This window comes from Novosphingobium sp. PhB165, from assembly GCF_004341845.1.
Classification (GTDB): Bacteria; Pseudomonadota; Alphaproteobacteria; order Sphingomonadales; family Sphingomonadaceae; genus Novosphingobium.
The window spans coordinates 1-114,777 of record NZ_SLVB01000005.1 but is presented as its reverse complement, the minus strand read 5'-3'; the positions used below and the strand labels follow the sequence as shown (position 1 = coordinate 114,777).

At 64.5% G+C, this 114,777-nt stretch carries 106 protein-coding genes, 1 tRNA gene, 5 pseudogenes and 2 riboswitches (1 of these 114 only partly in view); of the genes and pseudogenes, 41 read left to right on the top strand and 71 right to left on the bottom strand.

Annotated elements, in window-relative coordinates; all coding sequences use genetic code 11:
- Positions 1-387, bottom strand: partial view of a CoA ester lyase gene (locus EDF56_RS14985; protein ID WP_132388808.1) — the 5' end (the start) only. 564 nt of this gene lie to the left of the window's left edge; the window shows 387 of its 951 coding nt (coding positions 1-387); the start codon lies at positions 385-387; the stop codon falls past the left edge of the window.
- Between the two features lie 304 nt (positions 388-691).
- On the bottom strand, positions 692-1,858 hold the full coding sequence (locus tag EDF56_RS14980; protein WP_132388806.1) for a GNAT family N-acetyltransferase: 1,167 nt from the start codon (positions 1,856-1,858) through the stop codon (positions 692-694).
- Positions 1,859-2,017: 159 nt separating this feature from the next.
- On the opposite strand from EDF56_RS14980, the gene EDF56_RS14975 reads away from it, so the two are divergent.
- Positions 2,018-3,109, top strand: coding sequence for a fatty acid desaturase (locus EDF56_RS14975; RefSeq protein WP_132388804.1), 1,092 nt, complete (start codon positions 2,018-2,020; stop codon positions 3,107-3,109).
- Positions 3,110-3,382: 273 nt separating this feature from the next.
- Here EDF56_RS14975 and lptG read toward each other — a convergent pair whose 3' ends face one another.
- Both lptG and lptF read right to left on the bottom strand, forming a co-directional pair.
- Positions 3,383-4,480 carry an LPS export ABC transporter permease LptG gene (lptG, locus tag EDF56_RS14970; protein WP_132388802.1) on the bottom strand — a complete coding sequence of 366 codons (1,098 nt, stop codon included), beginning with the start codon at positions 4,478-4,480 and terminating at the stop codon, positions 3,383-3,385.
- A 6-nt stretch (positions 4,481-4,486) separates the two neighbouring features.
- Positions 4,487-5,719: an LPS export ABC transporter permease LptF gene (gene lptF, locus EDF56_RS14965; protein ID WP_132388800.1), complete on the bottom strand. Its 1,233-nt coding sequence runs from the start codon at positions 5,717-5,719 to the stop codon at positions 4,487-4,489.
- A gap of 349 nt (positions 5,720-6,068) precedes the next feature.
- On the opposite strand from lptF, the gene EDF56_RS14960 reads away from it, so the two are divergent.
- On the top strand, positions 6,069-6,617 hold the full coding sequence (locus EDF56_RS14960) for a hypothetical protein (protein ID WP_132388798.1): 549 nt from the start codon (positions 6,069-6,071) through the stop codon (positions 6,615-6,617).
- Between the two features lie 55 nt (positions 6,618-6,672).
- Here the strand turns inward: EDF56_RS14960 and clpS are convergent, their stop codons facing one another.
- The 3 genes from clpS to EDF56_RS14945 form a co-directional block, all read right to left on the bottom strand.
- On the bottom strand, positions 6,673-6,954 hold the full coding sequence (gene clpS, locus EDF56_RS14955; protein ID WP_132389544.1) for an ATP-dependent Clp protease adapter ClpS: 282 nt from the start codon (positions 6,952-6,954) through the stop codon (positions 6,673-6,675).
- Positions 6,955-7,298: 344 nt separating this feature from the next.
- A complete protein-coding gene (locus EDF56_RS14950; RefSeq protein ID WP_132388796.1) occupies positions 7,299-8,495 on the bottom strand; it encodes a phasin family protein in 1,197 nt (398 codons plus the stop codon).
- A 569-nt stretch (positions 8,496-9,064) separates the two neighbouring features.
- A complete protein-coding gene (locus EDF56_RS14945) occupies positions 9,065-10,960 on the bottom strand; it encodes an alpha/beta fold hydrolase (protein ID WP_132388794.1) in 1,896 nt (631 codons plus the stop codon).
- A 216-nt stretch (positions 10,961-11,176) separates the two neighbouring features.
- Here EDF56_RS14945 and EDF56_RS14940 point away from each other — a divergent pair, with 216 nt between their 5' ends.
- The gene (locus EDF56_RS14940; protein WP_132388792.1) at positions 11,177-12,376 is read left to right on the top strand and encodes an LL-diaminopimelate aminotransferase; all 1,200 of its coding nucleotides are present in this window, start codon (positions 11,177-11,179) and stop codon (positions 12,374-12,376) included.
- A gap of 306 nt (positions 12,377-12,682) precedes the next feature.
- On the top strand, positions 12,683-13,264 hold the full coding sequence (locus EDF56_RS14935) for a winged helix-turn-helix domain-containing protein (protein WP_243652616.1): 582 nt from the start codon (positions 12,683-12,685) through the stop codon (positions 13,262-13,264).
- Between the two features lie 21 nt (positions 13,265-13,285).
- Here EDF56_RS14935 and EDF56_RS14930 read toward each other — a convergent pair whose 3' ends face one another.
- On the bottom strand, positions 13,286-13,810 hold the full coding sequence (locus EDF56_RS14930; RefSeq protein WP_132388788.1) for a molybdenum cofactor guanylyltransferase: 525 nt from the start codon (positions 13,808-13,810) through the stop codon (positions 13,286-13,288).
- Positions 13,811-14,000: 190 nt separating this feature from the next.
- Here EDF56_RS14930 and EDF56_RS14925 point away from each other — a divergent pair.
- From EDF56_RS14925 to EDF56_RS26405, 3 genes and pseudogenes are all read left to right on the top strand, one after another.
- Positions 14,001-14,074, top strand: a tRNA-Cys gene (locus tag EDF56_RS14925).
- A 135-nt stretch (positions 14,075-14,209) separates the two neighbouring features.
- Positions 14,210-14,554: pseudogene (locus tag EDF56_RS26410) on the top strand (AAA family ATPase); the annotation flags it as partial.
- Positions 14,490-14,750 carry an AAA family ATPase gene (locus EDF56_RS26405; RefSeq protein ID WP_243652615.1) on the top strand — a complete coding sequence of 87 codons (261 nt, stop codon included), beginning with the start codon at positions 14,490-14,492 and terminating at the stop codon, positions 14,748-14,750. The pseudogene EDF56_RS26410 and the gene EDF56_RS26405, both read left to right, overlap by 65 nt.
- 4 nt (positions 14,751-14,754) lie before the next feature.
- Here EDF56_RS26405 and EDF56_RS14915 read toward each other — a convergent pair whose 3' ends face one another.
- Both EDF56_RS14915 and EDF56_RS14910 read right to left on the bottom strand, forming a co-directional pair.
- Complete coding sequence (locus EDF56_RS14915; protein WP_243652614.1) at positions 14,755-15,768, bottom strand: KpsF/GutQ family sugar-phosphate isomerase; 1,014 nt, start codon at positions 15,766-15,768, stop codon at positions 14,755-14,757.
- A 21-nt stretch (positions 15,769-15,789) separates the two neighbouring features.
- Complete coding sequence (locus tag EDF56_RS14910; RefSeq protein ID WP_132388786.1) at positions 15,790-17,589, bottom strand: hypothetical protein; 1,800 nt, start codon at positions 17,587-17,589, stop codon at positions 15,790-15,792.
- 277 nt (positions 17,590-17,866) lie between these two features.
- On the opposite strand from EDF56_RS14910, the gene EDF56_RS14905 reads away from it, so the two are divergent.
- Positions 17,867-20,260 (top strand): HAD family hydrolase, encoded by a 2,394-nt coding sequence (locus tag EDF56_RS14905; protein ID WP_132388784.1) that lies wholly within the window; start codon positions 17,867-17,869, stop codon positions 20,258-20,260.
- 459 nt (positions 20,261-20,719) lie between these two features.
- Entirely contained in the window at positions 20,720-21,022 is a 303-nt protein-coding gene (locus tag EDF56_RS14900) for a hypothetical protein (RefSeq protein ID WP_165912201.1), read from the top strand.
- Positions 21,023-21,218: 196 nt separating this feature from the next.
- Here the strand turns inward: EDF56_RS14900 and EDF56_RS14895 are convergent, their stop codons facing one another.
- The 8 genes from EDF56_RS14895 to EDF56_RS14860 all read right to left on the bottom strand — a co-directional run bounded on the left by EDF56_RS14895 (position 21,219) and on the right by EDF56_RS14860 (position 30,243).
- Positions 21,219-21,899 carry a flagellar hook capping FlgD N-terminal domain-containing protein gene (locus tag EDF56_RS14895; RefSeq protein WP_132388780.1) on the bottom strand — a complete coding sequence of 227 codons (681 nt, stop codon included), beginning with the start codon at positions 21,897-21,899 and terminating at the stop codon, positions 21,219-21,221.
- Positions 21,900-21,911: 12 nt separating this feature from the next.
- Positions 21,912-23,480 (bottom strand): flagellar hook-length control protein FliK, encoded by a 1,569-nt coding sequence (locus tag EDF56_RS14890; protein ID WP_132388778.1) that lies wholly within the window; start codon positions 23,478-23,480, stop codon positions 21,912-21,914.
- Positions 23,481-23,562: 82 nt separating this feature from the next.
- Positions 23,563-25,623, bottom strand: coding sequence for a flagellar biosynthesis protein FlhA (flhA, locus tag EDF56_RS14885; RefSeq protein ID WP_243652613.1), 2,061 nt, complete (start codon positions 25,621-25,623; stop codon positions 23,563-23,565).
- Between the two features lie 137 nt (positions 25,624-25,760).
- Positions 25,761-26,267, bottom strand: coding sequence for a helix-turn-helix domain-containing protein (locus EDF56_RS14880; protein WP_132388774.1), 507 nt, complete (start codon positions 26,265-26,267; stop codon positions 25,761-25,763).
- Positions 26,264-26,626: a flagellar motor switch protein FliN gene (gene fliN, locus EDF56_RS14875; RefSeq protein WP_132388772.1), complete on the bottom strand. Its 363-nt coding sequence runs from the start codon at positions 26,624-26,626 to the stop codon at positions 26,264-26,266. Before fliN ends, EDF56_RS14880 begins: the two co-directional genes overlap by 4 nt.
- 11 nt (positions 26,627-26,637) lie before the next feature.
- The gene (gene fliF / locus EDF56_RS14870) at positions 26,638-28,194 is read right to left on the bottom strand and encodes a flagellar basal-body MS-ring/collar protein FliF (protein ID WP_207904726.1); all 1,557 of its coding nucleotides are present in this window, start codon (positions 28,192-28,194) and stop codon (positions 26,638-26,640) included.
- A 148-nt stretch (positions 28,195-28,342) separates the two neighbouring features.
- A complete protein-coding gene (locus EDF56_RS14865) occupies positions 28,343-29,152 on the bottom strand; it encodes a FliH/SctL family protein (RefSeq protein WP_243652612.1) in 810 nt (269 codons plus the stop codon).
- 56 nt (positions 29,153-29,208) lie between these two features.
- Positions 29,209-30,243, bottom strand: a complete 1,035-nt coding sequence (locus EDF56_RS14860) for a flagellar motor switch protein FliG (protein WP_132388766.1) — start codon at positions 30,241-30,243, stop codon at positions 29,209-29,211.
- 102 nt (positions 30,244-30,345) lie between these two features.
- Here EDF56_RS14860 and EDF56_RS14855 point away from each other — a divergent pair, with 102 nt between their 5' ends.
- The 4 genes from EDF56_RS14855 (at position 30,346) to EDF56_RS14840 (ending at position 36,813) form a co-directional block, all read left to right on the top strand.
- On the top strand, positions 30,346-33,105 hold the full coding sequence (locus EDF56_RS14855; protein ID WP_132388764.1) for an SBBP repeat-containing protein: 2,760 nt from the start codon (positions 30,346-30,348) through the stop codon (positions 33,103-33,105).
- A gap of 28 nt (positions 33,106-33,133) precedes the next feature.
- Positions 33,134-33,559 (top strand): flagellar basal body protein, encoded by a 426-nt coding sequence (locus tag EDF56_RS14850; RefSeq protein WP_132388762.1) that lies wholly within the window; start codon positions 33,134-33,136, stop codon positions 33,557-33,559.
- Positions 33,560-34,331: 772 nt separating this feature from the next.
- Positions 34,332-35,369 (top strand): XRE family transcriptional regulator, encoded by a 1,038-nt coding sequence (locus EDF56_RS14845; protein WP_243652611.1) that lies wholly within the window; start codon positions 34,332-34,334, stop codon positions 35,367-35,369.
- 211 nt (positions 35,370-35,580) lie between these two features.
- Positions 35,581-36,813, top strand: a complete 1,233-nt coding sequence (locus EDF56_RS14840) for a bifunctional diguanylate cyclase/phosphodiesterase (protein WP_165912200.1) — start codon at positions 35,581-35,583, stop codon at positions 36,811-36,813.
- Positions 36,814-37,061: 248 nt separating this feature from the next.
- Here the strand turns inward: EDF56_RS14840 and EDF56_RS14835 are convergent, their stop codons facing one another.
- The 8 genes from EDF56_RS14835 to flgC form a co-directional block, all read right to left on the bottom strand.
- Complete coding sequence (locus tag EDF56_RS14835; protein ID WP_132388758.1) at positions 37,062-37,484, bottom strand: flagellar biosynthesis protein FlgN; 423 nt, start codon at positions 37,482-37,484, stop codon at positions 37,062-37,064.
- On the bottom strand, positions 37,474-37,788 hold the full coding sequence (locus EDF56_RS14830; RefSeq protein ID WP_132388756.1) for a rod-binding protein: 315 nt from the start codon (positions 37,786-37,788) through the stop codon (positions 37,474-37,476). The genes EDF56_RS14835 and EDF56_RS14830 overlap by 11 nt, the downstream gene beginning before the upstream one ends.
- A 17-nt stretch (positions 37,789-37,805) precedes the next feature.
- Positions 37,806-38,936: a flagellar basal body P-ring protein FlgI gene (locus tag EDF56_RS14825; protein ID WP_132388754.1), complete on the bottom strand. Its 1,131-nt coding sequence runs from the start codon at positions 38,934-38,936 to the stop codon at positions 37,806-37,808.
- A gap of 65 nt (positions 38,937-39,001) precedes the next feature.
- Positions 39,002-40,096 carry a flagellar biosynthesis protein FlhB gene (gene flhB / locus EDF56_RS14820; RefSeq protein ID WP_132388752.1) on the bottom strand — a complete coding sequence of 365 codons (1,095 nt, stop codon included), beginning with the start codon at positions 40,094-40,096 and terminating at the stop codon, positions 39,002-39,004.
- 4 nt (positions 40,097-40,100) lie between these two features.
- Entirely contained in the window at positions 40,101-40,883 is a 783-nt protein-coding gene (gene fliR / locus EDF56_RS14815) for a flagellar biosynthetic protein FliR (RefSeq protein ID WP_132388750.1), read from the bottom strand.
- 4 nt (positions 40,884-40,887) lie between these two features.
- A complete protein-coding gene (locus tag EDF56_RS14810; protein WP_132388748.1) occupies positions 40,888-41,151 on the bottom strand; it encodes a flagellar biosynthetic protein FliQ in 264 nt (87 codons plus the stop codon).
- A 21-nt stretch (positions 41,152-41,172) separates the two neighbouring features.
- A complete protein-coding gene (gene fliE, locus EDF56_RS14805; protein WP_132388746.1) occupies positions 41,173-41,508 on the bottom strand; it encodes a flagellar hook-basal body complex protein FliE in 336 nt (111 codons plus the stop codon).
- A gap of 11 nt (positions 41,509-41,519) precedes the next feature.
- Positions 41,520-41,927, bottom strand: a complete 408-nt coding sequence (gene flgC, locus EDF56_RS14800; RefSeq protein WP_132388744.1) for a flagellar basal body rod protein FlgC — start codon at positions 41,925-41,927, stop codon at positions 41,520-41,522.
- Between the two features lie 127 nt (positions 41,928-42,054).
- Between flgC and EDF56_RS14795 the strand changes: the two genes are divergently transcribed.
- Genes EDF56_RS14795 through fliP form a run of 3 tightly spaced genes read left to right on the top strand, consistent with a single transcriptional unit; the run spans position 42,055 to position 43,382 of the window.
- Positions 42,055-42,288: a FliM/FliN family flagellar motor switch protein gene (locus EDF56_RS14795; protein ID WP_132388742.1), complete on the top strand. Its 234-nt coding sequence runs from the start codon at positions 42,055-42,057 to the stop codon at positions 42,286-42,288.
- Positions 42,289-42,291: 3 nt separating this feature from the next.
- Positions 42,292-42,603: a flagellar biosynthetic protein FliO gene (locus EDF56_RS14790; protein WP_132388740.1), complete on the top strand. Its 312-nt coding sequence runs from the start codon at positions 42,292-42,294 to the stop codon at positions 42,601-42,603.
- The gene (gene fliP, locus EDF56_RS14785) at positions 42,600-43,382 is read left to right on the top strand and encodes a flagellar type III secretion system pore protein FliP (protein WP_132388738.1); all 783 of its coding nucleotides are present in this window, start codon (positions 42,600-42,602) and stop codon (positions 43,380-43,382) included. Before EDF56_RS14790 ends, fliP begins: the two co-directional genes overlap by 4 nt.
- A gap of 21 nt (positions 43,383-43,403) precedes the next feature.
- Here fliP and EDF56_RS14780 read toward each other — a convergent pair whose 3' ends face one another.
- From EDF56_RS14780 to motA, 13 genes are all read right to left on the bottom strand, one after another.
- Positions 43,404-44,126 (bottom strand): PilZ domain-containing protein, encoded by a 723-nt coding sequence (locus tag EDF56_RS14780; RefSeq protein WP_132388736.1) that lies wholly within the window; start codon positions 44,124-44,126, stop codon positions 43,404-43,406.
- A gap of 19 nt (positions 44,127-44,145) precedes the next feature.
- Complete coding sequence (locus tag EDF56_RS14775; RefSeq protein WP_347812988.1) at positions 44,146-44,583, bottom strand: hypothetical protein; 438 nt, start codon at positions 44,581-44,583, stop codon at positions 44,146-44,148.
- Between the two features lie 40 nt (positions 44,584-44,623).
- On the bottom strand, positions 44,624-45,436 hold the full coding sequence (locus tag EDF56_RS14770; RefSeq protein WP_132389536.1) for a flagellar motor protein MotB: 813 nt from the start codon (positions 45,434-45,436) through the stop codon (positions 44,624-44,626).
- Between the two features lie 63 nt (positions 45,437-45,499).
- Entirely contained in the window at positions 45,500-45,853 is a 354-nt protein-coding gene (locus EDF56_RS14765; RefSeq protein WP_243652610.1) for a hypothetical protein, read from the bottom strand.
- Entirely contained in the window at positions 45,853-46,383 is a 531-nt protein-coding gene (locus tag EDF56_RS14760) for a chemotaxis protein CheD (protein WP_132388734.1), read from the bottom strand. The genes EDF56_RS14765 and EDF56_RS14760 overlap by 1 nt, the downstream gene beginning before the upstream one ends.
- A gap of 5 nt (positions 46,384-46,388) precedes the next feature.
- Complete coding sequence (locus tag EDF56_RS14755) at positions 46,389-46,778, bottom strand: response regulator (protein ID WP_207904713.1); 390 nt, start codon at positions 46,776-46,778, stop codon at positions 46,389-46,391.
- A 14-nt stretch (positions 46,779-46,792) separates the two neighbouring features.
- A complete protein-coding gene (locus tag EDF56_RS14750; protein ID WP_132388732.1) occupies positions 46,793-47,845 on the bottom strand; it encodes a chemotaxis response regulator protein-glutamate methylesterase in 1,053 nt (350 codons plus the stop codon).
- Positions 47,842-48,720, bottom strand: coding sequence for a CheR family methyltransferase (locus EDF56_RS14745; RefSeq protein ID WP_243652609.1), 879 nt, complete (start codon positions 48,718-48,720; stop codon positions 47,842-47,844). Before EDF56_RS14745 ends, EDF56_RS14750 begins: the two co-directional genes overlap by 4 nt.
- Complete coding sequence (locus EDF56_RS14740; RefSeq protein ID WP_132388730.1) at positions 48,717-49,208, bottom strand: chemotaxis protein CheW; 492 nt, start codon at positions 49,206-49,208, stop codon at positions 48,717-48,719. Before EDF56_RS14740 ends, EDF56_RS14745 begins: the two co-directional genes overlap by 4 nt.
- A complete protein-coding gene (locus tag EDF56_RS14735; RefSeq protein WP_132388728.1) occupies positions 49,205-51,457 on the bottom strand; it encodes a chemotaxis protein CheA in 2,253 nt (750 codons plus the stop codon). Before EDF56_RS14735 ends, EDF56_RS14740 begins: the two co-directional genes overlap by 4 nt.
- Positions 51,454-51,819 (bottom strand): response regulator, encoded by a 366-nt coding sequence (locus EDF56_RS14730; protein ID WP_132388726.1) that lies wholly within the window; start codon positions 51,817-51,819, stop codon positions 51,454-51,456. Before EDF56_RS14730 ends, EDF56_RS14735 begins: the two co-directional genes overlap by 4 nt.
- Positions 51,816-52,124 (bottom strand): STAS domain-containing protein, encoded by a 309-nt coding sequence (locus tag EDF56_RS14725; RefSeq protein ID WP_132388724.1) that lies wholly within the window; start codon positions 52,122-52,124, stop codon positions 51,816-51,818. The genes EDF56_RS14730 and EDF56_RS14725 overlap by 4 nt, the downstream gene beginning before the upstream one ends.
- The gene (gene motA, locus EDF56_RS14720) at positions 52,108-52,992 is read right to left on the bottom strand and encodes a flagellar motor stator protein MotA (protein ID WP_132388722.1); all 885 of its coding nucleotides are present in this window, start codon (positions 52,990-52,992) and stop codon (positions 52,108-52,110) included. The genes EDF56_RS14725 and motA overlap by 17 nt, the downstream gene beginning before the upstream one ends.
- Positions 52,993-53,182: 190 nt before the next feature.
- Here motA and flaF point away from each other — a divergent pair, with 190 nt between their 5' ends.
- The 3 genes from flaF (at position 53,183) to EDF56_RS14705 (ending at position 57,255) form a co-directional block, all read left to right on the top strand.
- A complete protein-coding gene (gene flaF / locus EDF56_RS14715) occupies positions 53,183-53,563 on the top strand; it encodes a flagellar biosynthesis regulator FlaF (RefSeq protein ID WP_132388720.1) in 381 nt (126 codons plus the stop codon).
- 375 nt (positions 53,564-53,938) lie between these two features.
- The gene (locus tag EDF56_RS14710; protein WP_165912199.1) at positions 53,939-56,638 is read left to right on the top strand and encodes a PAS domain S-box protein; all 2,700 of its coding nucleotides are present in this window, start codon (positions 53,939-53,941) and stop codon (positions 56,636-56,638) included.
- The gene (locus EDF56_RS14705) at positions 56,635-57,255 is read left to right on the top strand and encodes a response regulator (RefSeq protein WP_132388716.1); all 621 of its coding nucleotides are present in this window, start codon (positions 56,635-56,637) and stop codon (positions 57,253-57,255) included. Before EDF56_RS14710 ends, EDF56_RS14705 begins: the two co-directional genes overlap by 4 nt.
- 37 nt (positions 57,256-57,292) lie before the next feature.
- Here EDF56_RS14705 and EDF56_RS14700 read toward each other — a convergent pair whose 3' ends face one another.
- The 6 genes from EDF56_RS14700 to EDF56_RS14675 all read right to left on the bottom strand — a co-directional run bounded on the left by EDF56_RS14700 (position 57,293) and on the right by EDF56_RS14675 (position 63,311).
- Complete coding sequence (locus tag EDF56_RS14700; RefSeq protein WP_132388714.1) at positions 57,293-58,753, bottom strand: alginate export family protein; 1,461 nt, start codon at positions 58,751-58,753, stop codon at positions 57,293-57,295.
- A 233-nt stretch (positions 58,754-58,986) separates the two neighbouring features.
- On the bottom strand, positions 58,987-59,883 hold the full coding sequence (locus EDF56_RS14695) for a sigma factor (protein ID WP_132388712.1): 897 nt from the start codon (positions 59,881-59,883) through the stop codon (positions 58,987-58,989).
- A 178-nt stretch (positions 59,884-60,061) separates the two neighbouring features.
- Positions 60,062-61,102 carry a peptidoglycan-binding protein gene (locus tag EDF56_RS14690; RefSeq protein ID WP_243652608.1) on the bottom strand — a complete coding sequence of 347 codons (1,041 nt, stop codon included), beginning with the start codon at positions 61,100-61,102 and terminating at the stop codon, positions 60,062-60,064.
- Entirely contained in the window at positions 61,099-61,548 is a 450-nt protein-coding gene (locus EDF56_RS14685) for a hypothetical protein (RefSeq protein WP_132388711.1), read from the bottom strand. The genes EDF56_RS14690 and EDF56_RS14685 overlap by 4 nt, the downstream gene beginning before the upstream one ends.
- Entirely contained in the window at positions 61,532-62,869 is a 1,338-nt protein-coding gene (fliI, locus tag EDF56_RS14680; protein WP_132388709.1) for a flagellar protein export ATPase FliI, read from the bottom strand. The genes EDF56_RS14685 and fliI overlap by 17 nt, the downstream gene beginning before the upstream one ends.
- Positions 62,870-62,882: 13 nt before the next feature.
- A complete protein-coding gene (locus tag EDF56_RS14675) occupies positions 62,883-63,311 on the bottom strand; it encodes a flagellar biosynthesis repressor FlbT (RefSeq protein WP_132388707.1) in 429 nt (142 codons plus the stop codon).
- 174 nt (positions 63,312-63,485) lie between these two features.
- Here EDF56_RS14675 and flgE point away from each other — a divergent pair, with 174 nt between their 5' ends.
- The 3 genes from flgE (at position 63,486) to EDF56_RS14660 (ending at position 67,913) form a co-directional block, all read left to right on the top strand.
- A complete protein-coding gene (gene flgE / locus EDF56_RS14670) occupies positions 63,486-64,799 on the top strand; it encodes a flagellar hook protein FlgE (protein ID WP_132388705.1) in 1,314 nt (437 codons plus the stop codon).
- A 94-nt stretch (positions 64,800-64,893) separates the two neighbouring features.
- A complete protein-coding gene (gene flgK / locus EDF56_RS14665; protein ID WP_165912198.1) occupies positions 64,894-66,993 on the top strand; it encodes a flagellar hook-associated protein FlgK in 2,100 nt (699 codons plus the stop codon).
- Between the two features lie 11 nt (positions 66,994-67,004).
- A complete protein-coding gene (locus EDF56_RS14660) occupies positions 67,005-67,913 on the top strand; it encodes a flagellin (RefSeq protein ID WP_132388703.1) in 909 nt (302 codons plus the stop codon).
- Positions 67,914-68,009: 96 nt separating this feature from the next.
- Here the strand turns inward: EDF56_RS14660 and EDF56_RS14655 are convergent, their stop codons facing one another.
- Both EDF56_RS14655 and EDF56_RS14650 read right to left on the bottom strand, forming a co-directional pair.
- Positions 68,010-69,872 (bottom strand): hypothetical protein, encoded by a 1,863-nt coding sequence (locus tag EDF56_RS14655; RefSeq protein ID WP_132389524.1) that lies wholly within the window; start codon positions 69,870-69,872, stop codon positions 68,010-68,012.
- Positions 69,873-69,883: 11 nt separating this feature from the next.
- Complete coding sequence (locus EDF56_RS14650; RefSeq protein WP_132388701.1) at positions 69,884-70,171, bottom strand: hypothetical protein; 288 nt, start codon at positions 70,169-70,171, stop codon at positions 69,884-69,886.
- A 134-nt stretch (positions 70,172-70,305) separates the two neighbouring features.
- Between EDF56_RS14650 and EDF56_RS14645 the strand changes: the two genes are divergently transcribed.
- The gene (locus EDF56_RS14645) at positions 70,306-70,719 is read left to right on the top strand and encodes a hypothetical protein (protein WP_132388699.1); all 414 of its coding nucleotides are present in this window, start codon (positions 70,306-70,308) and stop codon (positions 70,717-70,719) included.
- Positions 70,720-70,811: 92 nt separating this feature from the next.
- Here EDF56_RS14645 and EDF56_RS14640 read toward each other — a convergent pair whose 3' ends face one another.
- Genes EDF56_RS14640 through EDF56_RS14625 form a run of 4 tightly spaced genes read right to left on the bottom strand, consistent with a single transcriptional unit; the run spans position 70,812 to position 73,679 of the window.
- Entirely contained in the window at positions 70,812-71,528 is a 717-nt protein-coding gene (locus EDF56_RS14640) for a magnesium transporter (RefSeq protein ID WP_243652607.1), read from the bottom strand.
- On the bottom strand, positions 71,525-72,139 hold the full coding sequence (locus tag EDF56_RS14635) for a DUF6468 domain-containing protein (protein WP_132388697.1): 615 nt from the start codon (positions 72,137-72,139) through the stop codon (positions 71,525-71,527). The genes EDF56_RS14640 and EDF56_RS14635 overlap by 4 nt, the downstream gene beginning before the upstream one ends.
- Complete coding sequence (fliM, locus tag EDF56_RS14630; RefSeq protein ID WP_132388695.1) at positions 72,136-73,155, bottom strand: flagellar motor switch protein FliM; 1,020 nt, start codon at positions 73,153-73,155, stop codon at positions 72,136-72,138. Before fliM ends, EDF56_RS14635 begins: the two co-directional genes overlap by 4 nt.
- On the bottom strand, positions 73,152-73,679 hold the full coding sequence (locus EDF56_RS14625) for a flagellar basal body-associated FliL family protein (protein WP_132388694.1): 528 nt from the start codon (positions 73,677-73,679) through the stop codon (positions 73,152-73,154). Before EDF56_RS14625 ends, fliM begins: the two co-directional genes overlap by 4 nt.
- Before the next feature lie 151 nt (positions 73,680-73,830).
- Here EDF56_RS14625 and EDF56_RS14620 point away from each other — a divergent pair, with 151 nt between their 5' ends.
- From EDF56_RS14620 to EDF56_RS14595, 6 genes are all read left to right on the top strand, one after another.
- A complete protein-coding gene (locus EDF56_RS14620; RefSeq protein ID WP_132388693.1) occupies positions 73,831-74,574 on the top strand; it encodes a flagellar hook-basal body complex protein in 744 nt (247 codons plus the stop codon).
- A 43-nt stretch (positions 74,575-74,617) separates the two neighbouring features.
- Entirely contained in the window at positions 74,618-75,406 is a 789-nt protein-coding gene (gene flgG / locus EDF56_RS14615; RefSeq protein WP_132388692.1) for a flagellar basal-body rod protein FlgG, read from the top strand.
- A 4-nt stretch (positions 75,407-75,410) separates the two neighbouring features.
- On the top strand, positions 75,411-75,857 hold the full coding sequence (gene flgA / locus EDF56_RS14610; RefSeq protein ID WP_132388691.1) for a flagellar basal body P-ring formation chaperone FlgA: 447 nt from the start codon (positions 75,411-75,413) through the stop codon (positions 75,855-75,857).
- 20 nt (positions 75,858-75,877) lie between these two features.
- Entirely contained in the window at positions 75,878-76,645 is a 768-nt protein-coding gene (gene flgH / locus EDF56_RS14605) for a flagellar basal body L-ring protein FlgH (protein WP_132388690.1), read from the top strand.
- A 475-nt stretch (positions 76,646-77,120) separates the two neighbouring features.
- Positions 77,121-77,960 (top strand): flagellin, encoded by an 840-nt coding sequence (locus EDF56_RS14600; protein WP_132388689.1) that lies wholly within the window; start codon positions 77,121-77,123, stop codon positions 77,958-77,960.
- 453 nt (positions 77,961-78,413) lie between these two features.
- Entirely contained in the window at positions 78,414-80,258 is a 1,845-nt protein-coding gene (locus EDF56_RS14595; protein WP_347812987.1) for a methyl-accepting chemotaxis protein, read from the top strand.
- Positions 80,259-80,345: 87 nt separating this feature from the next.
- Here the strand turns inward: EDF56_RS14595 and cobU are convergent, their stop codons facing one another.
- The 9 genes from cobU to EDF56_RS14550 are packed head-to-tail and all read right to left on the bottom strand — an operon-like array spanning position 80,346 to position 88,877.
- Positions 80,346-80,855, bottom strand: coding sequence for a bifunctional adenosylcobinamide kinase/adenosylcobinamide-phosphate guanylyltransferase (gene cobU / locus EDF56_RS14590; protein ID WP_132388686.1), 510 nt, complete (start codon positions 80,853-80,855; stop codon positions 80,346-80,348).
- Positions 80,852-82,306, bottom strand: a complete 1,455-nt coding sequence (locus tag EDF56_RS14585; protein ID WP_132388684.1) for a cobyric acid synthase — start codon at positions 82,304-82,306, stop codon at positions 80,852-80,854. Before EDF56_RS14585 ends, cobU begins: the two co-directional genes overlap by 4 nt.
- Positions 82,294-83,232, bottom strand: coding sequence for an adenosylcobinamide-phosphate synthase CbiB (gene cbiB, locus EDF56_RS14580; RefSeq protein WP_132388682.1), 939 nt, complete (start codon positions 83,230-83,232; stop codon positions 82,294-82,296). Before cbiB ends, EDF56_RS14585 begins: the two co-directional genes overlap by 13 nt.
- Positions 83,225-84,205, bottom strand: a complete 981-nt coding sequence (locus EDF56_RS14575; protein ID WP_243652606.1) for a threonine-phosphate decarboxylase — start codon at positions 84,203-84,205, stop codon at positions 83,225-83,227. The genes cbiB and EDF56_RS14575 overlap by 8 nt, the downstream gene beginning before the upstream one ends.
- Positions 84,202-84,915, bottom strand: a complete 714-nt coding sequence (gene cobS / locus EDF56_RS14570) for an adenosylcobinamide-GDP ribazoletransferase (protein ID WP_132389518.1) — start codon at positions 84,913-84,915, stop codon at positions 84,202-84,204. Before cobS ends, EDF56_RS14575 begins: the two co-directional genes overlap by 4 nt.
- A complete protein-coding gene (locus EDF56_RS14565; RefSeq protein WP_132388680.1) occupies positions 84,915-85,499 on the bottom strand; it encodes a histidine phosphatase family protein in 585 nt (194 codons plus the stop codon). Before EDF56_RS14565 ends, cobS begins: the two co-directional genes overlap by 1 nt.
- Positions 85,496-86,542 carry a nicotinate-nucleotide--dimethylbenzimidazole phosphoribosyltransferase gene (cobT, locus tag EDF56_RS14560; RefSeq protein WP_132388678.1) on the bottom strand — a complete coding sequence of 349 codons (1,047 nt, stop codon included), beginning with the start codon at positions 86,540-86,542 and terminating at the stop codon, positions 85,496-85,498. Before cobT ends, EDF56_RS14565 begins: the two co-directional genes overlap by 4 nt.
- Positions 86,539-86,946 carry a DUF1636 domain-containing protein gene (locus EDF56_RS14555; RefSeq protein ID WP_132388676.1) on the bottom strand — a complete coding sequence of 136 codons (408 nt, stop codon included), beginning with the start codon at positions 86,944-86,946 and terminating at the stop codon, positions 86,539-86,541. The genes cobT and EDF56_RS14555 overlap by 4 nt, the downstream gene beginning before the upstream one ends.
- Positions 86,946-88,877: a TonB-dependent receptor gene (locus tag EDF56_RS14550; protein ID WP_132388674.1), complete on the bottom strand. Its 1,932-nt coding sequence runs from the start codon at positions 88,875-88,877 to the stop codon at positions 86,946-86,948. The genes EDF56_RS14555 and EDF56_RS14550 overlap by 1 nt, the downstream gene beginning before the upstream one ends.
- 117 nt (positions 88,878-88,994) lie before the next feature.
- A riboswitch (cobalamin riboswitch) is annotated at positions 88,995-89,202 on the bottom strand.
- Positions 89,203-89,261: 59 nt separating this feature from the next.
- Positions 89,262-89,471, top strand: a riboswitch (cobalamin riboswitch).
- A gap of 195 nt (positions 89,472-89,666) precedes the next feature.
- Here EDF56_RS14550 and EDF56_RS14545 point away from each other — a divergent pair.
- The 6 genes and pseudogenes from EDF56_RS14545 (at position 89,667) to EDF56_RS14520 (ending at position 97,396) form a co-directional block, all read left to right on the top strand.
- On the top strand, positions 89,667-90,254 hold the full coding sequence (locus EDF56_RS14545) for a hypothetical protein (RefSeq protein WP_132388672.1): 588 nt from the start codon (positions 89,667-89,669) through the stop codon (positions 90,252-90,254).
- On the top strand, positions 90,251-91,561 hold the full coding sequence (locus tag EDF56_RS14540; protein WP_132388670.1) for a cobyrinate a,c-diamide synthase: 1,311 nt from the start codon (positions 90,251-90,253) through the stop codon (positions 91,559-91,561). The genes EDF56_RS14545 and EDF56_RS14540 overlap by 4 nt, the downstream gene beginning before the upstream one ends.
- Positions 91,562-91,594: 33 nt before the next feature.
- The gene (locus EDF56_RS14535; protein ID WP_132388668.1) at positions 91,595-93,331 is read left to right on the top strand and encodes a sulfotransferase; all 1,737 of its coding nucleotides are present in this window, start codon (positions 91,595-91,597) and stop codon (positions 93,329-93,331) included.
- Positions 93,332-93,541: 210 nt separating this feature from the next.
- Complete coding sequence (locus EDF56_RS14530; RefSeq protein WP_132388666.1) at positions 93,542-94,279, top strand: GntR family transcriptional regulator; 738 nt, start codon at positions 93,542-93,544, stop codon at positions 94,277-94,279.
- A gap of 7 nt (positions 94,280-94,286) precedes the next feature.
- A pseudogene (locus EDF56_RS14525) lies at positions 94,287-95,334 on the top strand (SIS domain-containing protein).
- 268 nt (positions 95,335-95,602) lie between these two features.
- Positions 95,603-97,396: a DUF885 family protein gene (locus EDF56_RS14520; RefSeq protein WP_243652605.1), complete on the top strand. Its 1,794-nt coding sequence runs from the start codon at positions 95,603-95,605 to the stop codon at positions 97,394-97,396.
- 310 nt (positions 97,397-97,706) lie between these two features.
- Here EDF56_RS14520 and EDF56_RS14515 read toward each other — a convergent pair whose 3' ends face one another.
- Entirely contained in the window at positions 97,707-98,909 is a 1,203-nt protein-coding gene (locus EDF56_RS14515; protein WP_132388664.1) for a Xaa-Pro peptidase family protein, read from the bottom strand.
- A 106-nt stretch (positions 98,910-99,015) separates the two neighbouring features.
- Between EDF56_RS14515 and EDF56_RS14510 the strand changes: the two genes are divergently transcribed.
- Entirely contained in the window at positions 99,016-99,927 is a 912-nt protein-coding gene (locus tag EDF56_RS14510) for a dihydrodipicolinate synthase family protein (protein ID WP_132388662.1), read from the top strand.
- Between the two features lie 624 nt (positions 99,928-100,551).
- On the top strand, positions 100,552-101,022 hold the full coding sequence (locus EDF56_RS14505) for a helix-turn-helix domain-containing protein (RefSeq protein WP_132388660.1): 471 nt from the start codon (positions 100,552-100,554) through the stop codon (positions 101,020-101,022).
- Here EDF56_RS14505 and EDF56_RS14500 read toward each other — a convergent pair.
- Together EDF56_RS14500 and EDF56_RS14495 are read right to left on the bottom strand one after the other, a co-directional pair.
- Positions 100,958-101,455, bottom strand: a complete 498-nt coding sequence (locus EDF56_RS14500) for a hypothetical protein (RefSeq protein WP_132388658.1) — start codon at positions 101,453-101,455, stop codon at positions 100,958-100,960. The genes EDF56_RS14505 and EDF56_RS14500 overlap by 65 nt on opposite strands.
- Positions 101,456-101,739: 284 nt before the next feature.
- Complete coding sequence (locus EDF56_RS14495) at positions 101,740-102,537, bottom strand: transporter (RefSeq protein WP_132388656.1); 798 nt, start codon at positions 102,535-102,537, stop codon at positions 101,740-101,742.
- Between the two features lie 1,160 nt (positions 102,538-103,697).
- Between EDF56_RS14495 and EDF56_RS25945 the strand changes: the two genes are divergently transcribed.
- The 4 genes and pseudogenes from EDF56_RS25945 (at position 103,698) to EDF56_RS14480 (ending at position 107,713) form a co-directional block, all read left to right on the top strand.
- The gene (locus EDF56_RS25945) at positions 103,698-103,922 is read left to right on the top strand and encodes a hypothetical protein (protein WP_165912196.1); all 225 of its coding nucleotides are present in this window, start codon (positions 103,698-103,700) and stop codon (positions 103,920-103,922) included.
- A gap of 284 nt (positions 103,923-104,206) precedes the next feature.
- Entirely contained in the window at positions 104,207-105,220 is a 1,014-nt protein-coding gene (locus EDF56_RS14490) for an NAD-dependent epimerase/dehydratase family protein (RefSeq protein WP_132388654.1), read from the top strand.
- 520 nt (positions 105,221-105,740) lie between these two features.
- Positions 105,741-105,848 (top strand): annotated as a pseudogene (locus tag EDF56_RS26400) (IS6 family transposase); the annotation flags it as partial.
- Between the two features lie 539 nt (positions 105,849-106,387).
- Positions 106,388-107,713: a hypothetical protein gene (locus tag EDF56_RS14480; protein WP_132388652.1), complete on the top strand. Its 1,326-nt coding sequence runs from the start codon at positions 106,388-106,390 to the stop codon at positions 107,711-107,713.
- A 708-nt stretch (positions 107,714-108,421) separates the two neighbouring features.
- Here the strand turns inward: EDF56_RS14480 and EDF56_RS14475 are convergent.
- From EDF56_RS14475 to EDF56_RS14440, 8 genes and pseudogenes are all read right to left on the bottom strand, one after another.
- Positions 108,422-108,676, bottom strand: a pseudogene (locus EDF56_RS14475) (transposase); the annotation flags it as partial.
- Between the two features lie 496 nt (positions 108,677-109,172).
- Entirely contained in the window at positions 109,173-109,688 is a 516-nt protein-coding gene (locus EDF56_RS26610) for a DapH/DapD/GlmU-related protein (RefSeq protein ID WP_132388650.1), read from the bottom strand.
- Positions 109,681-110,580 carry a glycosyltransferase gene (locus EDF56_RS14465; protein WP_132388648.1) on the bottom strand — a complete coding sequence of 300 codons (900 nt, stop codon included), beginning with the start codon at positions 110,578-110,580 and terminating at the stop codon, positions 109,681-109,683. Before EDF56_RS14465 ends, EDF56_RS26610 begins: the two co-directional genes overlap by 8 nt.
- 62 nt (positions 110,581-110,642) lie before the next feature.
- Positions 110,643-111,911: a hypothetical protein gene (locus EDF56_RS14460; RefSeq protein ID WP_132388646.1), complete on the bottom strand. Its 1,269-nt coding sequence runs from the start codon at positions 111,909-111,911 to the stop codon at positions 110,643-110,645.
- Positions 111,912-111,941: 30 nt separating this feature from the next.
- Positions 111,942-112,868 (bottom strand): glycosyltransferase family A protein, encoded by a 927-nt coding sequence (locus tag EDF56_RS14455; RefSeq protein WP_132388644.1) that lies wholly within the window; start codon positions 112,866-112,868, stop codon positions 111,942-111,944.
- A complete protein-coding gene (locus EDF56_RS14450) occupies positions 112,865-113,278 on the bottom strand; it encodes a hypothetical protein (RefSeq protein ID WP_132388642.1) in 414 nt (137 codons plus the stop codon). Before EDF56_RS14450 ends, EDF56_RS14455 begins: the two co-directional genes overlap by 4 nt.
- A gap of 1 nt (position 113,279) precedes the next feature.
- Positions 113,280-114,614, bottom strand: coding sequence for an oligosaccharide flippase family protein (locus EDF56_RS14445; protein ID WP_132388640.1), 1,335 nt, complete (start codon positions 114,612-114,614; stop codon positions 113,280-113,282).
- A 69-nt stretch (positions 114,615-114,683) separates the two neighbouring features.
- A pseudogene (locus tag EDF56_RS14440) lies at positions 114,684-114,777 on the bottom strand (IS5/IS1182 family transposase); the annotation flags it as partial.

The window sequence follows — 114,777 nt, the reverse complement described above, 5'->3', positions numbered from 1 at the left end:
CATGATCCGCGTCGAGCCGGGTGCAAGGCCATTGCGCTCCTCGTGCCCGTAGATCTCGCTGGCGAGTTCGCGCACGGCGTCCGGACCGCTCGCCCGCGGCAGGATCACCCCTTCGGGGCCCGAGCCCATGATCGCGGCAAGGTCTTCGCGCCATAGGCCCGATTCGAAGCTGTTGATCCGCACCCAGCGTGCCGTCGGCCGGTGGCCGGTGCCGGACGGGCGGCTCGCGGCCAGCCACTGGGCAGCATGGCGGCGCCCGGTCTCCCGCGCCTCGCGCGGGACGGTATCGCCGAGATCGACCACCACCACGTCGGCCCCGACGCCTTGCGTCATGCCGAGCCGCTTTTCGTTGTTGCCGGGTACGATCAGCCAGGATCGATACTTCATCGCGCGCCCCTCATTCTTCCTGTGCGAAAGCCTAGGAGGCGAGCAATTAAGAAATGCTCTTTGCGAAGCGGGCTCGCGAGGGTGCTGGAGTGAAATTTAGTTCACGCGGAGGCGCGGAGGCACGGAGAAACGGGCCGGTACGGCCCCTCGGATCAACGCGGCTGCCACCGCGCCAGAACGACACGGCAAGGTCGCCCGAAGCGCAACACCTTCGCGCCTTCGCGCCTCCGCGCGAACCAAAAAAAGCCCCCGCTTTCGCGGGGGCGCCATGAACTAAAATCAGGAGAAAGACGGAAAGCCGTCCTCAAAGCGCCTTTTCGTAGATCACGTATTCGCGGTTGACCTTGCTGTTGATGGCATCGGCAATCGCCACCATCCCCTGGTTGTCTTCAAGGATCCAGCCGATCTCACCGCGCTTCGCACCGAACTTGGCGGTGGCCGAACGGCGGATGTACTCGATCATCATGAAAGCCAGCTGGCTGGCCAGACGCGAAGATTGCAGCTTCTTGCGCACGCCCATCAGCGGCACGCGCATGTCGGCCGGATTGGGCTTGCGCAGCCACAGCAGCAGCTTGATCAGGCCGAACAGGCCCGGCTTGCCCTTGGGACCGTTAAACCGCTTCTGCGCCTGGTTGAGATCGGGCCAGGTCATCATGAAGGCCACGGGCTCGCCCTCGTATTCCGCAATGCGGATCAGCTCAGGGTGGACCAGCGGCTTCAGCGCCTTGCCGGTGTACTCGATTTCCTTCTCGGTGAAGGGAACGAAGCCCCAGTTGTCCGACCAGGCATCGTTGAGGATGTCGCAGATCAGCGCCGCTTCCTCGTTGAAACGCTTAGGATCGACTTCGCGGATGCGGATCTTGGCGTTCTTCTCGCCCGAGGAGACGATGCGCTGGACCAGCGGCGGGAACTGCTGGGTCACGTCCAGATCGTAAGTATAGAGCGTCTTGGCGGGCGTATAACCGCTGCCTTCGATCCACGGCTGGTAGGCCGAATCATGGTGCGCCATCATCACCATCGGCGCATGGTCGAACCCGCGCACCTGAAGGCCGGGCTCTTCCCAGACCGAGAGGTTCATCGGCGCCAGCACGCGGGTCATGCCCTCCGCCCGCAGCCAGTCCTCGGCGGTGGCGATCAGGGCCTTGGCGACGTCTTCGTCCTCGGCCTCGATCGCGCCCCAGTTGCCGGTGCCCGGGCCCATGCCCTGCTCCAGCGGCTGTTTCACCGCCAGTTCATCGATATGCGCCGATATGCGCCCGACAACCTCATTCCCGCGCTTTGCCAGGAACAGCTGGCCCCGCGCATGATCCCAGAACGGGTTCTTGCCGGGGGTGAACTTGGAGACTTCCTCCGAGCGCAAGTTGGGCACCCAGTTTTGATCTGACGCATTGTGCCGATAAGCGTAATCGACAAAGGCGTTCCTGTCGGCCTTGCTGGAAACGGGTGTGATGACTAGTTCGGCTTTGGCCACGATCCTGCCTTTGTTCCGCGTTATGGGACTTTCAGGATCGCGACCTGCGGCCGGTGCCTGCACCTTGTCAAGCAGATGCAAGGTGAAATCCGGGGCCCGCCGCTCGCAAAACCCGTACCGGGCCGGCTTTTTGCCAGATGACTTTGGAATTTTGATCGTATGACCGCCCAGGAAGCCATCGACCTGTCCCCCAGCGCCCCGCGCGAAGCGGCCGGACACGTGCGCTCTTCGCAGATCCCCGACGACAAGGAGATGCTGCGCGCCGCCGTGGAATTGACCCGCGATATCGCCACCGCGCGCCCGGGGATCTACTGGCCCGACATGCTGGGCTCGGCCGCAGTGGGCTATGCCGCGCTGGCCGCCACGATCCTGGCGAGCAATCCCTGGGTCGCGCTGGCCTGCGGCGTGCTCTCGGCCCTCGCGCTCTACCGCGCGCTGCTGTTCATTCACGAGCTGACGCATATCCACCGCGATGCGCTGCCCGGCTTCCGCTTCGCGTGGAATCTGCTGGTGGGCATTCCGATGCTGATCCCCTCGCTGATGTATGAGGGCGTGCACACGATCCATCACACCCGCACCCGCTATGGCACCGTGGAAGACCCTGAATACCTGCCGCTGGCGCTGATGAAGCCGTGGAGCCTGCCGGTCTTCGCGCTCACCGCGATCCTGCTGCCGGTGGCGCTGCTGATCCGCTCGGCCGTGCTGGTGCCGCTGGGCGCGATCGTTCCGCCAGTACGCAAGCTGGTCTGGGAACGGGCCTCTGCCCTCGCGATCAACCCGCAGTTCGGCCGCCGCCCGGCCGAGGGCCCGTTCGCGCGCATGGTGTTCTGGCAGGAACTGGGCTGTTCGGTCTGGGCAATCGCCGTGCTGGCCGCCAGCTACGCCTATGGCTGGCGCCCGCTGATCATCGCGCTCTGCGTAGTCTCGCTGACCGCCTTCCTCAATCAGGTCCGCACGCTCGTCGCACACCTGTGGGAGAACGACGGCGATGCCATGACGGTGACCGCGCAATACCTCGATTCGGTCAACGTACCGCCGCCCGCGAAGTTCTCCGAGCTGTGGGCGCCGGTGGGCCTGCGTTACCATGCGCTGCACCACCTGCTGCCCTCGATGCCCTACCACTCGCTGGCCGAGGCACACCGCCGCCTTGCCGCGCAGTTCGGCTCGGGATCGACCTATTCGAAGGCAAACTACCCCGGCCTGATGCCGCTGCTGGAACGCCTCGCGAAGAGCACGATGCAGGCGCGCTGATTGACGGTGTTGGATATGAAAAAGGCCTCGCGGATTGCGGGGCCTTTTTTGTTTGGGGAAGGAAGAGGAGATTCTGGGGCCCTTCGACAAGCTCAGGAGATCCCCCAGACCCGCAGAATGTCTGCGTTGCGGCGTGCTCTATCCGTTCTGCGCCCACTTCGAGCCGGGAGACATTAATGGCCTGCGGCCGCAAAGGGCGCACGTCGCCTTAGGCACGCGCGACGAAGACGGTAATGGGGGTGCAGGGGGGCCATGCTCCCCTGCTTTAACCTTCTACTCTTCGGTCCGGATCAGCACCGTCTCGCCAATCAGCGCAAACAGCACGAACGGCGCCCATGCCGCGATCAGCGGCGGATACCCACCGAAGTTACCCATCGCCAGTGCTGCGTTGTCGAGCACGAAGTAGGCAAAGCCCAGCGCCATGCCGATCACGGCGCGAATCAGCAGCTGGCCAGACCGGGCAAGACCGAACGCGGTCACCGCGCCCAGCAGCGGCATCAGTACCGAGGAGAACGGCCCCGACAGCTTGTGCCACCACGCCGCCTCAAGCTCGCTGGTGCGGCGACCGGCCGCCTTCAGCGCCTCGATGGAGCGCGTCAGCTGGAAGATGTTTTGCGAATCCGCGTCCACGTTCGCGAGCATGATCTTGGCAGGCGTAATCCCCGGCGCCACGGTCACCGCGGCGGATCGCGACGTCGTGATCGTGGCCACGTCAAAGCGGACCGGATTTTCGAAACGCCAGCCCGGATTGGCGAACGTCGCGCGATCGGCGCGAAGCTTTTCAGTGATGATGGCGGTGTCGTCACGATGGTAGAAAGTCACATCGTGCAGCACCATCGCGTTGCCATCCCCGTCGATGTTCCCCGCGATCAGCAGATCGCGCCCATCGGACATGTAGAGGTTGGCCTTGGCGTTGGAACTCTTGGGGATCGGCCCGTACTTCACGGCCTGCCAGGCATTGAGCATCGCCGTCGCGCGCGTGACGACGCGCTCGTTGAAGGCAAGGCTTCCGGCCGAGATCACCAGCGCGGACAGGAACAGCGGCGCCAGCACCTGATGCGCGGAAAGGCCCGCCGCCTTCATCGAGATGACTTCGCTGTTCTGGTTCAGCGTGGCCAAGGTGATGATCGTCGCCAGTAGCACCGAATAGGGCAGGAACCGCGCGATCAGCTGCGGCACGCGCAAGGTGACGTAGTAGAGAAGCTGCGCCTGGCCATTACCGTGATAGGCAAGGATATCGCCGCTCTCACCCAGCAGGTCGAGTACCTGGAGCACCAGCACCAGCATAAGCAAGACCGCGAAGATGCGGGTGACGAACAGGCGCGCGAGATACCAGGTCAGCGAGCGCGAAGGGAAGAATTCCATCTGCATCCGGGATCAGGCCCCGCTTTCGGGGGCGGGTTCAGGCAGGATCGGCCCATGCCGCCGCCGTTTGAGCAGCGACTTGAACCATTTGATGACGACGTCGGAGCCCTTTTCAAGCCAGCCGATCGCCTGTCCGCCGGGTACATAGGCAACGCGCCAGTACATCCACACGATCAGCGCACCGAACAGCGCGAACGGCCCCCAAAGGCCAAGGATCGGATTGATCCGGCCCAACGAGGCCACGTCGGCCGCGTACTGGTTCACCTTGTGATAGGCGACCACCATCACGATCGAAACGAACAGGCCGAGCGCCGAAGTCGAGCGCTTGGGCGGGATCGCCAGAGCCACTGCCAGCAAGGGCAGCAGCAGCATCATGATGACTTCCACCATGCGGAAATTGAAATTGGCCTGACTGGAAATCCGTTCCTCGCGCGGAAGGCTCTTGTTCCAGCCGAGTCGCATCAGTTCGGGCAGCAGGTACTCGCGGTCCTGCCCGCCGCGCTGACGGAAACGCTCCACCTGCGGAAGCTCGATCGGCAGGTCATGCCGCGTAAAGCTCAGCACGCGGGGGTCCCTGCCCGGCATGTCCTGAATGATCTGGCCATTGTTGAGCCGCAGGATGATGGTGTCCGGCTGGCCCTTCAGCGCAAGGAACTGGCCCTCGCGCGCGGAGATCGACATGACTTGCCCGTTCCTGTCGGCAACGCGCGCAAAGATGCCGATCAGGCGGCGGCCGTCATCCTGGCTCTCGTCGATGCGAAGGGCGATGCGGTCCTTGAGCGACGTGAACTCGCCCACCTTGATCGAGGCACCGAGCGCGCCCGACTTCAGCTCGTAGTTCAGCTCTTCGTAGGCGTAGCGCGCGAGCGGCTGGAGATAGCCGACAATCGCGAAGTTCGCCCCGGCCAGCAGGATCGCAAGGATGTAGGGCACCCGCAGCAGACGCGTGTAGCTCAGCCCGACGGCGCGCATGACGTCCAGTTCGCTGGATGTCGCCAGCTTGCGGAACGCCAGCAGGATGCCGAGCATCAGCCCGAGCGGAATCGCCAGGCTTGCATATTCGGGAAGCAGGTTGATCAGCATCTTGAAGACGACCCCGATCGGGCCGCCCTCTGTCGCGACAAAGTCGAACAATCTCAGCATCTTGTCCATGACAAGCAGAGACGCCGCGAGAAGGAAGATGCCGATCATGGGCATCAACACCAAGCGGAAGATATATCGGTCGATGGCGTTGAGGAATTTCACGCTGGTAGGTTCACCGGAATGTCGTCACAAAACCGTGCACTTGAGGCCCTTAAACGCTTGCCGCAGGTGGGCAAAGCGAATTGTCCACCGCTGCGTGCACAACACGCCTCTGCGGGGTCTCAAAGCGGCGGAAGGCCACGGATCTGCGGCAGAATGAAGCCGGCTGAGCGGTAGCGACCCCAAAGCCACCCATCATCGATTAACTATCTGTTATCCAATGATTTAACTGTTAAACGGTGCCGTTTCACGATTGCGCGTGCGCCCCAAGCTCCGAAGAGCGGCGGCGAATTGGCCTCCTGCAAACGGCGGGCGGCCCACTGCAATTTCCTGAAAACAGGCTCTCCCCCCGATGCCGCCAGAACTGCCTCAGACAGAATTTTTCAATACCGAAGCGCTCTTCCTTGCCGAGCGCGAGGTCCTGGGATCGAGCGGCGCCGATTTCGTGCGAGACCTTGAACGCTTTGCCCTCCGCGCCGAAATGGCCGAGAAATCCCAGGCCGGGATCGTGGTGCTCGAAGCGCTGGTGATCTTCGGGCGGGCCGGCAGGACGCTTGACGAGGATCGCTGGAACCTCCTTGCCAACGAGGCCGCCGCCCACGTGCGCAAGGGTGAGGAAGAGGCGGCGGCGAGGCTACTGACACCGCATGACGCGCAGCTTTCCGTCGAGACACTGGCGCCGACGGTGGAACTTGCCCGAATGGTGAGGGTAGAAGGAGCGACAGACTCGCAGAGCACGGGACGGTCGCGCTGTGCTGCCATCATCGCGGCACTGTTCCGCGCGCTGGCCAGCCATTTCGCCGGGATCTGCATCGAGGATTGCCCCGCGGATGCCGGTGCGGTCGATGCCTCTCCAGAGGATATCGATGCGCCCGAGTCGGTGTCCGAAACCGACACCTGATCCAGGTCATCTCAAGGGAGGTGCCGCAACTGCGTCACCTCTCAAAAAAGCCCGATCAGGCCTTTTCGAGCGTGCACTGAAGCGGGTGCTGATTCTGCCGGGCGAAGTCCATGACCTGGTTCACCTTGGTTTCGGCGATCTCGTAAGGGAAGATACCGCAGACCCCCACGCCCTTCTGGTGGACGTGGAGCATGACCCGCGTCGCCTGCTCAAGATCCATATGGAAGAAGCGCTTGAGGACCATCACCACGAATTCCATCGGGGTGTAGTCGTCATTGAGCATCAGCACCTTGAACTGGCTGGGCTTCTTGGGCTTGGCGCGGGTCTTGGTGGCAATGCCGACCTGCTCGCTGCCATCGGTATCGCCCCCTTCCGAATCGGGGCCGCCGACCGTGAGGCCGGCAGTGGCCGCAAGCGTGCCTGGGACGTCAGCATGCGCCAAAACGGCGCACAGGGACGCAGGAAGGCTCGGGCAGGAATCGGACGTGGGGGAATTCATGGGAACAGAATATCGTATCGCCCCCCCGGGAAACAAGGTCTGCATCGAACATTGTCGCCTTTGGGCGAACTACGACCGGATGGATCGCTCCATCCGGTCGCTGGATCGACGTCGACAGGACTGCCCGGGGACGGTCCAGCCCGCCTGATTCAGGGTGAACCCGAAATCAGGCCGGCCGAAGATCAGACCGATACGTGGCGGGCCTTTTCCATGGCCACGCTGACGCGGCCCGAGATCGGGGCGATCGCATCGCTCACCAGCTTGAGCATCGTTTCGCTGTTCTTCGAGCCGTAAGCGACGGCGGTGTCGAAGTTCTTGCGCAGGATGTCGCCCTGAAGCTTGAAGAAGTCGGTCGGCGACTTGACGGCGGCGAGTTCCTTGATGTCGCCCGAGAAGGTCGCGAACGAGGTGCGGCCTTCGGCAACCAGTTCCGAGCTGATGCCCTGAAGGCCCTCGGCGAGGATCTTGCCCGATTCCACCACGGCCTCGAGGTTGCCCTTGGTGAAGTCACCCAGCTCGCCCATCAGGCTGGAGCTCTTTTCGAAAGCAGCCTTGGCCTTGCCCTGGGCCTCGGTAACGGCATCCTGGAAAGCATTGATATTAGCGCTCATGTCCATCGTGGTATCCTCGAGCATGAAGTTGGAGATCAGTCCTGCGAAGCTAGTCTTGGCGGCCCCTGTTGTTCCGGGGCCTGTCTTGGTCGCGCTGCCGGGCGTGGCTTTGAGGCCGTCCGGCTTGCCGGCCACCGGGGCCGGCTTGGGAACGACAGGCGCGCGCGCAGCGACTGCCGGTTTGGTAATGATCTTGACCTTGCTGGCCGTCAGCTGCGGAGCCGCCGTTTTCGCAGCGACGGCTGCGGGCTTGGCCGAGGCAAGCTTGGCTGCTGCAGCCTTGGCCGGGGTTTTCGGCGCGGCCTTGGGCTTTACGGAGCCCTTGGGCTTAGCCGCGACTTTCGGCTTCGCCGGCGCCTTGACGGCAGGTGACTTCACGGGAGGAGCCTTGGCCGCGACGGGAGCCACCGGGGTCGGTACAGCCTTGATTGGCGCTGCCACGACGGGTTCGGGAACCGCAGGCGAAACCGGTGCCGGCTTGGCGCTCTCCACCGGAGCCGTTTTGGCTTCGGCGGGCGCCAGCGGCGAAGTGACAGGCGCAGATGCCGCTTTCGCTTCGGGCATCGGGGCAGTCACCGGCTTGGCTTCGGAAGCGGCCTTCGCAGGCGCGGCCTTGCCACTGCCGATTTTCGTTACATTCTTGGCCGAGAGGTCTTTCGCAACCGCACCCTTATCGGCCTCGGCCTTTAGAGCGGTCGGGGCCTTTTCAGCCGCAGCCGCATAGGCCTTTTCAGCCAACGCGTCGTCCTTGTCTTCGTTGCCGGCCATCTGACTGTTCCTGCGTTCCTGGCGAGAAATCGTACTGATAGACGATGTCCGAGCCATGGGCGCCACGTGACCGTTATACCGATCCGCATGCCCTGCCAGCCCGGCGTGACTGCAAACTTGGAAGTCCCTGCGATTCGTTAATTCGTTTGTTGCGTTGCACAATATGCGTTCGCGAAGGCGGTGTCAATCGCCTTATGCTGCACTGCAACATCAATGCTGCAGTGCAATGGATGCCCGATTTGAAGGGAGTTCGCGCGCCTGCCTGCGGCCCAAATCCTGGCCGGCCGCAGTCCGTTGGCGTCGGTTCTAAGCCACTGAAACGCTCATGCAAAACGCGATTGCACCCGAAATGGAGCAAAGCGCGCCGATGCTTCATCGGCACCTGCCGCGCCGCTCCAGAACCCCAATGGACCGGCCGACACGGCCCGATCAGGAGCCGATACACGGCAAACCAAGTCGGCATACCGTTTGAGATGCAAGGCGAAACGTTGGAAAGCGTTCGGTGTCTGTCTGTAAATCCGGCCGGTGCCGCGCCGAAATGCCCGGACGGGCATTTTCCGGGCAGCCTCTCAGCGCATCGTGACGTAGCGGCCTGGTGCGTCCTCTATCGCCTGATCGCCGCGCCCTCCCGGCCGGCGCTTTCCGCGTGCGGGCACTTCCGCCGGGTCGAGCGCGCGCAGCCACTCGGCCCAGTGCGGCCACCAGCTTCCCGGATGGACCTCGGCACCATCGACGAAGGCCTCAAGCGTGTCCGCCCCGGAATCGTTGGTCCAGTACTGGTACTTGTTGGCCGAGGGCGGATTGACGACGCCGGCGATGTGGCCGGAACCGGCCAGCACGAAGGTCGAGGGACCGGAAAGGTAGTGCGTCAGCTTCCAGACGCTCTCCGGCGGCGCAATGTGATCCTCGCGGCCCGCCTGAATGTACGTGGGCGTCGCGATGCGGTGGAGGTCGATCGGCACGCCGCAAGCCTGCAGCGAATCCGCCACCACCATCCGGTTGTCGCGATAGAGATCGCGCAAATAGCTGCGGTGCCAGCCTGCCGGCAGATTGGTCACGTCGGCATTCCAGTGGAGCAAGTCGAAGGCGGGATACTGCTCGCCCATCAGGTAGTTCTTCTCGACCGTGCTCCAGATCAGGTCGTTGCCGCGCAGGATGTTGAACGTGGCGGCAAGATAGCGCCCGTCGAGATAGCCTTCGGGCGAGAGCTTGCCGATCGTCTCGATCTGCTGGTCGTCGATGAAGTTGCGAAGATCGCCCGCGTCCTCGAAATCGACTTGGGCGGTGAAGAACGTGGCGCTGGCGACTTTGTCAGCCTCGCCCTTGCGCGCCAGCACGGCCAGCGTCGCCGCCAGCGTGGTCCCCGCCACGCAGTAGCCGATGGTGTGGACAGCTGGCACGCCCAGCCGCGCGCGCACATGGTCGATCGCCTCGATCTGCGCAGCGATGTAATCGTCCCACACCAGATCCGCCATCGACGCATCGGCAGACTTCCAGGAGACCATGAACACGGTCACGCCCTGCTCCACCGCCCAGCGCACGAAGCTTTTCTTGGCGTTGAGGTCGAGGATGTAGAACCGGTTGATCCATGGCGGGAAGATCAGCAGCGGAGTCTTGAGCACCTTGTCGGTGGTCGGCGTGTATTGGATGAGCTGGTAGAGCGGGGTCTCGAACACGACCTTGCCCGGGGTCACCGCAATATTCTCGCCCAGCACGAAGGCGCCGGGGCGCGTATGGGTAAGCTGGCCCTTGCGCATGTCATCGAGCATGTTCTCGAAACCGCGGATCAGGCTCTCGCCCTGCGAATTGCGGGCGGCCTCCAGCGCGACCGGATTGGTCAGCGGGAAGTTCGCCGGGCTCAGCGCATCGGCAATCGTCTGTGCGGCGAACACCAGTTGCATCTTCCGCGCGGGCTCCAGACCTTCGGCCTTCTCCGCCATGCCGACGAACTGCTCGGTCAGCATCAGGTAGAGCTGGTGAATCACCGCAAAAAACGGCTGGCGGCGCCATTCCGGATCGGCAAAGCGGCGGTCCGATCGCGGCAGGTCCGGACCGTCGGCGCCGCGCGCCTCCTGTGCTTCGGCCTGCGGGCCAAGGCCGTATTGGCCCAGCACTGCATTGATAAGTTCCGCCGCATCGTTCCAGAGACGCTGCTGGATCGCCGGATCGGACAGCGGCAACTGACGTACCACCGATTCCGCCGTGGCAACCCACTTGGCAGGATCGGACCAGTGCGCCTTGCCCTCCTTCGCCTTGCCGAGCTGATCGACCTGAAAGTCCGTCCAGATCGAATGCATGCGGCTGGCGATCTCCGCCCAGTGCACTGCATTTTCGGCTTCGGGCGTGCCTTCCTTGGGCACGAGCCCGCCGAACAGGCCGGTAACCTGGCTGGCATGGTCGCGCAGGAGATTGGCCATGAGGTTTGCGGCCAGATCGGGGGCAAGATCGTTGGCGTCGGTCGCCATGTGCGGTCGAACTCCAGTGCGGGGCGGGATCCAGAGCGAATCCCTCGCCCGCCATTCCTATCGATTGGGCCGCCGCTCGCCAACCAGACAAAACTTGCGCGTTACCGCGATTTCCCAACACACGATTGCGCAAGCCCCATTTGCGCTGCGCCTTTATTCCCCTACAGGGACCGGCGCGGCACTTTCCGCCGCAAGCATCATGGATTCTCAGAGGTCATGGAAGACGAGTTCTACCGCATCAAGCGACTGCCGCCCTACGTTATCGCCGAAGTCAACGCGATGCGTCATGCGGCCCGCCAGGCGGGTAAGGACATCATCGACCTCGGCATGGGCAACCCGGACCTGCCGCCGCCCGCCCACGTGATCGACAAGCTGTGCGAAGTGGCCCGCAAGGAAGACGCGCACGGCTATTCGGCCTCGTCCGGCATCCCCGGCATCCGCAAGGCCCAGGCGAACTACTATGGCCGCCGCTTCAACGTCGATCTCGACCCCGAGACCGAAGTGGTGATGACGATGGGGTCGAAGGAAGGCCTCGCCAGCCTCGCCACCGCGATCACCGCGCCGGGCGACGTGGTGCTGGCCCCCAACCCCAGCTACCCGATCCACACGTTCGGCTTCATCATTGCCGGCGCGACGATCCGCTCGGTTCCTACCACGCCGGACGAGCGCTATTGGGAATCGCTCAACCGCGCGATGGCCTTCACGGTGCCGCGCCCGTCGATCCTGATCGTGAACTACCCCTCGAACCCCACGGCCGAGACGGTGGACCTGGCGTTCTATGAGCGTCTCGTCGCCTGGGCGAAGGAGAACAAGGTCTGGATCCTGTCCGACCTTGCCTATTCGGAACTCTATTTCGACGGCAACCCGACGCGCTCGATCCTCGAAGTGCCGGGCGCCAAGGACGTGGCGGTGGAATTCACCTCGATGTCGAAGACGTTCTCCATGGCCGGCTGGCGCGTCGGCTTCGCGGTGGGCAACCCGAAGCTGATCGCTGCACTGAAGCGCGTGAAGTCCTATCTCGACTACGGTGCCTTCACGCCGATCCAGGCCGCTGCCTGCGCCGCGCTGAACGGCCCGCAGGACATCGTCGAGAAGAATCGCAACCTCTACCAGAAGCGCCGCGACGTGATGGTCGAAGCGTTCGGCCGCGCCGGTTGGGACATTCCCAGCCCCAAGGCCTCGATGTTCGCATGGGCCCCGCTGCCGCCGGCACTGAAGGACATGGGCAGTCTCGAATTCTCGAAACAATTGCTCACCCATGCCGAAGTCGCGGTCGCACCGGGCGTCGGCTATGGTGAGGACGGCGAAGGTTTCGTGCGCATCGCCATGGTTGAAAACGAGCAGCGGCTGCGTCAGGCGGCGCGCAACATCAAACGATACCTTGCGTCGATGGGCGTCAACACACCGGCGGGGTGATGCCGGACAAAATTATAACGACCTAAAGGCTGAAGCACGTAAAACCGGGGAATTTCAGCCTACAATATACTCGTACTGTAAAATTATAGGTATTGTTCCGAGGCCTTCATCCGCTCAGGGTGCGGGCTTCGGAACCACCATCGACCTTGCGGAATAGGGGGGGGAATGACCTATCTGGGCAAGAGCGACTGCCATGCGCCACGTTTTCGTTGGCTGGCACAGCAAACAATACCGGCTGAGCTGGATCTGCGCCGGTGCGGCTGGATCCTTGAGCCGGAACATCTGCCGTCGGCCGATTGCATCGGCATGATCGACGCACTCCATCTCGATTCCGGGCAATGGCTGACCTTGCTCAACGCATTGCCACAGGACCAGCGGCGCACGGTGCTGGTAACGGGCGTGAGCGAGGCCTGCGAACGCGCCTCGCTGCTTCATGTCGGCTTCGGCGATGTGCTGTCGGAGGCGATCGAACTGAACGAGCTGGACGCCCGTGCCAGCCGCCTCTCCCAATTCGCGCAGTGCCTGCCGCGTCGGCGCCGCATCGGCCGCCTCACGCTCGACCTGCTCGCGCGAGAGGCATTTGGAGACGGCGAGCCGCTGAACCTCAACCCGCGTGAGTTCGCCCTGATCTGGCGCCTTGCTGATTCGCTCAATGACACCGTTAGCAAAGAGACATTGATCTACGACGTCTGGCGCATGGGCTTCGTTCCCGAGACCAACAGCGTGGCCGTCCACATGTCACGCCTGCGGCGCAAGCTGGCGTTCGTCGGGCTTGCGGGCGTGATCGAGACATCGGCCAATGGCGGCTACCGCCTGCTGACGCCTTCGGTCGACGTTCCGGCCATCGACCGTCCTCTCCACGCAAGCGCCGAAACGCTCTCCCATTGAAGGGCGCTCATTCGAGTCCCTTCAATTAGAGCGCTTCAGCGCGGCAAGATCCTCCGGCGTGTTGATATTGGCGATGGCCATCGGCAGTTCGATGGCCCGCGCGCCGATACGTTCGGCAAAACGCCGCATCGCATGCGGCTCGTCGCTGTGCAGCAGGGCCTCCAGCGTCGCCGTGGCTGAAACCGGCCAGATCCCAATCACCGGCTGCGCGGCCAGATAGGCCGGAGCGCGGCCAAGCCGTTCCGGCAGATCGTCGGGCAAGGGCCCCGAATCCACCCCGCACGTCAGCACTTCCGTATAGCCCTCATCCTGCGCATGGCGCATCGCGGCGGCCAGCCCGCCCAGCGGCCCCATGCCCGCGGCAGGCCAGTCGGGCAGCGTCGGCGCCGGAGCCGTCTCCCGCCCTGTCACCACGACATATTCGCACCAGCCCGAAAGCGTATCGACCGCCAGCGCCAGCAGACTGTGCCCGTCCAGCATGGCCAGCGCCTTGTCGCTGCCGAACCGGGACGACTGCCCTCCGGCTAGAACCGCTCCGAGAATCATGGCCAGGCTCCTTGGTAAGACGGGGTATGAAGACAGGAAATCCCAGCGGGAGACACCCCTGTCGCGAAAGCACCCAGCGTTGGCTAGGTTCCCACGCCCACGCGAACCTGTCGATGAAATTCGCCGGAGGTGTGAATCCCGGTTGCGTCCGACCGAATCCGTTGTTAGGGGCGCCTCTCTCCACACGGATGGCCCGATGGCGGAGTGGTGACGCAGAGGACTGCAAATCCTTGCACGCCGGTTCGATTCCGGCTCGGGCCTCCATCTCTTTCTCTCGGCATGGACTGAGAGCATCGCGTAAAAGCCTGTTTTCAAGCATTTTACGCGATACTGTGGACGCCACTCCCACCATAGCTCCTCGATACCGGTTCCGCCGCTTCCGGCCCGGAGGTATCTCCCATGAACAGATTCATCGTGATTTCCGGCTGTTCCGGAGGCGGCAAGTCAACGCTGCTCTCCGAACTGGCGCGGCGCGGGCATGCGATTGTCGAAGAACCGGGCCGCCGCATCGTCGCCGAGGCGCGCGAAGGCGATGGATCGATGCTGCCATGGGTGGACCCGGCCGCCTTTGCCGAACGCGCGATTGCCCTCGCATTGCAGGATCGCCGGGACGCGGCACATTATCCGGGCCGGGTTTTCTTCGATCGCGGACTGATCGACGCCGCCGTTGCGCTCGAACATGCCCGAGGCGCGCCGCAGGTCGATCAGCTCGGCGAGCATCGTTATCACCGGCAGGTCTTCCTCACGCCCCCCCTGGCCGGAAATCTACCGGCAGGATGGCGAGCGTCGGCACGGCATCGACGCCGCAGTAGCCGAGTACAACCGGCTACTGCAGGCCTACCCCCGCCTCGGATACGAAGTCGTCATTCTGCCCAAGGCCCCGGTCGAAGAGCGGGCCGATTTCCTGCTGGGCCTGCTGGACAACAGCCCGGCCGAATGACCTGTCAGGGGCGCAGCAGGTCGTAGCTCTGGACCATGCCGGCGAGCCGCCCTTCGTGGTCCACGACGGGCACCACCGACAGCGGCCGCCCCGCTTCCTGAAGCAGCAGCAGCACATCGGCGATCACCGCGCCCGCTTCGGCCACCACCGGTTCGGTCTGCATGATCTCGCCAGTGCGCGTGGCGTAGATGTCGCGGCGCGATTCGATCACGCGGCGTACATCGCCGTCCACGACGATGCCGAGCAGCTTGCCCGCCGGATCGACGACGCAGACCGCGCCCATGCATCCGGCGGAGATCACCGTTATCATGTCCGCCACGCTCGCGTCCGGGCTGACGGTGGGCAGGTCCGCACCCTTGCGCATCACGTGACGGATCGGGATCATGTGGCGGCCGAGCAGGCCGGCCGGGTGATGGCGCAGGAAATCCTCGCGCGTGAAGCCGCGCGCGCGGCTGACCGCGACGGCGAGCGCGTCGCCGATCGCCATCTGCAACGTGGTGCTGGACGTGGGCGCCATGCCGATATGATCGGCCTCGCCCTGCACATCCATCGGGATCAGATGCTCGACCACGTGCGCCAGCGGCGATTCCGCGCGGCCGATAATGCCAATCAACCGGCATCCGCGTGCCTTGAGAATCGGCAGGATGCGCATGATCTCTTCGGTCGAGCCGCTGTTGGAGAACAGCAGCACGACATTCTCGGTCTGCACCGCGCCCAGATCACCATGGGCCGCCTCGGCCGCATTGAGGAAGAAGGCGGAGGTGCCCAGGCTGGAGAACGTCGCCGCCACTTTCGCCGCCACCAGACCGGACTTGCCGATGCCCAGGCACACGATCGGCCGCTCCTGCGCCGCGATCAATGCGACTATGGCAGGAATGGCGCTATGATCGGCCGTCAGATAGTGACCGAGCGCATCGCGTTCGGCCGCCAGCACGTTGCGGAACCAGAGGGTTTCCACATCGCCGACGGAACCCGGCTCGTTCATGACCCGGAAGTGGGCGATAGTATTGTTCAGCATATGTTTCTCCGCCCTGCCCCGTCACGCGCACTTCTGCAAGAGCGCCGAGCGAAGCTGCCGGTTTTCCCGCTCCACATCGCCGTTCCAGGTCGCCAGACCGAAACGGCGCACATCGACCTGACGCCAGAACAGCCCCGGATCGCTATCGAGCAGATGGAATTTGCTTAGAGCATTGGCGCATTGCGATCCCATGTCGATCACCTCGGCCAGTTCGGTGAGGTAGAAATGAAGCGGCCGCGCAGGATCGCCCATGTGCTCGCGGTGAGAGCTGGCGGCAGCGTGCAGCGCGGTGTCGACCCCTTGCTGGAGCGCGCGCCGTGCCTCGTCGCGGTGGCCGTTGGCGATATGGATCCGCGCCTCGTAGAAAGCGGCGCCCACTGCCTTGGTGGCGAGAATCGGGGAGAACGCCTGCCAGTTCGCCTCGGCCGCGGTCCGGTACCTGTTCAGCGCCTCATCGCGATCTCCGACAAGTTCGCAGAGCCGCCCGGCAAGGAACGAGAGCGAGATCGCCCAGCGGCCGACATGCGGCGGTGCATCGGCTCCGACGGCCGCCACATAGCCCCGAATGGCCTCGATCAGCGCCCCAACCGCGCTGCCCGCGCGCGTTTCCAGCACCCGGTAGCCATAGACGGTCAGCGCCGCGCCCTGATCCGCCGAGCCGGGACGTGCATTGGCGATCACATATTCGGCCAGCCGGGTCAGCGTTTCCTCGTTACCGAGCCGCTCGCCCATCTGCACCATCGAGCGATAGAGCCAGGGATTGTCATAGGCATTGCCGAAGTCCGCGAGCGTCGCCGTTTTCATCTCCACGCCCTCGAAGGCGGGATGGCGGAACGCGGCGGCCTGATCGGCACCCGCCAGCGGATTGGCAGAGACGACCACGCAGAACCATGGGCCGTTCGATGCCTGATCCAGCGGCACCGGCGCAATCATCCGCGCGCCCAGCGGATCCTGCGTGAGCGGGGTCAATTCGTAGCGGCTCTCGACCAGAAAACGGCTGGAGAGCGCGGCGTTCAGGGTAGGCCAATCCGCCGGCAGCGCTTCGCCGGGCTGCTGCGCGCTTCGGATCACCAGGACCAGTCGGCCGTCGGACTTGAGCACGCGCATATAGTCGTCGAGCCGCGCTTCCCAGCCGCGCGGCATCGCGGGCTGCATCGCCACCACCAGGTCGAGCGACCGGTCCGCGACAGTGCGCAGCGTGGGATCGACGCGGGCGGCGCCCTTCTCTTCGCCCTCGCTCCCACTGTGCGCATCCGCGACCTTCCGGACCGTCGCGGCCTGCGACAGCGCCTCCAGAATACGCGCGCCATCGGCCGCATAGGCACCGTCGACCAGCACCGTGTCGCCCAGCCGGACGTGATTGGCCGCCTGCGCATAGCGGGCGATCACCGCGTCCCCCTCCACGCCGCCAAGGCCGAGCAGGCCCTCTCCCGAACCTGCGCGCGCGCGGCAATAATAGCTGAGCGGCGGCAGCGCATGGCCGTTCCACGCGGCATATTCGGCGTGGTTCATGCCGCCGGGATGGCGGCTCCAGCCCTCGGCGAAGAGCGCACGCTCCACTTCGTCGCGGCTCTTGCCCGCTGATTGGAGGACCAGCGTGTCCACGCCGCGATAGGGCGCGACGGCTTCGACCAGCGTCCCCGCCGCACCGATGCGCGGCCACTCGACGAAGCCGACCACGGTGCGCTCATCCGGCGCGGTGTGGAGTTCGCAGCCCAGCAGCGCCAGTTCCTGCGCCAGCCGGCCATGGGCCGAAAGATCGAGCGCGATGCGGCAGGGTCCGAGCCGCGCAACGATTGCAGCGGCGTTGTGGATGCTCATGGCGGCTTTCTCACTCCAATGACGTGGGCTGCTCCGCCACCTTGCGAAAGCGCTGGGTGGGGCGGCGTGGGGGGCGGCGGGACGGCCTCGGAACGCATCCGGGATCGCCTCGCGATCATGGTATTTATAGGATAACTCCCGCCCGTTTCGACAAGGGCACCCGGCAATTCCTTCCCCTATCCCTTCCCGCGCCCCGGATGCCTTCGTTTCCCTCTATATTTAGGCATGGCCGCGCACCGGCCCCGATCCGCCTTCCGTCCATTTCCCGAGGGATGCCATGTCCACAAACTCCATCCGCGCTGCGGCCCTGCCCAATTTTCTGGACGCGCTGCCGGCGGACCTGCCGATCACCCATCTCTCGCTCGACTGTTTCGACACGCTGATCTGGCGCAACACCCAGGCGCCGTACGATCTGTTCGCCGATCTGCCGGTCACCGGCGGCGCGCTGGTGCCGCGTCAGCAGGCCGAATCGCGCGCCCGCATGAACGCGCCGCATACGCAGGGCCGGTACGAAGTCACGCTAGACGAGATCCACGCCGAACTGCTGCCCCGCCACAGCAAGGAAGAACGCGCGGCGATGGTGCAAGCCGAACTGGACGCCGAGGCGCGCCACTGCTTCGCTTTCGGGCCGACGCGCGACCTGATCCTCGATGCCAAGCGGCGCGGCCTCAAGGTCGTGATCGTGTCTGACACCTATCTGTCCGAACCGCGCCTGCGCAATCTGATCGCCGAAGTCGGCGGTGCCGATCTTGCGGCCATGATCGATCGCATCTTCTGCTCGTGCGAATATGGCGTCGGCAAGGCGGGCGGCCTGTTCAAGCCGGTGCTCAAGGCGCTCGGCATCCGGCCGCAGCAGATGCTCCACATCGGCGACAACCTGATCGCCGACCTCGAAGCGCCGCGCCTGCTCGGCATCCCGAGCATGCATCTGACGCAGTTCGATACGCAGGCCCAGCAGCGCCTGCGCATGGAAGCCGCCGCCGCCAGCATGATCGATCCGGCCACGCGCGTAACCGTCCCGGTCTACCAGCCGCACCGCGCGCAGATCGCGATGCGCACCGATGGCGATCCGACGACCGCTTTCGGCCATGACGTGCTCGGCCCGCTGATGCACGGCTTCGCTTCGTGGGTCCGCGACGAGGCCGAGGCGATGGAGCGCGCCACCGGCCGGCGCGTGAAGCTGCTGTTCCTCCAGCGCGACGGACACTTGCCCGCCCGCGCCTTCAGCGCGCTCTATCCCGACTGGGCCGACCGCGTGGCCGAACCGGCGATCAGCCGCGTGATCGCCGTCGCCGCCAGCTTCGTCGACGAGGCGGCGATCCGCGAATTCATGGCCCCGTGGCTGTCACCCAATGTCGAAAAGACGCTCACCAAGGCAAAGCTCTGCCTACGCCAACTGCTCTTCGACGATCGCGAGATCGAGAAGCTGCTGCAAGGCAAGCCCCTTGAAGGTTTCGGCGCGCGCGTGCTCCAGCCCGTCAATATCGCCAGGATCCTGAAGCGCTCCGCCGCATTGGGCGAGCGCATGTTCCAGCACTTGCGCAATCTCGGCGTCGAGCAGGACGACGCGATCATGATGATCGACCTTGGCTATAACGGATCGGTCCAGAATGCCGCCGAACCGCGCCTGCGCAAAAGCATGGGGCTGGAGGTCGTTGGCCGCTATCTCCTGCTGCGCGAAAACACGCCCTCCGGTCTCGACAAGAAGGGCTACTTCGACACGCGCCACTACGATTACAACGTGCTGTCGACCCTGTTCAGTTCCATCGCCGTGGTCGAGCAGTTCTGCACGATGTCGATCGGCTCCGCCGTCGACTACCAGGTCGACGGCACCGCGATCCGCGATGCCGTGAACGTCGATCAGGCGCAGAGCGAATGCCGCGAACTGGCGCAGGAGGCCTGCCTCGTGTTTCTGCGCGGCATCGGCTCGGCCTTCGTCAAACCGCCCCGCTCGGACAACGCCGAAAGCCGCCGCATGGCTGCCATGGGCGTGATCGGCCGGCTGGTGACGATGCCGATCGATCAGGAAGTCGAACTGCTGAAGACGTTCAGCCACGACGCCAACTTCGGCGTCGACGACCTGATCCAGATGTCAGACCTTGAGGGCGCCCAGCAGAGCATCCGCCGGCGCGGCTTCTTCTACACGCGCCATGCCGAGCGCATGTACCTGCCGGGCGAGCTTCAGCAGTTCGGCCTGCCGCTGAACCTGTCGATCTTCGGCATCCGCCGCTTCAATCTCGATTTCGCAAAGGGCGATATCGATATCGAGGCGCTGGAACTGCCCATCCAGGTCTATGGCGGCGGCGATTCCGCGGCCCATACGGTGGGCGCCCACCGCACCGCCGACGGCTATTTCCGCGCCATCATTCCCATCGGCATGGGTCAGTACTCGATCGGCGTGTTCCTTGGCCGCCTGTTCGAATACGTGCAGTTCGAGGAAATCAGCGTGCAGCCGGTCAAGGCCCTGACCGACGAGGACGTTACCCCCGCGACCGTGGCAACCGACGGCATGGAGGAACTCTCGCCGGGCCTCTACCGGATCGACGGGCCGCAGGGCTTCATGGTCGTGCCTGCCGTCGCCAGCGATGAGCAGATGCTGCTGAACCTTGTCTTCCGCCCTATCGTCACCCGGTCGGAAGCGCAGGCCCGCGCGAACCGCCAAGCGGCCTGATCGCGATCCGGCGCCGCCCTTTCGGGCAGGCGCCGGACGGCCTTCCCGAGGCGAATGACAAGACGCCCGTCGCACACGCGGCGGGCGTCTTGTCGTGTATACCTTCCGGACAAGAAGCCATGCCGGGCTCTCCCGCCCGGCGGTCATATATCGGTCACGCCCGGTCGTTAGGGGCGACGCTCCGAAACGGTCTGCGGGGCGTAATTTTCGGGTCGGTAACGATATAGGGAAAAACCCCCATATGCGGGGATAACCATCCAGAAAATATACATTTTTAACGCCTCCACCCCCCCTCATAAAACCCATAAGGGAAATCCCTTAGTTGGTTGCGTAGTATACGAAAGCCATTGGTCATTCGTGATGATCAAACACTCCCAGGGTCCGAGGGGCGCGGACACATCAAGCACAGCGGGATGTATTCTTGAGAGTATAATGACGAAAAATTTACCTTCGGGGCGCGTGGAAAACATCGACTGTTATGCAATGTCGCAGATCGAATACTGGTTCTCTCTCAAACTGAGAGTCGATTCTCCTGGCAAGCTCTGGCAGGCAGCCGCCTTGCGCTGTCTGGCTCAACCCGGAATTTGCGAGGATGATGTCGCCGAGATGATCGGTCCTGCCGATGATCCGTCGATCGCCGATTGCCTCATGGTGTTGGCGCTGCCCGAGCATGTGCCAGGCTGCACACGCCTTGACGTGGCGCTCGGCAATGAGGGAGCCGACGATGGCGCAGACCTTGTGGCGATGACCGCATCGCGCTGACGCCCGGCGCTACAGACACGATCAAGGCCGGCGTTGGGCAACGCCGGCCTTGATAGATACGAAGCCCGAGGGTCGCAAACCGGGCTGGTAGATGTGCGCCGCGACGGCGCTGCCTATATGCTGTCGAACAGCCTCCACCCATCTTGAACGCCAATGCGGCGACGGGGCCCGCCAGCCCCGTCGCCGCCGGCGGGCATCAGATGTTGGTGCCGGACGCGGCGATTGCCACCAGCCCGTCGACCGACATGCGGATGCCGTTGACGCCCAGCATGATCGTCGAACCATCCGTCACCACGTCGGAGACCTTCGCCACCGAGTTGATCGTCGTATCGAGCGTGTCGCCCGCCGCATCGGTTGCGGTGACCGCCAGCGTATAGGCGCCGTTCGCCGCCTTGGTGCCGTCAGCCTGGGTACCGTCCCACTCGTAAGTGCCCTGCGCGGTGGGATCGAGCGTGACCGTCTGGACCACCTTGCCGTTGGAATCGGAGATCGTCGCGGTGACCGCCGTAGGCGTGCCATCCACATAATACGTCCAGTGCGCCGGATCGTCGCCCAGACCCGCCACCGGGGAATCGAAGCGCGCTTCCTTGCCGATGAAGCTGGAAGCCTGCGCCATGTCCTGCGAGCTGAGCTGGGTGAGGATGTCGCTCAGCTTCGAGTTCTGCTGGATCGACTGCTCCACCTGCGAATACTGCACCAGCTGCTGCGTATATTCCGAGGTGTCGGTCGGGTTGAGCGGATCCTGGTTGGTCATCTGCGTGGTCAGCAGCTTGAGGAACAGGTTGTAGTCCGACAGCAGGCTCGTGGTGGAGGCCGCAGTCGGATCGGTCGTCGAGGACGAGCCGCTTGAGGACGAAGTGTTCGAGATCGTGGTCATGCTGCTGGTGTCCTATGCCATGAGATCGACGTGGCCGCTGCTCCTGAGCGACCGGTAGGCCGGGTCGTCGCCCCCGCTGAATCCATCCGATTGGGCCTGCTGGCCCTGCCAGCGCTGACCGCCCTGACTGCCGCTCTGGCCATTGCCCTGACCGGTGCCCTGCCCCATGCCCTGCCCACCGGCGCGCGTATCGAACCGCAGCGACTGGCTGTCGGCACGGATGCCCGCATCGGCCAGCGCGCGGTTGAGATCGGTGCTTTCACGGCGGAGCATGTCGGTGGCCGTGGTGCTGTCCGCCGACATGACCGCGCGCAGCACGCCCTGATGGTCGAACGAGAGGCGCACATCGATCCGGCCCATGTCGCGGGGGTCCAGCTTGATCAGCAGATCGTTGCCGCCCTTGTCGAGCGCGCGGGCGATTTGCACGCCCATGTCGGTGCCGAACTGTCCCTCGCGCACGGTCACCGTCGCGGACTGCGCGGCATTCTGCGCGGCGGCAGGATAAGGCAGTGCGGCCGGACGGCTCACAGCGGCGGCGAATGTCTGCGACAGCACCGGGGCCGACAATGTCGAACCGTTCGCCGGAGCCGGATCGGCAGCCGCCAGACCGGCGTCATGCGTGGTCGCGGTGGCGTCTCCCGCAGCGTGCCCCGTGCTGGTGCTCGTACCGGTTGCCTCGGTCGTGGCACCGAACGCTGCCTGCTTTGCGGGTCCGCGCGCGGATGCTGCCGAGGCGAGCGTGACAGCGGGACCGCCCTCGACCTTGCCCTTGGCGTCCTTGCCCTCCGAAGCGTCGGCCGTGTTCCCGGCTACGGCTTGCGGTGTTCCGGCCAGAGCCACCTGCGCGGTCGTGGTGGTGGCCGCTGTAGCGGCCAGTTGGGCACCGGCCTGCGGTAGGATCGGCAGCGGCACGGTCTGATCGTCCGCATCGGCGGAATGGGCGCGGTCATCGGCCTTGCCCGGCTCTGTGGTTTCGCCTGCCTTGGCATCACCGGTGCCGGTGGTTTCGGCAGGTGCCGCATCGGCGGCGGCGGCAGGCTCAGCGGCTTCGGCCAATGCCAATGCTGCCTGCTTTCCGGCTGCGGCCTTGTGCGAAGCCATGTTCATCGGCTTGGCCGCGAGCGGCGTCGCAGCCTGCGCGCCGTTCTGACCCAATGTCGCGGCCGGGTCCGGCGTCAGCGCCGCGCCCGCATCTTCGGCAGGTACGGTCTCGATAGCGGGCACCGTTTCCTCGGCGGCCGCCAGCGTATCGGCAGCGACATCGGCGGTTGCCGTCTCGGCCGGGGCGGCTTGGGTGGCCGCATCGTCCTTCCCGGAGGCCGCATCCTTGGACGCCGTGGAACCCGACTTTGCCGGGGAATCAGATTTGGACTGAGCCGCCTTGGCGGGCCGGTCGCTTTTTACCGGGCGACTGGGCGCCGGACGGCTGTCGCTATCGTCGGCCGCGTGATCCACCATCGTTCCGAAGGACGCGGCCTTGCCGTCGTCGCCACCCGCCGAGTTGTCGGCCGGACGGGGCGTGCTGGCAGCGCTCGCAGCGGGTGCGACCATCGGAAACGCGGGATTGATGGAAACTGTCATGTGTCGCTACCCTGCGCCGGCGTCGACCGGCTACTTCCTATAATAGAGTGGTTTGCGCCTTTCCGGTCGAAAGGCCCTCCCCTCACCCGATCGTGCCAAGGCTGCGCAGACGCGCGCGCGGGTGGATCTCGTTTTGCGAGAGCACCACGGTCGCCGGGCGCACGCGCTCGATGATCGAGCGGACGAAGGGCCGCAGCGGCGGGCTGGTGAGGAGGCACGGGATCTCGCCCTGCGCGGCGAAGCGGTCGTAGGACTCGCGCACGGCGGCGATGAACGCTTGCAAGCTGGAGGGCGCCATGGCCAGATGGCGGTCGTCGCCCTGCCCGACGATGGCCTCGCCGAAGGCCTCGTCCCATTCGCCGCCCAGCGTGACGATGGGGATCGTCCCGTCGAACGTCTGCTGGGCCGAGATCTGCCGGGCAAGGCGGGCGCGCACATGCTCGGTCACTTGCGTGAGATTGTTGGTCATCGCCGTCGATTCCGCGATGCCTTCGAGGATTGTCGGCACGTCGCGGATAGAGACGCTTTCCGAAAGCAGGTTCTGCAGGATCCGCTGCACGCCCGAGATCGAAATCTTGGCCGGGATCAGATCCGCGATCAGTTTCTCGGTTTCCTTGTGGACTTCGCTCAACAGCTTCTGCGTCTCGGTATAGGAGAGCAGATCGGCGATGTTGTCCTTGACGATCTCGGTCAGGTGGGTGGTGACGATAGTGCCGCAATCGACCACAGTGAGGCCCCGGAAGCCCGCTTCCTCGCGCATCTCGCGGTCGATCCACAGCGCCGGAAGCTGGAACACCGGTTCCTTGGTCGGCTCACCGCGCAGGCCCGTCTCGCCGCCCGCCGCATTGATGACGAGCAGCTTGCCGATGCGCAGTTCGCCGCGCGCAATCTCGGTCTCCTTGACGAAGACGATATATTCGTTGGGCTGGAGCGCCATGTTGTCGAGAATGCGGACGGCGGGCAGCACGAAGCCGAAATCGATCGCCATCTGGCGGCGCAGCGCCTTGACCTGATCGTCCAGGCGCGGCTCGGCACTGGCGTCGTTGATCAGCGGCAGCAGTCCGTAGCCGAGTTCGATGCGCAGCGCGTCGATGGCGAGCGTGCGGGCAATCGGCTCTTCCGCCTGCGCCGCCTCGCGCTGCTTGTTCTGCGCGGCTTCGATCCGCTCGCGCACGACTTCAGCTTCGGCCTTCTTGGTCATCGTCCAGGCAGCCCAGCCGCAGAGCCCGGCCAGCGTGGCGAAGGGGATGAACGGCAGGCCGGGCATCAGCGACAGCGTGCCCATCAGCGCGGCAACGATGCCGAACGCCTTGGGATAGCGGCCAAGCTGCTCGCCCAGCGCCGCGCCGGTCTTGCCGGTGACGCCGCCCTTGGAGACCAGCAGGCCCGCCGCCGTCGAGACGATGAGCGCCGGGATCTGGCTGACAAGGCCGTCGCCGACGGTGAGGATCGTGTAAGTCTTGAAGGCTTCGCTGAACGGCACGCCGTGGATGGCCACGCCGATGATGAGGCCGACGACGATGTTGATCGCGGTGATCAACAGGCCGGCGACGGCATCGCCCTTCACGAACTTGGAGGCACCGTCCATCGCGCCGTAGAAGCCGCTCTCGGCCTCGATCTCGGCGCGGCGTTCGCGGGCCTGCGCCTCGGTGATGGTGCCGGCGTTGAGATCGGCGTCGATCGCCATCTGCTTGCCGGGCATGGCATCGAGGCTGAAGCGCGCCGCCACTTCGGCGATGCGGCCCGCGCCCTTGGTGATGACCACGAAGTTGATGACGACGAGGATCGCGAAGATGGTGAGGCCGATGACGGTCTCGCCGCCCATCAGGAACTCGCCGAAGGCCGCGATCACGCCGCCCGCCGCATGGTGCCCCTCATGCCCGTGGCCGAGAATCAGGCGGGTCGAGGCAAGGTTGAGGCCCAGCCGCAGCATCGTCACGATCAGCAGGATCGTCGGGAAGCTGGAAAGCTGGAGCGGCTTCTCGATGAACAGCGCCGTCATCAGGATCAGCACCGAGGCAGTGATCGAGAGGGCAAGGCCCATGTCGAGCATCCAGCCGGGCATCGGCAGGATGAGCATGGCGATGATCGCCGTGACGCCGAGCGCCAGCGCAAGATCGCGGCTGGGGCCCAATCGCGCCATCAACTGGTCTAGCCTGGGAAGGACAAGGGCTTTCATCGCGTTACCCGATATATGGACGGCGGTTGGAAGCGGACCGGACGGCGCCCGGCAGCATCAGGACAGGAGAGACGGAACCGAAGAGGCACCGCGGGCGGCCGCTAGTGGCGGACCAGCCCCGGCGGCAGCACTTGCCCGTCGGCCAGGAAGGTGCGCAGCTTGTTGCGCATGGTGCGCACCGAGATGCCCAGCATCGACGCCGCGCTGGTGCGGTTGCCCGCGCAGCGTTCCAGCGTCTGGAGGATCAGCTCACGCTCGACATGATCGATGCTGTGGCCCACCAGCCCGCTGACTGCACGACGGAACACCAGCTTGCCCGGCCTTTCGCCGCGCAGGCGCGCCATCACGTCGGGCAGGTCCACCGCGAATTCGATCACCGCGACATCGCCGCCGCAGCGCCAGGTCTCGCGGATCGCGCCGCCGGCGGTACCGACCGCGATGCTGGCGGCCGAGCCGCGCACCATCTCCACCGCCAGCCCCATCGCCGTGCCCAGCTCTCCGACCAGCATGAGCCGGGTGGCATCGGCAGGTGGCGCCTCGGCGCTCAGCTCGGTTCCGGGTTCGGGGCCGGGATCGACAACCGCGTCGGATTTGCCGGACGGTATCATCCGTCCTGCCTCACGATTTCGGTGAGCGTCACGCCCAGCGTGCTGTCGATCAGCACCACTTCGCCGCGCGCGATCAGGCGGTTGTTGACGAAGATGTCCACCGGCTCACCCACGCGGCGGTCGAGTTCGACCACCATGCCGGGCTTGAGCCGCAGCAGATCGCCGATGTCCATCCGCGAGCGGCCGAGCACGGCCTGCACTTTCACCGGCACGTCGAACACGGCCTGAAGATCGTCGGGCGTCGGCGGCGTCTCGGGACGCGGGGTCCAGGGGCGCGCTTCGGTGAAATCGCCGGCAGGCGCATCGTCGTCGTTCAGGAACGCCGGGGCGAGCTGGCGGGGTTCGAGGTCGTCGCTCATGCGGGGGCCTTTCAACTGTTCATCCATTGGCGGATCACCGAAGCGGATTCGGCGGGACTGGAGGAGATGGCATCACCGATGCGGCGCAAGGCGGAGAGCTTGATGCGGCCATCGACCTGAGCCAGCGCGATTTCCTGATCGAGCAGCGGCTCGCCATTCTCTCCGCGCAGCTCTTCAAGGCGGCGCAGCGCATCGGGATCGCCGTCGGCCGCGCGTTCGCCCAGCGACAGCATCTCGCCATCGGCCAGGCGCGGTTCGACCACGCCTTCAAGCAGCGGCGGCGGCGGCATCAGCTTGGGCTTCAGCATGCGCAGGCCGATCAGGACGATGCCGCCGACAAGCACGATCTTGAACACGTCGAACAGACGGTCCCAGGTCAGGCCGAACGGCAGACCGGCGGACGCGCTGTCGACATCCTGCGGCGCGTTGAACGCCATGTTCTCCACGACCACGCTGTCCCCGCGCGAGGCATCGAAGCCCACCGCGTTCTCGACCAGTCGCTGCAGGCGCTGGATCTGCGGGGCAGGCAGGCCCTGCGGCCCACCGTCCACCATCACGGCAACGGTCAGACGGCTGAGCTGGCCGGGATTGCGCACCGCGACCTTCTGGGTGCGGCTGTTCTGGTAAGTGGTATCTTCCGAGGTCTCGTTGCGGGCGGCGCGGCGGTTGCTGCCGCCGCTGCCGGCAATATTGGCCTGGTTGTCGGGAAGCTGCGTGCTCACGGAGGCGCCCTGTGCGCCGGCGCCGTTCTCGTCATTCTGGTCGTTCGATTCGACCGTGACCTGATGCGCGACGACCTGCTTGTCGGGATCGTAGGATTCCGATTCCTCGCGGACCTGATCGCGTTCCAGCACGGCGGCGACTTCGGCGCGCACCTTGCCCTGGCCTACGATCGGCGCGAGCATCGCCTCGATCTCGTCGCGCAGACGTCCCTCGATGGCCGACTGGCGCTCTTCGAGATCGCCCGAGCCACCGGCCCCGGCATCGCCCGCGCGCGCCAGCAGCGCACCGGTTTGATCGACGATCGACACGGCGTCGGGCGTGAGATCGGGCACCGATGAGGACACGAGATAACGGATCGCCTGCACCGTCTCGTTCGGCAGGCGGCCCATCGTCTTCACGGTCACGGCGGCGCTGGCCTTGCGCGGTTCGGTCTCGAACATCGCGCGCTCGGGCATGACGATGTGGACGCGGGCCTTGCTCACTTTCTCCACCGTCTCGATCGAGCGGGCGAGTTCGCCTTCGATCGCGCGGGTTTCGTTGAGCTTGGCGCGCGAGGAGGAAACCCCGAAAGGCTCCTCGGAATCGAGCACTTCGTAACCGATCTTGCCGCCAAGCTGTTCGCCGGCCAGCGACATGCGCAGCTCGGCCAGCTTGTCCACCGGGGCCATGACCGCGCTGCCATCGGCCGAAAGCTGGAACGGCACGTTCTGCGCCTTCAGCTTTTCGGTGATCGACTGGGCAGCGGCGGGATCGAGATCGGAGTAGAGGTAGCCCATCTCGCTCGCGGGCGTGCGCAGCGCCATCCAGGCGAGCCCCCCGAGCATTGCGAGGGCCACGCCCCCCATCAGCAGGGCCCGGCGCAGGCCTATCTGCTCGATAAAGTTGCGCAACGCGTTCAAGATCGCCTCTTAATCCCGGCGAGGCCCCCCTGGCTTCGCTCACGCTCATTATAGGATAAGAGACTAGGCAACTCTTGCCGGTCGCCGGAAAAGTTTACGCGGCGGCGTCGAGCCCCGAAATCTGCCCATGATCGGTGTCCTGATGGGCTGCTTCAAAGGTGTGTTCGGCAGCTTCGGAACCGACATCTTCCGCCATTTCCGACACTTCTGCCACTTCGGTCCGGGTTTCCACCGCAGCCAGCACCGGCGCATCGCGTCCCGGGCCGAGCAGACCGGCCAGTTCGGCCAGCACCGCCGCGCGGCGCGCACCGGCATCGACGCCAAGGCCGCCCTCGACCCAGCCAATGCGGGCATCGGCGGGCGAGACGGCCGGATCTTCGACCACCAGGACCTGAAGCGTCCGGCGCTCGGCCGCCTGACGCGCGGCTACGACATGTTCGACCAGTTCGCGCATCGAGGGATGGACGCGGACCGTGATCTGGGTGCTGCGCGCGACTTGTTCGAGCGCGCGGGACAGCGCCTCGTCGATGGCGCGCGCGGGTTCCAGCGAAACGGCGTGGCCGGCCAGCATCTCGGCAGCGAGCAGCGCGACCGAGGCCGCCTCGCGCGCGACCAGATCGGTCACTTCGTCGAAACGGCGGGCCACGTCGTCAAGCCCGGCATGGAGCGCGTCGGTCGCGGCCAGCAGCGCAGCATCGCGTTCGTGGCGCGCCTGCGCCAGCCCGGCCTCGAAACCGTCAGCACGCGCGCGGGCGAGTTCGGCGGCGTGATCTTCACGCATCCGTTCGATGCGCGCCTCCATTGCCGCCAGTTCCTCGTGCAGCGCTTCGCCGCCTTCCTTTTCCTCAGCCTCCGCCGAGGAAAAGCGGAAGACCCTGTCGAAGCCGAAGGGCTGAATGCTCATGGCCATCTCCATTGGCGCGAATCCGCTCTCACTTATCGTTAACGAACTGCTAAGTCTCAGTAAATCATCGCATCATCGCTCTTGGGATCGACCAGCATGATCTCGCCGCGATCTCCAAGCGACTTGGCCAGACGCACCAGCGCGGTCTGCGCTTCTTCGCACTCGCGCGCGCGGACGGGGCCCATCGCGGCCATGTCGTCGCGCATCAGCTTGGCGGCACGTTCGGTCATGGCATTGAAGAACACCTTCTTCATCTCGTCCGGCGCGCCCTTGAGCGCCAGCGCCAGCTCGCGCTTGTTGCAATTGCGCACGATCGTCTGGATCGCACCCGGCAGCAGGTTCGCCAGATCCTCGAACGTGAACATCAGCGCGCGGATGCGTTCGGCCGATTCCGGTGCCTTTTCGTCCAGCTCGCCGAGCATGGCCTCTTCGGTCGAACGGTCGAGCGCGTTGAACAGTTCGGCCATCATCTCGTGGGGATCGCGGCGCTGCGCGCGTGAGAGATTGGTCATGAACTCGCTCTTCAGCGTCTGCTCCACCTGGACCAGCACGTCCTTCTGCACCGTGTCCATCCGCAGCATGCGCATGACCACGTCGGTCGCGAAATCGCGCGGCAGTTCGGCCAGCACGCGCGCGGCGTGATCGGGGCGCAGCTTGTGCAGGATCACCGCCACGGTCTGCGGATATTCGTTCTTGAGGTACCCCGCGAGCACGGCTTCGCTGACGTTGGACAGCTTGTCCCACATCGTGCGGCCGGACGGACCGCGGATGTCCTCCATGATCTCCTTGACCTTGTCGACCGGGAGAATCCCCTCCAGCAGCCGCTCGGTGCTCTCGAACGAGCCGTGGAGCGAGGCCATGCTGGAAACTTCGCCGGAGAACTGCACCAGCAGGTGCTCAACCACCACCGAAGGCACGCGGCCGAGCTGGGCGATGGTCGCCGAAAGCTCCTTTATTTCCTCGGTCGTCAGCTGTTCCCAGATCGGACCGCCCTGCTCGTGCCCAAGCGACAGCATCAACGCGGCAGCGCGTTGAATTCCCGAATACTTCTTCAGCTCGGGTGGTTCGCCGATGGCGGCCATCATCGTCACGTCTTTCATCCCCAAAAAAGTCCGCAATACCGACCTGTCGGCGAATGCAACCGTCTATCTTATAGGATGATAGTGGGCGGGTGCGAAGCCCGGGAGGCAGTTTTGACGATAAACACCAACAATGCGCTGATCGGACTTTCGATCCTGGGCGGAACCAGCGCCTATTCGAGCGCCCTCTCGTCAACCAGTTCGACGGATACCCCGGCGGTGACCAAGGCCAAGGCGGCCTTCACGATGGCGCCGACGACCCCGCCGTGGAAGTTGGACGATCCCAGCGCCTCCACCTCCACCAGCGCGCAAGTCACCGCGATCCAGAAGTTGCTGTCGATCGTGGACGAAAAAACCTACGACCGTGACAGCACGCTGGACAACCTGCCCGACGTCAAGGCCACCTTCACGATCTACAAGGCATTGGACCGGTTGCAGACGCTGGCCGAGAGCGCCGCCAGCACCAGCACCTCGGCCGCCCAACGCGCCTCGCTCGAAAAGACGTTCGCCAAGGGCCTCAGCGACCTTCAGAGCTATATCGGCTCGGCCGATACCGATCTGCTGACACTCAACTTCGGTACTTCGGCCAGCCAGGCGAAGACGATCGCGGTGGATAAGCCCGATGTCACCGGCGCGGTCGCCGGCAATCCCATTTCCACCAAGGAAGGCGATGCGATCGCCGGCCTGACCGGCAACGAGATCTTCCAGGTCACCATGACCAAGGGTACGACCACCCAGACGGTCAATGTCGACCTGTCGCAGTCCACCCAGCCGCCGACGCTCGATTCGGTGGCCGCCGCGCTCAATGCCGCGATCGGCGCCCAGCCGCAGCTCGACGCCAATGGCGATCCGGTGCTCGACGCGGACGGCAAGCCCGTCAGCGAGTGGCAGTCCAACTTCACCGTCAAGTACGACAGCGATTCCGAAAAGTGGGGCCTCGTCTTCAACCCGTCGGGCATTGAGAAGGTCTCGCTCGAACAAGTCGGCGCCGGCGATTCGATCATGGTCGCCAGCGGCGAGACCCGCAAGGATTCGACCACCGACGCCAGCGTCTACCGCTTCGGAGACATCGACGGCTCGCTGAGCTGGGAGCGCCTCGGCTCGATCAACGCCGTCGACGCCGCCGCCACCGCGCAGGCCCAGACCGCGGCCGCCGCCAGCACGACGACCACCACCTCCTCCAGCAGTTCGTCCGGCAGCACCGCCACCCCCGACTACACCGTCGATGCCGCCACCTCGGCGCGCGGGATGGTGACCGATGCCGATGGCTTCAGCTACGTCGTTGGCACCACCAATGGCGACCTTGGCAGCCAGGTCACCGACGGTTCGAACGACATGTTCCTCACCAAGATCGATTCCGAAGGTCAGGTGGTGTGGCAACGCAATCTGGGCGCCGCCGGCTCGGCCTCGGGCTCGGCCGTCACGATCGCGCCCAACGGCGACATCGTCGTGGCCGGCTCGGTCAGCGGCGATTTCAATAACAGCGATCCAAGCCAGACCGACCTGCTGGTGGCGCGCTTCAGCAGTACCGGCAACGAACTTTCGACCACCGCGATCCGCCAGACCGGCACCGAAAGCGCCAATGCGGTGACGGTCGGCAACGACGGCAGCATCTACATCGCCGGCCGCGCATCAACCGGCGGCGGCGATGCCGTCATCGTCAAGCTCGATTCCACCGGCAAGTTCGTCGAACGCCGCACGATCGACAGCGGCGGCAACGACATGGTCAACTCGCTCGCCATCGACGGCTCGGGCAACCTGCTGGCGCTGACCAACGAGGACGGCGTTGCCAAGCTGCGCCAGATCGATGCAAGCTCGCTGTCGAACGACCTCAACTCGGTCACGCTCGGCAATGTCGAGGCGCGCGCGATTTCGGTGTCCGACACCGGCGAGATCGCGGTGGTAGGTGCCGCCAGCACCCCGGTAGGTGGCGATCAGGTCAATGCGATCAGCGGGTCGCGCGATGCTTTCGTCACCCGCATCGATTCCGGCCTCACTTCCGCCAGCACGACGTATATCGGCACCTCGGACGACGATCAGGCCGATAGCGTCACCTGGCTCAACGGCACGCTCTATGTCGGCGGCCGCACGGCCGGCACGCTGAGCGGGACCAAGGCCGGCACGGTGGACGGCTTCATCGCCCGCGTCGATGGGGACACCGGCGCGGTGCAGACGGTCTCGCAATGGGGCCTCGTCGCCTCGACCGTGGAGCCGGTGCGCATCACCACGCTGGCGGGCGGCGACAACGCCCTCGGCGCGCTCGGCCTGCACAGCGGAACGCTGAACCCGACGACTTCGGCAACGCTGGTCTCGGAGACCAGCTTGCGCGCGGGCGACGAGTTCTCGGTCATGGTGGACGGCGGCGATGCCCGCAAAATCACGATCGACGAAAACGAGACGATGACCACGCTGGCCGCCAAGATCAAGAAGATCACCGGCACCAACGCCACGGTCACGACCTCGCTGGTCGATGGCCAGACGACGCTCAAGATCACCGTCGCCGCCGGGCACACGCTGGTGCTGGGCGCCGGGGGCGACGGCAAGGACGCGCTGGCCAAGCTCGGGCTTTCGCCGGTCAAGCTGAGCACGCCCAAGGTCAAGACCGCGACCGATGCCAAAGTGACGCCGGGCGGCGCGTACAGCCTCGCGCTCACCAGCGCGCTGAGCCTGACCGACTCCAAGGCCGCCTCCGTCGCGCTGACCAAGGTCAAGTCGGCGCTTTCGATGATCCAGACCGCATATCGCTCGCTTTACTGGGACTCGGGCAAGGCGTCGCTGGTCAACGGCACGCTCTCCACCGGCAGCGGATCGGCCTATCAGCAGAAACAGCTCGCCAACTATCAGGCCGCCCTGACGCGCCTCACCAGTTCCTGATTCTCCGGCTCTTTTCGAGGAATATCCGATGTCTTCGCTTCCCCCTCTGCTGGATGGCATGGCCGCCTCGATGAAGGCGATGGCCGAGCACCAGCGCGTCATTTCCGAGAACATCGCCAACAGCGAGACCCCCGGATACAAGGCCCGCACCGTAACCGCGCCCGACTTCTCGTCGCTGGTCGCGCAATATGGAGAAGCCACCGGGGCGCCGCATGTCTCGCGCCCGCATATAGAATTGTCCGCCTCGATGTCGGCACTGGGGGCGCGGCCCCCGCAAGGCGGCGGGCGCATCGTGGTCGACAGCGATACCAGCGAGACCAAGCCGGACGGCAACAATGTCACGCTGGAAGACCAATTGCTGACGCTTGGCCAGGTCCAGGCGGACTACACGGCCATGACCAACATCTACAAAAAGCAGATCGGCCTGCTCAAATTGGCCCTTGGACGCGGCTAAAATCGCGCGCGGCTGAACGGAACTGACCGTCCGCCCATCCCCATATAGAATCGGACGGGATTACTCTGGGCGCGCTCCTTCGGGAGTGCGCCCTGTTTTGTTACAAAGATGCAATTCACGTCGAAATTACAGGAACAAAAGAGCGATTTCGGCGTTCATTCAATAAGATGCGCAATTTCCAGAATTCCGAGCCTATCAGGGTCTGGTCCCCTTCCGGCGTGCCCGGCGCCCGTTGCGCGCGCCCGCATTTCCGCAAGTTCTCACAGTATTATGCACTTTATTTCAAAGATTTGCTGGTAGCGCTCTCAATCAGGCTGCTGTCCCAAAATGGACGTTACAGGGTCCAGGTAACCGTTAAAAACCTGCAATCGGTGCGATACAATGACCATTCACCCTAAAGTCATCATACTAGAAGGCATGGGGTCATCCGCGAACGCGCCCTAACTTGACCCGTTTTGAACCATCATCCCAAGAGCGATATTGACCCTGTTTAAGGATCATGAAACATCTTGGGCATTGCAATGAAATTCGAGCTTCAATGACCGAAAAATCAGTTCGATCTGGCAGGCGGGCAAGGACGGCTACTGCATCCGTACCCGCAACCCTTGAGATCGACGCCTGCCGCAGTCTGGTATTTCCAAACGGGATAAGGAAATTTCGCAAGCAACAAAATATAGGCTCATTGCTGGAACTGGCCGAACGCCTTCCGGACATTACCTATATTCGACTTTCCAAGATCGAACGTGGCGAGGTTTTCGCTCGTGCCCCGGAAATGCGCGCCATCGCAGCCGCACTCCAGGTCGATCCGCTGGATCTGCTTGTGGACATCGACGATCCCGTTTTCGATATCGAGGACTGGGCAGAGCCGATCATGGGTAACGACCGCACCGATCCGGAGGCTGACCGCCTCGCGGTTCTGGTGGCGGCGGCCGTGCGCGCCCGCCGCGTTGCCGACGATACACTGACCATCGCCGTACTCGAAGAACAGTACGGGATTGCGCCCGTAATCCTCTCGCGCATCGAAAACGCCCACAAGCCCTACGACCGCTGGAACGACGAAGTGCGCGGCTCGCTGCGCCGCCTGTTCGGCGTGGCCGACGATGCCGCGCTCGCGGCCGCCGTCGTCGCAGCCTGCGCGCGCGGCGAACTCGACGCGTTCCTGTCGCTGGTCGCCAATCCGCAGATCCGCATCACCAAGACCCGTACCCGCACCGCCGCGCTGCGCGCCGAACTGGGTGGTTCTCCGGCCGTTTCCGCCGAGGCCCCCGCGATGCGCCAGGCCGGCGCTTCCGGCGCAAGGGTACTCAACGCATCCATCGGTTCTTCGCTGGAGACATCCGTGCTCGAACGCCCGGTTCCCGTGCTCGATGCCGCCACTCCCCCGGCGTTCGCGCCGAAGGCACCCGAGAGCCCGGCGCCCGCGCAGCCCCTTGGAGAGGATGCATCGGTCCGGCTGGTCCCCGTCTTCGGATCGCCGCTGCCCGATGGCCTGCTCGCCCGCACGCCGACCGGTACATTCGTGGAAGTGCCGCGCAGCGCCGGGCCGAACGCCTATGGCCTGCGCATCGGCCGCTCGACGCTCGGCGCCGGGCTGCCCGGCCGCGCCGTGCTGGTGGTCGATCCCGATCGCTTCCCCTCGGCCGGCGGTCTTGCCGTGATCGAGCAGGATACCGGCCTGCGAGTAATCGCCATCACGTTCGACCGGCAGGGCCACACCCTGGGCTTCAGCCTCAATCCCGATTTCGAAGTGGCGCTTGACGCATTCGACCCGGCCCGCATCGCCACGGTGCTGTCAGCTATGTTCGAATAGGCGCTAATTGTAGGACAACCCGGCCGTTGCGCACTCCAATCCCATATAATGGATTAAGGAGACAAGTTGACAGACGATGCGCAGCGCCAGCCAGCGAGATACGACCGCAGGGCACGAACGGAGACCGGGAAGCTATAGCCCGGAATTCGGGAGCGCCGGCGAGTCCCCGTTTGACGGGCACGAACCGCCGCTGCGGAGTGTCGAACGGGCCGTGGCGTTCCTGCGCGGAGACGATGGCGCTCCGCAGCCGCTTTCCCTGCTGATCCTCGATCTCGACAGGTTCAAGCTGGTCAATGACTTGTGCGGCCACGCCGCCGGGGACGAAGTCATCGCCATCGCCGCCGGACGCTGCGGGCGGATCGCGGCCAAAGTCTCGGGCCGGGTCGTCCATGTCGGCGGCGACGAGTTCGCCTGCGTCCTGCCCCTGAACGACGGCGCCGACCTCTCCGAGGCTGTGGCCGCAGATCTGCTGGACGTACTGGCCTCGCCCATCGTGCTGGGGCGGCACATGATCCACCTGACCGCCTCGATCGGCATCGCCAGCGATCCCTCGGGCACTACCACGCCCGAGCGGCTGCTGCGCGGCGCCTCGATCGCGATGTCGCGCGCCAAGGCTTCGGGCGGAGCTGCCGTGCGCCGCTTCACGCCCGAAATGCTTGCCACCCTGACCGACCGCGCGGCGCTGGAAGAGGCGCTGCGCTCGGCCCTGCTGCGCGGCGAACTGGTTCCGCATTACCAGCCCATCGTCGCCCTGCCCTCGCGCAAGATCGCGCGCTTCGAGGTGCTGGCCCGCTGGGAGCATCCGCATCGCGGCCTGCTGGGCCCCGACTTGTTCCTGCAAGTGGGCGAAGATCTCCGGCTGATCGACGACATGCTGTTCGGCCTGCTGCGTCAGGCCTGCCGCAACGCGCGCGAATGGCCGGACGAGGTGGGCCTTTCCGTCAACATGTCGCCGCAGCAAGTCTGCGATCCGGGCGTTGCCGCAAGGCTGCTCCAGATCGTCTTCGCCTGCGGCCTGCCGCCCGAACGGCTGACGGTGGAGATCACCGAGAACGCGATGGTGGACAACCTTGCCGATGCGCGCGCGACGATCGACACGCTGCGCGGGGCCGGTGCGCGCATCGCGCTGGACGATTTCGGCACGGGCTATGCCAGTCTGGCGCGGCTGTGCCACTTGCCGCTCGACACGATCAAGATCGACCGCACGCTGATCCAGGCGCTCGACAGCGACCCCGGGCGCAAGCTGGTCAACACGGTGCTCGACCTTGGCCGCAGCCTTGGCATGCCGGTGACGGCAGAAGGCATCGAGACCGAGGAGCAAGCCCGCTTCCTCGTCGAACGCGGCTGCGCCTTCGGGCAGGGCTTCCTGTTCGGCCGCGCGGCACCGGCTTCGGCGACCCTTGGTATGCTGGAAAAGGTGGGCAGCCCGGACGACGAGGTCTGACGGGCGCTTTTGGCCGGGGATTTGCCGCATCGGAGGCGCTACCCCTGCCTCGATATCGACGGTGAGCTGGCAGCCTCAAACCCCGTCGCCCCCGCGAAGGCGGGGGCCCCGCTTCTTGGCGACGTCCCGCCCCGCACAACAGAAGCGGGATCCCCGCCTTCGCGGGGATGACGGAGTTTGTGTTCGTAACCCGCTCCGTATTCGGGGGAATGGGTCCGTCGCCCAGTATTCCGCGCTGGTATTCCGCCTTAGTATTCGCCGTTGAACGAGATCGGCGTCGCCGCCTCCACGCGGGCCATGTCGCCGCTGGCGCCGTAGGTATAGGAACGGTTGCCGCTCAGCCGCTTGGCTTCCTCGGCGATGGCCGTCATCATTTCCATCGACAGTTCGATCTGCCGCTCCAGCAGCGCCGCATTGGCGATCGAGGCCGCGCGCAGTTCGCTCAGGCAGTCCGACAGGCGCTCGCGCGTTTCCTCGTCCATCTGCTCGGTCCACTCCGGCTCGCGGCGGTTGCGACGGGCCAGCATTTCCTCCAGCGAGGCGACCAGACGCGCTTTCGCCGCTGCCAGCGAGGCAAGGTCCAGCACGCGCTCGCGGCGTTCCAGACGCTCGGTTTCCTCACGCATGACCAGCGAGAGCGAGGTCATGATCTCGATCATTTCATTCGGCATTGCCGGTCACTCCCTGAGGGTTGCCGCCCTGCATGCGGATGATCTGGGCCTGGACGGCCGAGGCGATGCCCAGCCCCTTGCCCTTGGCGATCTGGTTGCCGACCTGCTCGGCCAGGACCCCGCGGAACATTTCCTCGCCGTGGCCGCCCGAGAATTCGTCGCCCTGATCGACGCTTTCGAGCATCATCTTGGCGACCTGCCCGGCGAACACGCCTTCGAACTGGCGAGCCACGCCGGCCGGAGACTTGTCCGGCGAGGGAGAAACCTGCGGCGCCGGAAGCGACGTGATGGTGGTGTCGGTCATCTTGCTGCCTCCTTTTCTTATTGCACGGTGATCTCGGCCTGAAGCGCGCCGGCGCTCTGCAAGGCCTGAAGGATAGTGATGAGGTCACGCGGGCTAACGCCCAGCGCATTGAGCCCCGAGACCAGATTCTGGAGCGAGGTGCCCCCGGTCAGCATCGCCAGCGAGGCGCCGTTGCCGTCGTTCGCCTCGATCCGGGTGCGCGGCACGGTGGTCGTCTGCCCGCTGGACAGCGGCCCCGGCTGCGAAACGACCGGGCTCTCGGTCACGCTGATGGTAAGCCCGCCCTGCGCGATCGCAACCGGGCTCACGCGCACATCCGCGCCCATGACCACGGTTCCCGCCGCCTCGTTGATGACGATGCGCGCTGGCTGGTCGACCGGCACGGTCAGGTTCTCGATCCGGGTGACCAGCTCGATCACCGAGCCGCCGTGCGGGGTGATCTCCACCGTCGCGGGATCGAGCACGGTCGCGGCGCCCGAAACTTCGTTGTTGATCCGCTCGGCGATCCGCCGCGCGGTGGTGAAATCGGGGTTCTTGAGCGCCAGCTTGAGGCTCTGCGCAGAGCGCAGGTCGTAAGGCACCTCACGCTCGACGATGGCGCCGCCAGCGATCCGCGCGGTGGTCATCACGCCGCGGCTGAGCTTGGCGGCCGCGCCCTGCGCCTTGAAGCCGGAGACCGCGACCGGCCCTTGCGCCACCGCGTAGATCTCGCCGTCCAGCGCGCGCAGCGAGGAGACCAGCAGGATGCCGCCCTGAAGGCTGGTGGAATCGCCCAGCGCCGAGACCTGCACGTCGATCGTCGAGCCCGAGCGGGCGAACGGCGGCATCGTCGCGGTCACGGTCACGGCGGCGACGTTCTGGGTCAGCATCTGGTCGCCGCGAATGTTGACGCCCATGCGTTCGAGCATGGCCTGCAACGTCTCTTCGGTGAACGGCACGTTGCGGATACGGTCGCCGGTGCCTTGGAGGCCGACGACGAGACCGTAGCCGACCAACTGGTTCGGCCGCACGTTCTCGACATCGACGATGTCCTTGATGCGCGGCTGCGAGTCCGCAAAAGCGGTGCCCGGCGCGGCCAGCGCCAGCACGGCGGCAAGGGCTGGAGCCAGGACAGCGAGCGACGCGCGCTTCCGCGATTTCAGGGGCATCTGCATCAGTGTCCTTATAGGAAGATGGTTGAGCGCGCCGGAGCAGGTCATCGGGCTTTTTCCCTTCACCGCACGCTGCTCCCGGCAGGGCGTCCGGCACCGCGACGGGCGAGGCGCATGACGTAGCCGATGATCTCCGCCACGGCGGCGTAGTGCTCGATGGGGATCGGCCGGTCGATCTCGACCGAGGCGAACAGCGCACGCGCAAGCGGCGGGCTCTCCACGATCGGAACATTGGCCTCGGTCGCGATCTCACGGATCCTGAGCGCGATGGCATCGACGCCCTTGGCAATGACCAGCGGCGCGGCCATCTGCCCGTGATCGTACTTCAGCGCGACGGCATAATGGGTGGGATTGGTGACGATCACGCTGGCGGTCGGCACTGCCGCCATCATGCGCTGGCGTGACCGCCGCATCTGGATCTGGCGGATCTTGCCCTTGATCTTGGGATCGCCCTCGCTCTGCTTGTGCTCGTCCTTCACTTCCTGAAGGGTCATGCGCATGCGCTTGAGGAAGGCGCGCTTCTGGTAGATATAGTCGGCCAGCGCCAGCAGCGAGACCGAGATCGCCGCCGCGCGCACCGCGTCGAACATCAGTTCGGCCGCCGCCCTGGCTACCGCGCCGGGCGCATAGCCGACCAGCTGGTCGAGCCCGACAATGCGCGGGCTCAGCACCTTGAACACGACGAAGGCAATGCCCAGGAACTTGGCCAGCGTCTTGGCGAATTCGATCAGCGCGCGCTTGCCGAACATGCGCGAGAGGCCGGACACCGGATTGAACTTGGACCATTTCGGCGCGAGCCGGGCCCAGGCGATGGTGAAGCGGCCCTGCACCATCGCCATCACCGCGATACAGGCCAGCAGCACCGCGAAGACCGGCAGGAGCGACCAGATGAAGTGAATGGCGAGCCCGGTCATCAGGCTCTGCGCTCCGTTGGAATCGAGCCGATATTCGTCGGCATTGCCCCAAAGGCGCACCATCAGCGGGCCCAGCGAGGCAAAGGCGCTGGCACCCACGCCGCCGGTGACGATCAACGCGCCAATCAGCATCGCCGCGTGGCGGACTTCGGTGGCCATCGCCACTTCGCCGCGCCGGCGGGCATCCTCAAGGCGCTTGGGTGTCGCCTCCTGTGTCCGCTGGTCCTTTTCGCTTTCGGCCATGGCGTCAGAACTTCCATCCGTCCTGCATGAACGCGGTCATGGCCGAGGCGAAGGCGGTGAGCATGGAGCCCAGCGTCACGCCGACCAGCGAAATGCCCAGCATCAGGTTGAGCGGCTGGGTGATGAAGAAGACCTGGATCTGCGGCGCCACGCGGGCGGCAAGGCCAAGGCCGAGGTTGAACAGCGCGCCGTAGAGGATCAGCGGCGCGGCCAGGCTGACACCCAGCGCCATCGCCTGCCCGGTCACGTGGATCGCCAGTTGCGCGAAGTCCGCCGCAGGCGGCATCCCGCCGACCGGGAAAGTAGAATAGGACCGGACGATGGCCTCGATCCACAAGTGGTGCACGCCGAACGCCATGCACACCAGCACCGCCGCTAGCCCGAACAGGCGCGACAGCAGCGGCGACTGGCCGCCCATCGAGGGATCGTTGACCAGCGCGGAGGAAAGCCCGACCTGCTGCGTCGCCATGGAACCGGCAATCGCGGCGGCAGTGAACATGATCTTGACGATGGAGCCGAAGGCCAGCCCCACCAGCATCTCCGCGATCACGATGATCGGCAGGTTGGCCATGCCGCCCTGCGGGCCCTGCAATACCGGGCCGATGCGCGGGGCAAGCAGCCCGTAAAGCCCGACGGAAAGGCCCAGCGCCATCACCAAACGGATCTGCGCGGGCACCGATTCCTCGGAAAAGGCCGGAAGCAGCATGACCACCGCCCCGACCCGCGTGAACAGGATCAGGAAGGTGGTCGCATCAACCGGCAGCGCGGCAAGGAGGGCGGCGTCCATCGCCTCAACCCGCGACGATGAGGTCGGCTATACGCTCCATGAAAGCCGAAAGCGCATGGCCGATCATCGGCAGGGAAAGCAGCAACACCGTGCCCACCACCACCAGCTTGGGCACGAAAGTCAGGGTCATTTCCTGCACTTGCGTCAACGCCTGAAGCAGGCCGACCAGGACGCCGACGATCAGCCCCGCGATCAGCATGGGGCCGGCGACCGTCAGCACCAGCACCATCGCGGTGCGCGCAATCTCGATGGTGGAAGCCGAGTCCATGACGCGCCCCTGCCCTTCCGGCTAGATCTGCATCCGCATGATTTCGGAATAGGCGTTGACCACGCGGTCACGCACCGAAACCACGGTGTCGAGAGCGGTTTCGGCGGCGCCGATGGCGGTGACGACGTCGATCAGGTCACCCTTGCCCGCCACTTGCTTGGCGCTCTGCGTCTCGGCGTTGCGCAGCGAGTTGGCAGTATCGCCGACCATCGATTCCACCATCGAACCGAAGGTGCCGCCGTCTCCGGCAGCACCGCCGACCGAGGTGGAGCTGTCGTCCGACGTGCCGAACGTGGGCGCAGTGTTCTTGATCGCGCGGCCATAGGCGGCGGCCGCGTCGAGGGCTCCGATTGCCATGGTCAGGTTCCTTACTTGAGCAGGTCGATCGTGCGCATGGTCATGCCGCGCGCGGATTCGATGGCGTTGAGATTGGCTTCGTAAGACCGCTGGGCCGCCTTCATGTCGGCCGCTTCGATCAGCGGATTGACGTTCGGCTGCTCGACATAACCGCCGGCGTCGGCAGCGGGGCTGCCCGGCTGGTAGACGCGGGTGAACTGGCTCTTGTCGCCCTCGATCGACTTGATCGAGACTTTGGTGGCCCCGGTCGCACGGTCCACTTCGGAGGCGAAAGTGGCGACGCGGCGGCGATAGGGATCACCGCCCGCAGTGGTCGCGACCGAGTCCGAGTTCGCGAGGTTTTCCGCGATCACGCGCATGCGCAGCGACTGGGCACGCAGGCCGGACGCCGATACGTCGATCGAGTCTTGCAATTCCATCGTGTTAGCTCCCCTGTCCGCAGTCAGCCTGCGGTGCAGACAGCTTCCTTATAGGCATTTTTTGCCTAGTTCGGATCACTCCTATATTTTTCTTTCCTATAACGAGGGCGAAAGGAGACGCACTGCAATGTCCGTCCTCGAAGGTATTCCCATCGACCTGTCGATCGTGCTGGGTTCCACCAGCATTCCCATCCGGCAGGTTCTCAAGATGAGCCGCGGCGCGGTGATCCCGCTCGACTGCGGCCACAGCGATCCCACCCGCGTCTACGTGAACGAAGAACTGGTGGCCGAAGGCAAGATCCTGGTGAACGGCGAGCACATGTCGCTCGAAATCACCAAGGTCGTCGAGCGCGAGGGTTGATCGGTGGAGTTTCTTGCCCTGCTGCGCACCCTTGGGGCGCTGGCCGTGGTGCTGGGGCTGCTGGTCGGCGCGCTCTGGGTGGTGCGCCGCTACGACCTGCGACTGCCGCAGAAGTGGCTCGCCAACCTGGGCGACAAGGACACCACGCGCCGTCTGGAACTGGTCGAGCGGCTCTCGCTCGATCCGCGCCGTCAGGTCGTGCTGATCCGGCGCGACTACAAGGAAATCAGCCTGCTGATCGCGCCGGAAGGCGTGATCATGCTGGATTCGGCGCCGTGCAGCGGCATCACCCGGAACAGGGACGCGGGCGAATGAACCGGCGTATCGCACTTGTCGCGGCGCTGGGCTGTGCCGCGCTCGCTTTCGCCGTGCCCGAACTCGCGATGGCCAAGGCCGCTGCGGCGGCAGCCGCGCCCGACGCCTTGGGCGGGCTTGGTGGCGGCGGTGCCGGCGGCGGCGCAGTGTCGAGCCGGGTGATCCAGCTTGTCCTGCTGATGACGGTGCTGAGCCTTGCGCCCGGCATCCTGATGACGGTCACGTCGTTCACCCGCATCGTCGTCGCGCTCTCGCTGCTGCGCTCGGGCCTTGGCGCGCAAGGCGTGCCGCCGAACCCGGTGATCATCAGCCTGGCGCTGTTCCTCAGCTTCTTCGTCATGGCCCCGACGTTCGACGCGGCGTACAAGGATGCCATGGTCCCGTACAACCAGGGCCGCATCAACGAGACGCAGGCTCTCGACCGGGCGCAGAAGCCGTTCCACACCTTCATGCTGAAGCAAGTGCGGGACGAGGACGTGAAGCTGTTCGTCTCGCTCTCCGGCAAAGTCCCCGCCTCGCGCGAGGCGCTGCCGATGTCGACGCTGATGCCCGCCTTCATGATCTCCGAACTGCGCCGCGCTTTCGAGATCGGCTTCCTGCTGCTGCTGCCGTTCCTCGTGATCGACCTTGCCGTGGCTGCCGTGCTGATGGCGATGGGCATGATGATGCTGCCGCCCGCGACCGTGTCCTTGCCGATGAAGATCATCTTCTTCGTGCTGGTGGACGGCTGGGCGCTGGTGGCGGGGTCGCTGGTCAAAAGCTTTGGTGGGCCGGGATAGACACCGGCCCCGATTTCCCCGTTACGATCCGTCTTCCTGCTTCCCGAACCGGGCGCGCATGTCGAGCAGCCAGGGGCCCAGTTCCGCAAACGCAAGCGGTTCGAGGAAGACCAGCCCGCAGGCCTCCTCCCCCACCCAGCGCACCGCCGCCTCGTGCTCGCCAAGGCCGGGGATGGCGATGCCGAGCAACTGGTCGCGCGGCATGGCACTTGCCACGGTCACGCGGGCGCCGCCCTGCGAGATATCGACCAGACGCGCCGGGTGGCGATAGCCCACCACCAGCAGCGCCACCGGGCAATCGGCGGTAAAGCGGGGCCCGCGCGCGATACCCTCGGCCCCGCTGCGCATCGCCGCATGGGCCAGCAGTTCGGGCACGTCGACCTTCTCGTCGAACGCCACGCCGATCCGGCCCGCGCGGTTCCAGCGCACGGTGCCGGCCAGCGTGTCTCCGGCCTTGAGCGTGACTTCGACCGCTTCGTTGACGGTGAAGCTGCCGTGCACTTCGGCCATCATCCCGGTTTCCGAGATGTTGCGCACGCGGCACAGGGTCTCGCGGTCGCCCGCTGCCAGCTTGCCGATCAGCAGGATCGTGGTGACGCGCGGCGCGCGGGCAACGAGATCGCGCGGGTTCATGGCTTCCGGTCCGGAATCGGGCGCAACCTCGACCGCATGGTCGGGGGCAGCACCGAGCGAGCCCGAAAGCTCGTCGGCGGCACCGAGGCGGGATGAAGGCGGCAACGGCATGTACGTGTCCTTGAAGGTGTCAGATCGGTGCTGCCTGGGTGATGACCGCCCGGCGCACGAGTTCGGGTCCGTAGACTTCGCGCGCGGCGTCCATCACCACGCGGCGGAATACGTCGAGATTGGGGATCATCCCGTCGGGCCCGCTCGCCAGCGGCTGGCGATAGCTGCGCATGTTGACTGCGTTGAGCAGCACCGGCAGCTGCTTCGTCACTTCCTCGCCCTTGCCCTTGGGCACTTCCAGCTGACACTCGAACGAGACGTAGCCCGAAAGGCGCCCGTCGGCGAACGTGATCGGCGCCAGGATCGTGCCCGTCGGCACGAATTCGCTGGCCGCGGGCTGCTTGTGCATCCCCGGCAGCCATTGCGGCGCCCATTGTACAACGCCATAAGCCGCGCCCCCGCCGATGGCGGTGCCACCGACAAGCGCGGCCACTGCGATCATGATCTTCCTGATCACCTGCTGCTCCAAATTTGCATCATCGTGCCCGGTAGATCCTTCAGAACCGGAAACTGGCATCCTGCGGCAATGCCGAGGATGCGGCCATCACGACGATCGTGATGCGCCGGTTCTCGGGCCGCTCGGGATGGTCGGGATAGACCGGCTCGGTCCCTGCCTTGGCGACGACTTCGGCGAAGCGGTCGGCCGGCAGGCCCGCGCCCACCATGGCCGCGCGCGCAGCAAGCGCACGCTGGGCAGACAGCGACCAGTTGGCCTCGCTCTGCCCCCCGGTGGAATCGGTGTGGCCTTCGATCGCGATCTGCGCGCCGGTTCCGGCCAGCTTGCGGGCGATCCGCACGAGCATGTCGCGCGCATAGTCATTGAGCTGAGCCGTCGCGCCCTTGAACATCGAGCGCTGGGCGGTGTCGACAAGGTGGATCCGCAGGCCATCGCGCTCTTGCTCGACATCGACGTTCTGCTTGCCTTCGGAAGCATCCACCGGCTGTTCGAGCGAGAGCTGCATTTCCTGCGCCATCACCCGCAGCGCGGCTTCCGGCACATCGGCCGTGCCCCCGCGCGAGGCGCCCTTCACGCCGGATTCGGCGGAGGGCTGGCCCAGCGCCTTCTGGTCCTCGGCCTGGGCGCGGCGGGTATGCCCGCCAAGGCCCGGCTGCGGCCCCGGCGTGCTGGTCAGCGTCGAAGGCTGGGCGTTGCGTTCGGCGGCCGGTGAGAAGTATTCGGCCAGCCCCTTGAGCTGCGCCTTGTCCGGGTTCGCCAGCAGCCAGAGCAGCATGAAGAAGGCCATCATCGCCGTCACGAAGTCGGCATAGGCCACCTTCCACGCCCCGCCGTGATGAGCCGGTCGGGCCATCTTCTTGACCTTGCGGATGACGATCGTCGTATCGCCGTTGCCCTGCGCCACTCAGGTATTCCTTCAGTCGAGCGCGGCGCGGAGGCGCGCCTGCATGACATTGAGCCGGACCTGGCCCAGCGCATCGGGCAGCGGCTGCCCGGCCGCCACGCGTTCGAGCAGGGCCGCGCTCTCGTCCACGTGCTGGGCGATGAGGTCGAAGGCCTGGAGTTGGTCGAGGTAGTCGGCCACGAAGCGCTCGTCGGACACCAGCACTCCGGCCAGTTCCTCCAGCAGTTCGCGCGCCACGCGCATCTCGTGCGCGAGTGCGTGGCCAAACGGCGCCTGGCACAGCGGCGCGCCATCGCCTTCCATCATGATCGTCACTTCTTCGGTCCCCCTGTAGTCGCTCGCCGGCCGATCGAGCGACGCCGTCATCAGAAAAGTTCGAGTTCGCCCGTGCGCTGCGGCGCGGCGAGGGGCGCGGGCCGCAGAGCGGCGGGCAGCGGCTGGTCCTTGACCAGCATCGCGCGGACCCGCCCCTCGAACGGCATGAATTCCACCTTGCGGGCCTGCGTACCGCCCAGGTCGCAGCGGTCGACCGCGATCCCTTCGGTACGCATGAAGTTGCGGGCGAATTCGCCGTTCTTCGTGCCGATGCCGCCAAGCCCGGCGACGATGTTCGCACCGCCGTAAAGATGCCCCCGCAGCCGCGAGCGCTGAGCGCCGCGCTGCATCAGCGCGTTGATCAGCAGTTCCATCGCATGAACGCCGTATCGCTGCATTTCGACGCCGGTGACCGGGCTATCCGCACCCGGCTCACCCAGCAGGAAATGGTTCATGCCCCCCACCCGCGCCACCGGGTCCTGAAGGCATGCGGCGATGCACGAGCCGAGCAGGGTGGAAATGACCACCCCTTCCTGGCTCGCGACATGGAATTCGCCCTGGACGATGGAGACACGGCGCATGGAGATCAGACGAGCTCACCGAAGACGCGCTCGATCTTCTCCTTCAGCGCAGCGGGCGCGAAAGGCTTGACCACGTAGTTGTTGACGCCCAGCGCCGCGGCTTTCTGGACGACCTCCTTGTCGGCCGAGCCGGTGAGCATGATGAACACGGTCTTGCCGATCACCGGATCGTTACGCACCGCCTCGAGGAATTCGAGGCCGTCCATGTCCGGCATGTTGTAGTCCGAGATGACGAGATGCACGCGGTCCGATTTGATTGCCGCCAGCGCCTCGCCCGCCCCGGCCTTGTCACGAATGTCCTTGAAACCCAGATCCTGCAATGCGCGGCGGATCATCGCGCGCATGCTCGTCTGGTCGTCGACCACCATTACCTTGATTGCAGCCGCTGCCGGCATGTGACGCGCTCCATTTACCTTCGGCACGCCGCGAGGATAGCCTCGGGCATTGCCGACAAATTCACTTCCTTCTCAACCGCGCCCCGCTCGAAAGCGGCACGCGGCATCCCGTAGACCACGCAGGTCTCGCGGCTCTGGCCGAGCGTGCGGGCACCCCCGGCACGCATCGCCGAGAGCCCCTCGGCCCCGTCCGCCCCCATGCCGGTGAGGATGACCCCCACCGCCCGCGAGCCAAGCCGGGCAACCGAATTGAACAGCACGTCCACCGAGGGCCGATGGCCGCCAACGGGGTCCGACGCGACCAGTCGCACGTGGCCGCTGGTCCCGCCGACCAATTCCATGTGATGGCTGCCGCCGGGCGCGAGGTAGACTGTCCCGCGCTTCAACGGCATGCCGTCCTTGGCCTCCACCACGGTCACCCGCGCCTCGCGGTCGAGCCGCGCGGCGAAGCCGCCGGTGAAGATCGCGGGCATGTGCTGGACCACCAGCACCGGTGGGCAATCGACCGGCAGCGCGCCGATGATCGTGAACAGGGCCTCGACGCCGCCGGTGGAGGCGCCGATGGCGATCACCACGTCGCGCATGGGACCGGCGGCTGGTGCCGGATTGGCCGGGACCACGCGCCCGGGAACCGGGCGGGCCACGGCTGCACGCACCGAAGAGCGCGCGGCGGTCTTGACCATCTTGCGCAGCAGCGCGCCGTCCTGGGCGATTTCCAGCGGATTGCCCGAAGGCTTGGCGATGCAGTCCACCGCGCCGAGGCGCAGCGCTTCGATCGTCGCTTCGGTACCGCGCGCGGTCAGTGTCGAGCACATGACCACCGGCATCGGCCGCAGGCGCATGATCCGTTCGAGGAACGAAAGCCCGTCCATCCCCGGCATCTCGACATCGAGCGTGACGACATCGGGGTTGAGCGCCTTGATCATCTCGCGCGCGGCATGCGGCTCGGGGGCCTGTCCCACCACCTCGATCATCGGATCGTGGTTGAGCAGCTTGGTCAGCAGCGCGCGCATCGCCGCGCTGTCATCGACGACGACGACGCGGACTTTGTCGGTTGTTTCGGTCATGCCGCCCCCGCGCCGTCGATGCGGGCATAGGCGGTCTGCGCAACCGGCTTCATGCGGGTGGCGGCAGGGCCGATCAGGCGTTCGGAATGACCGATGTAGAGCATGCCGCCCGGCACCAGCATGTCGACGAGACGCGCCTCCAGCTCGGCCTTGGCGGTATCGTCGAAGTAGATCATCACGTTGCGGCAGAAGATCACGTCGTACTTTTGGCGCATCGGCCAGGTGTCGAAGAGATTGAGCACGCGCGCCGCCACCAGCTTGCGCAGCGGTTCGGCAACGGTGTTGTAGCCGGTGCCCGCCGGGCGCAGCCAACGCTGGCGATAGGCGGCCGGGATCGGCTCCACTGCCGCGTCGGGATAGGTCGCCAGCGTCACCGCCTCGACCACCGGGGGCGAGATGTCGGTGGCGAGCAGGCGCACGTCGCCCTGCTCCAGCCAGGCCGCGCCCGCAGGCGTATCGCCCGCCAGGCACATGGCGATCGAATAGACTTCCTCGCCGCTGGAACAGCCTGCCGACCAGATCCGCACTTTCTCACCGCGCCGCGCGCGTTCCTGCAACTGCGGCACCACGGCCGAGCGCAAGTGATCGAAGTGATGGACTTCGCGGAAGAAGTGCGTGTGGTTGGTGGTCAGCGCCACGACCATGGCATGACGCTCGGTCGCATCGCGCTGCACCAGCGAAACATAGTCGGCGAAGCTGGTCAGCCCGTGCTCGCGCAGACGGCGGCTAAGGCGCGAATGCACCAGCGTCGTCTTGGCTTCGACAAGATGGATGCGTGCCTCGCGCTGCATGATCGCGGCGATCTCGTGGAACTGCGCGGGGCGCAGCTCCGCGTTCGCCGCGAGCGTGCCCGCAGAAGCAGTGCCGGTGCTCACGCAGCCAGTTCCGGGATATGACGCGTCAGGCTCAGCGCTTCGAGGTCGAGCAGCAGGCACATCGCTTCCGGGTTCGACGCGTCCGAGGTGCGGCGCTCGATCTTGACGAGACCGGCGATGGCGCTCTGGTCATTGACCTCGGTATCGGGCGCGGGCTGGATCTCGCTGCCCTTGATCGAGACGATGTCCTGCACTTCGTCCACCAGGAAGCCGGCATTGCGGCCGCCGATGGTGACGACCAGCACGCACGAGCGCGAGTGCAGCACGCTGGGCTCCCAGCCCAGACGCTCGGACAGGCCGACGATCGGGATCACCGAACCGCGCAGATTGGCGACGCCCAGAACATAGGACGGCACGCTGGGCAGCGGGGTCGGTTCTTCCCATTCGCGGATCTCGATCAGCGAGGCCATCTCGATCCCGAACAGCTGGTTGCCCAGCGTGAACGTGACGATCTTGCGTTCGTCGTTTGCAATCGCTTCGGTGCTCATGCCGCCAGTCCTTTCAGTACATATTTGGAAAAGCCGCCGCCGGGCACGACCAGCGCGTCGACATCGAGGATCAGCGCGATGGCGCCGTCACCCAGGATGGTCGCGCCGCCGAGGCCGCGGATCGGGTGGAGGTTGTCCTCCAGGCTCTTGATGACCACCTCGCGGCGGTTGTCGATCGTATCGACCATCAGCCCGACATGGCCCGCCGTGTCGCTTTCGACGATGATGACGAGCGAGTCCTCGGGCGCCCGCTGCGAGCGCAGGCCGAACATCTCGCCCACGCGCCGCACCGGCAGGTACTGGCCGCGCAGCTCGATCACTTCGGACGTCGGCGACGTCGCCTGGACCTGGCCCGGCTCGGGCTGGACGGTCTCGATCACATTGGCCAGCGGCAGCACGAAGCGCTGTTCGCCAAGCCGCACGATCATGCCGTCGAGAATGGCGAGCGTGAGCGGCAGCGCCATCGAGAAGGTCGTCCCCTCGCCCGGCACCGAATTGATTTCCAGTCGGCCGCCCAGTGACTCGACGTTCGAGCGCACCACGTCCATGCCGACGCCGCGACCCGAGATGTTCGAGATCGTCTCGGCGGTGGAGAAGCCCGGCGCGCAGATCAGGCCATCGATTTCCTCATCGGAAAGCTGGGCGTCGGCGGTGATGATGCCGCGCTCGATCGCCTTGGCGCGCACGCGCTCGCGGTTGATGCCGCGCCCGTCGTCACGCACCCGCACGATGATGCGGCCGCCCTTCTGCTCGGCGGAGAGATGGATCGTGCCCTCGGCCGGCTTGCCGGCGGCTTCGCGCTCCTCGGGACCCTCGATGCCGTGGTCCACGGCATTGCGGATCATGTGCGTCAGCGGATCGCCGATCTTCTCGATCACACCCTTGTCGACTTCGGTCATCTCGCCGGTGGTCTCAAGCTGAACGCGCTTGCCGGTTTCCGCCATCAGGTCGCGCAGCATGCGCGGCACGCGGGAGAACGCCTGCTTGATCGGCTGCGCGCGCAGCGACATGACGTTGTCCTGGATCTGGCGGATCAGGCGCGAAAGCTCGGGAAGCTCGACGCGCTCCTGATCGGCGGGCGGCAGACGGTCCGAAAGGATCGAGCTGCGGATCACCAGTTCGCCGACGAGGTTGAGCAGCTGGTCCAGCTTGCCGAGATCGACGCGGATCGACTGCGCCACTTCGACGCCACCGGACTTGGCTTCCGGCTTGGGCGCCTCCGCCTTCGGGGCGGCGACCGCAGGCCGGGGCGCTTCGACCGGCGCGGCAACGGCGACCGGCGCGGGGGTCGGGACAGGTTCGGCGAGAACCGGCTCGGCCTCGAACGATATCGGCTCGAACGGAACCGGTTCGAACGGCAATTCCTCGAACGCCGCAACGCCCGGCTCGGCGCCACCGACAACGGTGTCTTCCGCGCGCACGACTTCGATCAGCGAGTCCGGTGCAACGAAGTCGAAGCAGTCGCGAATGTCGCGCTCGTCCACGCTGGCGGGAACCGTCAGCGTCCAGACGAAGTAGCTGTCCTCGGGATCGAGTTCGGCAAGCGGCGGCAGGGCCTCACTATCGACGGCGGTCACTTCGCCGCCCATCGATTCCAGCTCGCGGATCACCAGCAGCGGTTCGCCGCCATTGGCCATGGCCGCGCGCGAGGGACCGAAGCGGACCGTCCAGCCAGCCGGTTCGGCAGCCTCGGGCGCATCGAAATCGTCGAGAGCGACGGCCACCGGCTCGAAACCGAAGGGATCGAAATCGGCGTCCAGATCGATGATCGGCGCCGCGACCGGGACGAAGCCGAACTCGTCCTCCGCTGCCGCAACGGGCTCCGGCGCGACGGGCTCCGGTTCCGGCTGGGCGGCCGGCGCGCCGCCGCCCGCGAGAATGGCGTCCAGCTGCTCCAGCATCAGCCCGTCGTCCGGCGCATCGCCGCCGGTCTGCGCGGCGGAAACGTGGTCAGACAGGATATCGAACGCGCCCAGCAGGCACTGCGTCACTTCAGGCGTCGGCGCGATGCGACCGGCGCGCACTTCGTCCAGCACGTTCTCGAACCGGTGCGAGAAGCCGAGCAGCGCGGTGTGTCCAAATGCGCCCGAGCCACCCTTGATCGAGTGGACGGCGCGGAACACGCCGGCGATCACGCCCGCCGAGGTATCGCCGGCGGCCATGGCGGAAAGGCCTTCCTCGGCCACCGCCAGACCCTCGACGCACTCCTCGAAGAAGATCGCCTGGATTTCGTCGAGTTCGTCGCTCACGGGCAGACGCGGCGGATCGCCGCTCCCAGACGGTCGGCGTCGAAGGGCTTGGTGATCCAACCGGTGGCCCCGGCCTCACGGGCACGGGTCTTCTTCTCGTCCGAGAATTCGGTCGAGAGCACCAGGATCGGCGTGCCCTTGAACTCGTTGGTCTTGCGCACGGCCTCAATCAGTTCGAAGCCGTCCATCTTGGGCATGTTGATGTCGGTGATCAGCAGGTCCGGCTTCACCTCGTGCATGCGTTCCAGCCCGTGCTCGCCGTCATTGGCGCTCTCGATGCGGAAACCCTGCGCGCTCAGCGATGCCTTCAGCAGCATGCGGATCGTGGCGGAATCGTCGACAGTTAGGATGAGTTTGCTCACGCGGGAAATTCCTCTTCAACGAGCCCCAGCGGCGCCGCCAGTCCGCAAGCGCGGACGCGGTCGACAAAGGGCTGGCTGGGATTGACGATGGCGAACGGGCGACCCGTCGCATCCGCCTCGTTCCGGGCGGCGAGAAGTAGCTGGAGCACGGCCTGCCCCACGGATTCCACGTTTGCGGCATCGATCTCGATGGCGCCGATGGTGGCAACCAGACGGTCGCGCAGTTCCTCGGCCGTCACGGTCGAAGCGTGAGTAGACAGTGCGAGCGGCCCTTCGCCGCTCGTGCCTTCAGGCAGGCTTGGCATTGAGCTGGTCCTTCACTTCGTCGAGCGCCGCTTCAAGCTGGGTGAACGAGGGCGCGTAAGGCGAGGGGGTCATGCGGCGGGCGAGTTCGATGGCGACTTCGGTGGGCTGCCCCTGCGCGTGGCCGATGATCGCGGTCTTGACGATCATGTAGGGCTTGAAGTCGGAATCGATGACCTGCTGGAGCTTCTGCGCGATCGGGCCGACCAGGCAGTAGGCGAGCAACACGCCCAGGAACGTACCGACCAGCGCGCCGCCGATCATCGCTCCCAGGATTTCGGTGGGCTGGTCGATCGAGCTCATCGTCTTGATGACGCCGAGAACGGCCGCGACGATGCCGAGCGCCGGCAGGCCGTCCGCCATCATCTGAAGCGAGTGCTGCGGCAGCATTTCCTCGTGATGATGGCGCTCGATATCGTGCTCCATCGCTTCGGCCAGCTGGTGCGGGTCCTCGAAGTTGACGGTCATCATGCGCAAGTAGTCGCAGGTGAACTCGATCAGCCCGGCATCGATCAGCAGGCGCGGATAGCGCTGGAAGATGCTGCTCTCGGCCGGCTCATCCAGGTGACGCTCGATCGCATTGGCGCCTTCCTTGCGGAACGTGACGAGCAGCGTGAACAGCAGCGTCAGCAGGTCGCGGAAATCGCCCTCGCTCCAGTGCGAGCCCTTGAACACGCGCAGCACGCCCTTCCAGGCCTTCTTGACCGTTTCGAGCGAGTTTCCAAGGATGAAGGCGCCGATCGCGGCACCCGCGATCGCCATCATTTCGTGCGGCAGGGCATGGAAGATGACCATGATGTTACCGCCCGACATCAGGAAGCTGCCGAAGACGCACAGCAGGATGACGACAAGGCCGATGGCGTTGAGCATGAATGGGTCCGCGAATGATGAATGGCCGAAGCCTTGCCGTGATTATAGGAAGAAGTTCACACTCCCCGGATGCGGCACGCGGGTTTTTGAAGGACGAGGGGCGACAGACCACGCGGCACGACCGTCCGCCGCGATTTCGTCCTATATTGATGGGCGCGCATCGGCGCGGACGACATTCGCTGGAGCCACCATGTCAATCAATGCCTATCGCCGCGTGCAGGAAGTCGCCGCCTCGCCGCGCAGCACCGAGTACCGGCTGATGACCCAGATCACTTCCGAGATGATCGCGGCGCGCGACGCCGGGCTCAGGGGCGTCAAGCTCATGCCCGCCCTGCACCGCAACCGCATGGTCTGGGGCACGTTCGCAAATATCTGTGCGATACCGGGAAATCGTCTTCCGGACGATCTGCGGGCAACGATCATTTCCATTGGCCTGTGGGTGAGCAGATACACCTCGGACGTGATGGCCGGACGCGATGAAATCGACGACCTGATCGACGTCAACCGCGCCATTCTCAACGGTCTTTCCAACGAGAACGGCGTGGTCGGCCAGGGCCTGCCGCCGGTCTAAGCCGATCCAGATTCGGCCCGCGCGGGCCTCCACAGGAATTCTGGCCCCCGAATTCTGGCCAGCGAATTCTGGCCGGGATTTCGCGGCATCCGCGCGTGCCCCAAATTGCGCTTCATCGCATTTTTGAAAAACTCTTCAGGAAATATCCGGAAAACACCGGTTTCGGGAAACCGAATATCAACCGGTTATCCGCAAACCGGGCCGCATGTCGCGCCCGGCCCCTTCCCCGTCTATTTACAAACCCGCGCGACGCGATAATGCGGCCCTCGCCTTGGAGCCTGAGATTCTAGGCGGAAACAGCGGACCCGGATGCAGGAACTGAATCCTCCTCCGCCGCGCTGGAGCGGGTCGCCTCCTGCCACGTTGGCACCGGCTGTGCCTGCCCTTGTCGCGGTGGCGCAAATCATCGGCATGGTCGTTCTGATGGGCTGGTTCTCGGGGAACCTCAGCCTGACGGGACAGCCCGCCACCGGCTATCTCATGCAGCCGCTTACCGCGGTATCCTGCATGGCGATCGGCATGGCCGTGTGGGCAACCGCGCGCGGCAGGCGTAGTGCTGCCCTTGTCATTCTGCTGCTTCCCATGCTCGTCGGCGTGATCGCGCTCGTCGAAGAAGCCTGCGGACGCGCCCTCGGGATAGACACGCTGCTGTTTCCCGATGCCGTCGTCGCGCAGCTGCGTCCGTCGCCGGGCCGGCCGGGCGTACTGCCCGCCATCGCCCTGCTGCTGCTCAGCCTTGCCACGTTCTCGGTCGCCTCGCCGCGCCAGATGATGCGCCGCGCGACCGTGACATTCGCCTGCGTCTCCATCGCGATCGCGGCGATCTCCGGCAGCCTCCTGCCCACCGGCGTCAGCCGGCCGGACGAAGCGACCCGCCACGCGCTGATGTCGGTGCCGACGATGCTTTCGGTCTGCCTGCTGGCCATCGCCATCGTGCTGATGCGCCGCGAATATGCCTGGCCGCGCAAACCGGCCTGCGGGTTCGGCGCCTCCACGCTGCAATGGACGCTGGGGCTGTCGGTCATCCTGCCGGTCGTCTCGGCGCTCACCCAGTTCTGGGCCCACAAGCATACCGCGCTCGCGCCCGAGGCAGTGGTGATCTTCCTGGCCGCGCTGCAAGTGACGGCCTCCTGCGCGGTGATCGCCTGGGCGTGGCTGCGCATCGGCCGCGAGAGCAGCGCGCGCTGGGCCATCGATGCCGCGCTCGATTCCGCCCCTATCGCCATCACCGACCTCGAAGGGCGCGTGCTGCGCTGGTCGGACGGTTGCACGCGGCTCTACGGCTGGACCGCCGAACAGGCGATCGGGCTCAACAAGCACGAACTGACCGGCGCGGTGAAAGTCACCGGGCGCGACTACCTGCGCACGCACCCCGCCGCGCTGCAGGAGACCGAACTGACCGAACTGCGCAGCGACGGCACCCGCCTGCGCGTGTTCGAGACCCGCCAGATCGTGCAGCCGCGCAGCGACCTGCCGCCGATGATGGTGCTCTCGATGACCGACGTCACCGCGCGCCAGCAGGCCGAACAGGCCATGCTGGCGAGCGAGGCCCGCCTGTCACTGGCCGTTGATCTCCACGGCCTCGGCATTTTCGAATGGTCCAGCGATACGGACCGGTTCTGCTTCCACGGCCAGGCGGAAACGCTGTTCGGGCTTGTTCCGGGTGTTTTCACGGGCGGGATGGAGCAGTGGCGCGCGCATCTGGGCGATGCGTTCACGCGCGAGGTTGCGCCGCCCGACACGTGGCAGCCCGGCCGCTACGCCTTCCGCCTCCAGTCGCGCCGCCCAGACCAGCCGCATGTCATCGAGGGCACCGTGCTGGTCCACCGCGATCCCGGCTCCGGCGGGATCGGCGTGATCGGCATCGTGATGGATTCGACCGAGCGCGAGCAGCGCGCCGAAATGCTGGAATCGCGCGAATCCGAACTGCGCTCGATCCTTGAAACCGTGCCCGAAGCGATGATCACCATCGACGAGCATGGCCATGTCCGCAGCTTCTCCGCCACGGCCGAGGCGCTGTTCGGCTATGCCGCGCACGAAGTTCTGGGCGAGGACGTGCGCGTGGTGCTGCCGCAGTACTTCCAGCCGGTCGCCGAAATCGAACCGGCTGCCGGAGCGGACAAAGTGCAGCACGCGCCCACGCGCACGCCCGCTCAGCCCAATGCGGCCGAACGCTGGCAGGGCCGCCCGACGCGCACGCGCATTACCGCCGGGCTCGACCGTTCGGGCAATCAGGTCCCGGTCGAACTGGCCGTGGGTGCCGCCAATGTCGGCAACGAGCAGATCTCGATCGCCTTCGTGCGCAACTTGCGCGAGCAACTCGATACCGAGGCGCGCATCCACGAACTGCGCGAACAGTTCCTCCACGCCTCGCGCGTCAGCGCCATGGGCGAGATGGGCGCGGAGCTGGCGCACGAGCTGAACCAGCCGCTCACCGCCACCTCGAACTTCCTTGGCGCCATCGAACTGCAATTGCAGCGCGACTGGCGCCCGGACCAGCTCCGCCGCCTGCTGCGCCTCGCCAGTCAGGAAGTGCTGCGCGCGGGCGACATCATCCGCCGCATGCGCGCCTTCGTCTCCAAGGGCGAATTGGACATCCGCGCCGAGCCGCTCGACGATGTGATTGCCGATACGCTCCAGCTTGCGCGCTCGCGCAGCCGGGCGCCCGGGGTGCTGCTCGAATACCGGCCCTGCGGCACCTCGCCGCTGATCCTGGCGGACCGCATCCACGTCCAGCAGGTCCTGGTGAACCTCATCAACAATGCGTTCGACGCGCTTGAGGCGCACGACGTCTCCACGCCCGCGGTGACCATTACCACGCTCACGCCGGGCGAGGGCCAGATCATGATCCGCGTCATCGATAACGGGCCCGGCTTCCCCGAACAGGTCATCAACCGCCCGTTCGAGGCGTTCAGCTCGACCAAGACCAACGGCATGGGCCTGGGCCTCTCGATCTGCCGCCGTATCGTCGAGACGCATGGCGGCAGCCTGTCGCTCCGCAACATCGAGGGCGGCGGCGCGGCCATCGAATTTACGCTGCCGACATACTGCGAGCAGGAGCTGAAGGCCGGATGACCGTGCGCCGGATCTATATCGTCGACGACGACTATGCAGTGCGGACTTCGCTGGAGTACCTGCTCTCGCTGATCGTCGACAGCCGCATCATGTGCTTTGAATCGGGCGACGCGTTTCTGGAAGCCGCGCCCACGCTCGAACCCGGATGCCTGCTGCTGGACCTGCACATGCCCGGCACGCCCGGCCTGCAGGTTCTCTCCGCCATCGGCGATGCGCCTTCGCGCTTCGTGCCGATCGTGCTGACGGGAGAAGGCGACGTTTCAGTCGCGGTGCAGGCGATGAAGTTCGGCGCGGCCGACTTTATCGAGAAGCCCTGCGACCACCTCAAGCTGATCGCCGCGCTGGAATCCGCCTTTTCGCATCAGGCCGCCTCGCGCGCCGCCGCGCAGCGCAAGGAGCAGGCGATTGCCATGCTCGAACAGCTTTCGCCGCGTGAGCACGACGTGCTGATGGGATTGATCGATGGGCAGTCGAACAAGGTGATCGCGCACGATCTCGACATCAGCCCGCGCACGGTGGAGATCTATCGCGCCAAGCTGATGGAAAAGCTGGGCGTGCGCAGCCTGTCCGAAGCGCTGCGCATTGCTTTCTCGGCCGGATTGGTGCCGATGGACTGAGGTCCGGCCCGCAACGGACCAGACCTCAAAACCGTCCTCAAAAATCGAAATACATGTCGAAGTAGCCGTACTTCGTATCGCCCGTCTGCGGCGCGTTAGGCGCTTCCGTCAGGAACCGGCCCTTGTCGAGATAGGCCACGCCAGTGTCGAAATGCAGCACGTTCGGCACCAGCGTGCGGCGATAGCGCAGTTCGAACTGGTTACCCGCGAACCGGCCGCTGTTGCCCTTGCCATCCTTGACGCTGGTCGAGGCGAAGCTGTCCGTGCGCGAGGCAAGCCACAGCGCGCGGTACATGAACATCACGTCCGACTTCTTGTCCGGCTTGGCTTCCGCCCGCACGCCGCCCGAAAGCAGGTTGGAGCGCCCGACCGGGCCATAAAGCCCCGTCGGCCCGAAGTCGAAGCGGCGCGCGCCGTAGAGCGTATCGAAGCGGTTGTAGCGCTTCGACCCGGCCTGATCGCCGCTGGCGATATCGAAATCGAGCGAGAGGCGCGGCTGCCAGCTGCTCTTGAAGGTCTGCCCGGCCTCGGCATGGATCATGTAAGCCGAGACGCTCACGTCCTTCATGTCACTCGCCGAAGTCGTCAGGCGGGTCGAGCCCATCTGGTAGGCGCCTTCCAGATCCCAGTCGATCTGCCCCGCCTTGGGCTTGCGATAGAGGCGCATGCCGGGCGTGAACAGGTGGCGGTTCTTGGTCAGCACATCGGGGCTGTCCCGCTCGTCCAGGCCGAAACCGTAGACTTCCATGACGCCGCCGAAGATCCCGGCCTTGGTGAGATGCGCGCCCCAGAGTTGCAGGTCCGTGCTCTCCCGGTCCCACACCACCTTGTTGTCGCGAATGCCCTCGGCATCGTCGGGCAGGCGCTGCTGCGGCATCGACCAGAGCGCGATCAGCTGGTCGCCCTTGCTGTCCTTCCACACGAAGTTCACGCCGGTATAGGCATTGGTGGAGTTGCGGAACTGCTGCCGGGCGACAAGGCGGCGCGAACCGATGTTCATGGTGAAGCGCCCGGCAGTCAGCCTGGCCTCGCTCTTGTCGCCGGTCTTGAAATCGAGCCCGACATAGGCCTGCACCAGCTCCATCGCATTGACTTCGGTGGTGCCCGCCGAGGAATCGTGGTGCTGGCCATAGGCGCGCGCATCCCACAGTTCGCCGCCGATGCGGAAGGGGCCGCCGTCGTAGTCGACCAGCAGCGTGGTCTTCAGCGAGAACATCACGTCGTCCTTCGCCTTGTCCGGCCGGAACTGCCCGTCGATCCCCTCGACACGCGCGCGCACGCCGCCGGTGATGGTGAGGCCGTCTGGCCCGCCGACCGCCTGCTTCAGCAGACCGTCATCGGCATGCGCGGTGCCGGACAATCCGGCCAACAGCGCCGCCGCGCCGATCAAAGTCCCTGTTCCTTGCGCGATACGGCGTGCGGCACGCGCAGCCGCAACAGGAACGGTCGCCTGGGTTGTCCCGTGGGCGAGGGCCTGACGGCCCGATAGACGGTTCATGGTCTTGGAAAGCTCCCTCACTGGCTTCCGGCGCCCTGCTGTTTGCAGGGTTACGCCGGGCTAACCACAATCTAGCACCGATTGGGCCCCAAGTGCGCGGGTCTTCGTTAAAATTCGGCGGGGCGAAGCGGCATCTGCAAAAACGATTGGGGAGGAGGCACGCAAGGCACCTCCTCCCCAATCGTTTTTGCAGATGCCTGCGATCGGGCGGGCCCAACGCCCCGCCCGGCAGGTCAGTGCGCGCAGAGCAGGCGCCCGTATTCCGCCATCATCGCGAAGCGGGGATCGAGCCCGGCCAGTTCGCACATCGTGCGCGCGGCGCGCTTGGCGATCTGGCGCGCGCGTTCGCGCAGCAGACCGGATTCATCCTCGAAGATGTCGCCGGGAACGAGGTCGAACAACCGGTTCTCCACCACCATGCGATTGTGAAGCAGGCGCTCTTCCAGCTCGGCCAGATCGGCGGGATCGATCGGCGCATTCTCGGCGCGCCAGACGCGGCGGGCCTGACGCTCGCCGGAACCCTCTGCCGCCTCGGCCTCTTCCGTGCCCTTGCGGGCCTTCTTCGGACGGGCCTGACGGCGCAGGCGATCGACGCCCAGCTTGCGCAAATGCTCGATATAACTGTCGGTGAGCGAGAGCATGGCCTCGCGCGCCAGATAGTCCGACGCGGCGGCCTCGGTGCGGCCCAGTGCTTCCTCGTCCTCGATGGAAGCGACGATGGAGATCTCCTCGCCATCCTCACCGCTGCCGATCGCGTCGAGCGAGACGGTCACCGCCTCCACCTTCTTCGCCGAAGGGCGCTGGTCGGTCATCAGGCGAAAGCGCAGGCTCTGCAGTTCGCCCCGGATCTGCCAGTTCACGAACGTGGTAAACTGCGCCTTTTCCGGATCGTAGGCCTGGATCGCGCGGTGAACGGCGATGGCGCAGGCCTGCTCGGCATCGTCCCAATGGGCGGTAAGGCCGTACTGGCGGATGAAGTGGCGGATACGCGGCGCGATCAGACGCAGGATATGCGCGAAAGCACGATCCACCCCGGCGCGTTGCCGTGCGGACGGTGCCTCCCCTTCAGGCGCTGTATTGGCCTTCACGCTGGCCACTGCGGATTCCAGTGCAATAGTGATCTTAGACACGTTGAGCCCCCAAGCACGGGACGGTGCTGCACCCCTGCGGCAACCGTCCGTCAACCAGTCAATCGGTGCTCAATGTCTTAACGCGTCATCAATCCTATAACAAGAAATCTTTTATCCTATATTTTATCAAAATTAAGCACTAGCCCCGAGGTCCTCGGCCAGTCGCTCAAAATGCCCGTCAGGCCGCGAAATTTGCTGGTTTTATAGTGCGTCCAACATAATCGAGCAGCCACGAACGGTGCGCCGCAACGGCGCTTCCGGCTGCGGCAATGCGGCGGCTGGCCTGTGCCGCGCCGATTTGAGCGTCCAGCAAACGGCGCGCACGGTCGGGATCGAGACTGCCGGTCAGGAAGCGCACCGCGTCGCCGCGGCCGAGGTGATGGCCGATATAGGCGGCCTTGGCAATGTCCTCGACGCCCTCGCCGATGCGCACGCCGGCGCGGCGCAGACCGTCGAGATTGGCGCGCGCATAGTCGGCAGTGGTCTCGATCGCCGCTTGCGGATCGTAGCGTAGCGAGAGCAGTTCGGCGCGGGCATCGCCGCGCACATGGCCGCGATCGTCCAACCAGCCATTGGCGCGGGCGGTGGCGTGGAGCCAGGTGCCTTCGCGCTCGGCCTCGCCCTCCCAGGTGCCCGAGAGGAACTGGCCGAGGCCCGCCGCGCTCGAACGCGGATTGCGGGAATAGGGCAGCCAGCGGCCGTCGCCGTCCTTGGCCGCCTCGGCATGGACGATGGTGGCGAGCACCGGTGCCGGCAGCCCGGTGCGCGACGCCGCCGCGCTGAGCGTGGGCGCATAGCGCGCATTGGGGCCGTGGCCGAGCGAAAGCGTGCTGCCATCGCCGTCGTCGCCCTCGCCCGAGCCGTTGCGGCGCCGGCCGTTGCCGCCGCCCTCGCCGAGGTCGTCGCCCTGCTGCGGCATCGGTACGGTGCCTGCGAAAGGCCCTTGCGGTGCGGTCTTGCCGTCACCTTCCAGCAGGCCGATCAGCGCCTCAAGGCTCATCGGCATGCCGTGGCGGTCGGTAGGGCGCGTCTGGTCGCCATCCGCATTGGCGCTGTCCGAACCGCTATCGCCCAGCGCGGCGCGCCAGAGCCGGTCGGACATCTCGCTGCGCGCCTGCGCGTAGATCAGCCGCGCCTTGCCCGCCGGATCGAGCGCGCGCACTTGCGCCGCCGCCTGCCCGGCAGCGTGTGAAGCGGAGCCCGTAACCGGATCGCTCATGTTCGTTGTCCGTCGCGCATGGCGCGCTGGGCCTTGAGGAAGGCAACTGCGGCAAGATCGTCGATACCGGCCTGCTCGGCGCTGGCCTGAACGCGCTCGGCTTCCTGCCGGAAGGCATCGGCAGCGCTTTCGATGGTGCGGAAGGTGCCGAAAGCCTCGACCGCTTCCGAACGCAGGGTTTCCAGCCGGGTGCTGAGTTCGGCCTGAAGGCTCGTGAGCTGGCGCCGTTCGTCCCGCTTGCGGGCGAAATAGCCGTGCGAGGGGATGCCGAGGCCTTCGCTCATGTCGGTGCCCGCCAGATCGGCCTCGCGGCGCACGGCGGCGCTGGCCTCGGCCTGCGCCTGCTCGACGGCGGCCAGCACGCCCGCTTCGCGGCTGATGGCGACGCTCATCTCATCGATCTCACGCTGCTGCACGCGCAGCGCGGCATCATACGGTGTTTTCATCGGAGCCCTCCATGATCGCCGCGAGCGCCGCGAAGCTCTCTTCGGCATGGCCGCGTTCGTTCTTGCCCTGCTTGAGCAGGTCCTCGATCCGCGGCGCCAGCGCCACGGCGCGGTCCACCACCTCACTCGATCCGGCGCGATAGGCGCCCAGGCGGACCATCTCTTCCATGTCGCGATAGGTCGAAAGCTCGCGCCGCGCGGCGAGGCGCAAGTGGTTCTCGTTCTCTCCCAGCGCGTGCGGCAGGGTGCGAGAGACCGACTTCAGCACGTCGATCGCCGGATAGCGGCCGCGCTCGGCGATCTGGCGGGTGATGACCACGTGCCCGTCGAGAATGCCGCGCACGGCGTCGGCCACCGGCTCGTTGTGATCGTCGCCGTCGACCAGCACGGTGAACAGGCCGGTGATCGTCCCCTGCCCCGGCAGCCCCGGCCCGGCGCGCTCCAGCAGGCGCGGCAGTTCGGCGAAGACGGTGGGGGTGTAACCCTTGGTGGCGGGCGGCTCGCCGCTGGCCAGACCGATCTCGCGCTGCGCCATGGCGAAGCGGGTGACCGAGTCCATCAGGCACAGCACATTGAGCCCCTGATCGCGGAAATGCTCGGCCACGCTGAGCGTGGTCCACGCCGCCTGACGGCGCATCAGCGCGGGCTCGTCCGAGGTGGCGACGACGACGACGCTGCGCGCGAGGCCTTCCTCGCCCAGATCGTCTTGCACGAATTCCTGCACTTCGCGGCCGCGCTCGCCGATCAGGCCGATCACCGCCACGTCACACTCGGTCCAGCGCGCCAGCATCGAGAGCAGGACGGACTTGCCGACGCCCGATCCCGCGAACAGGCCGAGCCGCTGCCCCTTGCAGAGCGGCGCGAAGATATCGAGCGCCCGCACCCCGGTCGACACGCAAGTCCCCACCCGCGCGCGGGACGAGGCGGGCGGCGGCGAGGCCTTGATCTTGCGCAGGATCGCGCCTTGCGCCAGCGGGCCCTTGTCATCGACCGGGCGGCCGAGCCCGTCGATCATGCGCCCGAGCCACTCGCCCGAGGGGCGCAGCGCGAACTGGCTGGCGGAAAGATTGGCCTTCGCGCCCGAGGCGATGCCCTGCGGATCACTGAACGGCAGGCAATGGGCAATGCCGCGGTCGAGCCCGGTTACTTCCGCCTCGACGCCGCCGCCCGGCGCCTGCAACGTCACGCGCGAGCCGATCTGGGCGGCGCCGGCAAGGCCCTCTACCTCGATCAGCGCACCGCGCACCGCCACAACCCGGCCATGACGCTGATCGGGCGTGAGCAGGCGCAAGCCGGCGGCAGCAGCAGCAAGACTGGCCATGACGGCGCCCCGTTCAGGCGGCCGGAGCGGCTTCGTCGGCGACTTCGGCCGGTGCGAAGCGAGCGATGGCGTCGGATTCGTAAGCGATCAGCCAGCGGCAGTCGACAAGCGCGGCGTAGAACTGCCCCACCGCGACTTTCTGGGCGAAGCGGATGCAGACGGCCTTGGCCTCATGCGATTCCAGCGCGTCCATCAGCGCTTCCAGCCGTTCGAGCACCGATTGCTGATGGCGCGGCAGATCGGCCTGATCGATATAGGCCATCATGCAGGCGAAATAGAGCGCACGCGCGGGCGTGACCGCTTCCTCGGGCTGCATCACATCGCGGCCACGCAGGATCGTCGCGGAATTCTCGACGACGAGGTCGGTCCGCGACTGGGCGCGCAGCACCGCGCCGTTGACGATCACCGGCTCGCCCTTCTTGAGCGAAATGCGAAGTGTCATGTGTGCAGCCCCCGAAACACGTTTCACAGATTATAGGATGATGTGAGTCATCCCGGTGACGGTCCCGAGGCTTTTTTCATGCACATCCGCACGGTTGAGCGTGCAGTTCATCCTACAATGCTCTGTCCGTATGCCGGTACCGCCATTTTCCGGCCCGGACGCAAGGAGAATGACATGAGCCTCTATTCAGCTCTTTACGCGGGCGTGTCGGGCCTCGGCGCTCAAGCCAGCGCGATGGCGACCGTTGCGGACAACATCACCAACGTCAACACCGTGGGCTACAAGGGCGTCTCGGCACAGTTCCAGACGCTCGTCACCGACGGCAAGGTCAAGAGCAGCTACTCGGCCGGCGGCGTTACCGCCACGCCCAAGGCGCTGATTTCCAAGCAGGGCCTGCTGCAGGCCTCGACCAGCCTGACCGACATCGGCATCGACGGCGCCGGCTTCTTCGTCGTGCGTTCCAGCCCCGACGCCAGCGGCACGATCGCCTATACGCGCGCCGGTTCGTTCACGACCGACCCGCAGGGCTACCTGGTCAACACCGCAGGCTATTACCTGACCGGCTGGCCGCTCGATGCTGACGGCAACTACGTCAACAACGGCAGCATGTCGTCGCTTCAGCCGATCAAGCCGAATGCGCTGACCGGCGCCGCCACGCCGACCACCACGGTCTCGATGCGCGCCAACCTCGATTCCACCGCGGATCCCGTCACCGGCTACACGGCCGGCGACATGACCTCGGGCGCGGTGACGCCGCAGTTCTCGCGCTCGGTCGTCGTCTATGACGCGCAGGGCACCTCGCACTCGCTGACGTTCAACTACACCAAGACCGGCACGAACCAGTGGGCCGCCGAAATCTCGGGCGATCCCGCCGATGTGGCCAGCGTTGGCGGCACTGCCACCACCACCGGCCTGCTTGCCAGCGGCACGATCAGCTTCAATGCCGACGGCAGCCTCGACGTTGCCGGTTCGAGCCCCGCGCTGTTCTCCGACCTCGACATCGGCTGGGCCAACGGCGCCGGTTCGGAACCGATCAGCCTCAAGCTCGGCAGCGATGACGGTCTCGACGGCCTGACCCAGTTCGGCAGCGCTTCGGCCCTGCTCAACTCCAGCGCCAACGGCGGCATGCTGGGCACCGTTTCGTCGGTCAACATCTCGAAGGACGGCGTCGTCAGCGCAGTGTTCGACGACGGCTCCTCGCGCGCGATCTACCAGCTTCCGCTGGCGACGTTCGCCAACCCGGACGGCCTGACGCGCATCAGCGGCAATGCCTACGCGGCCTCGCAGGATTCGGGCAATGCCTCGATCAACGAGCCCGGCTCGCTGGGCGGCGGCGATCTGTCGGCCGGTACGCTCGAAGCCTCGAACGTCGATCTCGCGTCCGAGTTCTCGAACATGATCATCTACCAGCGCGCCTACAGCGCCTCGTCGAAGATCATCACCACGGTCGACGACATGCTTCAGGAAGTCAGCAACCTGAAGAGGTGATTTAGTCTGGCTGGAAATGCGCCAAGGCGCATTTCCAGCCGGTACTCCAAAATCCCCTTCCCATCCCTTCACGAGACTTGCAGGAAACCGAAACGTGTCCCTCAACCAGATTCTCAGTTCCGCCATGTCGGGCCTTTCGGCGTCGCAGGCGGGGATGCAAACGGTCTCCAACAACATCGCCAACGTCAACACCCCCGGCTACGCCCGGCAGAAGGTGTCGCTGGCGACGTCCGTATCGGGAGGCCAGGTCAGCGGCGTTGTCGTCGGCGAGCCCTCGCGCGTGGCGGACAAGTTCCTTGAGAACGCGGTCTATCAGCGTGCAGGCGCGGCCGGCCGGAGCGATGCGGCCAATTCCTATCTCGACCGGCTCCAGTCGCTGCTGGGCGCCACCGATTCCACGTCCAGCCTCACGGCGCAGTTGTCGTCCATTTCCAGCGCGGTCTCCCAGATCAGCGGACTTCAGGGCACCTCGCAGTCGATCGCGCTGTTCACGAGCAATATTTCGAACACGCTGGACACGCTGAACGGCCTGACCAAGGACGTCTCGAGCCTCCAGTCCGACGTCGAGAGCGAAGTCAGCGACACGGTCGCCCGCTCCAACGTGCTGCTGCAAAAGATCAACGACCTCAACGACCAGGTCGCCCGCCTCCAGGGCCTTGGCCAGAGCACCTCCGGCCCCGCCGACGAGCGCATGTCCGCGCTTCAGGAACTGAGCGGGCTGATGAGCGTGAACGTGCGCGAACAGAGCGATGGGCGCGTCTTCATCGACACCGCCTCGGGCCAGACCCTGCTCGACACGCGCCTGCGCCAGCTTTCGTACAATTCGGGCGCGGGTGCCGCGCAGGCGACGTACCCCTCGATCGATATCCGCTTCGCCGCCGATGACGGCACGATGGGCGCCGCCACCGGCGAGAAGATCGATTCCACTTCGGTGGGCGGCAAGCTTGGCGGGCTGCTGGACATGCGCGACCGCGTGCTCCCGCAGTTCAACGAGCAGCTCGGCCAGCTTTTCAGCGGCCTGTCCCAGCAGCTCAACAAGGTTTCCAACGAGGGCACTACCCTGCCCCCGCCCAATACCATGACCGGACAGGCCAACGGCCTTGTCGGCAGCGACCGCCTCGGCTTCACCGGCAAGGCGACGTTCGCGGTGGTGGGCAAGGACGGCACCCTCATCAACAAGACCACCATCGACTTCGACGCCCTGGGCGCCGGCGCCACGGTGGATGACGCGGTGGCAGCGATCAACGCGGGCCTCTCGCCCGATGCCACCGCCAGCATCGACGCCAAGGGCGTGCTGTCGATCAGTGCGGCGTCGAGCAGCAACGGCATCGCCATCGCGCAGGATCCCGATACCCCCAGCGACCGCGCGGGCGTGGGCTTCTCGCAGTTCTTCGGGCTGAACAACATCATCCGCTCGGACAGCAGCGCGCTGGCCCCGTCGGGCTTCACGTCCAGCGATCCGACCGGCTTCACTGCCGGCCAGACCTCTCAGATCGTGCTGCGCGATTCCAACGGCAAAGTGCTGTCCCAGTACACCCTGACCAGTGCAGCCGGTGACACCTGGGGCGATACGATCAACAACCTGAACGCCAGTCCGCTGGCCAAGTACGGCAGCTTCGCGCTGGACGACAGCGGCCGCGTCGCGTTCACCCCCAATGCCTCCAGCGCCGGATCGTCGATCTCGATCCCGTCGGATTCGACCAACCGCAACGGCACCGGCCTTTCGTTCTCGGCGCTTTCGGGCCTTACCGGCAATGCCAGCGGGCTGGCGAACGCCGAAGTCGATCCGGCGATGCTGGCGGATACCTCCAAGGTGCCGCTCGCCCAGCTCCAGCTCACTGCCGCCGTGGGCGAAAAGGCCGTGGGCGCGGGCGACTTCCGCAATTCCACCGCCTTCATCGACGCGCTGTCCTCCAATGCCGATTTCGGCAAGAACGGCAGCAAGACGATCGACAACTTCGCCAACGCTCTGGTCGGCGGCATCGGATCGATGGCCTCGCAAGCCTCCGACACCAACGACGATGCCTCGGCCCGGCTCAACGACGCGGTCAGCCGCCGCGACAGCTATGCCGGCGTCAACATCGACGAAGAGCTGGCCCAGATGGTGGTGCTCCAGAACAGCTACAGCGCCGCCGCCCGCGTGATGACCACCGCCTCGGACATGTACGACGCCCTGCTCGGCATGATCAGATAAGGAAGCAGCAGATGACCCGCGTTGCCACTATTCCCATGCAGAACACGCTTGCGAGCGCGATCGCGCGTTCGCAGGAAAGCCTGTCCGTCAGCCAGATGCAGCTTGCCACGGGCTCCAAGGCGCCCGACTATGCCAGCCTCGGCCTCGACGCCGTGCGCACGCTGTCGGCGCACTCGATGCTGGCCCAGCAGCAGAGCTACAAGGCGGTCGCCAGCACCGTTTCGACCACGCTGTCGCTTTACGATGCCAATCTCAACCAGATCGACTCCTCGCTTTCGGACTTGCGCACCCAGCTCATGACGGCGCTGGGCACCGGCGATTCGCCCAGCCTCCAGTCGACCGTCGAAAGCGCCTTCGGCGATGTCCGCGCATCGCTCAATGCCACGTCGGGCGGCGTGCCGCTGTTCGCCGGTTCGCAGACCTCGACCTCGCCGTTCCTGCCGAAGACGCTGGACGACACCAAGGGCCTGAATGCCGCCGACGCCTTCGCGAATGACGATGTGCACCAGTCGGCCCGCATGGGTGACGGCGTGGACGTGCAGTACGGCATCACCGCCAGCGACGCCGCCTCGGGCCTGATCCCGGCATTCCGCACGCTGGCCGAGGCCGGCCCCTTCGGCGACAAGCTGACCGACGACCAGAAGACCGCGATCCAGACCGCGCTGGGCCAGCTCGACACCGGGCTTGCGCAGGTCCGCAATGTCAACGCCGTCAACGGCCAGCGCCAGAACCAGGTGGATACGCTGTCGACGCGTGCCGACGACCGCTCCAACCTGCTCACCGAAGTGATCGGCGGGGTCGAGGACGCGGACCTTGGCCAGGTCGCGATCGACATCACGCAGCGCCAGACCATCCTGGAAGCGAGCTACTCGGTGTTCTCGCAGCTTTCGAGCATGTCGCTCACGAACTACCTCACCTGAGCCAAACGGTTCCCGGATTTCCGGGAACTGTCGCCAAACAAAAAGGGCAGGAGGTTCGACCTCCTGCCCTTTTTGTTTGGGTATCGCCCGCTGCTCTCAGTGCTTGGCCTGCTTGGTCGGAACCGGGGCCACATCGGGCGCGCGGTCGATCAGGTCGGCAAGGTCGCCAGCCGGGCTGGCCGAGGGCAGAGCCGCCATCGCCCGGCCGAGCGCACCGGCATCGGCGCCCATCGGATGCGACGTGAGCATCTCGAACACCGGCGCGGTCGGCAGCCCATTGAACGCCCCGGCATAGCGCGCATGCAGCGCCGTCAGCGCATCCTCGTGGCCGAGCATGGCCAGCGAGATCGCATGGCGCAGCACCACCGCCTGCCCGACCTGATCGAGCGCACGCGGCGGCGGCAGGCTGGACGCGGACTTATCGGCATAGCGCTGCCAGTCGCGGTGCTTCCACAGGATCTCCGCCTGTAGCGGCGTGCTGCCGGGCACGGTGTCGAGCACCGCCAGCGCCTCGTCGATGCGGCCGATCTGGCTGAGCGCCACGGCTTCCACCCGGTCGCGCTCGCCGATCATGGCGTCGGGGAAGCTCGGATCCTCGGACTTGCGCAGCGCCTCCAGCGCCTTGTCGGGACGGCCGGCAAGGATATAGAGGCTCGCCACCCGGCCCGAGAGCGGCCCGCGCGCAAGATCGCCCGCGCGCACGAAAAGCTGGTAATCGAGCAGGTCTGCCGCACGCTCGTAGAGCCCGGCAGCCTGCAAACGCTCGGCCAGACGGCTCGACAGCAGGTCGCCCTCGGCACCGCCGGGCGCTAGGTCGCGGTAGTCCCAGTAAAGCCCCGCGGCCTGATCGAGCGGCAGGTTGCGCGAAGGATCGAGCGCGGCGGTGAGCTTGGCGCGCAGTGCGGGCAGAATCGTCGCATCCTGCCCCTCCAGCCCGAAACCGCGCAGCAGGGCGGCGCCGCTTTCCAGCGCGCCGGCAATATCGCCGCGCGCGTCCTGAAGCCGGTAGGTCAGCCGCAGCGCGCGCTGCTCGATGGCATCGCCGCGCCAGCCGTAGCGCAGCGCTTCAAGCTGGCGCAGCGCATCGTTCATGCCGATCGTATGCGCAGCCACGCGCGCCTCGATCTCGCTGAGCTGCGCATCGGTGCGCTGCTCCATCGTGCCCGAGTGGGCGACGCGGGCGAAGCGCAGCCGCGCCTCGTCACCATGCCCTTGCAGCAGTTGCGCGCGCCCGCGCAGCAGGTTGGCGGCGGGATCGCTGTCCGGCATCGGCTGGAGCCATTCCATCGCCTTGTCCGGCTGCCCGCCCTCGACCGCCGATAATGCGGCAGCCAGCACGAACGGCTTGGGCCGCGCCGCGCGCAAGGCCGGGCGGGCGCAGGCCACTTGCCCCAGCGCCTGTTCGGCCAGATGGCTCGCCGCCAGCGCGCGCAGGCGCCAGGCACAAGCCTCGGGATTGACCGCAAGGCCGGACGAGGACAGCGCCGCAACCGCATCGGCATTGCGCCCGAGCAGCGTCAGGGCCGCCCCGCGCGCAAGGCGATAGCTGTCGACCATGGCAAGGTCGGGATCGTCCTGCACCATGACTTCGAGTACGCCGAAAGCCTCCGCGCCGCGCTCGGCGCCGACCAGGCTGCGCGCATAGTCCCAGCGCGCCTGCTGAAGTTGCGGTTGCGGCACACGGGAGATCCGGTCCCACGCCGCCGCCTGCGTCATCGCGCCCCAGGCCGAAGGGCCCAGGATCACCGGCTGCTGGGCAAGGTCTGCCGCAAAGCCGGGCAGGCGTGAGGCAGGGGGAAGCGCCTGCGGACCAGCCTCGGGAGCCGCGAGGGCGGCCGGTAACGCGGTGGGCGATGCGGTAGGCGATGCAGCGGGAGCAACCGAAACCGCCGTGGCACCGGGCAAGAGCGCGGCGCTGGCCGCGAGCAGCAATGCCTTCGTCGAACGCGAACGCGTCATGGCGGAACGGATCACTGGAATATGCCGGGGAACAGCAGCGAAGTGGTCACGAACAGCCCGCCCACCGTGCTGCCGATCACGAAAAGAACGATGGCACCGGCAACCCACAACAAGCTTGGGCTCGCATTGTCATCCTGACCCGCTTTGGCATTGGCAACGACAGACGGGGCCGACGCGCCCTGCTCGCCTTTGTCAGATCCGCCGGTATTGCCGGGATCGCCGCGCCGACGCGCAGGCTCCGCAGCCGGAATGCCCGAGGACAAGACCCGGACTTTGGCCGGGCTGGTATTGGTGTTCATTCTTGGCGCCCCCTGCGACGTTTACCGCATGTTACCGAATCCACTCTATTATAGAGGAGCAGGCTCCCTCGTGGGCCATGCGCTATCCGTATTCGTCCTGTCTATCAGACGCATACATGTAACTGGAGTTCCGCATGTCCTTAAGCGCCCTCAATGCCACCGCGGCCCTCGCCGTGGCCCTTGCTGCGGCTGCCGGACTCGCGCCCGCAGCCACGCAGGCCGCGAAGCAAGTCGATCCCGCCAATCTCATCACGCTCGAACAGATCGATACCCCGATCGTCGACGCCGGACGGATCGACGGCGTGATGCACGTACGCGTGGTGGTTGAGGCGCAATCCGCCTCCACGGCCACCGAACTGACACGGCGGATGCCGGAACTGCGCGCCGCATCGCTGGCCGCCTCCATCGAATTCGCCCGGCTCCGTGCCTCGCCGTTCGCCGCGCTCGATGTCGAGCGACTGTCGCAGACGCTCACCCCTGCGCTCAAGCGCGTCGATCCGAGCGTGGCCCGCGTCCTCATCGTGCGCGCCACCGCCTTCCGCAGCTGATCCGCGCTACCGCAAATACAACAAAGGGGCCCCACGCGCAGCGTGTGCCCCTTCGTCACATCTCCCCCTGAGGGGAGCGCTTTACCCCAAAATCAGTGCGCGGCCACCGGAGCTTGTCCCGGAGCCCCCGGCACCTTAGCCGGCCCCGCAAGCTTCGCCTGCGGCTTGGGCCGCGTCTGCGGCGGCGTCTGCGCCACCGGCGGCGGGGTCCGCACATGCACCACCTTGCGCCCTGCCAGAGACATCGAGAGTTCGACCGCCGCAGCGGGCGTCATGTAGGACAGGATCTGCGCGGTCACCTGATCGCGCATGCGGCGCGCAACCTGTGTCTGCACTTCCAGATCGAGCTTCTCGAAGATCGGCGCGGCGCGCTGCGGCTTCATGCGCTGATAGATCTGCGCGAGCGTGTCATAAGGCACCTCGGGCTGGTCCTGTCCGGAACGTCCCGGCGCCGGAGCGCCCGGCTGAGCCGGCTGCCCGGGCTGCTGGCCCTGAAGCTGCCCGGCCAGCCGCGTCTCACCGGCGCGAACGGCCTGCTCGCGCATTTCCAGCTTGCGGCGCTCGGCCGCCGCATCGCGGTCCCGCTTGCCGAGTGCGTCCTGAAGCGAAGCGCCAAGGCGGCCCGAAGACGCGCCCCCTGCTGCCGCATTGGGCTCGGGCGCGGCAGCGAGCGCCATGGCATTGGCCACGACCGCCACCCCGGCGACACCGAACAACAGGCGCGAGGGCTGGGTCATCCCGCGCAGCGCGTTCATCAGCCGGCTCATTCCGGTAACCGGAACGGGCAGATTGGCGGTTGCCGTGGTCATGCCGCGGCGCGCTGGGCGTTCGCGGCGCGTGCCGGGTGCATGACGATTTCGGCCGAAAGCTCACCGGCCTCGGCGATGGCAGCGGCGATAGCGGCCTCGACGAGCGGATCTGCCTTCTGGATCGGCGCCGTCGTGCGGGCGGGCGCCTTGCGGGCACGGCTCTTGCGGGGAGCCGCCGCCTTGCGGGCGGGCGCCTTACCAGCGGCCTTTTCGACGACCTTCTCGCCGGTTGCGGCGTCAGTGGCAGCTTCGGCCTTGACGGCGCGCTTGCGGCCGGTGCGGGCACCGGCCTTCTGTTCCGGCTGCGCGGCGGCAGCGACGATGCGCTCGGCCACGGCATTGCCGATCCCGACCATCATCGAAAGCTCATCGCGCATGGCTTCGGCTTCGGCAATCGTGTTGGCCTGCGCGATGCCGTCGGTCGCCAGCACGCGCTTCAGTTCGCCCAGCACGCCGCGCGCCTGCGCGGTGGCATGTTCCAGGCTCATGATGCCATCGGTCAGCGTGGCATTGCGGAAGGCCTTCATCCGGCGGTCGATCCGCCAGCCCTGCACCAGCACGGCCATGCACAGCGGAACCAGCGAAAGGTTGATCATGGTGGCAGTGTTCACTTCGGATACCCCCTTGAGATGTCGTTCGCCATGCGCACGGCGATGTTTCTCGAACGTTGCCCGATATGCGCGATCCCCAGCGGCACGCCGCCGCACTGGACCTGAAGCGCATCGTTCGGGCTCTGACTGAAAGCGATGGTCTGGCCGACCTTGAGGTTCATCACCTCTCGCAGCTTCATCTGTTTCTCGCCCAGCACCACGTCGACGGTGACTTCGGTGTGGGTGAGTTCGCTGGCCATGTGCGCGGCCCACATGCGGTCACGCCCGAGCTTTTCGCCCATGAAGCGTTGCAGCAGCTTGTTACGCACCGGCTCGATCGTGGCATAGGGCAGCAGCACGCTGAACTTGCCGCCGCGCCCTTCCATGTCGACACGGAAAGTCGCGACTGCTGCGATGTTGCTGGGCCCGGCAATGGCGGCGAAGCGCGGGCTCGATTCCATGCGCTCTACCCGCATGTTCACCAGCTCGATCGCTTCGAACGCCTGCGACAGGTCGTCGAGCGCCAGCTGCACCATCTTGGAGACCAGCATGGTCTCGATCGTGGTGAAGGCGCGGCCCTCCACGCGCATCGGGCGGCTGCCCTTGCGTCCGCCCAGCAGGGCATCGACCACGGCGTAGATCAGGCTCGATTCCACCGTGACGACGCCGTAGTTCTCCCACTCGGTCACTTGGAACACGCCGAACATGGCGGGCAGTGCCACGCGGTTCATGAACTCGCCGAAGCGGGTGGAGGTGATCTCCTCCAGGCTGACGTCGATGGCGTCCGACGTGAGGTTGCGCATGCTGGTGGCAAACGTGCGCACCATGCGTTCGCAGACCACCTCGAGCATCGGCAGACGCTCGTGGCTGATCACATTGGATTCGATGACCGCCTTGAGGCCGCTCTTGGGCTGTGCGGGCGCATCGCCGTCGAAGCCGAACAGCGCATCGATGCCCGCCTGATCGAAGGTATCGTCGCCCGACGCCTCCATCTTCGGCGGATCGGGCAGCAGGAAGTCGTCGAAATCGTCGATCATTGCTGGATCAGGTCCTGAATGAGCACGTCGCTGACCATGCCGGGCCCAAGCGCCTGCGTGGTCCGGCGCATCATCTCTTCCTTGATGCGGAACACCGCCGCCGACCCGTCAAGGTCATCCGGGCGCAGTTCGCGCAGGAACGGCTGGAGCGCGTCGAGCACCACCGGCAGCTTTTCCTTGACCTTGGCGGCCTTGCCCTCGTCCGCGGCGACAATGATGAAGCGCAACTTGAGGAAGCGCGCCGAGGCATCGCTGCCGCGCAAGTTGACCACCAGCGGCGGCACTTCGACATAGGAGGAGACGCCGGCCTTCGAGGCCTCCGAACCGCTCTCCGACGAAGCGCTCTCGCTGCTGCTGCTGGCGCTGCTGCCACCGGCGAACTGGCGATAGGCGAAATAGCCGCCCACCCCGCCGACAAGCAGCACGGCCACGGCCGCGCCGATCACGATCAGCCGCTTGCGCGACGATGACGTGGTCTTGTCCGCATCGACGGGCGCGACGTCGATGATCTCTTCACTGGACACTGTGAACCCCCTTGGCTCTCGCGAAGGCGGACCGGAAAAGTGAAATCCTTCATTCCGACCGCATTCGCGTTTTCGCCTCTATTATAGGATGACAATGCGGCAAATTTTGCCTTGTGCAGAAATCCGCGAACTTTTTCCCGAGGTACCGGAAATGGACGTTTCCTCCTTCGTTTTGCTGAGCCACGAACAAGCCTTGCGCCGCCAGTTGGACATCGTTGCCAACAACATGGCGAACACCAGCACGGTGGGCTTCAAGCGCGAACGGGCGCTGTTCCACGAATATGTCGAGACCGCGCAGGAAGCGCCGGTGGACGATGCGCGCAAGACGTCCTTCGTACTCGACTTCGGTACCGTGCATGACACCTCGCAGGGCTCCTTCCAGGCCACCGGCAATCCGCTGGACGTGATGATCGACGGTGACGGCTATCTCAATGTGGAGAGCCCGGACGGCGGCGTGGTCTATACCCGCGCCGGGTTCATCAAGGTGCTTCAGAACGGCGATCTGGCCACGTCGGGCGGACAGCGCCTGCTGGACGAGAACGGCCGCCCGATCAATGTGCCGGCCGACCAGATGAGCGGCATGTCGATCGCCGAGGACGGCACCGTGATGGGCAAGAACGGTCCGCTTGGCCGCCTTGCCGTGACCACGTTCGCCGATGAAAACATGGTCGACCCGCGCGGCGACGGCCTGTTCACCGGCACCGGCGGCAACATGCTGGCGGCCACGCAGACCAAGCTCAAGAGCGGCGGCGTCGAAGCCTCCAACGTCGAGCCGATCACCGAGACCACCCACATGGTGGAGATCCTGCGGTCCTATCAGACCAGCCAGCGGATGACGGCCGACCTTGCCGACATGCGCAAGCGCGCGATCGACCGGCTGAGCAAGGTCAGCTGACCCAGAATAACCGCCGACAACCCATTCTCACGAAGGAGCCATCATGCGTTCGCTCTCCATTGCCTCGACCGGCATGCTCGCGCAGCAGACCAACGTCGACGTCATTTCGAACAACATCGCCAACATGAACACCACCGCGTACAAGCGCCAGCGCGCGGAGTTCCAGGACCTGCTTTACCAGCAGGTCTCGCGCCCCGGCGCGGCCACCAGCGCGGACGGCACGCAGGTCCCCTCGGGCATCCAGCTCGGCGCGGGTGTGAAGACCGGCGGCATCTACCGCATCACCGAACAGGGCGCGCTGACCAACACCGGCAATACCTATGACCTCGCGGTCGACGGTCAGGGCTATTTCCAGGTCATGCAGCCCTCGGGCGAGCTGGCCTATACCCGCGCCGGCTCGTTCCAGCTTTCGGACCAGGGCGAACTCGTCACCACCGACGGCTACCGCGTCCAGCCGGACATCACCATCCCGCAGGGCGCCGTCAGCGTTACTGTCTCGAAGACCGGCGAAGTGCAGGTCAAGATGGACGGCCAGACCAACCTCCAGACCGTCGGCCAGCTCCAGCTCGCCACTTTCGTCAACGAAGCGGGTCTCGAAGCGATCGGCTCGAACCTCTATCTGGAAACCGGCGCTTCGGGCCAGCCGACTGTCGGCAATCCGGCCGATCCCTCGTTCGGCTCGATCAACCAGGGCTTCGTCGAGGCATCGAACGTCAACCCGGTTTCGGAAATCACCTCGCTCATCACCGCGCAGCGCGCTTATGAGATGAACAGCCGCGTGGTGAAGACCTCGGACGAGATGCTCCAGACCTCCACGCAGACCGGCGGCTAAGGTCATGGCGGCGGCGATCCTGTTCATGCTGGCGGCAGCGGCTCCGGTCGCCGCTCCGGCCGTACCGGAAATGGTCAAGGCCCCGGTGCTCGTCCGCACGGTCGAGCGCGGCGAGACGCTGGGCGCCGGGGACTTTACCCAGTCCCCGCTCGCCCCGGGCTCGGCGCGCGGCGCACTGTCTCCGGCGCAGGCCGCCGGGCAGGAAGCGACGCGCCGCCTGAACCAGGGCGCGCCGGTGCGGGCCGGAGACGTTGCCGCCCCGCGCCTCATCCACCGGGGCGAGGCGGTGACGATCTCGGTCTCCACCGCCACCATGCACATCTCCTCGGCCGGCCGCGCGCTGGCCGATGCCGGCAAGGGCGAGCCCGTGCGCGTGCTCAACCTTGCCACCAACCGCACGCTCGACGCCGTCGCCGACGGGCCCGGGCAAGTCAGTATCCCGATGCGTTGATCGCGAAGGACAGTCTCATCATGAAACCGACTTACGCCCGTCTCGTGCCTGTCCTGATGGCCGCCACGCTGCTGACCGGCTGCGGCGCCGTGGGCCGGCTCAAGAACGTGGGCAAGGCACCGAAGCTGAGCGAATCCGAAGCGCCGGTGGCCCCGCGCCTCGAACCCTCCATCGGCAATCAGGGCACGACCGATCGCGGCGCCGTGGACGATCCCTCGCTGGCGCCGGGCGCGCGCGGCGCATCGCTGTTCCGCACCGGCGCGGGCGCGTTCTTCCATGACCAGCGCGCCTCGCGCGTGGGGGACATCGTCACCATCCGCATCAACATCGCCGACAACGCGCAAGTCGACAACACCACCACGCGCACCCGCGACGGCAAGGAGACCGCCGGCGTCGCCGCGCTGCTGGGTCTGCAAAGCCACATCCAGAAGGTGACCGGTTCCGACCCCTCGGCCCTGACCGACACCAATTCCTCATCCAGCGCCGTCGGCGTGGGCAAGACCGCGCGCAGCGAGCAGATCAACATGACCATCGCCGCATCGGTGGTGGGTGTGCTGCCCAACGGCAATCTCCAGATCCGTGGCCGGCAGGAAGTGCGCGTGAACTACGAGCTGCGCGAACTCGTCGTTACCGGCGTGATCCGGCCCGAGGACATCGCGCGTGACAACTCGATCAAGCATTCGCAGATCGCCGATGCCCGCATCAGCTACGGCGGCCGCGGCCAGCTGACCGACGCGCAGCAGGCACGCTGGGGCCAGCAGATCTACGACGCGCTGTTCCCGTTCTGATGGGTTTCAGGGGGCACAACGGCTTCTGAATTTTGAAGCCCCACCTCAGACCCAATACATCGTCGCCCCCGCGTAGGCGGGGGCCCCGCTTCCTTCTTCCTTGCGCTCGAAGAACAAGCGGGATCCCCGCCTTCGCGGGGATGACGGGTTTTGGTAGCGGGTGCGAGAATTCGGCAGGCCGCCCTGTTCCGGTAAGACATGAAAAAATAAAGGAGGGGGTGCTGCCACGTGCGGCGCCCCTCTTTGTTTTGAGGCCCTTCCCGCTTTGAAAAAGGCCCGAAAGCGCCTTTCCATCTGCTTCAGCTAGGCAAATTTTGCCGCCCTCTCAAATAAATAGCGCGGATCGCGTCCGGTCTCCCCAAGCACGTTCCTAGAAGAGTCTTGCGGGCCTGAAGAAGCAGGTCTGCACGGGGACCGGCGTACTCCGGTTCAGGCCGCAGAATTCGGCCTTAATATTCTGGAAGGAATGAAAACGATGTCGTTTTCCGTCAAGACCAACGCCGGCGCAATGGCCGCCCTTCAGTCGCTCAATGCCACCAACCAGTCGCTGTCCACGACCCAGAGCCGCATCAACACCGGCCTGAACGTGTCCTCGACCAAGGATGACTCGGCAAAGTACACCGTCGCGCAGACCCTGCGTGGCGACCAGGGTGGCCTGGCCTCGGTAACCTCGTCGCTCAACAACGCCAAGAGCGTTGTCGACGTCGCGGTTTCGGGCGCAGAGCAGATCTCGGACCTCATGAACGACATGAAGTCCAAGGCCTACGAAGCTGCCTCGGCAACCGACTCGGGCACGCTCAGCGCGCTCCAGAAGGACTACGACGGCCTGAAGTCGCAGATCGACTCGATCATCAAGTCGTCGGACTTCAACGGCGTCAACCTGCTCGACAGCAGCGGCGGTTCGGTCAGCTCGCTGCAGACCCTCGACACCAGCAACCTGCTGAAGGTCGGCAGCGTTAACCTGACTTCGCTGAAGGGCTCGTCGACTGTGAGCCTCGGCTCGCTCAGCGGCAGCACCGACCTTGCTTCGGCATCGTCGGCCGCTACTGCAGTGACCAACCTCGATGCCCTGTCGACGGCTCTGAACGACAAGCTCAGCACCCTCGGTGCCGCTTCGCGTCAGATCGACGGCCAGCTGGACTTCACCAGCAAGCTCAGCGACACCATCGAGACCGGCATCGGCAACCTTGTCGACGCCGACCTCGCCAAGGAATCGGCGAAGCTTCAGGCCCTGCAGGTCCAGCAGCAGCTGGGCGTTCAGGCTCTGTCGATCGCCAACCAGGCGCCGCAGACGATCCTGTCGCTCTTCCGTTAAGAGTCGACCGGCGGCCTTTCAGCCCCCAAGCAGAAGGCCGGCACGTCATGGAGGCCAGGGTGGTTCGCCATCCTGGCCTCTTTTTTTAATTCGGTCCGCAGTCGCCGGAACAGACGCGAATTCCCCTTGAACGGGGCCACTTTGAAGAATGCGCAAAAGCGCATGCCTGGCGCGGCGCCGGCCGCCCCCCATCCGACCGCCCGGCGGGCTTATGCTCGGACGGTGGGATGGGGAGCGGATCGCAGCCGCAGGTCCGGTCATGGCCGGATTTTCAAACAGTCTCGCAGCCTGCCCGAATTCGATGCGAAGCCGATGAATTCTTGACCGGATCGTTGCCCCAAGCCGCCCGAACCGCGCCGTCATCCTATAATATTCATGGCGCGCCGATGGCGGGGCCGACCCCTTCAAGCTGGAATTGGACCTAAGATGCTTGATTCTCTAAATAATTGGCGGTTGCCCAAAAAGCTTCTGGCCGCCTTTATCGTTCTCGGCGTCATGCTCGGCGCTGTGGGACTCAACGGCTTTCTTTCGACCCGCACGCTGAATACCATCGCGCAGACGCATGTTCAGCGCGGCGTCGGCGGCATGTCCGCGCTTGCCGACGTGATCAGCAACGTCAAGGAACTGCGGATCATCGTTTACAGCTACTACAACGCCGCCGATGCCGACGATGCCGCCAAGCTGCGTGACCGCGTGAAGAGCGGCAATGACGAACTGCTCAAGTCCATCGACGCGTTCGACAACATTGCCGATGACTCGCTCAAGCCCGATATCGCCGAAATGCGGCGCGTGGCCGGCGAGCTTACCCAGGTCAACGATCGCATCTTCGATCTGCGCACCAAGGGCGATTTCCCGGGCGCCATGGCGATGATCAAGACCGAGGGCAAGCAGGCCTCGCACGACACCATCGCGCAGGCCCAGAAGCTCATCGACATGATGCGCAAGCGCACCGCCCAGAAGGCCGCCGAAGGCGAAGCGACCGCCGATACCGCGATCTTCCTTGCCATCAGCCTGGCCAGCGCGGGCATCATTTCCATCGTGCTTATCTGGCTGGCGATCAACCGCTCGGTCGCGGTGCCGATGGGCCGCATCGCCGAAGTGACCACCACGCTGGCCGAAGGCGGCAAGGTTGACGTGCCCTTCCGCGACCGCCGCGACGAAATCGGCGAGATCGCCGAAGCCGTCGAGCAGTTCCGCGCCGCCGCCGAAGCCCGCGCCGAGATCGACGCGCGCATCGCCGCCGAACAGGAAATCGTCACCACCACCCTGCGCTCCAGCCTTCAGGCGATCCGCGAAGGCGATCTGACGCAGACCATCTCGGCCGAGTTCCCGGCCACGTATGCGGAGCTGAAGACGAACTTCAACGCCGCTCTTGCCGCGCTGCGCGACCTGATCGGCGCCGTGGCCGAAAGCGCCGTCGCCATCCGCACCGGCTCGGGCGAGATCGCGCAGGCGTCCGAAGACCTTGCCCGCCGCACCGAAAGCAATGCCGCGAGCCTTGAAGAGACGTCGGCCGCGATCACCCAGATGGACGACCGCCTGCGCGCCACTGCCGCCGCTGCCGGCCGCACCGTGCAGCGCGCCGACGGGGCGATGGGCGTGGTCGAATCCGGCCGCTCGATCGCCGACGAGGCCGTTCAGGCCATGGGCCGCGTGAGCGAAAGCGCCAAGGGCATCGACTCGGTGATCGAAGGGCTCGACAAGATCGCCTTCCAGACCCGCGTCCTTGCGATGAACGCCGCTGTCGAGGCGGGCCGTGCCGGTGATGCCGGTCGCGGCTTCGCGGTCGTGGCCGATCTCGTTTCGGCGCTCGCCATGCGCTCGGAAGAAGAAGCCAAGCGCGCCCGCGAGCAGCTCACCGCCACGCAGACCGACATCGGTACTGCGGTGGAGGCCGTGCAGCGCGTCGATGGGGCGCTCCAGAACATCTCGGGCGACGTGACCGAGGTGCACACGCTGCTGAGCGACATCGCCACCGACAATCAGGCGCAGTCCTCGACGATCACCCAGATCAGCGCCGCCATCGGCACGATGGATCAGGCGACGCAGCAGAACGCCGCCATGGTGGAGGAAACCTCGGCCGCCGCGCGCAACCTCAACAGCGAGGTCACCGCGCTGTCCGACCGCGCCGCGATGTTCCGCATCGGCAACGAGCCGCGCGGTGCCGCACCGGCCCGCCCGGCCGCGCGCCCTGTCCCGGCCGCCATCACCACCAGCCAGGTCGCGCCGCAAGTCAGCGCTGCCCGCAAGCCCGCCATCGCGCTGGCGACCGGGCAGGACGACTGGGTGGATTTCTGACGCATTGATCTCCGGCCGGCTGCCCTTTGGGCGGCCGCCTCATCCTGAAAAGGCCGCCTCTTCGCAGGCGGCCTTTTTTGTGCGCGGCTACTTCAGCCGCAGCGGCAGACCGGCCGCGACGAAGACCACGGAATCGGCAATCGCGGCAATCCGCTGGTTGAGCCGCCCCGCCTCATCGCGGAAAGCGCGGCCCAGCGGGGTTTCCGGGACAAGGCCCAGCCCGACCTCGTTGGCCACCAGCGCAATCGGGCAAGGACAGGCGGCCACCGCGGCGCAGAGCGCATCGAACCGGGGCGCCAGCGCGATCTCGGCCAACATCAGGTTGGACAGCCAGAGCGTGAGGCAATCGACCAGCACGGCATCGGCCTCGTCGGCCCCGCGCGCGATGGCGGCGACGAGATCGAGCGGCGCCTCGATCGTGCTCCAGCGCGGGCCCCGCTCCTCGCGGTGACGAGCGATGCGCGCCTCCATCTCCAGGTCGAGCCCCTCGCCGGTGGCGATATAGGCAAGACGGCCAGGAAAGCCCTCGATCAGGGCCTGCGCATGGCGGCTCTTTCCCGAACGCGCGCCGCCGAGGACGAGAGTGCTCCGGGTCATGGGCGATACTCCGTAAGGGCCAGGAGGCCATCTATGTCGAGATGCTCCTCCATGGCGGCGGCGAGTTCGTTCAGCGCGGCATCGACTTCGGCATGGTGGTCGCGCCGGTCGCTCGCCGCGCCAAGACGGGCGAGCAGTTCGGCACGCAGATCGGTCGAGGCGAGCAAGCCGTGGCAGTAGGTTCCGATCACGCGTCCACTGGCATCGACGGCGCCGTCGGGCCGATCTCCGTCGAGCATGGCGAACGGCGCTGCCATGTCACGTTCAGTGACGCCCATGTGCATCTCGTAACCGGTCAGGTTCACGCCGAGTGCGGTGCCCGAAACCTCGCGCAGGGCCTTGCGATTGCCCAGCACCGTCGTGACATCGAGCAGGCCCAGCCCCGCCATTTCACCCGGCTCGCCCTCGATCCCCAGCGGGTCGGCAATGGTCCTGCCCAGCATCTGGAAACCGCCGCAGATGCCCAGGATCATGCCCCCGCGCCGATGATGCGCGAGCACGTCGATATCCCAGCCCTCGGCCCGCATGAAGGCCATGTCGGCCAGGGTCGCCTTGGAGCCCGGCAACACGATCAGCGCAGCTTCGGCCGGAATCGGCGTGCCCGGTGGGATCATCGCGACCTCCACGCCGGACTCCTGCCGCAGCGGATCGAGATCGTCGAAATTAGCGATGCGCGGCAGGATCGGGCAGGCGACGAGCAGCTTGCCGGAGCCGCCGCCCAGCCCGCGTTCGAGCACCACGGCGTCCTCGCTCGGCAGGCGGCCGACCGCGCTCTGCCACGGCAGCACGCCATAGCCGCGCCAGCCCGAGCGCTGCTCGATGGCGGCATAGCCATCGGCGAAAAGCGCCGGATCGCCGCGGAACTTGTTGATGAGAAAACCCCGGATCTGCGCGGCATCCTCAGGCTCGATCACCGCGCGGGTGCCCACCAGCGAGGCGATCACCCCGCCCCGGTCGATATCGCCGATCAGCACCACGGGAACGTCTGCTTCGCGCGCGAAGCCCATGTTGGCGATGTCCCCGGCGCGCAAGTTGATCTCGGCCGGAGAGCCCGCGCCTTCGACCACCACGAGGTCGCAGCGCGCCTCCAGCCGGCGGTAGCTGGCCATGACTTCGGGCAGCAGCGTGCGCCGCGCCTCGCGGAAATTGGCACTTCCCAGTGTGCCGCGCACTTCGCCGTGAACCACCAGTTGCGAGGTCCGGTCGGCCTGAGGCTTCAGTAGAACGGGGTTCATGTCGACATGGAGGGGCGCCCGCGCGGCGAGCGCCTGAAGCGCCTGCGCGCGGCCGATCTCGCCGCCTTCCGGGGTGACGGCGGCATTGTTGGACATGTTCTGCGGCTTGAACGGCAGCACCCGCAAACCCCGGTTGACCAGCGCACGGCACAGCCCCGCGACCATGACCGACTTGCCCACGTCGGAGCCGGTTCCCTGCAACATCAAGCCAGCCATGCTACTCCTAACGCGATAAGTCCCAGCAGCCCGCAGGCCCGGCGGTAGATCGCCAGTGCCCGCCGCAAATCCGCCGCCTGCGCTTCGGCGCCCTCCTCCCCGATCCACGGCTTGGCCGCAAGCACGCCGTCATAGGTGACGGGCCCGGCCAGCCGCACGCCCAGCGCGCCCGCCATCGCCGCCTCCGGCCATCCGGCATTGGGCGAGGCATGGCGGCCATGGTCGCGCGCCAGCACGCGCCAACCGCCCGCTCCGGCAAGGCAGAGCAACACACCCGCCAGCCGCGCCGGGATCAGGTTCGCGAGATCGTCGATCCGCGCCGCCGCCCAGCCATAGGCGCGCAGCGGCTCCTCCGGATGGCCGATCAGGCTGTCCGCCGTGTTGATCGCCTTGTAGGCCCAGACGCCCGGAAGTCCGCCGACCAACAGCCAGAACAGCGGCGCGGCGACGCCGTCGCAGAAGCTTTCGGCAAGGCTTTCGATCGCGGCCCGGACGACGCCCGCCTCGTCAAGTTGCGCGGTCTCGCGGCCGACGATCATGCCCACCGCGCGCCGCGCGGCGGAGAGGTCTCCGGCCTCCAGCGCGGCCAACACCGGGCGCACATGATCGTCGAGACTGCGCGCAGCCAGCGCGGGCCACGCCAACAACGCGAGTGCAATCCATGCGAAGTTCCCGGCCACGGCGCGGACGGCGAATTCGGCCAGCAGCGCCGCGCCGACAACCCCGCCGATCAGCGCGAGCATCGCGCCAAGCCCCGCAATGCGGCGCAGGAACGCGGGCCATGCCGCGCGGTTCAGCACGCGCTCGCAGGCACCGATCACTTTCGCGAAAAAGCCCACCGGATGGCCGGTCAACGCATGCAGTCGCGACGGCCAGCCCAGCAGTGCCTCAAGCGCCAGCGCCGCGACGGCGACCGGATCAGCCATGGCCCAGCGCCGCGTCGAGACGCGCCAGCGCGGCGGCATCGGCGGGCACGCCGAAGCGCAGCCAGTCGGGGAATTGCTCGAAGGGGCGCACCAGTATCCGCGCGCGGGCAAGGCGTTCGAAGACCTCGCCAGCCGCGCAGCCGGTGACCAGACGGAACAGCGGGCAATCGCCGCGCGGTTCGAGGTCGTGACGCCGCAGCACCGCATCCAGCTTGGCGGCGCGGGGGGGAAGCTCCTGCCGGGTCCTGGCGATCCAGTCGATATCGCCATAGGCGGCCGCGCCGATGGTCAGCGCCGCCGTGTGGAGGGGCCAGCTTCCCATCAGTGCGCGCAGCGTGGACAGGATCTCCGGCGGCGCCAGCACGAAGCCGAGGCGCAGCCCGGCGAGCCCGAAGAACTTGCCGAACGAACGCAGGACGATGAGCCGGCCTCCGTCCACCGCATCGGCCACGCTCGTTTCCGGGCGGCAATCGGCGAAGGCTTCGTCCACGATCAGCCAGCCACCCTGCCGTTCGATCCGCTCGGCCCAGTCCACCACATCGCCGCGCGCGTGCTGAGCGCCATCCGGATTGTTCGGATTGGCCATGACGACCACTTCGGGCGCGGCCGGTTCCTCGCCAAAGCGCACCGGGCGGGATTCCGCGAAAGCCTCGACATGGCTGCGATAGCACGGCACCAGCGCGCGGCCCGGCAGGCCTAGCACATGCCCGAGCAAACGCAGCGCCGTCTCGCTGCCGGGGACTGCGCAGCACAGCGCCGGATCGACGCCAAAGTGGCGAGCGGCGACGGTCTCCAGCCGGGCGAGCCCATCCGGGTCGGGCAAGGCGCTCCAGTCCGGCGTCAATGCGGGCGGGATCGGCCAGGGCACGGGATTGAGGCCGGTGGAAAGGTCGAGCCAGCCCTCCTGCACGCCGCCGAACAGCCGCGCCGCTTCCGCCACGCGGCCGCCATGGTGCAGGAACCGCGCGATCACCGCAGCACCACCAGCGCGGCGAGCAGCGCGGTTTCGACAAGCTCGATCCCCGCGCCGTGCCCGTCGCCCGAAATGCCGCCGATCCGGCTCTTCAACCAGCAGCCCCAGAGCGGCACGGCAAGGAACAGAACGAGCAGAGACGGCGCGATCAGGGCTCCGGCCAGTACCGCCAGCAAGCACCAGACAGCGAGATGCGGCCACCGGATCGCGCTGCGAAAACGGCTTCCGAGCCCTTCGTGCAGCGGCGGCAGGGCCATGGTCCAGAACAGCGGCCCGATCCGCGCCAGCGCGGGCACCAGCAGGAGCGCCCAGACCTGCCCCGGCATCAGCGCATGGAGCAGCACCAGCTTGGCCAGCAGTTGCAGCACGATAGTGACGACCGCAAAGCTGCCGACATGGGGGTCGGCCAGAACCGCCGAAAGCCGCGCCCGGTCCTTGTGCGCGGCGCCCGTGGCATCGGCGATGTCGCCAAGCCCGTCGAGATGGAGCGCGCCCGTCACCGCGACCCAGGCGACCAGCCCGGCCAGCGCCGCCAGCCAGTCCGCCCCGGCCTTCGCGCCCAGCCACCAGCATCCGGCGACCAATGCCCCCACCACCAGACCCGCCAGCGGAAACCAACGCATCGATTTCGCAAAGTCGTCATTATCCGCGCGCACGGCCGGCAGTGGCAGGCGCGTCAGGAACTGAAGCGCGAGGACGACTTGCCGGATCACGCGCTACCCCGGTCCAGCGAGACGATCTGCGCGGCCGGGAGCCGTCCACCCGTTTCCGGCCAGAGCCGCAGGCTGAGCAGCGCGCTATAGCCCAGCTCGAAAGCCCAGACTTGCCGGTGATCGAAGCCGAACAGCACCGAGAGCACAGCGCGCATGGCACCGGCATGAGTGACAACCAGTGTTGCGCGGTCGATCCCGCGCAGGGCCTCGGCAATGCGGTTGCGCAACTGCGACCAGCGCTCGCCGCCGGGCGGGGCGGAGCCTTCCGGATCGTCCCAGAACCGCGTCTGCACGGCGGGGTCCAGCTCATGCGGGGCCATGCCGTCCCACTCGCCGAAATCGAGTTCGCGCCAGCGCCGGTCGGAGCGGTGCGGCAGTTTCCGCTGGCCGGCGATCTGCCGCGCGGGGACTTGCGAGCGCGAGAGGTCCGAACTCAGCACCTGGGCGAAGTCCAACCCATCCGCCCGCAGCACGCAGCGCGCGGTACCCGATGGAAGCGGCGGATCGTCGCGATGGCCGAGCAGGAGGCCCGGTTCGCGTGGCTCGCCGTGGCGCATCAGGTGAAGGACAATGCCGTTCACGCGGTCTCCGTTCCGGCGCCAACTCCGGCCTGCGCCCCGGCAACGGCGGCTTCGGCAAACGTCGCCATGCCTTCATGGGCCGCCAGGGCCGAGAGCACGACTTGCGCCGCCACGGCCGCGCCGGAGCCTTCGCCAAGGCGCATGCCAAGGTGGAGCAGCGGATCGAGGCCCAGCTTCTCCAGCAACCGCACGTGCCCCGCCTCGGCCGAGCAATGCGCGGCCAGACAGTGGTCCAGCACGCCGCCGTTGTCCGCGAAGAGCGGCGCCAGCGATGCGCAGCAGATGAACCCGTCGAGCAGGACCGGAACGCGGTGATGCCGCGCCGCCAGCACGGCGCCCGCCATCGCGGCGATCTCGCGGCCGCCAAGGCGGCGCAGCGTCTCGAAAGCGTCGGTGCAATCGGCGCCGTGGAGCGCCAGTGCCGCTGCTACCGCCTCGGCCTTGCGCGCCATGCCCGTGTCGTCGAGCCCGGTGCCACGGCCGGTCCAGTCGCGTGCCTCGCCGCCGAAGACTTGCGCCGAAAGCGCGGCGGCAGGGGTGGTGTTGCCGATGCCCATCTCGCCCACGAACAGCAGGTCGGTTTCGGGCCGGACCACGGCGGCGCCAATATTGATCGCCTGAAGGCATTCGGCCGCGCTCATGGCCGGCTCATGCGTGATGTCGCCGGTCGGCCGGTCGAGATCGAGCGGCACCACGCCCAGTTCCGCCCCGCAGGCGCGCGTCAGCGCATTGATCGCCGCCCCGCCCGCACGGAAATTGGCGACCATCTGGTGGGTGACTTCGGGCGGATAGGCGCTCACCCCGCGCGCAGCGACGCCGTGGTTGCCTGCGAAGATCACCGCGTGGATCCGCTCGGCGCGGGGGATTTCCCGGCCCTGCCAGCCGGCCATGAAGACCGCGATCTCCTCCAGCCGGCCCAGCGAGCCGGCGGGCTTGGTCAGCTCCGCCTGCCGCCGCGCGGCCGCATCGGCAGCCTCGGCGTCGGGTGCGGGAAGATCGGCAAGCGCGGCGGCGAAAGCCGCGCTGTCGGCGAACATGGTCATGTGCAGATATACCCTTCGGGGGGAGTGCGGGTGATGAAGTGGCCTTTCACGCCCTGCGGCCATTCGCGGTAAGGGACCTGCCCTTCCTCGCTGGCCGCGTGGCGCACGGCATATTCGAGGATCGCGCGCGCGGCCTCTTCGTCGGGCGTGAAATCGCCCAGCACATAGCCCACCTTGCCCGGCGCGCGCAGATGAACGGCGCAGTGGCGCTGGCAGGCGAACAGGCAGGGCATCTCCTGGACCGCCACGCCTTGCAGGCCCGGTTCGGCGGCCTGCACCGTGCGCATGGCCTCGGCCAGCAGCGCGCCGCCGCGCTGCCCGCCTTCGTCCTCGCGCGCAGCGGCCGAGAACCGGCAGGTGCTGCAAACCACCACCGACGGTCCCGGCTCGACTGCGTTCAACATCAGAACTGGCTCCTCAGGCCCAGGTAAACCGTACGGCCGAGCGAATTGTAGCCCGCCGCCGTCTCGTAGTCCTTGTCGGTCAGGTTTTCGATGCGGCCCTGAAGCATGAGCCCGGGGGCAACTGTCCACTGGGCGCGCAAGTCGAGCAACCAGTAATCGTCAAGCTTCGCCGTGCCGGTGGCGGCGTTGTAGCTCTCGCCCGAATAGCGCGCGGCGATGCTGGCGCGGATGCCCTGCGGCAGGTCCACGCCGCCCTCGATATTGGCGAGATGGCGCGGCACGCGCTGAAGCTGGCGGCCATAGGTGCTGCTGTCCGGCGTGCGGTCCTCCGCCTCGATCAGGCTGTAGTTGCCTTCGGCGAAGAGCACCTTCCACTTGGCGGACGCCGCCAGTTCGAGGCCCTGCGCATGGGCCTTGCGGACATTGGCGTAGTAGCCGAAGCGCTCGGTGGTGGTGCCCGGGATGTAGCAGATGTCCGGCAGGGTGCCGCTGGTCGGGCAATAGGCGAAGTCGATCAGGTTGTCGGTATCGCGCTGGAACCAGGTGGCCGAGACGTGGAACAGGTCGCCAAGGCCCTGCTCGGCGCCCACCTGCCAGCCCTTGGCCTTTTCAGGCTGGAGGTTGGCCGCACCATAGTCGCTGAACAGCTGGTAGAGCGACGGGGCCTTGTAGCCCTGATCGTAGCTGGCGCGAATCACGGTCTTGCCCGCGTTCGGCGTATAGGCCGCGCCGGCGCTGAACACCGTGTTGCCGCCGAAGCGCGACTGATGGTCGTAACGCGCGCCGCCGCTCACGGTGAGCCCGGTCACCGGGCTGACGCGCAGTTCGCCGTAGACGCTGTTGGTATCCGCCTTGCTCGGCGTGAGCACGTAAGGATCCGTGCTGTCCGTGGGCGAGGCGGTAGTCATCCGCTGCTCCTCGCGCTCGGCGCCGAAGACGGCCTGCACCGCGTCCGAGAAGCTGTAGGTGCCCTGATATTCGTAGCGGCGCACGCGGCCATGCGCATCGAACGTGAGCTGCCGGATGGTCTGCGCGGGATCGAAGTTCTGGCGGTCGGTCTCGGTCTGGGTCACGGCCACGCGGTTGACCAGCTTGCCATCCAGCAGCGCGAAGTTGAGCCCGGCGTAGCCCGCCCACTCCTTGTTCACGCCATAGGCGAGCGAGTCCCCGCCGAAGCCGTCGAAGTCGTTATGCGAATCCGACCAATAGCCCTTGAGATCGATCGAAACGCCCGGCGCGACGCGATATGTGAACGACCCGTTGGCCGCAGACCGGCGATAGCCATCGGGCTCGGTGCCCTGATCGCTGGCCGAGATGCCATCGGTGGTGAAGCGCGAGGCGGAGACGCGCCAGTCGATGGAATCCGACGTGCCGCCCACGCCGGCACGCGCCGAGACGGTATCGTGCGTGCCTGCTTCCACCGCGAAGCTGCCTTCCAGCGGCTTGGTCGGGGCCCGGGTGGTGACATTGATGACGCCGCCGATGGCATCGCTGCCCCAGAGGATCGACTGCGGACCACGCAGGATCTCGATGTGATCGATATCGTCGGTGAAGAGATTGGAGAAGGCATAGCCGCCCGCCGTCGAGGACGGATCGGCGAGGCGCATGCCGTCGATCACCATCGCGCTCTGGCCGGCATCGGCGCCGCGAATGCGCAGGCTGGTGGTCGTGCCGTAGCCGCCGTTGCGCGAAAGGCTGATGCCCGGCGTGCGCAGCAGCATGTCGGTGAGGGCGATCGGCTGCGCGGCGACGATCTGCGCGTCGTCGAGGACGGTCACCGTCTGGGCAACGCGATCGGCCGCCAGCGGGGTGCGCAGCGCGGTAACGACGATGCTGTCGCCGCTATCTGCTTCGTCGGCGAAAGCCATCGTCGGGCAGGCTGCCGCGAGGGCCGCGAGCGAAACCGTGGTGGCGAAAATCCGGAACGTCATGGGTTTTCCTTCAAACAAGCATCGAAGACCCCCGCCGAAGCGCGAGCACCGGCAAGGCAATGGCTGTCGTTGCGCGAGGAAAAAGCCCCCTCGTTCACCCGGCACACCCTGTCCGGACGAAGAACGACTGCGTCAGGCAGGTCTCCTGGCTTGCGGGTCAATGCCGTCTCGGCCGCCTTCTCAGAATCCTGCCAAGTCAATGGCTTCGGCTCCAATGGCGAAATGGCCGCACGGCTCGCCGCTCACAGTTGCAGGGGCAGCCCGGGTCTTGAACCCGTGTTCCCTTTTGATCCTCTTGCGAGGAACCTGTCGCGGCGCGGCAACTATCGTGCGGGCGCCCCGCTGGCAAGTGCCCGAAGCTTGCGCGCGCCCGCGAAGTGCCATAGGTCCGCCCCTGCAAAGGGTGCCCGAGAGGGCTTAATCGGGAAGTCCGGACCTGCGGGGAAACTCGCGGGACATGCCGGCACTGCTCCCGCAACTGTAACCGGGGATGCGCCCCGCCACGCGCCATTGGGACCGGACGGTTCCGAGAAGGCGGCGGAAGGCGCGACGATCCGGGAAGTCAGGAAACCGGCCCCTTGCCGTCGTTCCTCTGCGCGGGCGGGATGCACCGGGCGGACGAGGGCATGGTTCCCGTAGCGGGAAGCATCCCTGGCGAGACGACAGTCGAAGTCGTGTCGAAAGGAGCCTGCCAGAGTGACACCGATCCGCTGATCCTCTCGCCGGGGCGATATCGCCCGAGGCCTTTCCTGCACGCCTTTCCCCAACCGCCTTGGGAGATCCCAGACCATGAACCGTTCCGCCAATCCGCCATCCGCCCGCGTCAGCCTCTTCGTGTTTGCCGCGCTCGCCGCCGTCATGCTGGTGACGCGTACCCACTCGCTGAGTCAGGTCGTCCACTTGCCCGACACCGATCTTGCCAGCTTCTTCGTGCTTGGCTTCTTCGTGCGGCGTTTTGCCGGGTTCGCCGCGCTGTTCGCGCTCGGCTATGCGATCGACATCGTGGTGATCTCGGTGCTGGGCGGCTCCGGATTCTGCTTTACCCCGGCTTACGCGATGCTGGTCCCGGCCTATGGCGTGATGTGGCTTGCCGGGCGCGTGGCGGCGGCGAAGCTCGGTGACCGCCTTGCCGCCCTGCCTGCCATGGCCGTGCTGCTGATCCCCGCCACTTTCGTCTCGCACTTGCTCTCGAGCGGCGGGTTCTACTTCCTCGGCGGCCGCTTCCCCGATCCGACGCTGGCCGGGTTCCTCCCGCGCATCGGGCGCTATTTCCCGACTACCTTGCTCTCCACGCTGCTGTGGTCGGGCATTGCCGCCGCGCTCTGGGCACTTGCCGTGACCCTGCGCCCGGCGCTGCACGCGGAACGCCGCAAGTGACCGCCTGCCCTGCCCTGCTGGTCGCCGCGCCCGCCTCGGGACAGGGCAAGACACTCGTCACCGCCGCGCTCGCCCGCCGCCATGCCCGCGAAGGGCGGCGCGTACGCGTGTTCAAGTGCGGACCCGACTTCCTCGATCCCATGATCCTCGAAGCGGCGAGCGGCGCCCCGGTGCATCAGCTCGACCTTTTCATGGTGGGCGAGGCCGAATGCCGCGCCCTGCTCTACGAAGCGGTGTGCGAGGCGGACCTGATCCTTGTCGAAGGGGTGATGGGCCTGCACGATGGCGATCCCTCCGCCGCCGATCTCGCGCGGCGCTTCGGCCTGCCGGTGCTCGCGGTGGTAGACGGATCGTCCATGGCGCAGACTTTCGGTGCGCTCGTTCATGGCCTTGCGACCTATCGCGCGGGCGTGAACCTTGCCGCCGTGCTCGCCAACCGTGTGGGCAGCCTAAGGCATTCGGACCTGTTGGAGCAAAGCGTACCCAGTGACATCCGCTGGCTGGGCGCACTGGGCCGAGACGCTATGATAGGCCTGCCCGAACGGCACCTAGGGCTGGTGCAGGCGGGCGAAGTGGCCGACCTTTCCGCCCGGTTGGACCGGGCGGCAGATCTGCTGCCGGAAAGCGCGCTCTGGCTTCCGGAGCCTGTGACCTTCGCCGCGCCGGTGGACATGCCCCCGCCGCCATCGCTCACCGGCAAGCGCATCGCCATTGCCCGCGACGAGGCTTTCGCCTTTATCTACCCGGCCAATCTCGCATTCCTCGAAAAAGCAGGCGCGCAGGCCGTGTTCTTCTCGCCGCTGACCGACGCGGCCCTGCCCGCATGCGATGCGCTCTGGCTGCCGGGCGGCTATCCCGAACTGCATCTGGAGCGCCTTGCCGCCAATGCCCCGATGCTGGCCTCGATCCGCGCGCATCACGCCGCCGGTCGCCCGATCCTCGCCGAGTGCGGCGGCATGCTCTATACGTGCGAGACGCTGGATGACGGCAAGGGCACCCGCGCCGCCCTGCTCGGCCTGCTCCCCGCCTTGGCGACGATGCAGCCCCGGCTGGCCGCTCTGGGAATGCAGGAGGCCGAGATCGACGGCCATCCTGTGCGCGGCCATACGTTCCACTATTCGACGCTAGAAACCGCGCTCTCCCCGGTGGCCAATGCCGCCACGCCCGATGGACGGCCCGGCGAGCGCGTGTTCCGCCGTGGGTCGCTGACGGCCAGCTACATGCACCTCTACTTCCCCTCGGGGCCGGAGCTGATGGCCGCTCTCTTCACCGATACCGCCTTGAAGCCAGCCTTAAAGCCCGGTTGACACCGCGCCTCGCAAGCGCCCTAAGCTGCCGGCATGTCCGCCGATATGCAGACCATTGCCGATGCCCGACAGGCCCTGTCCTCGGGCGATCTCTCCCGCGCCGAGGCGCTGGCCGACACGGCCCGCGCGGAGCCCGCGCTGGCACTCGACGCAATCGAGGTGCTGGCGCTGGCCGCCAAGGCGCGTGGCGCGGACGACCGCCACGAGGCCCTGCTGCGCGAGGCTATCGCCCTCGTTCCCGAGAGCGCCTGGCCGCGCGACGCACTGGCCGAGGAACTGCATGGCACCGGCCGCCTGCACGAGGCCGAGACGGTCCTGCGCGAAACGATTGCCGCCCAGCCCGACAATCCCGACGCCCACACGCGCCTCGGTCATATGCTGGGCGAGCGCGACGAACTGGTCGAAGGCGCGCATCACCTGTCCGAAGCCATCCGCATTGCCGGGCGGCAGCCCCAGTTGCTCGCCGATCTCGGCCGCAATCTTCAGCGTCAGGGCCGGCTCGTCAAAGCTGCCCCTCTACTGGAAGAAGCCGTGCAGGCCATGCCCGAAGCGCTGCCGCCGCTGCTCTGGCTGGCGGAGTTGGAGGAACAGGCCGGCCGTTTCGACCGCGCCGCCGCTCTGCTCGACCGTGCCGAGCCGCTGGCGCTGCGGCAAGGCACCGACCTGACGCTCCAGCGCGTGACATTGCTTTCGCGCACGGCGGATTGGCCGAAAGGCCTCGCCATGCTGGAAGCCGAACCCGAGCCTTCCGGCGCCGCCCTGCTGCTGCGCGGTCGCCTGCGCGACCGGGCTGGGCGCAAGGCCGAGGCCTGGGAAGACTTCGTCGCGGGCAAGGCCGCGCTCGCCCATGCCGCCAGCCGCAGCTATCCGGCCCGCGCGGTGGGCGAACTGGTGGCACAATGGCGGGACTTCTTCACGCCCGAGCGCTTCGCCGATTTCCTGCCCGCCCCGCGCCGCAAGGGGGTGCCGCAACCGGTCTTCATCCTTGGTTTTCCACGCTCCGGCACCGCGCTGATCGAACAAGTGGCCGCGAGCCATTCCGAAGTCCGCGCGGGCGGCGAATTGCCCTTCGGCCGCGAACTGGCGGACAAGGCGGCCTTGTGGACTGCGGGTGCTTTCCCCCGCCACGCCGAGGCCGTCACCGAGGAACAGCGCGACACGCTGGGCGTGCAACTGCGCGACCACTACCTCGCCCTTGCCGAGCGCCACGGCCTGCTGCGCGATGGCGCAACGCTCTTCACGGACAGGATGCCGCTGAACGAGCTGTACCTGCCGCTGTTGCAACTGGCGTTCCCGCAATCACCGGTGGTGGTGGTGGCCCGCGATCCGCGCGACGTGATGGTCTCGGCGATGGGCCATGACTTCACGCACGGCTTTTCCTGCGGCTACCGGATCGAAGACCTCGCACAGCACTATGCGCGGATGGAGGAACTGACCGGGCACTGGCTGGAAAGCCTGCCGGTCCCCGCGCACGAACTGCATTACGAGCATTTCGTGGCCGATCAGCACGCCCAGACCGCAGAGCTGATGGCGTGGCTAGGGCTCGACATGGAACCGGCGCAGCTTGAATTCCACACCTTCGTCCATCACAGCCCGACGCCCAGCCACGCGCGCATTCGCGAGCCGCTCAACACCCGGTCGATTGGGCGCTGGACGGGCTATGCGCGGGAACTCAATGATGTGCTGCCGGTGCTGGCCGAGGCCATCGAACGCGGCGGTTATGCGGCCCCCGATGCCAACGCGCACGAGAGCGGGCCGACAATCAACTGAGCCCTTCCGCGCCGCGTGGAACCCTGCGCGCCGCCATGCCCAAAGGCCATCGATGCCCGTTCCCGCCCCCGGGGAGCGCTCATCCTGCTCACGCATTAGTAGTACAAACTTAATACCAAAATTTGCCTATCCGCAAAATCCATGATTTTTGGTATTGAAGTGGCATTGTCCTTTGCCGTAGAAAACGGCCACTGAATGGAGACAAAGGCAATGTTCGTCGATCGCGTCGGCCGGCTTCCGGAGGGGGATACCGCCCCGCTCTACCGGCAATTCGAGCGCCTTTTGCGCCAGGCGATCGAGCACCAGGTCCTCCTGCCGGACGAAGCACTGCCGCCCGAGCGCGACCTTGCCGCCGCCTACAACCTTTCCCGCGTGACCGTACGCAAGGCGCTCGACGGCCTTGTCGAAGCGCGCATGCTCACGCGCCGTCAGGGGGCCGGCACCTTCGTTGCGCCGCGCGTCGAGAAGAACTTCGCGGCGATCTCCTCGTTCACCGAAGACATGCTGTCGCGCGGCCGCGCGCCGCACAGCCGATGGATTTCGCGCGCCGAAGCGGTGGTCTCGCCCGAAGAGGCGATGGCGCTGGGGCTGAGCCCGGGCAGCACGGTCTATCGCTTCACCCGCATCCGCTATGCGGACGGCGTTTCGATGGCGCTGGAATCGGCCACGGTTCCGGCCTCCTCGCTGCCTTCGCCCGATGCCGTGGAGGATTCGCTCTACGATGCGCTGGGCGATGATCGGCCCGTCCGCGTGCTCCAGCGCTTCCGCGCGGTGCTGTTCACCGACGAGCAGGCCGCCCTGCTCAAGATCCCGAAGAATTCGCCGGGCCTCGCCATCGAACGCCGCGGATATAATGCCGAAGGGCGCCCGGTGGAGCTGACCCGGTCGTGGTATCGCGGCGACGCCTATGACTTCGTTGCCGAACTCAATGTGCCTCGCGCCGGATAGCAGGACCATGATCGACAATCCTGAAACCACCCTGATGTTCGCCGAAGCCGCCGAAGCTGCCGAGGCCGTGGCTCGTCAGCGCGCCCGCAACGCCCCTGCCCTTGCCGCGCTGGCCGAAAGCCTGCGCGCCGCCCCGCCCCGCGCAGTGGCGACACTGGCGCGCGGCAGCTCTGACAATGCCGCCACGCTCGCCCGCTATCTGGTCGAGACGCAGCTAAGGCTGCTGACCACTTCGGTCGCGCCTTCGGTCAGTTCGGTCTACGATTCCCCGCCCGACTATGCCGAGACGCTGATGATCGCGATCTTCGCAATCCGGCCGCAGCCCGGACCTGATCGCCGCCGCCGAACATGCCCGCGCGGGCGGCGCGCGTCTGATCTCACTGGTCAACGACGAAGCCTCGCCGCTGGCGACCGATGCCGAAGTGCTGCTGCCGCTCTGCGCGGGGCCGGAGCGTTCGGTTGCGGCGACGAAGTCCTACATCACCAGCATTGCCGGCATTCTCGACCTGATCGCGGCGTGGAGCGAGGACGCGGACCTCACCGCCGCGCTGAACGCATTGCCCAACCTGCTCGCGCAGGCCTGGCAGCTTGACTGGACGCCGGCGCTCGAACCGCTGCGTGAGGCGCGCAGCCTTTTCGTCGTTGCGCGTGGCCCCGCGTTCGGCGTGGCGCAGGAAATGGCGCTCAAGATCAAGGAGACCTGCGGTTTCCATGCCGAGGCCTTCAGTGCCGCCGAAGTGCGCCATGGACCGATGGCCATCGTCGAGAACGGCTTCCCGGTGATCCTGCTGGGTCAGGACGACGAATCGAACGAAAGCGTCGCCGCCCTCGCCCCGATGTTTGCCGAGCGCGGTGCCACCGTGATCGGCGCGGGCGTCGGCCCGAGCATCGGCAATTTTCCCGGCATCACCCTGCCCACGCTCACCGCGCATCCGATGCTCCAACCGGTGCTGGCAGCGCAGAGTTTCTACCGCCTTGCCAACGCCCTTTCGGTCGCGCGCGGCCGCGATCCCGACAGCCCGCCGCACCTCGCGAAAGTGACCCGTACTCTTTGACAGGGCCGGTAGAGGCCGAGGAAAAAGTCCGCGCCCGGAATGAGGCGGTTATCGAGCGTCTTAACCACCGTCCGCCAAGAAGATGCGGCCGCACAACGGGTTGTATGGTCAACAAAATCAACCTTGCCGCCCCCGTCTTCGAACCGCGCCTCCACTATGTATTTTGATACATTTTTTGTTCTCCCGCAGGGGCAAATGCTCTGCTACAGGGGCGCCGAACTAGATATCGTATATTTTCATAAGATAGACGAAATCCCGGGAGTCACGCTTGTCCACGTCCGTTTTCCGCCTCGCAACCGCCATTCTGCTGGCAGGCGCGGCGCTTCCTTGTCACGCTCAGGCGGCGACTCGGGCAGCGGCCCCGTCGCCTGACGCCGGCGCAACGGCCGACGCGCGCTTCAAGGCGATCACCGACAAGGAATGGGCCTGGCGCAGCGAGCAACTGGGTGAGGACGACGACGGCCCGGGCCATTTGCGCGCGCATCTACCGGACGTAACCCCCAAGGCCCAGGCCGCGCGGCTCGCTTATTGGCAGGACGTGCGCAAGCAGGTCGCCGAGATCCCCGCCGACCAGCTTTCGCCCGCCGTGCGTATCGACCAACAGGTCTACCTCGTGCAGATCGATGCGCTGATCGCCCAGCAGCAGTTCCGCGAGTGGGAAAAGCCGCTCAATTCGGACTCCAGCTTCTGGAGCGATCTTGCCAGCGTTGGCCGCCGCACGTTCTCCAGCGAGGACGAATACCGGCGCTACATCGCGCTGATGAACGAATTCCCGCGCTATTTCCACGACCAGATCGCCAACATGCAGGCCGGTCTGGCGCGCGGCTTCACCTCGCCGCATGTCACCTTGTACGGCCGCGACGATTCGATTGCCTCGGTGGCCGATAAGGCGGCCGAGGACACGGCCTACTTCGAACCGTTCAAGGCGATGCCGGCAACGATCCCCGCCGCGACGCAGGCGGAACTGCGCGAGGCAGGGCTCAAGGCGATCCGGGAATCGGTGATTCCCGCGCACAAGGAACTGCTGGCCTACGTACGCGGCAAGTACATTCCCGGCGCGCGCAAGACGCTCGCCGCCGAGGCCTTGCCCGACGGCAAGGCTTACTACCGCTCGGTCATCAAGGAATACGCGACGACCGACATGAGCCCCGAGCAGATCCATCAGCTCGGCCTGTCGGAAATGGCCAAGATTCGCGCGGAAATGCTGGAGACCATGAAGGAGGCGAAGTTCGATGGCGACTTACCCGCCTTCCTCGAATTCCTGCGTACCGATCCGCAATTCTACGCCAAGACCCCGCAGGACCTGCTGGACCGTGCCGCCTGGACCGCCAAGGAAGTGGATCGCAAGGTCGGCCGCTTCATCGGCCATCTGCCACGCCAGCGCTTCGGCATCATCCCCGTGCCGGCGGATATCGCGCCGTTCTACACCGCCGGTCGCGGCGGCCCGGGCGTCTACCTCGTCAACACTTACGACATGCCGAGCCGCCCGCTCTATTCGCTGCCGGCGCTGACGCTGCACGAATCGGCACCGGGCCACGCTTTCCAGATGCCGGTCGCCGCCGAGAACAAGGATCAGCCTGACTTCCGCCGGGGAACGTACATCTCCGCCTTCGGCGAAGGCTGGGCGCTCTATTGCGAACGCCTCGGCACCGAGATGGGCATCTACCAGACGCCTTACGAGAAGTTCGGCATGCTGAGCTACCAGGCCTGGCGCGCGGCGCGGCTCGTGGTCGATACCGGCGTCCACCACTATGGCTGGACCCGCGAGCGGGCGCAGCAGTACCTCTACGACAACACCGCGCTCTCCAATCACGAGATCGAGACCGAGGTGGACCGCTACATCGCGTGGCCGGGGCAGGCGCTGTCCTATTACCTCGGCGAAATGGCCATCATGGACGGCCGCCACAAGGCCGAGGCCGCGCTGGGCCCCAAGTTCAACATCCGCGCCTTCCACGACACGGTTCTGGCGCTCGGCTCGGTGCCGCTGCCGGTACTGTCCGCGCGGATCGACCAGTTCATCGCCGAAGGCGGCAAGGGTCCCTATCCCGACGAGGAGTCCTGACGATCACGAGAGGGGCGACATCGATTGCCCCCCGGATCAGAAGAGCCCGACGGGTCGCAAGGAGGGGGCGGGAAACCGCCCCCTCCGTTTATTTCAGGGTTGAGGGTGAAGGTCCGGTCCAGCCGCGATTACAGAAACCCAAGCCCCCACAGTCAAAACGCTCCGTCAGCCCAAAGCACTCCGTCGCCCCCGCGAAGGCGGGGGCCCCGCTATCTTTCTCGCCACGTAGCCAAGAAAAGCGGGGTCCCCGCCTACGCGGGGACGACGAGGTTTAGGCGGAGGAAACTGCTTTCGATTTATTCCGGCCCGTTCAGCCGAACGGCTGATCAATCGACGGCTGCGGCTCGGTGAACCACTTTGCGCCGTTCTCCGTCACGTAGAAGTGATCTTCCAGACGCACACCGAAACGATCCGGAATGACGATCATCGGCTCGTTCGAGAAGCACATGCCCGGCGCCAGCGGCGTCTTGTCGCCACGCACCAGATAGGCCGGCTCATGGATCGAAAGCCCGATGCCATGCCCGGTGCGATGCGGCAGGCCGGGCAACTTGTAGTCCGGCCCTAGCCCCGCCTTTTCCAGCACCGCACGCGCCGCGTAGTCGACCAGTTCGCAAGGCTTGCCGGGCTCGACCGCGTCGAAGGCCGCCTGCTGCGCGGTACGTTCCAGTTCCCAGATCGCACGCTGCTCGTCGTTCGCCTCGCCATAGACATATGTGCGAGTGATGTCGGAGTGATAGCCGGCGACACGGCAGCCGGTATCGATCAGCACGATCTCGCCCTCATGCAGTTCGCGGTCCCCCGGAAGTCCATGCGGGTAGGCACTGGCAAGGCCGAACTGGACAATCACGAAAGCATTGCCGCCGGGCGCACCAATGGCGCGGTGCGCCTCATCGATGAAGCGGGCGACCTCGCTGGCACGGATGCCGGGACGCAGTATGCTGGCGGCGCGGCGATGCACTTCCAGCGTCATCGATTTTGCCTGCTGCATCAGCGCCAGTTCGGCGGCCGACTTGAACATGCGGCACCCGTCGATCACCGGCGCACCCGAGACCAGCGTGGTTGACGGCGCATCCTTGGCGATGCGGTCTACGAAGAGGTAGCTCATCGCCGGATCGATCGCGAGGCGCGATACGCCCTTTTCACGCAGCGCGGCTGCGAGCAGCGCGGTCGGGCTCTCATCCTCTTCCCAAAGGCGGAAGTCCGCCTCGATCAGCAGAGCCGCTTCCAGCGTGCCCAGTTCGAAGCGCGGCGCGATCAGGATCGGCGCGCCATCGACCGGCAGCAGCATCGCTACCAGACGCTCGGATTCGCTCCAGGCAAGGCCTGCGAAATAGTTGAGGCTGGCTCCGGCCGTCACAAGCAGCGCCTCGGCACCGATATCGCGCGTCAGGCGGCGGGCCTTTTCGATGCGGGCCATCCGCTCATCCAGCGCGATCGCCGGCGCGGGATCCGCCCAAGGGCGAATTTCCGCCAGCTGCTCGACCGCATTCGATCCGCCGATTGCCTGTGCCACCTAGAACTCCTGTAATGTTGAACCGCCGCGCTAGCACAAAGCCGTTGCTGACGCAGATTATATATCGTATACGAATTGCTCCGTCAATTTTCAGGAACACCGCAAGATGCCTTCGACCAAGACGCTCTGGACCGGGGTCTATCCCGCCGCGACCACGCAATTTGCTCCGGACTACTCGGTCGATCACGATGCCACGCAGGCTGTCCAGACCGCGCTGGTGGACGACGGAGTCGACGGCCTGATCCTGCTCGGCACCTGCGGCGAGAACAACTCGCTGGAAGGCGATGAGAAGCGCAAGATCCTGACCGGCGCAGTGGAAGCCGTGGGCGCGCGCGTGCCGTTGGTGGCGGGCGTTTCCGAATTCACCACCGAACGCGCCGTCGCCTACGCCAAGGATGCCGAAAAGATCGGCGTGGACGCGCTGATGCTACTGCCTGCGATGGTCTACGTGCCCACCACCGAGGAACTGGTCGCCCATTTCCGCACCGTGGCCGAGGCAACATCGCTGCCGATCATGCTCTACAACAACCCGCCGGCCTACCGCGTGAACGTCAGCGCCGAAGCACTGGAAGCGCTGGCCGACGTGCCGAACATCGTCGCAGTCAAGGAAAGCGCGCCCGACACCCGCCGCTTCACCGACCTCATCAACCGCTTCGGTGACCGTTACTCGGTCATGGCCGGCCTCGACGACGTGGCGCTGGAAGGCATGATGCTGGGCGCGAGTGGCTGGGTCTCGGGCCTCACCAGCGCCTTCCCGCGTGAATCGGTGCGCCTGATCGCCGCCTTCAACGAAGGCAATATCGAGGAAGCCCGCGCGATCTACCGCTGGTTCATGCCGCTGCTCCACCTCGATGCCGAGCACGACCTCGTCCAGTCGATCAAGCTGGCCGAAACGATCATGGGCCGCGGCACCGAACGCGTCCGCATGCCGCGCCTTCCCCTCTCCGGCAAGCGCCGCGAGGACGTGATTCAGTGGGTCGAAACCTGCAAGGCCACCCGCCCCTGCCCTGACGCCTGATCCGTCAGTAAATTTGGCGGCATCCCGTTTCGGGATGACCGCCGCGACAGCGCGCGATGCCCACCATCGCGCGCTTTTTTGCTTTGTCGCCCAAGACCGAACAGCGGCGCATCACAGGAAAGATACCTGGCCGACAACCTTCAAAAAGGAAGATATATCGTGGCGACATCCTGAGGCCAAAATGATTGCCTTAGGAAAAGCACTCCATCTCCTCTCCGTCAGCCGGCCTTATTTAGGATTTCGCGGGTCGCGCCGACAGGCCCAAACGAGCGCGGCAGTGGCTGTCACAACAGCGGCTATTCCGCTCAACAAGCCGACCAAGCTTGGAGCGTCAGCAGAGAATTGAAACATGGAATCGACCTTTCTGCCGATGACACACGAAGGGCCAAGAGCAACACTTTTTTATTCATATTTGGACTGATGAGCAAAAGCCGTTTTTGAAAAATGGGACGGAAATGTGTTGGGGTATTGGTCCTTAAAGGTCTATTTATGAGGACATACGCGACTTTTCTGACAAATATTTACAGGCATATTTGACCAAAAATGGTAGATATTTGTCATGTGATCAGGATTTAATGTCCCGACATCAGCGGACACAGGAGTCCTCTATCAAGGATTTATCTTATGTCGACGATGAAGGAACGCTGGGGCCAAGAAACGATGCGCTTCGGTTTTACCGGCGTCCCCAATCTTCTTCTTCGGGTCAACGCACTCGAAGAAACAAAGGGATCGGAGCAAATTACGCCAGCGGAAATGTTCGTACTGCTGGTCATACTCGCGCACTGGATAGACCACCGCGTCGATCCTTTTCCCAGCATCGAGCGAATTTCCCGCCACACCGGCCTTAGCGGTCGCCATGTAAGGCGAATAATTCGCGCCCTAATCGCAAAAAATTATCTCATCTCTTATCGAAATGAGGAGCATAACGGACGGAATAATTTTTATAGCCTCAAACCAATTGTTGAAAGGCTTACTGAAGCAGCAGATCGACTCGACACTAACATACGCAACACGCTAGCCAAGGACAGCATTACCCAACTGGAAACCGCAGAGCGGTTGGGCTTCCTCCATCCCGTCCGAATGCCCCGAACTTGAATTTCATCGGTGATAGATTGGCCGCCCCGCGCATTGCGTTCATCATCTTCTGTTGCCAGCCTGGAGGCATTCGGACTTCCGGATCCAAAAGAATGCGCGGATGCCAAGCGGGAATCGCGACGAAATCATAGTAACCTGCCACCGCTCCGATCCGGGCTTCGTCATTGTCCGTACGCAGCCGATATCCGACACATTTCGGGAGTTTCCGCCAAGCATCAACGGCAAGCGCGCTATCGACCTGCCGTAGCGACGCAAACATGAAATTGGTGACCTGCTCGCCAAGCAGGAATACCTTACGCCCACCGCGCAATCCGCCGCTGGAGACCAAGGTTTTCAATGTCACTTCGGCTTCGACGGGATGAACGACATCCCCCGCTCCATCAGCCCTGTGCCAATGCTCATTAAGATCTATGACATCGAAATAAGCCTCCACTGCCGACCAATCTGATCTTGTACCCATAATCAGTTGTGTGAGATTGCCTGTCGAAAGCGCACTAGGGTGCCATGCATCAGATGGATGCCGCCGATTTGGCCCCATTCCCAAGATCAATGGCCTCATTTTCCCATGTCACGCCATAGCGATATCGAAAAACTAGATTTATGCTCTAAAAATAATAATACTAACAAAATATCTATAAAATAGATACCTTTCGATCACTCTATTTTCTGCGCGGAAACCAGCACAACCCCGACGCGTGCCCGCTACTTCCTGTAATATTAGAACCGGCGCGAGATGCCGAAGTACAGTTCCAGATCCGGGGCATCGCGGTCCAGCCCGACATTCCCGCCCGCATCGAGTTGAAGGTCGTCCGCCGGCTGCCAGCCGAGTGACAAACCTGAAAGGTGCGCGACACTGTGCCCCTGAGGATCGTGATCCGCCGTGATCTGGTATTCGGCCGTGGCCGTCACGGCTGTACCGAGTTGCAGAGACGCCCCGATCACCTGACTGAAAGCAAAGTGCCGACCATCGCGGTCCTGGTCCACCGCAGCATCGAACTCGGTCGTCGAGGTGAGGCTCCACTTGTCCGAGAGTTCGTAGGACAACGGCATCAGCACCCCGGCACCCCAGTCCCCCGCACCGGACGGCTGCCCCCCTGTCGGCAGCGATACGTAAGGCATGAATGCGACCGACAGGCCCGAGCCATCAGGACTGACGAGATTACGCCGCAGCGCCAGCGTGACATCCCCCGTGCCGCTGCGATGCTCGACCTCCCCGGTCGCCCGGTCGCGCGTGCGAGAAAAACCAAGCATGGTCCAACCGACCTGCACCTCGGCATGATCGGCAATGCCGTAGCGGACAAGCAGGTCGCCCACGCCAAAGTCGTCCTCCCGTTCGGCCGAACTCCTGTCGAGCGTCCAATCCCCAATTCCGAGTTCCACCGAGACCTGCCCGGGAGAGACGGTACAGGGCGGCGTGCCGATGCCGGGCCGATCGGGACAATAAGGACGCTCGTCAGCAAACGCGGCCGACGGAACAAGGGCAAGACATAGGAAAGCGGCTGCGCGAAAATGCATGACGGGAGTCTCTCGAAGGTTCACAAACGCGTATATCGCCGCATTTCAGCCAGTTCCCCAGCGCTTTGTCTCGGCGGAAACACCGCATCGGCAGAGATGCCCTCCAGCGGCAAATAGCGCAATGGCGCGAACCGCCCACATGCCCGCTAACGCGGGCGTTTGAATTTATGGAGCCTTGAAATATCTCCCCGACGCTGTGCGGGAGGTATTATAAGTATTGTTAAATACATTTTTTAATACAAAATCTTATCGCGCCAACAATTTACAGACACCACACATACAACCACGCAACCAAAATGCGCCCATTCAGTGACATTTCGAATTCTATTTTATGGAGTCAAATCACCTTGTCCATAGCTTATTTTCAGATTCCGGCGTCCACACCAATCTAGGTAGATCCATACCCATCCAAATAGGCATTCCAGGCACAGGGCCGCCGATCGATGCAAGATAGCCCCGCGCGCGAGGCCCCCGTTCGGAGGCGCAGTGCAATTCACCGTGGCAAGCCTTTGGAACGGCCGCGATCAAACTTCATAAGAATTCGGCGCCGGACAGATTCTTGCTCGTGCTCGCTGTTCTACCAAGGACGCAGTCCAAGGCCGTCGCCGCCTTGGGCAACAACAGCCATTCTGGACGGCGACAGTCGAAGCGATTTCACGAAGTACAGCGGAGTGAGGCTGCACATAGCTTGGGACTATGAATTGCGCTCTTACGCGAAACGCCACAGGACCCGATGCGACCTTCAATGACAGCGCGCACTGCCGGAGATCATCGAAGTTGCCCTATACCTCCGGTTGCCGAGGAGCGCGCTAGTGAATCGTCGCTCTCGTACAGAGGATATCCCGATCTACTCGGCAGGCGCTGCGAAGGCCATTGGTGTTGGGCCCAGTGCGAGGCCGATCACCGACGGCGAAACAATGCAACACCGCCAACTCTACATCAAATCGAGGGAGTCAGTGAGGACGGGTCGATTGACTAACCCAACCCGCAGTCAGTCCCAAGGCATTACCTCTCTTGGCAGCAGATTGAACCTCGTATAGGCACCTCGTGTGCATCGCAGCATAGGTGATGTTTCGTAAGCGTTTTTGGTAAACTTTAAAGTCACGTATGAAAATTGCGGTGTTCGGTCTGGTTGCGATGTTGCCCTCTCAAACGCCGTTTTGCCGGCGCAGCACAACGAGGCGGTTGCGATCGACGTTACCCGCTTCACCCGCATCAGGGTCGACCTGAAGGATGCTCGCAAATCCTCGATCATTGAAGAGGCCCTTGAGGCTTTGCGTGCGAGCAAATCACTGGACTTCAGTGCCGCTACAGACGCGCAATTGGCGCACCGGCACCCGCAACGTTTACGTGGCCGATCAGGTCACTTCCGGGAAGGGTTGTAAGGTCTCTGTGTTTCACCAGGTGATGAAGGCAGGCTCGGAATATTTCCCCCGCCCTCGATTCAGGCGATCACGAAGCATGATCAAGGCCAAGTGGCATTGAAGTGGTGAACTACAAGCTGGCGATGGTTGAGGAAGAATTGTTCGGCCCGAAGGTCCTACGCGATTTGAACGCCTTCAGGCGCGACTGCGATGTCATTATCGCCAACTGATGACCTACAAAAAATCGCAGACGTGGAGGGCTACGTCTTCAAACGCCATCTGTTTGGCTCTGATTGAGGATTTTTATGCGCACAGCACTGATTACCGGCTCGGCCGGCTTTATTGGTTCCTTCGTATGTGAGCGCCTGCTTCGCGACGGGTATCGGGTCATCGGGCTCGACGCGATGACCGACTATTACGAAGTGTCGCTCAAGCAACGGCGGCTCGAGCGCCTGCTCCAATCAGAGCATTTCCGCGCGATCGAGGACTATGTCGAAACGCCGGGCCTGCTGATGGAGTTGTTCGCCTCCGAAAAGCCCGACGTGGTCGTCCATCTCGCAGCCCAAGCGGGCGTGCGCTATTCGATCGAGAATCCGCGCTCATACCTGCAAAGCAACATCGTCGGCACTTTCGAGCTGCTCGAAGCGGCGCGTGCGCATCCGCCGAAACACATGCTCCTGGCCTCCACTTCCTCGGCCTTCGGAGCCAACACCAAGATGCCTTATCGCGAAATTGACAAGGCCGACCATCAGATGTCGTTCTACGCCGCCACCAAGAAGGCGACCGAGAACATGGCGCACAGCTATGCCCACCTGTTCGGCCTGCCGGTGACGATGTTCCGCTTCTTCACCGTTTACGGCCCTTGGGGCAGGCCCGACATGGCATTATTCAAGTTCACGAAGGCGATCCTCGAGGGCCGCCCGATCGATGTCTACAACTATGGCGACATGAAGCGCGACTTCACCTACATCGAGGATCTGGTCCAAGCGATCCGCCTGTTAATAGACGTACCACCTGTGCGACTTGGAGAGGACGAAACGGTTCCTGCAGGTGACAGCCTGTCCCCGGTTGCGCCTTGGCGCGTTGTCAACATCGGCAACTCCAACGCAGTGCAACTAGCCCAGTTCATTGACGCGATCGAAGCGGCGACAGGACGTAAGGCGGAGCGCAACCTCATGCCAATGCAGGCGGGCGATGTCCCCGCGACTTGGGCTGACGCCCAGCTTCTCAAAACACTGACCGGTTACGAGCCGAAGACGGACGTCGGCAACGGCGTCGCGAAGTTTGTAGATTGGTATCGCGAGTATTACTCTGTCTAAGAATCGTTTGAGAATGCTTATGGATGGACAATTCCCATCCGACCGCAGGTGCGCTTCACAACCCAGCGCCTGAGCAGCACTTTGAAGGCCGCCGCCTTGTCGAAGCGGCGGATATCATTGCCCAGATCATCCGGGCATTCTTGTTGACAAGCGACTGCACGGGCCAAGGCGGCTTTGACTTATGGCTCAGCCGCGGAAGCCTCGTGCAGAGAACCGAACAGTCGTCGCGGCAGGCCTTTTGGCCGATTGCATAGTCTAACCAACTCGGTCGCACCGATTATGGCCAGATTCCCGTGTCTGGATATCCATTCTCGCGCAAGCAGAGCGTCGAGGCCACGATCCATTCCTACCTGCGGCCGACCCGCAGCACCAAAGCCGCATTTGTACAAAGTCCTGCGTGGCCCGATGGACTGGGAGAAGCCATCGAAACCCAGGCCATCAAGCACCAAGCTACCGCGCCCTAATTCCCAAGTGGAAACGGGAAGGGAAGCAGGCCCCAGAAACGGAGCAGCGGTATGCAAAATATCTGAACACGGTGATCGTGTCCGTCCATGGCAAGCTCAAAATGTTGATCAAGCCTGTGCATGGATTCAAATCGATGCCTTCAGCGTACACCACAAGCAAGGGCTGTGGGGCCATCCGCACCCTACGCTAAGGCCCGTCCATGGTGCGTGCAATCCGGTATCAGGGGCACGCATCTTGTTCCTCGATCATCACGTCGCAAAAAACACCGCTTTCTGGACCTAGACCCAATCAAAAACGTACAACGGCGAGCTCAGAAAGGGATTGATCGCAATGCCATCGAGATCGATCGCAGTAATTATCCGTTCAGATTGCTCATCGCAGGGTGGGTGGAACCGTCCTATCGCGACACGGGTGAAGACTCAGGTGGACACATCGAACGCCACCTAAACCACGGCCTACAATAATAAGATAAATAAATCCAAGATGTGAATTTTCTATATCATTGTAGGAAATTTAATGAATATTGAATTGCGACAACATAAATAATTTTTGATTTACAAATTATTATTTTAAGAGGAATTTATGGAACGGCGAAGCTTTATATCTTCACTTACCCTAACGTGTTGCAGTTTAATATTTTCATCTCAAGCAAAAGCGATCGTAGCATCTGGTATTGGAGCGCCACCGCCTCAGCCACATCACATGATTGAATTTGAAGCACTCGGAGGTGTGGGCGATGGGGATCCGAACACCGGCCGAGGGACAGACAATGCCAGGGCATTTGCGCGAGCCGAGACGATGGCTCAACAAGGATATGGCATCAAATTTAAGCCAAGAGCCTCCTACAAAACGACCGAGCAGATTAATATCCATTCCATGTACTGGGTTGGAGATGAAACATCGAGTCCCATAATTTTTGGTTGGTTTTCAGAAAAAGGCAAAAAGATAATTGGACGATCAAATAAAAAAGACCCATTATCGGTTTGCATTATGGGGATTAATTTTCACAGGTGCGGACCATTTGCTGAGCACGGGATAGTAATAGATAATATAGAGCGTCTCTACTTTGACGGCGCAGTAACAAGCGAGCCCGGCGCCCAGGGCGGGGCTATCGGAATATCGCCATTCTTTCCTGAGAGGCGCCATTCTCGCAATTGCTTTATCAAGGCAAGAATTAATAATAGCGGCGACTTTGGGGTTCAACTTGGATCAGTAAGTGGAGCGATAATAGACGTCACTGCGACTGATTGTTATAGAGAAGTTATCGGCATCGAGCCAGTAGTTTCCGGGACAATGGAAATTAACAAAGCAAATATTGTCGGCAATGATATTTCCGTTATTGACCCCGACCTGCCCAATGGCACCCCCATCTTATACTGTTACGGCAGTAATTCCCGAGGACCCCTGACACCGGGAAAGCACTATTTCGTTATCAAGAATGATAACCACACCATATCATTAGCAGATAGCCGCGAGTCGTCGGCCAAGGGCCATAAGCTAGATTTAAAACTCCTCGAAGGCGAACATTACTTCGCAAAATCAGCCGTTGTCGAAGATATTGCCATACGCTTTGCGAAAATTATCGACAATCATGCAAAAAAGCCAACCCTGTACGCCAACACTATGGGATACATAGTAATAACTGGAAACAGCGGCGGATATATGAATAATATAAAGCTCGATAATGTCTATATTGAAGGAAATCAAATATATAAAAGCGGAAAATCTGTTGGAATTTACGTTCAAGGTGCCGAAGATTTAATTCTTAGTAATATAAACGTACATGGATGCGACGATGCAGTGGTTGTCAGCGACGGCTGGTTGAATGGCATGTTTGATGAACGCGGACGACCCATCCGTATTGAGAATGGATATTCGAAGCTATCATCAAAAAATATCCTCGTTACCGACCCTAATCTCACTGATTTTCGGAGTCATGGCGTTCTTTTTAGGGGTAACGGAGGAACTCTGCGGGGCGGAAAATTCAGCAGCAGAGTAAAAGATGCGAAATTAGTGGTGAGAGAATGAATGTACGAATTCACCAAGTGGCGAGAGTAGATGTCTCGAAGAACCGGCTTTTTTTGGCGCGAACGGTTAGCCGCACGAATGGGTGAAGATGCTTGAGGTGGACGGCGGCAAGCGCGGTGGGGGCCCACGGAGACCGAAAGAAGCTCAAGGACATCACCTTCGTTATCGACGTCTAAACCTGCTATATCGTGGGCTGACGCGCCAGCCGAACAGCGCACGTCCGCTCCGCGTTGGATGCATTGGAGCAGGCCAGCCACGACCGACGGCCCCGTTCACCACGGCGGCCTGGTTCAACACGGCAACCGTGGATCGCAATACGCGTGCATCAAGTACACCGAAGGCCTTACTGAAGCCGGCATCGAACGGTCCGTTCGGCAACGTCTGCGACGGCTACGACAACGCTTCGGCAAGACGATCAACGACAGTCACAAGGCCGAAATGATATGCCGAAGAGGACCTTGGCGCCCGCGCGAAGCCACCAAATACGCCACGCCGGAATGTGTGGATCGGTTCATCAGTCGGCTGCTTGGAGCCCATCGAGAACATTCTCCCGTCGAAGCCGAGCAGGGCAACTACGCAATGATGAACGATCTCCCACTGGCTGCCCAATTTAGGACAACTGGGCCGTAGACTCATAAACACGGAGCCAAAGGCGCATTGAGGCTAGTTGGAGCATGGCGAGTGACCTGCCCCCCCGGCGGTCCCTCGCTCTGATGTCGCATTGATGGCGTCCATCATCCGATCCCAGACGCGAGCCCTGCGCCATCTCACAAAGCGGTTGTAGCAGGTAGTGCGTGGGCCATAGCGCTCCGGCAAGTCTCGCCACGGCGCACCGGATCGCAGCACCCAGAAGAAGCCGTTCAGCGCGCGACGATCATCGACGCGCGGCACGCCTCGCGGCTTGTTGGGAAGCAGCGGCTCGATAACGCGCCACTCTAAGTCGGTCAGATCATATCCGCTCATGCCGACCCTGAACCAGAATCTCATCAGCCTGAAAAGGTTTATGGCTGTGCCGGCGGGTCGTATAGCGGTCCGACGCCCCACGTGGGCGGGAGATCAAGGTCGGCCTGATCACACCACGTAAGGCGTCCAGCCTTGTAAGCATCGCTCGCGACAAGGTCGGAATGGACTGTCCGCATGGCCAGTATGAGCGCCTGGAGACCATCCTCCCCACAGGCATACCGGCGCACCTCTCGTTCTGGCCATCCTATGATATATCGGCACTGGAACTCGCCACCAGGTGCCCTTGATGGCGCGAAGAAACAGACGATCAAATCACCGCCATCAAGCTCGAACCTGCGTTCCACGAAAGGCATTTCGGCCATCTTTCCTCCTCCAGCGCGGGCAGATCTGTCACAGGGCCGAGGGGGCAGCAACTTTTATGAGTTCCCGACCTAGCCTCCGGCAATCCCGGCGGGGTTCAGACCTCTTTTCAAAGCGTCCAGCGGGCAATGAGCGATTATGAGCCGGCTCGAATATCTCTGGATGGGTTGCCTACCATAATAGCCCTTGGGGCAACGCTCTTTGTTACCACGCTGCCGGCTCCGATCTTCGCATCATCTCCGATGGTAATCGGCCCTAATATAATTGCGCCCGCTCCAAATTCGACTCTATCGCCAACTAACGGTGCCGCACTTTCGCCATCTTTCGTCAACTTGTTGCCGATTGTTACAGAGTGGCGCATGATGCAATCATCGCCAATGACAACACCCTCGTTGATGACCAACGCTGTACTATGGTAAAGTACGGGCCTTCGACCGATACGCACCTTGGTCGGAATATCGATTCCCATGAACCAGTCGACGACAATACGGTAGGCAACCCGAATGGGCATAGTTATTCCGCGCACGATTGGCGACGAGCTTGCTCCGCAAGCAAACGCAATCCGATAAAAAACCAGTACAAATTTCGATTTCGCGTGCGGATTGCATTTAATATCTTCCATGATCAGAGCAATCATAGACCACTTAGCCATGGATATTACCTTTATTAGCGCGCCCCCGAACCATTGCACGCAAGATGCGTGACCAGAGTTTTGACGGGTAGAAGAATGTAGATATGCAGAGGAAAGCTAACTTGCGTGCAGAGTCATTTGCGAACAGGTATTTTCGATAGAATTTAATGTGTATGAAATATACCCTGATCCACCATTTCGGTGTTCGAGTATTGAAGATGGAGTCGCGCAACCTGTACGTCTTAGTGATCGTCGAGAATGGTAGAATATTCGAGGCACTTTTCTCGTGTACGCGATAACGCATCAGCACCCTGTCGACATTGGCGAAACGTGCCCCCGCAACCAGCATGCGCGCGAAAATGTCGTAATCCTCCGCGGGCACATGCGCCTGCACATAGGGTTGCGATTTGAAGAATTCTGCGCGCCCCATGACGGTAGGATGAAGCACTCCGTGCTCACCTGCACGGATCTTCGTTCTGATCGCATCGTGGGTTATGGGGAAGTTGGTCGTTCCAAGCACTCTCCCAGTATCGGAATGAAAGATTTCCGCATTGGAGCCGACAACGTCGTATCGGCCGGAAGCGAGCAACTCATGCTGCACCTCGATCCGCTCCGGCAACATCACGTCATCGGGGTCAATGCGCATGATGAACTGGCCGGTCGCTCGTTCAATCCCGACGTTGAGCGCATTACCGAATCCCTGATTGCGCTCTAAAGGAACGATCTTGAGGAATGGCAGTCGAACAGCGAACTTCCGAGAGATAGCCAGAGAATTGTCCGTCGACCCATCATCGACGAATATCAGCTCTTTTGGAGCGAGAGTTGACATCTCAAACGCCAAAAAGAAGTCATCGAGATATGGTCCGTTGTTATAATTTGCACATATAACGCTGACATCAGAAAACGTCTTCATGACCCAATTCTCTTCTGTGTGACACTGCTTGAGATTTCCCCGCTCAAATACCTAAACAAGTGTCACCCTGTCGTACGAGGGACGACGTGTCCTCTGGATTTTATGTTCAACGGACGGAGAGTTCGTTTGTAGGAGATGTGAGAACTCGATCTTCCGCGCAGATAATTCAAGCGCAAGATCATGTTGAAAGTGAAAACAAATGCCAAGTCGGTAAGAGCAAAATTAAAAGTCATAAACAAAACGAACACGCACATAAATATCACGAATTCGAAATAATTTCTCGCAAACTTTAATACGAGATTGAATTGATAAAAACAATAAAGGAGCAATCCAATCAATCCGAAATCCAGATACAAGCTGTAAACCGTGCTGAATCCAGCGTTATAAAGCCATCTTTTCGTGATGGGATTATAATAAGTCAGAGCACCTCGCCCAAACAAATGAATCCCCTCGGCAAACATCTGCCCCATGGGAGAGAAGCGCGCAGAGGTTTGCCATGCCCCTCGATGGTAATAATCATTCGTTGCTTGCGCGAAGAAGTCAGTAAGAAAATGCAATAACGGACTATACGCGATAGGTATAAATAACGTTACAGCAATTGAGAATACGATGTTCAGCCCATAGCGTCCGGCGATATTAAATTTTCTATATATGCTGTACGCGAGCAATAGCGCAAAAATCAGTATGATGGCAGCTTTGGCTGCGTTGGAATTTACCAAAAATATAACCGAAAGAGACAGCCCGGAGACAATAAAACGATCCCTCAACCTACAGCGGAAAAGGAAAGTCGATATTGTCAAAAGCTCACACACGGCCGCCAATGAGGCATCGGATTGCAGAAAAAATGTGCCGAAAATTGCATCGATATAGCCGATGGGCACTCGCGCAAAACTAATAAATTGCTCTGTGAAAACCCTCTGGACAGTTACAGCAATCAATTGGATGAAGAGGAATACCTTCACAATATTGAAGAATAATTCCGTGCTGATCGATGATGCGATCCGCAAAGCATAAACACGCCCAGCCACCGCAGCAATTATTGTGCATACTATGTAATAAAAATAGGTGACGGTATAGGATATTGGACTGCTGTGCCGAAAATAATCTAGCGTTATGAACAGCAGAAATATGATGAGCGGCACCTCATATTTGAGTTGCCTCCAACCAGTGTGCGCAAGAAAGACATGGCTAAAAAGGACGAGAGCAAGCCAGTTACTCTGAGTCTGAGATAAAATGCCAGTGTACTGCAGGAAACCGCCTGCAAGAAAAATCAATATGAGCGGCATCTTCCAGAGAAGGCCGAAGGTTTCTTCTGTGCCGGTCCTAGGCATGGCAAGCCATTCTATTTTTAAACAAAACTTTTACTTTCTAGCCGTGACGTAAGTCATGAGACAAAGCAACAACGTACGGCCGGCCATCAGCGTGGCGGGTAAGCCAGGCCTTCCCTTGCCATATGCATGCCTAAGCACCGCCAGTGCACCTTTGACGTCGCCAAAGTGCGCGGTGACCTGCAATGGGGTGGTGGCGCAAAAATCGCCCATTATTCGACGAGGGCTGTCCGAAAGCACGTTGTCGGCCCAAGCAAGAATCTGCCGAGTACGATTGGTTTTGGATATGCCTGGAAGCGAGATATCGTAATGAGTACGATGCCCTGCGCCAATAATCACCTGACATGCAGTAGTTCGATTTGTCGCAATGACCCATCCCCAATCGGTACACACCTCGGGCAGTGTATTGAATGGAACGACGGTGGCCAAACGCTTTGGAAACATCAACGACGACGATTGAATAAAATTATCGGCTCTCCGCAATGATTTTCGCATAAAGAGATATTCTTCAGGATTCATTGTTGAGACTGGAACGCCGTGAATTCTCGGGCGCAGCGCTTGACGCCCATCAGGATAGTGAATGGTCACCCCGGTTGCAGCGATCCAACCATCGCTGTTGATGGGCGTAAATCTCTCGACATCACGAATCTGTTCGATGCATTTCCTTGGCTCCCAAAAATCATCATCGTCCAACAGCGCGATGACAGAGCCGCTCGCATTCTCAACGCCCATTTGTCGCGCCGGCCCTTGCCCTGGCGCCATCCGACCATCGATAACCCTGACCCGAGGATCGTCAAAGGAAGGCAGAATCTCCGTATTGTTCACGACCGCAAGAACTTCCACGTCAACGTCTTCCTGCGCAAGCGCAGACTCCACTGCACGAAACAGGGAAGAGCGGCCCGATGTCGGGATGACCACGCTGATGAGAGGATAGTCGGCGTTCTTGACGTCGGGATTCATCGTTCATCTTCCACATTAAAAATGGGTGACGGGGAAACTTTAACAACGGCGTTCGCGGGCACATTTCCCACGACAAACGCGTTTGCACCAATGACGGCGTTGTCACCAATCACCGCCCCCCCAACAATCGTGGCATTGGGGTAGACGATGGCGTTATCACCTATCTGCGGATATTTTCCCGACTTGCTGCCGCCGATCGTCACGCCTTGATAGATGGTGACATTGCGGCCGATCACAGCGCCCATGCCCACTACAATTCCGAGAGGATGATGTAGGTTCGGCGGCCCAGAAAACCTGGCGCCCGGCGAAACGTCGCAGCCGAAAAGCACCCTGAGCAATCTGCGCGCCATGCGGCCGACGACGCCGCCACGCGAGGCCAATATGAAGAGCATTGCCGGCTTACTGACCATCTTACGCCCTTCGTTCTTGCATGTCGTATTTCCGCATACCCTCGATCGCTAAACCAATTGTCGCGACATATGCCATGGTCCAGACTGCGGAAATCAAGGTGACGGTCAAAGGCATTCCTAGTGAAAGCTTGCTCCCTAAAAAAATGCATCCGACAATGCAGACCATCCTGAAGATTTGTAAACTCAGCATTGCCTTTTGCATACCAAGCATCGCCATGAGTGGAACCATTGGTATGGCAACAAGCTGCAAGCACATCGGAACTGCAAGTATCTGCATATACTTGCCCGCAGGCGCCCAAGGGGCGCCAAAGATCCAAGGAGTGAGTGGGGGAATGATAATTGTAATGGCCATGGCAGCGGCCAGAGACAAGGATATTAATAAGAGAACCTGCCAGCGAAGGCCAGTCCAGAGCTTGGATTGTCCGCTGCGAATGATCGCCGATGCATCCGCGACGATAATCTGGTTAACTCCTTGCCCGATCAAGCCAGTTGGCGCGCCCACGACTCGTTGCCCGAGGCCGAGATACCCGGCAGCCGCAGCCCCATAAACGGGGGCAACCAACAACATAGGCATCTGCGACGCAAACGTCCCTAGTGCACTTGCCCCGGCCCCAGTCAAGACTCTCCAGAAGTCCTTCGGCACCTCGCTGCGATTCGAATGCGGGGCATAGTGCCTTGTTGATCTCAGCAGGACTTGACACAAGACTCTGCCAATTAGCATCCCCAGACCAAGCGAAATGGCTGTCGGATGAACCATGGCGAACATCGTCTGCATAATTGCCACAAATGCGCCACCCACCATGTTGCGATGGACGAGCCTGGACATGTCATTTTTGCGAATGAGCACCGCATTGGTCAACGATGTCAGCGACATAACGGCGAGCAACAGAAACGCCGTTATAGCGGCTTCCGCTCCGCCTCCGCTCGGCAATAGAAAGGCGACAGATGTAGCAACAGAGCCGACAATCAATGTGGTCAGCAACGCCCGGCGCAACAGCGTTTGCACTTCGTCTGCGTCGTGTGCCACGGGCACGAAGACATCCGCCTGAAAGATTGCGAACGGAAGCGCAACCAGTGCGATGGAAAGCGCTATCTGATAATGCCCCATCTCTCCAGGATCGACCATGCGCGTCAAAAATGGAATGGCTGCAATCGGCATGATCTGGCCAAGGGTTTGGCTCGCCAGAAGCTGGGCGCGAATACCGAGTCTAATTTTTTTTGCGCGACACATTCTGGCTATCATTTTGCCGACATCTCCAACCCTGCGGGCTACTCGGCCTTCGCCGGTAATTGTTGTTGACATCGCAAGCAAGGCCCGCCGGATCGCCAGTTTCATCTTGGCTACGGAATGCACCAATATGCGCAGCTTGGATGCGTCAGAGCGGTTCTCAAATGCTATGAATTGCTAGGCTGTAGACTCATAAACGCGAAGCCACAGCCGTATTGAAGCGAGTTGAACCATGGCAAGGAAGTTCTCGGCCAGTTTGTCGTAGCGGGTT

Bases quoted from the DNA above. Each gene is read 5' to 3' on its own strand.
- EDF56_RS26610 (WP_132388650.1), bottom strand. From the start codon at position 109,688: ATGGCTAAGTGGTCTATGATTGCTCTGATCATGGAAGATATTAAATGC.
- EDF56_RS14865 (WP_243652612.1), bottom strand. From the start codon at position 29,152: ATGAGCATTCAGCCCTTCGGCTTCGACAGGGTCTTCCGCTTTTCCTCG.
- EDF56_RS14585 (WP_132388684.1), bottom strand. From the start codon at position 82,306: ATGGCTGGCTTGATGTTGCAGGGAACCGGCTCCGACGTGGGCAAGTCG.
- EDF56_RS14455 (WP_132388644.1), bottom strand. From the start codon at position 112,868: ATGAATCCCGACGTCAAGAACGCCGACTATCCTCTCATCAGCGTGGTC.
- EDF56_RS14530 (WP_132388666.1), top strand. From the start codon at position 93,542: ATGTTCGTCGATCGCGTCGGCCGGCTTCCGGAGGGGGATACCGCCCCG.
- EDF56_RS14755 (WP_207904713.1), bottom strand. From the start codon at position 46,778: ATGCCGGCAGCGGCTGCAATCAAGGTAATGGTGGTCGACGACCAGACG.
- EDF56_RS14770 (WP_132389536.1), bottom strand. From the start codon at position 45,436: ATGGCCCGACCGGCTCATCACGGCGGGGCGTGGAAGGTGGCCTATGCC.
- EDF56_RS14950 (WP_132388796.1), bottom strand. From the start codon at position 8,495: ATGGCCGGCAACGAAGACAAGGACGACGCGTTGGCTGAAAAGGCCTAT.
- EDF56_RS14725 (WP_132388724.1), bottom strand. From the start codon at position 52,124: ATGCCAAGCCTGCCTGAAGGCACGAGCGGCGAAGGGCCGCTCGCACTG.
- fliM (WP_132388695.1), bottom strand. From the start codon at position 73,155: ATGATCGACGATTTCGACGACTTCCTGCTGCCCGATCCGCCGAAGATG.
- fliN (WP_132388772.1), bottom strand. From the start codon at position 26,626: ATGAGCGACGACCTCGAACCCCGCCAGCTCGCCCCGGCGTTCCTGAAC.
- EDF56_RS14450 (WP_132388642.1), bottom strand. From the start codon at position 113,278: ATGGTCAGTAAGCCGGCAATGCTCTTCATATTGGCCTCGCGTGGCGGC.
- EDF56_RS14705 (WP_132388716.1), top strand. From the start codon at position 56,635: ATGACCGTGCGCCGGATCTATATCGTCGACGACGACTATGCAGTGCGG.
- EDF56_RS14655 (WP_132389524.1), bottom strand. From the start codon at position 69,872: ATGACGCGTTCGCGTTCGACGAAGGCATTGCTGCTCGCGGCCAGCGCC.
- flgH (WP_132388690.1), top strand. From the start codon at position 75,878: ATGAAACCGACTTACGCCCGTCTCGTGCCTGTCCTGATGGCCGCCACG.
- EDF56_RS14915 (WP_243652614.1), bottom strand. From the start codon at position 15,768: ATGCTGAACAATACTATCGCCCACTTCCGGGTCATGAACGAGCCGGGT.
- EDF56_RS14975 (WP_132388804.1), top strand. From the start codon at position 2,018: ATGACCGCCCAGGAAGCCATCGACCTGTCCCCCAGCGCCCCGCGCGAA.
- EDF56_RS14545 (WP_132388672.1), top strand. From the start codon at position 89,667: ATGAACCGTTCCGCCAATCCGCCATCCGCCCGCGTCAGCCTCTTCGTG.
- EDF56_RS14550 (WP_132388674.1), bottom strand. From the start codon at position 88,877: ATGACGTTCCGGATTTTCGCCACCACGGTTTCGCTCGCGGCCCTCGCG.
- flgG (WP_132388692.1), top strand. From the start codon at position 74,618: ATGCGTTCGCTCTCCATTGCCTCGACCGGCATGCTCGCGCAGCAGACC.
- EDF56_RS14825 (WP_132388754.1), bottom strand. From the start codon at position 38,936: ATGCCCCTGAAATCGCGGAAGCGCGCGTCGCTCGCTGTCCTGGCTCCA.
- EDF56_RS26405 (WP_243652615.1), top strand. From the start codon at position 14,490: ATGCCCGAGGCGCGCCGCAGGTCGATCAGCTCGGCGAGCATCGTTATC.
- fliR (WP_132388750.1), bottom strand. From the start codon at position 40,883: ATGGACGCCGCCCTCCTTGCCGCGCTGCCGGTTGATGCGACCACCTTC.
- EDF56_RS14505 (WP_132388660.1), top strand. From the start codon at position 100,552: ATGTCGACGATGAAGGAACGCTGGGGCCAAGAAACGATGCGCTTCGGT.
- cbiB (WP_132388682.1), bottom strand. From the start codon at position 83,232: ATGGCTGATCCGGTCGCCGTCGCGGCGCTGGCGCTTGAGGCACTGCTG.
- flgA (WP_132388691.1), top strand. From the start codon at position 75,411: ATGGCGGCGGCGATCCTGTTCATGCTGGCGGCAGCGGCTCCGGTCGCC.
- EDF56_RS14480 (WP_132388652.1), top strand. From the start codon at position 106,388: ATGATTGAATTTGAAGCACTCGGAGGTGTGGGCGATGGGGATCCGAAC.
- EDF56_RS14465 (WP_132388648.1), bottom strand. From the start codon at position 110,580: ATGAAGACGTTTTCTGATGTCAGCGTTATATGTGCAAATTATAACAAC.
- EDF56_RS14845 (WP_243652611.1), top strand. From the start codon at position 34,332: ATGCGCGCCATCGCAGCCGCACTCCAGGTCGATCCGCTGGATCTGCTT.
- cobT (WP_132388678.1), bottom strand. From the start codon at position 86,542: ATGACCATGTTCGCCGACAGCGCGGCTTTCGCCGCCGCGCTTGCCGAT.
- EDF56_RS14890 (WP_132388778.1), bottom strand. From the start codon at position 23,480: ATGACAGTTTCCATCAATCCCGCGTTTCCGATGGTCGCACCCGCTGCG.
- motA (WP_132388722.1), bottom strand. From the start codon at position 52,992: ATGCTCAACGCCATCGGCCTTGTCGTCATCCTGCTGTGCGTCTTCGGC.
- EDF56_RS14810 (WP_132388748.1), bottom strand. From the start codon at position 41,151: ATGGACTCGGCTTCCACCATCGAGATTGCGCGCACCGCGATGGTGCTG.
- EDF56_RS14645 (WP_132388699.1), top strand. From the start codon at position 70,306: ATGTCCTTAAGCGCCCTCAATGCCACCGCGGCCCTCGCCGTGGCCCTT.
- EDF56_RS14490 (WP_132388654.1), top strand. From the start codon at position 104,207: ATGCGCACAGCACTGATTACCGGCTCGGCCGGCTTTATTGGTTCCTTC.
- EDF56_RS14795 (WP_132388742.1), top strand. From the start codon at position 42,055: ATGTCCGTCCTCGAAGGTATTCCCATCGACCTGTCGATCGTGCTGGGT.
- EDF56_RS14690 (WP_243652608.1), bottom strand. From the start codon at position 61,102: ATGAGCGATCCGGTTACGGGCTCCGCTTCACACGCTGCCGGGCAGGCG.
- EDF56_RS14640 (WP_243652607.1), bottom strand. From the start codon at position 71,528: ATGACCACGGCAACCGCCAATCTGCCCGTTCCGGTTACCGGAATGAGC.
- fliE (WP_132388746.1), bottom strand. From the start codon at position 41,508: ATGGCAATCGGAGCCCTCGACGCGGCCGCCGCCTATGGCCGCGCGATC.
- EDF56_RS14555 (WP_132388676.1), bottom strand. From the start codon at position 86,946: ATGTTGAACGCAGTCGAGCCGGGACCGTCGGTGGTGGTTTGCAGCACC.
- EDF56_RS14760 (WP_132388734.1), bottom strand. From the start codon at position 46,383: ATGCGCCGTGTCTCCATCGTCCAGGGCGAATTCCATGTCGCGAGCCAG.
- EDF56_RS14880 (WP_132388774.1), bottom strand. From the start codon at position 26,267: ATGATACCGTCCGGCAAATCCGACGCGGTTGTCGATCCCGGCCCCGAA.
- EDF56_RS14850 (WP_132388762.1), top strand. From the start codon at position 33,134: ATGTCTTCGCTTCCCCCTCTGCTGGATGGCATGGCCGCCTCGATGAAG.
- EDF56_RS14960 (WP_132388798.1), top strand. From the start codon at position 6,069: ATGCCGCCAGAACTGCCTCAGACAGAATTTTTCAATACCGAAGCGCTC.
- EDF56_RS14740 (WP_132388730.1), bottom strand. From the start codon at position 49,208: ATGAGCACCGAAGCGATTGCAAACGACGAACGCAAGATCGTCACGTTC.
- EDF56_RS14495 (WP_132388656.1), bottom strand. From the start codon at position 102,537: ATGCATTTTCGCGCAGCCGCTTTCCTATGTCTTGCCCTTGTTCCGTCG.
- EDF56_RS14945 (WP_132388794.1), bottom strand. From the start codon at position 10,960: ATGGCGACCGACGCCAACGATCTTGCCCCCGATCTGGCCGCAAACCTC.
- EDF56_RS14895 (WP_132388780.1), bottom strand. From the start codon at position 21,899: ATGACCACGATCTCGAACACTTCGTCCTCAAGCGGCTCGTCCTCGACG.
- EDF56_RS14685 (WP_132388711.1), bottom strand. From the start codon at position 61,548: ATGAAAACACCGTATGATGCCGCGCTGCGCGTGCAGCAGCGTGAGATC.
- EDF56_RS14935 (WP_243652616.1), top strand. From the start codon at position 12,683: ATGATCGACGCACTCCATCTCGATTCCGGGCAATGGCTGACCTTGCTC.
- EDF56_RS14535 (WP_132388668.1), top strand. From the start codon at position 91,595: ATGTCCGCCGATATGCAGACCATTGCCGATGCCCGACAGGCCCTGTCC.
- cobU (WP_132388686.1), bottom strand. From the start codon at position 80,855: ATGACCCGGAGCACTCTCGTCCTCGGCGGCGCGCGTTCGGGAAAGAGC.
- lptG (WP_132388802.1), bottom strand. From the start codon at position 4,480: ATGCAGATGGAATTCTTCCCTTCGCGCTCGCTGACCTGGTATCTCGCG.
- EDF56_RS14780 (WP_132388736.1), bottom strand. From the start codon at position 44,126: ATGCCGTTGCCGCCTTCATCCCGCCTCGGTGCCGCCGACGAGCTTTCG.
- fliI (WP_132388709.1), bottom strand. From the start codon at position 62,869: ATGGCCAGTCTTGCTGCTGCTGCCGCCGGCTTGCGCCTGCTCACGCCC.
- EDF56_RS14600 (WP_132388689.1), top strand. From the start codon at position 77,121: ATGTCGTTTTCCGTCAAGACCAACGCCGGCGCAATGGCCGCCCTTCAG.
- EDF56_RS14660 (WP_132388703.1), top strand. From the start codon at position 67,005: ATGACCCGCGTTGCCACTATTCCCATGCAGAACACGCTTGCGAGCGCG.
- EDF56_RS14650 (WP_132388701.1), bottom strand. From the start codon at position 70,171: ATGAACACCAATACCAGCCCGGCCAAAGTCCGGGTCTTGTCCTCGGGC.
- EDF56_RS14940 (WP_132388792.1), top strand. From the start codon at position 11,177: ATGGAAGACGAGTTCTACCGCATCAAGCGACTGCCGCCCTACGTTATC.
- EDF56_RS14765 (WP_243652610.1), bottom strand. From the start codon at position 45,853: ATGACGGCGTCGCTCGATCGGCCGGCGAGCGACTACAGGGGGACCGAA.
- EDF56_RS14750 (WP_132388732.1), bottom strand. From the start codon at position 47,845: ATGACCGAAACAACCGACAAAGTCCGCGTCGTCGTCGTCGATGACAGC.
- fliF (WP_207904726.1), bottom strand. From the start codon at position 28,194: ATGGGGGGCGTGGCCCTCGCAATGCTCGGGGGGCTCGCCTGGATGGCG.
- EDF56_RS14830 (WP_132388756.1), bottom strand. From the start codon at position 37,788: ATGACCGACACCACCATCACGTCGCTTCCGGCGCCGCAGGTTTCTCCC.
- fliP (WP_132388738.1), top strand. From the start codon at position 42,600: ATGAACCGGCGTATCGCACTTGTCGCGGCGCTGGGCTGTGCCGCGCTC.
- flhB (WP_132388752.1), bottom strand. From the start codon at position 40,096: ATGGCCGAAAGCGAAAAGGACCAGCGGACACAGGAGGCGACACCCAAG.
- EDF56_RS14510 (WP_132388662.1), top strand. From the start codon at position 99,016: ATGCCTTCGACCAAGACGCTCTGGACCGGGGTCTATCCCGCCGCGACC.
- EDF56_RS14460 (WP_132388646.1), bottom strand. From the start codon at position 111,911: ATGCCTAGGACCGGCACAGAAGAAACCTTCGGCCTTCTCTGGAAGATG.
- EDF56_RS14620 (WP_132388693.1), top strand. From the start codon at position 73,831: ATGGACGTTTCCTCCTTCGTTTTGCTGAGCCACGAACAAGCCTTGCGC.
- EDF56_RS14700 (WP_132388714.1), bottom strand. From the start codon at position 58,753: ATGAACCGTCTATCGGGCCGTCAGGCCCTCGCCCACGGGACAACCCAG.
- flgE (WP_132388705.1), top strand. From the start codon at position 63,486: ATGAGCCTCTATTCAGCTCTTTACGCGGGCGTGTCGGGCCTCGGCGCT.
- flaF (WP_132388720.1), top strand. From the start codon at position 53,183: ATGTCAATCAATGCCTATCGCCGCGTGCAGGAAGTCGCCGCCTCGCCG.
- flhA (WP_243652613.1), bottom strand. From the start codon at position 25,623: ATGGCGCGATTGGGCCCCAGCCGCGATCTTGCGCTGGCGCTCGGCGTC.
- EDF56_RS14835 (WP_132388758.1), bottom strand. From the start codon at position 37,484: ATGCCGAATGAAATGATCGAGATCATGACCTCGCTCTCGCTGGTCATG.
- EDF56_RS14445 (WP_132388640.1), bottom strand. From the start codon at position 114,614: ATGAAACTGGCGATCCGGCGGGCCTTGCTTGCGATGTCAACAACAATT.
- flgC (WP_132388744.1), bottom strand. From the start codon at position 41,927: ATGGAATTGCAAGACTCGATCGACGTATCGGCGTCCGGCCTGCGTGCC.
- EDF56_RS14905 (WP_132388784.1), top strand. From the start codon at position 17,867: ATGTCCACAAACTCCATCCGCGCTGCGGCCCTGCCCAATTTTCTGGAC.
- EDF56_RS14910 (WP_132388786.1), bottom strand. From the start codon at position 17,589: ATGAGCATCCACAACGCCGCTGCAATCGTTGCGCGGCTCGGACCCTGC.
- EDF56_RS14930 (WP_132388788.1), bottom strand. From the start codon at position 13,810: ATGATTCTCGGAGCGGTTCTAGCCGGAGGGCAGTCGTCCCGGTTCGGC.
- EDF56_RS14675 (WP_132388707.1), bottom strand. From the start codon at position 63,311: ATGACACTTCGCATTTCGCTCAAGAAGGGCGAGCCGGTGATCGTCAAC.